Source organism: Lysinibacillus sp. NPDC097231 (assembly GCF_044761885.1).
GTDB lineage: Bacteria > Bacillota > Bacilli > Bacillales_A > Planococcaceae > Lysinibacillus.
In genome coordinates this window covers 1-82,162 of the sequence record NZ_JBIWDH010000018.1, presented here as the reverse complement: position 1 = coordinate 82,162, position 82,162 = coordinate 1, and the positions used below count along the sequence as shown (strand labels likewise).

Annotated in this window: 90 protein-coding genes and 1 pseudogene; 21 read left to right on the top strand and 70 right to left on the bottom strand. The window is 36.6% G+C overall.

Features of this window, described 5'->3' with window-relative positions:
* Nucleotides 1-131 precede the first annotated feature (131 nt).
* Nucleotides 132-1,862, bottom strand: coding sequence for an HD-GYP domain-containing protein (locus tag ACIQXF_RS12640; RefSeq protein WP_402783363.1), 1,731 nt, complete (start codon nt 1,860-1,862; stop codon nt 132-134).
* 970 nt (nt 1,863-2,832) lie between these two features.
* Here ACIQXF_RS12640 and ACIQXF_RS12635 point away from each other — a divergent pair.
* Nucleotides 2,833-3,033 (top strand): hypothetical protein, encoded by a 201-nt coding sequence (locus ACIQXF_RS12635; protein ID WP_402783362.1) that lies wholly within the window; start codon nt 2,833-2,835, stop codon nt 3,031-3,033.
* 36 nt (nt 3,034-3,069) lie between these two features.
* Here ACIQXF_RS12635 and recO read toward each other — a convergent pair whose 3' ends face one another.
* The 13 genes from recO to rpsU all read right to left on the bottom strand — a co-directional run bounded on the left by recO (nt 3,070) and on the right by rpsU (nt 14,431).
* The gene (recO, locus tag ACIQXF_RS12630) at nt 3,070-3,867 is read right to left on the bottom strand and encodes a DNA repair protein RecO (protein ID WP_402783360.1); all 798 of its coding nucleotides are present in this window, start codon (nt 3,865-3,867) and stop codon (nt 3,070-3,072) included.
* Between the two features lie 105 nt (nt 3,868-3,972).
* Complete coding sequence (era, locus tag ACIQXF_RS12625; RefSeq protein ID WP_402783358.1) at nt 3,973-4,890, bottom strand: GTPase Era; 918 nt, start codon at nt 4,888-4,890, stop codon at nt 3,973-3,975.
* Nucleotides 4,877-5,290 carry a cytidine deaminase gene (locus ACIQXF_RS12620; protein ID WP_402783356.1) on the bottom strand — a complete coding sequence of 138 codons (414 nt, stop codon included), beginning with the start codon at nt 5,288-5,290 and terminating at the stop codon, nt 4,877-4,879. Before ACIQXF_RS12620 ends, era begins: the two co-directional genes overlap by 14 nt.
* 82 nt (nt 5,291-5,372) lie before the next feature.
* Entirely contained in the window at nt 5,373-5,723 is a 351-nt protein-coding gene (locus ACIQXF_RS12615; RefSeq protein ID WP_402783354.1) for a diacylglycerol kinase family protein, read from the bottom strand.
* Nucleotides 5,724-6,197, bottom strand: coding sequence for an rRNA maturation RNase YbeY (gene ybeY, locus ACIQXF_RS12610; protein ID WP_402783352.1), 474 nt, complete (start codon nt 6,195-6,197; stop codon nt 5,724-5,726).
* 8 nt (nt 6,198-6,205) lie between these two features.
* Nucleotides 6,206-8,326: an HD family phosphohydrolase gene (locus ACIQXF_RS12605; RefSeq protein ID WP_402783350.1), complete on the bottom strand. Its 2,121-nt coding sequence runs from the start codon at nt 8,324-8,326 to the stop codon at nt 6,206-6,208.
* Between the two features lie 358 nt (nt 8,327-8,684).
* Complete coding sequence (locus ACIQXF_RS12600) at nt 8,685-9,641, bottom strand: PhoH family protein (protein ID WP_402783348.1); 957 nt, start codon at nt 9,639-9,641, stop codon at nt 8,685-8,687.
* Nucleotides 9,642-9,643: 2 nt separating this feature from the next.
* The gene (locus tag ACIQXF_RS12595; RefSeq protein WP_402783346.1) at nt 9,644-10,756 is read right to left on the bottom strand and encodes a sporulation protein YqfD; all 1,113 of its coding nucleotides are present in this window, start codon (nt 10,754-10,756) and stop codon (nt 9,644-9,646) included.
* Nucleotides 10,746-11,006, bottom strand: a complete 261-nt coding sequence (locus ACIQXF_RS12590) for a hypothetical protein (protein ID WP_402783344.1) — start codon at nt 11,004-11,006, stop codon at nt 10,746-10,748. Before ACIQXF_RS12590 ends, ACIQXF_RS12595 begins: the two co-directional genes overlap by 11 nt.
* Nucleotides 11,007-11,060: 54 nt before the next feature.
* Nucleotides 11,061-11,552 (bottom strand): hypothetical protein, encoded by a 492-nt coding sequence (locus tag ACIQXF_RS12585; RefSeq protein ID WP_402783342.1) that lies wholly within the window; start codon nt 11,550-11,552, stop codon nt 11,061-11,063.
* 28 nt (nt 11,553-11,580) lie between these two features.
* On the bottom strand, nt 11,581-12,582 hold the full coding sequence (gene floA, locus ACIQXF_RS12580) for a flotillin-like protein FloA (protein ID WP_402783340.1): 1,002 nt from the start codon (nt 12,580-12,582) through the stop codon (nt 11,581-11,583).
* A 3-nt stretch (nt 12,583-12,585) separates the two neighbouring features.
* Nucleotides 12,586-13,914, bottom strand: coding sequence for an NfeD family protein (locus ACIQXF_RS12575; protein ID WP_402783338.1), 1,329 nt, complete (start codon nt 13,912-13,914; stop codon nt 12,586-12,588).
* Nucleotides 13,915-14,257: 343 nt separating this feature from the next.
* Nucleotides 14,258-14,431 (bottom strand): 30S ribosomal protein S21, encoded by a 174-nt coding sequence (gene rpsU / locus ACIQXF_RS12570; RefSeq protein ID WP_004227078.1) that lies wholly within the window; start codon nt 14,429-14,431, stop codon nt 14,258-14,260.
* 201 nt (nt 14,432-14,632) lie between these two features.
* Here rpsU and ACIQXF_RS12565 point away from each other — a divergent pair, with 201 nt between their 5' ends.
* Both ACIQXF_RS12565 and ACIQXF_RS12560 read left to right on the top strand, forming a co-directional pair.
* Nucleotides 14,633-16,009, top strand: coding sequence for a TrkH family potassium uptake protein (locus ACIQXF_RS12565; RefSeq protein WP_402783371.1), 1,377 nt, complete (start codon nt 14,633-14,635; stop codon nt 16,007-16,009).
* 18 nt (nt 16,010-16,027) lie between these two features.
* Complete coding sequence (locus ACIQXF_RS12560) at nt 16,028-16,684, top strand: potassium channel family protein (RefSeq protein ID WP_402783369.1); 657 nt, start codon at nt 16,028-16,030, stop codon at nt 16,682-16,684.
* A gap of 105 nt (nt 16,685-16,789) precedes the next feature.
* On the opposite strand, the gene ACIQXF_RS12555 is transcribed toward ACIQXF_RS12560, so the two are convergent.
* The 22 genes from ACIQXF_RS12555 to ACIQXF_RS12450 form a co-directional block, all read right to left on the bottom strand.
* Nucleotides 16,790-17,359, bottom strand: coding sequence for a manganese catalase family protein (locus ACIQXF_RS12555; protein WP_402783336.1), 570 nt, complete (start codon nt 17,357-17,359; stop codon nt 16,790-16,792).
* Between the two features lie 341 nt (nt 17,360-17,700).
* Complete coding sequence (locus ACIQXF_RS12550; protein ID WP_402783334.1) at nt 17,701-17,964, bottom strand: spore coat protein CotJB; 264 nt, start codon at nt 17,962-17,964, stop codon at nt 17,701-17,703.
* Nucleotides 17,957-18,181 (bottom strand): spore coat associated protein CotJA, encoded by a 225-nt coding sequence (locus ACIQXF_RS12545; protein ID WP_402783333.1) that lies wholly within the window; start codon nt 18,179-18,181, stop codon nt 17,957-17,959. The genes ACIQXF_RS12550 and ACIQXF_RS12545 overlap by 8 nt, the downstream gene beginning before the upstream one ends.
* A 222-nt stretch (nt 18,182-18,403) precedes the next feature.
* The gene (gene deoC, locus ACIQXF_RS12540) at nt 18,404-19,075 is read right to left on the bottom strand and encodes a deoxyribose-phosphate aldolase (protein ID WP_402783331.1); all 672 of its coding nucleotides are present in this window, start codon (nt 19,073-19,075) and stop codon (nt 18,404-18,406) included.
* Between the two features lie 102 nt (nt 19,076-19,177).
* On the bottom strand, nt 19,178-20,080 hold the full coding sequence (locus ACIQXF_RS12535) for a hypothetical protein (RefSeq protein WP_402783329.1): 903 nt from the start codon (nt 20,078-20,080) through the stop codon (nt 19,178-19,180).
* 184 nt (nt 20,081-20,264) lie between these two features.
* Nucleotides 20,265-21,614 (bottom strand): tRNA (N(6)-L-threonylcarbamoyladenosine(37)-C(2))-methylthiotransferase MtaB, encoded by a 1,350-nt coding sequence (gene mtaB / locus ACIQXF_RS12530; RefSeq protein WP_402783327.1) that lies wholly within the window; start codon nt 21,612-21,614, stop codon nt 20,265-20,267.
* A 146-nt stretch (nt 21,615-21,760) separates the two neighbouring features.
* Complete coding sequence (locus ACIQXF_RS12525; RefSeq protein WP_402783325.1) at nt 21,761-21,955, bottom strand: hypothetical protein; 195 nt, start codon at nt 21,953-21,955, stop codon at nt 21,761-21,763.
* Nucleotides 21,956-22,387: 432 nt separating this feature from the next.
* Entirely contained in the window at nt 22,388-23,176 is a 789-nt protein-coding gene (locus ACIQXF_RS12520; RefSeq protein ID WP_402783323.1) for a CsxC family protein, read from the bottom strand.
* A gap of 568 nt (nt 23,177-23,744) precedes the next feature.
* Nucleotides 23,745-25,121, bottom strand: a complete 1,377-nt coding sequence (locus tag ACIQXF_RS12515; protein WP_402783321.1) for a BC_2427 family protein — start codon at nt 25,119-25,121, stop codon at nt 23,745-23,747.
* A gap of 43 nt (nt 25,122-25,164) precedes the next feature.
* Entirely contained in the window at nt 25,165-25,314 is a 150-nt protein-coding gene (locus tag ACIQXF_RS12510) for a hypothetical protein (RefSeq protein WP_402783319.1), read from the bottom strand.
* A gap of 524 nt (nt 25,315-25,838) precedes the next feature.
* Nucleotides 25,839-26,642 carry a CsxC family protein gene (locus ACIQXF_RS12505; RefSeq protein ID WP_402783317.1) on the bottom strand — a complete coding sequence of 268 codons (804 nt, stop codon included), beginning with the start codon at nt 26,640-26,642 and terminating at the stop codon, nt 25,839-25,841.
* A gap of 216 nt (nt 26,643-26,858) precedes the next feature.
* Nucleotides 26,859-27,623, bottom strand: a complete 765-nt coding sequence (locus ACIQXF_RS12500; RefSeq protein WP_402783315.1) for a CsxC family protein — start codon at nt 27,621-27,623, stop codon at nt 26,859-26,861.
* A 796-nt stretch (nt 27,624-28,419) separates the two neighbouring features.
* Nucleotides 28,420-29,154, bottom strand: a complete 735-nt coding sequence (locus ACIQXF_RS12495; RefSeq protein ID WP_402783313.1) for a 16S rRNA (uracil(1498)-N(3))-methyltransferase — start codon at nt 29,152-29,154, stop codon at nt 28,420-28,422.
* A 77-nt stretch (nt 29,155-29,231) separates the two neighbouring features.
* Entirely contained in the window at nt 29,232-30,173 is a 942-nt protein-coding gene (gene prmA, locus ACIQXF_RS12490; protein ID WP_402783311.1) for a 50S ribosomal protein L11 methyltransferase, read from the bottom strand.
* Nucleotides 30,174-30,194: 21 nt separating this feature from the next.
* Nucleotides 30,195-31,313 carry a molecular chaperone DnaJ gene (dnaJ, locus tag ACIQXF_RS12485; protein WP_402783309.1) on the bottom strand — a complete coding sequence of 373 codons (1,119 nt, stop codon included), beginning with the start codon at nt 31,311-31,313 and terminating at the stop codon, nt 30,195-30,197.
* A 511-nt stretch (nt 31,314-31,824) separates the two neighbouring features.
* Nucleotides 31,825-33,666, bottom strand: coding sequence for a molecular chaperone DnaK (gene dnaK, locus ACIQXF_RS12480; protein WP_402783307.1), 1,842 nt, complete (start codon nt 33,664-33,666; stop codon nt 31,825-31,827).
* Nucleotides 33,667-33,741: 75 nt separating this feature from the next.
* On the bottom strand, nt 33,742-34,332 hold the full coding sequence (gene grpE, locus ACIQXF_RS12475; RefSeq protein ID WP_402783305.1) for a nucleotide exchange factor GrpE: 591 nt from the start codon (nt 34,330-34,332) through the stop codon (nt 33,742-33,744).
* Nucleotides 34,333-34,334: 2 nt separating this feature from the next.
* On the bottom strand, nt 34,335-35,363 hold the full coding sequence (hrcA, locus tag ACIQXF_RS12470) for a heat-inducible transcriptional repressor HrcA (protein ID WP_402783303.1): 1,029 nt from the start codon (nt 35,361-35,363) through the stop codon (nt 34,335-34,337).
* An 89-nt stretch (nt 35,364-35,452) separates the two neighbouring features.
* Nucleotides 35,453-36,598, bottom strand: a complete 1,146-nt coding sequence (hemW, locus tag ACIQXF_RS12465; RefSeq protein ID WP_402783301.1) for a radical SAM family heme chaperone HemW — start codon at nt 36,596-36,598, stop codon at nt 35,453-35,455.
* Nucleotides 36,599-37,081: 483 nt separating this feature from the next.
* The gene (gene chrA, locus ACIQXF_RS12460; protein WP_402783299.1) at nt 37,082-38,242 is read right to left on the bottom strand and encodes a chromate efflux transporter; all 1,161 of its coding nucleotides are present in this window, start codon (nt 38,240-38,242) and stop codon (nt 37,082-37,084) included.
* A 127-nt stretch (nt 38,243-38,369) separates the two neighbouring features.
* Nucleotides 38,370-39,173: a DUF4179 domain-containing protein gene (locus ACIQXF_RS12455; RefSeq protein ID WP_402783297.1), complete on the bottom strand. Its 804-nt coding sequence runs from the start codon at nt 39,171-39,173 to the stop codon at nt 38,370-38,372.
* 170 nt (nt 39,174-39,343) lie between these two features.
* On the bottom strand, nt 39,344-40,540 hold the full coding sequence (locus tag ACIQXF_RS12450; protein ID WP_402783295.1) for a DHH family phosphoesterase: 1,197 nt from the start codon (nt 40,538-40,540) through the stop codon (nt 39,344-39,346).
* A gap of 156 nt (nt 40,541-40,696) precedes the next feature.
* Between ACIQXF_RS12450 and ACIQXF_RS12445 the strand changes: the two genes are divergently transcribed.
* Nucleotides 40,697-41,395: a polysaccharide deacetylase family protein gene (locus tag ACIQXF_RS12445; RefSeq protein ID WP_402783367.1), complete on the top strand. Its 699-nt coding sequence runs from the start codon at nt 40,697-40,699 to the stop codon at nt 41,393-41,395.
* A 38-nt stretch (nt 41,396-41,433) separates the two neighbouring features.
* On the opposite strand, the gene ACIQXF_RS12440 is transcribed toward ACIQXF_RS12445, so the two are convergent.
* Both ACIQXF_RS12440 and ACIQXF_RS12435 read right to left on the bottom strand, forming a co-directional pair.
* The gene (locus tag ACIQXF_RS12440) at nt 41,434-41,796 is read right to left on the bottom strand and encodes a hypothetical protein (protein ID WP_402783293.1); all 363 of its coding nucleotides are present in this window, start codon (nt 41,794-41,796) and stop codon (nt 41,434-41,436) included.
* A gap of 20 nt (nt 41,797-41,816) precedes the next feature.
* Nucleotides 41,817-42,029, bottom strand: a complete 213-nt coding sequence (locus ACIQXF_RS12435) for a helix-turn-helix transcriptional regulator (RefSeq protein WP_402783291.1) — start codon at nt 42,027-42,029, stop codon at nt 41,817-41,819.
* A 635-nt stretch (nt 42,030-42,664) separates the two neighbouring features.
* Between ACIQXF_RS12435 and ACIQXF_RS12430 the strand changes: the two genes are divergently transcribed.
* Together ACIQXF_RS12430 and ACIQXF_RS12425 are read left to right on the top strand one after the other, a co-directional pair.
* The gene (locus ACIQXF_RS12430; RefSeq protein WP_402783289.1) at nt 42,665-44,308 is read left to right on the top strand and encodes a pyridoxal phosphate-dependent decarboxylase family protein; all 1,644 of its coding nucleotides are present in this window, start codon (nt 42,665-42,667) and stop codon (nt 44,306-44,308) included.
* Nucleotides 44,292-45,989, top strand: coding sequence for a methyl-accepting chemotaxis protein (locus ACIQXF_RS12425; RefSeq protein ID WP_402783287.1), 1,698 nt, complete (start codon nt 44,292-44,294; stop codon nt 45,987-45,989). The genes ACIQXF_RS12430 and ACIQXF_RS12425 overlap by 17 nt, the downstream gene beginning before the upstream one ends.
* Nucleotides 45,990-45,995: 6 nt before the next feature.
* On the opposite strand, the gene ACIQXF_RS12420 is transcribed toward ACIQXF_RS12425, so the two are convergent.
* The 5 genes from ACIQXF_RS12420 to ACIQXF_RS12400 form a co-directional block, all read right to left on the bottom strand.
* Nucleotides 45,996-46,142 carry a hypothetical protein gene (locus ACIQXF_RS12420; protein WP_402783286.1) on the bottom strand — a complete coding sequence of 49 codons (147 nt, stop codon included), beginning with the start codon at nt 46,140-46,142 and terminating at the stop codon, nt 45,996-45,998.
* Nucleotides 46,115-47,056, bottom strand: a complete 942-nt coding sequence (locus ACIQXF_RS12415; RefSeq protein WP_402783284.1) for an SDR family NAD(P)-dependent oxidoreductase — start codon at nt 47,054-47,056, stop codon at nt 46,115-46,117. The genes ACIQXF_RS12420 and ACIQXF_RS12415 overlap by 28 nt, the downstream gene beginning before the upstream one ends.
* Nucleotides 47,057-47,135: 79 nt before the next feature.
* Entirely contained in the window at nt 47,136-47,780 is a 645-nt protein-coding gene (locus tag ACIQXF_RS12410) for a TetR/AcrR family transcriptional regulator (protein WP_402783282.1), read from the bottom strand.
* Between the two features lie 73 nt (nt 47,781-47,853).
* Nucleotides 47,854-48,279 (bottom strand): GatB/YqeY domain-containing protein, encoded by a 426-nt coding sequence (locus ACIQXF_RS12405; RefSeq protein ID WP_402783280.1) that lies wholly within the window; start codon nt 48,277-48,279, stop codon nt 47,854-47,856.
* A gap of 245 nt (nt 48,280-48,524) precedes the next feature.
* Nucleotides 48,525-48,965, bottom strand: a complete 441-nt coding sequence (locus ACIQXF_RS12400; protein ID WP_402783278.1) for a hypothetical protein — start codon at nt 48,963-48,965, stop codon at nt 48,525-48,527.
* A gap of 465 nt (nt 48,966-49,430) precedes the next feature.
* Here ACIQXF_RS12400 and ACIQXF_RS12395 point away from each other — a divergent pair, with 465 nt between their 5' ends.
* The gene (locus tag ACIQXF_RS12395; RefSeq protein ID WP_402783276.1) at nt 49,431-49,628 is read left to right on the top strand and encodes a hypothetical protein; all 198 of its coding nucleotides are present in this window, start codon (nt 49,431-49,433) and stop codon (nt 49,626-49,628) included.
* A gap of 29 nt (nt 49,629-49,657) precedes the next feature.
* Here the strand turns inward: ACIQXF_RS12395 and ACIQXF_RS12390 are convergent, their stop codons facing one another.
* The 5 genes from ACIQXF_RS12390 to ACIQXF_RS12370 all read right to left on the bottom strand — a co-directional run bounded on the left by ACIQXF_RS12390 (nt 49,658) and on the right by ACIQXF_RS12370 (nt 52,474).
* Entirely contained in the window at nt 49,658-50,680 is a 1,023-nt protein-coding gene (locus ACIQXF_RS12390) for a zinc-dependent alcohol dehydrogenase family protein (protein ID WP_402783274.1), read from the bottom strand.
* A 6-nt stretch (nt 50,681-50,686) separates the two neighbouring features.
* Nucleotides 50,687-50,992: a GNAT family N-acetyltransferase gene (locus tag ACIQXF_RS12385; RefSeq protein WP_402783273.1), complete on the bottom strand. Its 306-nt coding sequence runs from the start codon at nt 50,990-50,992 to the stop codon at nt 50,687-50,689.
* Nucleotides 50,946-51,233, bottom strand: a complete 288-nt coding sequence (locus ACIQXF_RS12380; RefSeq protein WP_402783271.1) for a hypothetical protein — start codon at nt 51,231-51,233, stop codon at nt 50,946-50,948. The genes ACIQXF_RS12385 and ACIQXF_RS12380 overlap by 47 nt, the downstream gene beginning before the upstream one ends.
* Before the next feature lie 101 nt (nt 51,234-51,334).
* Nucleotides 51,335-52,018, bottom strand: coding sequence for a VOC family protein (locus tag ACIQXF_RS12375; RefSeq protein ID WP_402783269.1), 684 nt, complete (start codon nt 52,016-52,018; stop codon nt 51,335-51,337).
* Between the two features lie 93 nt (nt 52,019-52,111).
* The gene (locus ACIQXF_RS12370) at nt 52,112-52,474 is read right to left on the bottom strand and encodes a cupin domain-containing protein (RefSeq protein WP_402783267.1); all 363 of its coding nucleotides are present in this window, start codon (nt 52,472-52,474) and stop codon (nt 52,112-52,114) included.
* Between the two features lie 684 nt (nt 52,475-53,158).
* Here ACIQXF_RS12370 and ACIQXF_RS12365 point away from each other — a divergent pair.
* The 4 genes from ACIQXF_RS12365 (at nt 53,159) to ACIQXF_RS12350 (ending at nt 55,996) form a co-directional block, all read left to right on the top strand.
* Nucleotides 53,159-54,025 carry a cation diffusion facilitator family transporter gene (locus ACIQXF_RS12365; protein ID WP_402783265.1) on the top strand — a complete coding sequence of 289 codons (867 nt, stop codon included), beginning with the start codon at nt 53,159-53,161 and terminating at the stop codon, nt 54,023-54,025.
* Between the two features lie 135 nt (nt 54,026-54,160).
* Nucleotides 54,161-54,703 (top strand): GNAT family N-acetyltransferase, encoded by a 543-nt coding sequence (locus ACIQXF_RS12360; protein WP_402783263.1) that lies wholly within the window; start codon nt 54,161-54,163, stop codon nt 54,701-54,703.
* Between the two features lie 17 nt (nt 54,704-54,720).
* On the top strand, nt 54,721-55,152 hold the full coding sequence (locus tag ACIQXF_RS12355; protein ID WP_402783261.1) for a GNAT family N-acetyltransferase: 432 nt from the start codon (nt 54,721-54,723) through the stop codon (nt 55,150-55,152).
* Between the two features lie 55 nt (nt 55,153-55,207).
* Nucleotides 55,208-55,996 carry an HAD family hydrolase gene (locus ACIQXF_RS12350; protein ID WP_402783259.1) on the top strand — a complete coding sequence of 263 codons (789 nt, stop codon included), beginning with the start codon at nt 55,208-55,210 and terminating at the stop codon, nt 55,994-55,996.
* Between the two features lie 79 nt (nt 55,997-56,075).
* Here the strand turns inward: ACIQXF_RS12350 and ACIQXF_RS12345 are convergent, their stop codons facing one another.
* From ACIQXF_RS12345 to ACIQXF_RS12335, 3 genes are all read right to left on the bottom strand, one after another.
* Nucleotides 56,076-56,579, bottom strand: a complete 504-nt coding sequence (locus ACIQXF_RS12345) for a GNAT family N-acetyltransferase (protein ID WP_402783257.1) — start codon at nt 56,577-56,579, stop codon at nt 56,076-56,078.
* Between the two features lie 110 nt (nt 56,580-56,689).
* Nucleotides 56,690-56,932, bottom strand: a complete 243-nt coding sequence (locus ACIQXF_RS12340; RefSeq protein WP_402783256.1) for a hypothetical protein — start codon at nt 56,930-56,932, stop codon at nt 56,690-56,692.
* A 195-nt stretch (nt 56,933-57,127) separates the two neighbouring features.
* A complete protein-coding gene (locus ACIQXF_RS12335) occupies nt 57,128-57,457 on the bottom strand; it encodes a hypothetical protein (RefSeq protein WP_402783254.1) in 330 nt (109 codons plus the stop codon).
* 743 nt (nt 57,458-58,200) lie between these two features.
* Here ACIQXF_RS12335 and ACIQXF_RS12330 point away from each other — a divergent pair.
* Genes ACIQXF_RS12330 through ACIQXF_RS12315 form a run of 4 tightly spaced genes read left to right on the top strand, consistent with a single transcriptional unit; the run spans nt 58,201 to nt 60,362 of the window.
* A complete protein-coding gene (locus tag ACIQXF_RS12330; RefSeq protein WP_402783252.1) occupies nt 58,201-58,530 on the top strand; it encodes a YfzA family protein in 330 nt (109 codons plus the stop codon).
* Nucleotides 58,521-58,892 (top strand): GntR family transcriptional regulator, encoded by a 372-nt coding sequence (locus ACIQXF_RS12325; RefSeq protein ID WP_402783250.1) that lies wholly within the window; start codon nt 58,521-58,523, stop codon nt 58,890-58,892. Before ACIQXF_RS12330 ends, ACIQXF_RS12325 begins: the two co-directional genes overlap by 10 nt.
* A 5-nt stretch (nt 58,893-58,897) precedes the next feature.
* Entirely contained in the window at nt 58,898-59,764 is an 867-nt protein-coding gene (locus ACIQXF_RS12320; protein ID WP_402783248.1) for an ABC transporter ATP-binding protein, read from the top strand.
* Complete coding sequence (locus ACIQXF_RS12315) at nt 59,757-60,362, top strand: ABC-2 transporter permease (RefSeq protein ID WP_402783247.1); 606 nt, start codon at nt 59,757-59,759, stop codon at nt 60,360-60,362. Before ACIQXF_RS12320 ends, ACIQXF_RS12315 begins: the two co-directional genes overlap by 8 nt.
* Before the next feature lie 286 nt (nt 60,363-60,648).
* Here ACIQXF_RS12315 and ACIQXF_RS12310 read toward each other — a convergent pair whose 3' ends face one another.
* On the bottom strand, nt 60,649-60,822 hold the full coding sequence (locus ACIQXF_RS12310; protein WP_402783246.1) for a hypothetical protein: 174 nt from the start codon (nt 60,820-60,822) through the stop codon (nt 60,649-60,651).
* A gap of 312 nt (nt 60,823-61,134) precedes the next feature.
* Nucleotides 61,135-61,470: a hypothetical protein gene (locus tag ACIQXF_RS12305; protein ID WP_402783244.1), complete on the bottom strand. Its 336-nt coding sequence runs from the start codon at nt 61,468-61,470 to the stop codon at nt 61,135-61,137.
* A 169-nt stretch (nt 61,471-61,639) separates the two neighbouring features.
* On the opposite strand from ACIQXF_RS12305, the gene ACIQXF_RS23060 reads away from it, so the two are divergent.
* Both ACIQXF_RS23060 and ACIQXF_RS12300 read left to right on the top strand, forming a co-directional pair.
* The gene (locus tag ACIQXF_RS23060; RefSeq protein WP_483869729.1) at nt 61,640-61,801 is read left to right on the top strand and encodes an IS3 family transposase; all 162 of its coding nucleotides are present in this window, start codon (nt 61,640-61,642) and stop codon (nt 61,799-61,801) included.
* A gap of 17 nt (nt 61,802-61,818) precedes the next feature.
* A pseudogene (locus ACIQXF_RS12300) lies at nt 61,819-62,154 on the top strand (inorganic pyrophosphatase).
* Nucleotides 62,155-62,278: 124 nt separating this feature from the next.
* Here the strand turns inward: ACIQXF_RS12300 and lepA are convergent.
* From lepA to gpr, 4 genes are all read right to left on the bottom strand, one after another.
* Nucleotides 62,279-64,105, bottom strand: a complete 1,827-nt coding sequence (gene lepA / locus ACIQXF_RS12295; protein WP_402783243.1) for a translation elongation factor 4 — start codon at nt 64,103-64,105, stop codon at nt 62,279-62,281.
* A gap of 309 nt (nt 64,106-64,414) precedes the next feature.
* Entirely contained in the window at nt 64,415-66,319 is a 1,905-nt protein-coding gene (locus ACIQXF_RS12290; RefSeq protein WP_402783241.1) for an acyltransferase family protein, read from the bottom strand.
* A 547-nt stretch (nt 66,320-66,866) separates the two neighbouring features.
* Nucleotides 66,867-67,712, bottom strand: a complete 846-nt coding sequence (gene spoIIP / locus ACIQXF_RS12285) for a stage II sporulation protein P (RefSeq protein WP_402783240.1) — start codon at nt 67,710-67,712, stop codon at nt 66,867-66,869.
* Nucleotides 67,713-67,764: 52 nt separating this feature from the next.
* Nucleotides 67,765-68,781: a GPR endopeptidase gene (gpr, locus tag ACIQXF_RS12280; protein WP_402783239.1), complete on the bottom strand. Its 1,017-nt coding sequence runs from the start codon at nt 68,779-68,781 to the stop codon at nt 67,765-67,767.
* 162 nt (nt 68,782-68,943) lie between these two features.
* Between gpr and rpsT the strand changes: the two genes are divergently transcribed.
* Complete coding sequence (gene rpsT / locus ACIQXF_RS12275) at nt 68,944-69,192, top strand: 30S ribosomal protein S20 (RefSeq protein ID WP_402783238.1); 249 nt, start codon at nt 68,944-68,946, stop codon at nt 69,190-69,192.
* Between the two features lie 104 nt (nt 69,193-69,296).
* On the opposite strand, the gene holA is transcribed toward rpsT, so the two are convergent.
* Complete coding sequence (holA, locus tag ACIQXF_RS12270; protein ID WP_402783236.1) at nt 69,297-70,307, bottom strand: DNA polymerase III subunit delta; 1,011 nt, start codon at nt 70,305-70,307, stop codon at nt 69,297-69,299.
* 164 nt (nt 70,308-70,471) lie between these two features.
* Between holA and ACIQXF_RS12265 the strand changes: the two genes are divergently transcribed.
* Complete coding sequence (locus tag ACIQXF_RS12265; protein ID WP_402783234.1) at nt 70,472-70,609, top strand: YqzM family protein; 138 nt, start codon at nt 70,472-70,474, stop codon at nt 70,607-70,609.
* Between the two features lie 32 nt (nt 70,610-70,641).
* Here the strand turns inward: ACIQXF_RS12265 and ACIQXF_RS12260 are convergent, their stop codons facing one another.
* The 12 genes from ACIQXF_RS12260 to ACIQXF_RS12205 all read right to left on the bottom strand — a co-directional run bounded on the left by ACIQXF_RS12260 (nt 70,642) and on the right by ACIQXF_RS12205 (nt 80,394).
* Entirely contained in the window at nt 70,642-72,822 is a 2,181-nt protein-coding gene (locus ACIQXF_RS12260) for a DNA internalization-related competence protein ComEC/Rec2 (protein WP_402783232.1), read from the bottom strand.
* Between the two features lie 107 nt (nt 72,823-72,929).
* Nucleotides 72,930-73,499: a ComE operon protein 2 gene (locus tag ACIQXF_RS12255; protein ID WP_402783231.1), complete on the bottom strand. Its 570-nt coding sequence runs from the start codon at nt 73,497-73,499 to the stop codon at nt 72,930-72,932.
* Between the two features lie 122 nt (nt 73,500-73,621).
* On the bottom strand, nt 73,622-74,269 hold the full coding sequence (locus ACIQXF_RS12250) for a helix-hairpin-helix domain-containing protein (protein WP_402783229.1): 648 nt from the start codon (nt 74,267-74,269) through the stop codon (nt 73,622-73,624).
* A gap of 286 nt (nt 74,270-74,555) precedes the next feature.
* A complete protein-coding gene (locus ACIQXF_RS12245) occupies nt 74,556-75,296 on the bottom strand; it encodes a class I SAM-dependent DNA methyltransferase (protein WP_402783227.1) in 741 nt (246 codons plus the stop codon).
* Nucleotides 75,297-75,641, bottom strand: coding sequence for a ribosome silencing factor (gene rsfS, locus ACIQXF_RS12240; protein WP_402783225.1), 345 nt, complete (start codon nt 75,639-75,641; stop codon nt 75,297-75,299).
* On the bottom strand, nt 75,638-76,210 hold the full coding sequence (gene yqeK, locus ACIQXF_RS12235; RefSeq protein ID WP_402783223.1) for a bis(5'-nucleosyl)-tetraphosphatase (symmetrical) YqeK: 573 nt from the start codon (nt 76,208-76,210) through the stop codon (nt 75,638-75,640). Before yqeK ends, rsfS begins: the two co-directional genes overlap by 4 nt.
* Nucleotides 76,179-76,769: a nicotinate-nucleotide adenylyltransferase gene (locus ACIQXF_RS12230; RefSeq protein WP_402783222.1), complete on the bottom strand. Its 591-nt coding sequence runs from the start codon at nt 76,767-76,769 to the stop codon at nt 76,179-76,181. Before ACIQXF_RS12230 ends, yqeK begins: the two co-directional genes overlap by 32 nt.
* A gap of 9 nt (nt 76,770-76,778) precedes the next feature.
* The gene (gene yhbY / locus ACIQXF_RS12225; protein WP_402783220.1) at nt 76,779-77,081 is read right to left on the bottom strand and encodes a ribosome assembly RNA-binding protein YhbY; all 303 of its coding nucleotides are present in this window, start codon (nt 77,079-77,081) and stop codon (nt 76,779-76,781) included.
* A 5-nt stretch (nt 77,082-77,086) separates the two neighbouring features.
* Nucleotides 77,087-77,917: a shikimate dehydrogenase gene (gene aroE / locus ACIQXF_RS12220; protein ID WP_402783218.1), complete on the bottom strand. Its 831-nt coding sequence runs from the start codon at nt 77,915-77,917 to the stop codon at nt 77,087-77,089.
* Between the two features lie 36 nt (nt 77,918-77,953).
* Nucleotides 77,954-79,057 carry a ribosome biogenesis GTPase YqeH gene (yqeH, locus tag ACIQXF_RS12215; protein ID WP_402783217.1) on the bottom strand — a complete coding sequence of 368 codons (1,104 nt, stop codon included), beginning with the start codon at nt 79,055-79,057 and terminating at the stop codon, nt 77,954-77,956.
* Nucleotides 79,054-79,578 carry a YqeG family HAD IIIA-type phosphatase gene (locus ACIQXF_RS12210; RefSeq protein ID WP_402783365.1) on the bottom strand — a complete coding sequence of 175 codons (525 nt, stop codon included), beginning with the start codon at nt 79,576-79,578 and terminating at the stop codon, nt 79,054-79,056. The genes yqeH and ACIQXF_RS12210 overlap by 4 nt, the downstream gene beginning before the upstream one ends.
* Nucleotides 79,579-79,611: 33 nt before the next feature.
* Complete coding sequence (locus tag ACIQXF_RS12205; protein WP_402783215.1) at nt 79,612-80,394, bottom strand: phosphatidylserine decarboxylase; 783 nt, start codon at nt 80,392-80,394, stop codon at nt 79,612-79,614.
* 136 nt (nt 80,395-80,530) lie between these two features.
* Between ACIQXF_RS12205 and pssA the strand changes: the two genes are divergently transcribed.
* Nucleotides 80,531-81,031 carry a CDP-diacylglycerol--serine O-phosphatidyltransferase gene (pssA, locus tag ACIQXF_RS12200; protein ID WP_402783213.1) on the top strand — a complete coding sequence of 167 codons (501 nt, stop codon included), beginning with the start codon at nt 80,531-80,533 and terminating at the stop codon, nt 81,029-81,031.
* A gap of 87 nt (nt 81,032-81,118) precedes the next feature.
* Nucleotides 81,119-81,826, top strand: coding sequence for an RNA polymerase sporulation sigma factor SigK (gene sigK / locus ACIQXF_RS12195; protein WP_402783211.1), 708 nt, complete (start codon nt 81,119-81,121; stop codon nt 81,824-81,826).
* The last annotated feature ends 336 nt before the right edge of the window (nt 81,827-82,162 follow it).

The following is an 82,162-nucleotide window of genomic DNA, read 5'->3' as shown; positions in this document are numbered from 1 at the left end:
CCACGGACACCCTTGCTCTTGGCTAACCTCTACTTCTGTCTTCGGGGTTCGGGACTTGCACCCTATAGTTCATACGCATGCCGGGCGCACATAAAAAGAGGGAGTCTCTGCAAATGAGACTCCCTCTTTCTCTATGCCTTTAATATAGAAAATAAACGTTCCTGCATCTTCTCCTCAAATGAAAACCTTTTCATACTCATGCCTACTAAACTTACTAATAACTCCTCAATATCTACAAGTGAATAGTAAAGGAACGTTCCTTCACGCATTGGACGAACCCGTTTATCTGCTGACAGCTCATCCCCAATAAAGTAGGCAACATTTACGTCACAATGCTCCATTAATTGTGTAATGCGTTGATCATCCCCTGGATTCATAAAGAACGGCACAATTTTATCAATATACAGAATACTCTGTACAAGCTTAATGAAGAAGTTTTCACGGAGTGAGGTTTCCACAACTAAAATAGTCGTTTGCTCATGCTGATAATCCATATACAAAACATTAAGTTGCTCTTCTAATAATTTCTTAAGAATATTAATAGAATTTCTATATTTCGTCATATCCGTTTGAATTTCTCTTGTTAATAAACGTAGAATTCGAAATGCTGGTAAAAAGATTTTTAAGACAATCTCTTTAGGATGTAAGTGATCAATCAATTTATTAAAATGGATTCTTAAGTTATTTTCATCACAGCGAATTAACTGCTCTACAAATAAGTTAAAAATCTCTTCAAAGCTATTTGCACGATAATCGATCATTTTCATAATTTTCACACTATAATTCAAAGGTAGATTCATAGATGTTTGTTCATCTAACAATTTAACTTTGGGTAATGTTGGGAATAAATCATAAACGAGCTCTACTTGTGCACTTCGATTATCAGACAATAGTACAACTGAGTTAACAGGATAAATTCCTAAGCACTCAACAAATTTATGCATAAACTTTTCGTTATATAAATGTCTATCGCGATATAATACAGCTAATGCATCCGTTGCAGCATACCCCGAATGATATACACGTTTCGATGTCATCGCTGAGTAAACATCAATTATTTGCAATAATTGAACACCCTCACTCATATCATCTGCACAAAGCTGATTCGGATAGCCTTTACCGGCAAAGCGCTCATGATGATCACGGGCAAGATAGGCAATATCCTCTTCTCCATGTTCAACGAGTAGTTCATATCCTTTTGTTGTGTGTGTTTTAACTATTTCAAATTCGTCTTCAGATAATTTTCGTTTAAGATTTAAGATTTCTTGCGGGATAAATACCTTTCCAATATCATGGAACAAATAGCCTCTTGCTAATGTTTCAATGTCCGTAAGGCCTAAGCTACGTGCGAAGATTGTACCTAGAACGAAAACATCAAATGAATGCACAAAGGAATACTCATCCCATTCCTTTAATCGCATGAGTAACTCATAGCGTTCTTTCTTTTCTAAAATCCTTTCAAAAATACCTCGAACATAAGCAGTATCCTGGATGCTTTTTAAAATTTGACCATATCGCAATTCATGCACAACATTCTCTAATGTAGTCATAAAAAGTTTACTTACTGTTTCTTTATACTCATCTATTTCGTCCTTTTTATCTATTAGCGATGCAAATATATCCTCATACTCCCTCGTACGAAGAGCACTTAAATCATGAACAATTCGGACTGAATCCGAAGGCAAATAAACCGATAATTCATCTACTTTTCTAAGTTTAAGTAATGCAATGATGCGATCAGTTAAAACTAAATCTTTTTTTGCTAATAAACGATACTCTGAAAAAATATCCTCAGCTAAAATATCATTTGCTTCAACTTCATCAATACTTAATGTCACTTTTCTTAGCATATTTTCTGCCACATACGCTTTTGTTCCAGCATTATGTGACTCCCTCCTTCTTCTCTAGGACTGAGTTGTACTAAAAAATATCTTTGCTGATAGAGGCAAGTTTTTCATTTTATATGCATGTCAGATCCGTATAAATCAGACTAGTTTTTCAATGGAAATCAAACGAATAAATTATATAAGAATAGTTTAAATAATTTTATCTATACTCATTACAATATCATAGGTTAAAATGCCTTTTCAACTAGTATATGGAATACGAATGATTAGTTAATACTATGATTATATTAAAAACTAAATGAAAAATAATACTTTTAAACTAATATCTATTTTTAATATCTGCTATTAAGTGTTTTATAAAAAGGTTAAAAGGCTTATGCAATTTATTCATAACATATATTCTTACAATTTTTAATTAAATTTCAACCAAAATCACATTTCTAAAAAAAACTAAATTTTTGTTTAATTGCGGATGATTACTTATATTGTCCTTTGATAAAATAAAACTTTTATCTGTATCGGGTTCTTCATCCCTACTATTTAGGAACACAAGCTTAAAACCTTTACATCCTATGAAAACACTTGTGCGACTAACATCCAATCAGATTTTAAGGGCAGTTAATATCATATAATTTTGCTTCACTTACATCTTGAAATGAGAGTCTTGTACCCGACGCTTCGCTTTCGGTACAGATCTGGATCTTTGTGCCTGCACAAAGATCTCCTTCCCGTTTAAGCGGGTTAATGCAATTTCAATTACCACCAATTGGCTACCGGTGGAAAACATTCCCCCTATTCCAATCTTCAGCAATTTGATATAAATAAAGTATTATAGTTAATCTTTTATGTTAAACAACAATAATTTAACAGTAAATACCACCAAGGTTATTCACTCATCTGGAAGCTTGAAATTATACTAGGAAGGTTTTTTTACTAGCAAGAGACCACGCTATAAAATATTTATCGACTATTTGGAGGAAATAAATTGAAGACTCACCGTTTCTATCAAATTGTGATGGCTTCTGCTTTAGCAACGAGCGCCATCGTAATTACACCCCAAGTAAATGCAGCTATCTTGCATATTACCGGTAAAAATGGTGAAACGACATATCTGTATATAGATATTCTAAAAATCGCCGGTAAATGGGCTAGTTTTTTCGAGTTTATGAATGACGATGAATTATAAAGAAGCGTAGTATACAATCATGAAAATGCCAGAAGATCACGAATTGTCTTCTGGCATTTCTTCATTGCTGGTATTTACTCTTAATTGCAATTCAGGCGTTCGCTCAAGCTGCTCAATAAATTTTTTGGTCTTAAAACGAATTCCTGTTTGCTCCTCATAAATCGTTGTAATAATTTTTTTGATAAAATATTTTGTTTCCTTTTTCAATTCTAATTTCCCAATTTGATCAATCGGTACAGTGTAGAACATTCGAATAAGTTTAAGTTGGGTTGGAGTTAATCGAATGATATAGGGGTCATGCTGATAACAACGATGACATAAAAAGCCGCCCTGCGCAAAGGAAAATGCAAATTCACCATCCACTGCACCACAAGCAGTACAGGCATGTAGTATAGGCTGAACACCTGTATAAGGGAGCATTTTCCACTCGACGAACAATGTAATGGCCTCCGGATCATAGCCTTCTTCAATTGCTTGCAATGCTTGTAAAAGTACATCAAATGCAAATGGCTCAGCTTTTCCTTCTTCTACTACACGCTCGACAAGTTCCATGATATAGCTTGCATATGCAGTTGCCATGATATCCTCACGAATATGACGCATCGAATTCAGATGTTCGCCTTGTTGCATTGTCCCCATACCCGTATGATGCTGTACCATAAACATGCCGTATGTGAATGGCTGCGTAACAGAAGCTAATCTGCTTGAAGGTTTCTTGGCACCTCGAGCCATAGTTGCAACCTTCCCCGCTTCTCTTGTCAGTAATGTCACAATTTTATTTGATTCTCCATATGCACGTACCTTTAGGACAATTCCTTCCCATTTATAAAGCACCTGTCTTCCTCCTTTCTACAAGTTTCACATGAAAATAGAGCTCTCCAAAAAATTTTTGGACAGCTCCCATTTCAAAACTATTTCGCAACTTTACAACAAGACCTTTTAATATTCATCTTCACGGAAACCGAAATCACGTAAATGTGTCGATTTATTGCGCCAATCCTTTTGCACTTTTACCCAAAGTTCTAAATACACCTTTGAACCAAGGAGCATTTCAATATCTTTACGTGCACGTGTTCCCACTTCTTTTAAAAGGGCTCCGCGTTTACCAATAACAATGCCTTTTTGAGAATCCCTTTCCACGATAATCGTTGCTGCTACATGAATTTTATCTTCATTTTCTTCATCACGACGGATCTTATCAATCACAACAGCAATGGAGTGAGGTATTTCTTCACGTGTTAAATGTAACACTTTTTCACGAATTAACTCTGAAATAATAAATCGCTCAGGATGATCCGTTACTTGGTCTGCCGGATAATATTGCGGCCCCTCTGGTAAATATTTCGTTAAAGTCGTCAATAAATTTTCTACGTTATTACCTTGTAATGCTGAAATCGGTACTATTTCTGCAAAATCATAACGATCTTTGTAACTTTCAATAATCCCTATTAATTCGTCGGGATGGATTTGATCGATTTTATTGATTACTAGGAAGACAGGTGTTGAATTACCCGCTAACATTTCAAGGATGAACTCGTCACCTTTTCCAAGTTTCTGCTCTGCATTGACCATGAACATTATAACATCCACTTCACGCAATGTATTTTTGGAAACCTTGAGCATGAAATCCCCTAGCTTATGTTTTGGTTTGTGGATTCCTGGTGTATCAATAAAAATCATCTGGCTATCATTTGTTGTTAGTACACCTTGTACTTTATTTCGTGTTGTTTGTGGCTTATCACTCATAATCGCTATTTTTTGACCAATGACACGGTTTAAAAATGTCGATTTCCCTACATTTGGTCGACCGATAATGGAGATAAAGCCTGACTTGTAGCCATTTTTAGTTTCCAGCATTCTCTAAATCCTCCGTTGTGAATGCAAACGGTAGTAGTTCTCCAACTGACGTTACCGTAACATCACCTTTTAAATTTGTTAAATAAACAGGCATAGATGGTTCACAGAATTCAATCATCACTTGACGACAAGCTCCGCATGGCGCACATGGTCCATCCGTATCAGCCACAATGGCAATCGCTTCGAAGTCATAAATACCTTCTGATACAGCTTTGAAAAATGCTGTACGCTCTGCACAATTGGTCATGCTATAGCCTGCATTTTCAATATTACAGCCATGAATAACCTTTCCATTTTTCGTTAAAATTGCTGCCCCAACTTTAAATTTAGAATAAGGAACATAAGCCTTTTCACGCGCTTTTTTAGATTCTTCTAGCAATGCATGCATATCAATTGTCATCAAAGTTCTCCTCTACATAATAAATCATATTTCTCCAGCACAATCACTGACACTTTATTACCGTTTAATGAAATTGTTGAAGCTAAAACCATTTCGGTATAAAGATGAGTAATCCGATTATAGCACTGAATATCGCAAATACAAGCACTGCACCCGCAGCAAGATCTTTAGCCTGTTTGGCGAGTGGGTGCAGTTTGGGTGAGGCTAAATCTACTACTCGTTCAATTGCAGTATTAACCATTTCAAGTGCAAACATTAGCGCTATTAATAGTAGCACAATATACCATTCCAGACGTGATAAACCCGTAAAATAGCCAGCAAATAAAACAATTCCTGCACTGAGCAAATGCGACTTAAAGTTTTGCTCTTTACAGGCTGTCATAATACCTTCAAAGGCATAACCAAAAGAGCGGATATATTTGCGAACATTCATTTAATCTCTTCCTAAGCCAAAAGACTGCAAAATCTCATCCTGCTTCCCAAACATAACCTTTTCATCTTCCGGTACCATATGATCGTAGCCAAGGAGATGTAAAAAACCATGGACTGCTAAAAAGCCTAATTCGCGTTCAAATGTATGACCATATTCCGAAGCTTGTTCTTTCGTACGATCCGTTGAAATAATAATATCTCCTAAAACACGTGGCATCCCTTCAAATGTTATTTCTATTTCGCCCTCACCTAGTTCTTCTAGAGCAAAAGAGATAACATCTGTAGGTTGATCCTTGTCACGATATTCTCTGTTTATTTCTCGTATTGCTTCGTTCGTGACAAAAGTCACTGACACTTCTGTTTCCGGCTCTATATTCTCTATTTTCGCAGCATGCTGTAAAAGCTTTTCGACAAGCTCCATATGCTCAGCAGCCACTTCATTTGTTTCATCTGTAAAATCAATTGTTAAAATCATAGATCCTCCTACTTATCTGCTTTTGGATATTCAATACGTGAGTGGAAAATTCCATTCAGCGTTTCACAAAGCACTCGCTCTATACATTTTAACTCTTTTATTGAAATATCGCATTCATCAAACTGATTATCTTGTACTCGATCATCTATAATAGCTCGTACCAGCTTATGAATTTTCTCTGCATTCGGTTCCTTCATTGATCGAACCGCTGCCTCAACACTGTCAGCAACACTTATAACTGCCGCTTCCTTCGTTTGAGGTTTCGGACCAGGATATCGGAACTTTGCCTCATCAATACTTTTTCCTTCTTCCTTCGCTTTAAACAGGAAGAATTTTAACAAACTTGTACCGTGATGCTGCAAGGCAATATCAATGATTTCCTGCGGCATTTTATAGCGTCTTAGCATTTCTGCCCCATCAGTGGTATGTGCAATAATAATGTCTGCGCTCGTTTCCGGTGACATTGAGTCGTGAGGGTTGATACCTGACATCTGATTTTCAATGAAAAATGCAGGGCGCTTCGTTTTCCCAATATCATGATAATAACATCCTACACGAGCCAACAATCCATCTGCCCCTATCTCCTCACATGCTGCCTCCGCTAAATTTGCTACCATCACACTATGATGATATGTTCCAGGAGCCTCCATTAGTAATTTTTTCAGTAACGGATGGTTTGGGTTTGATAGTTCAATTAATCGCAGTGACGATAATAAACTAAACGCTGATTCAAAGAATGGTAAGAGACCCATTGTAAGAGCTCCTGAAAGTAAAGCCGATAACATTGCCGCAATAAAGTAAAACAGTAACTCAGACAAACCATAGGATGATTGTGTCATCAACAAGTAAAATGCAATAAACGCCATATTTACTAACCCTATAACACCCACTGCATGTAGTATATGCGAACGCTTTTCTACACTACGGACAAAAAATAAACTCGCAAAACCACCAAAAATAATATACAGTGTAATTTCCATCTGCATAACAGATGAATAACCCTCTTGAAAAATTACACCTGCAGATGCTGCTGTTATAACCGTAATCAAGATTGCAGCACGCTCTTCCGCTAATAGCCGTACAAGCATCGTTGCCAACGCTGTCGGGAATAAAAATGCTACAGTAACATCAAAACCGCCTGCCACTAAGCTCATAAATTTCATTAACAAGATGGATAAAATATAAGCAATAACAGTAACCAATAATGCATTGCGTTTCTTATGTTCATTTGCTTCCCAGCTTTCGAACAAAATAAACATGAACATCATTTGCAGTAAAATTAAAATTATAAGCCCTGCAATTGGTTTCAATGATGCTTTATTACTCACCATTCCTAGAAGTTCTAATTGACGAAACGCCTCGTTATCAATGATCTGGCCTTCCTGTACAATGATTTGGCCTTGTAAAATTCGGGTAGGTTCAACAGATTCCTTTGCCTGTTCCTTTCGAATTTTCGTTTGTTCCTCGTTAATCGATTCGTTTTCAATAATACTGATACGCCCAATTAAAACAACCGTATTAAAAATTTTATCTGGATAGCCACGTTGTCCGCGAATTTTTGCCTCAAAATCAGTTTGGGCAGCGAACACATTCTCTGAACGAATGGATTTTTGTAAATACTCCTGCACAACTTTTGATAATTGTAAACTTGTCCTTTTTAAATCTGCTTCACTTTGTAATAACAGACCTTCTAGCTGTGAATCAGTAAAATTTATTGGCATTTGATCTGCATCAATTGATTCAAATTTTTTGCGGAGCTGCGCCACTTGATCGACAATTGGAACAGGTTCTTTATTACTCTCAATATCCTTCTTTACTTCAAGAACATAATCAAATAAAGACGTTACAATCGCAGCACGCTGCTTGGCGACGTCCTCGGAAAATTGATAGACTGGCGCAACAGCATTTGCTGCTTTTTCTCGTTCCTGCTGAGTCTTATAAGTATCTTCTATCGTTTTAGTAGATCGTACTGTTTCAGGCGCTAGTTGTAATGGTTTAAAATCATATGTAACACCTTTAACATTACCATACATAAATGCAAACTGTAGGGCTCCTGTTAAGATGAGAACGACAATTAAAAAATAGCGAAAACCAATAAGTTCTGTAAATTTCCGAAGTTGTTTCTCCATCAGGCACCTCCTCTATCTATCTACTATCATATCAATTCGAGTAACATTTTTCTCGAAAAATGTATAAGAAAGCAAAAAACAGCTATACAATTTTGTATAGCTGTCACATTTTTTACCATTCTATAACATGTTTTATACTAAATCGATGTTTGTGATATAGTTGAGAACCGAATTTCTATTGTTTCCAGAACGAATATTTAGCACCTACTGTTCCGTTTCATTTCACTTTTGGTGCAGCCTTTAACCCAGTTGCACCTGTCGCTACGTTCCACTTTGCTTTCGGTGCAGACTTTTTTAACCCGTTGCACCTGTCGCTCTGCTTTCGGTGCAGACTTTAATTTGACCGCTAGCGGTCATATTAAAGTTGCTGTTCTTCGTAAGCTTGGATAATTTTTGCTACGATTGGGTGTCGTACCACATCGCCTTGTTCTAGGATTTGGAAATGAATTGATTTGACATACTTTAGTGTACGTTCCGCTACAATTAATCCAGAATCTGTATTTTTAGGTAGGTCAATTTGTGTTTTATCTCCTGTAATGACCATTTTTGAACCAAAGCCTAATCGAGTTAAAAACATCTTCATTTGCTGATGAGTCGTATTTTGAGCTTCATCTAAAATGACAAAGGCATCATCTAATGTACGGCCACGCATATACGCTAGTGGTGCAATTTCGATTGTTCCTCGCTCGATAAGACGTTGCGTTTGTTCTGCCCCGTAAATATCGTTTAAAGCGTCATAGAGAGGGCGTAAATAAGGATCTACCTTTTCCTTTAAATCTCCTGGAAGGAAGCCTAAGGACTCTCCTGCCTCTACTGCAGGGCGTGTTAAAATAATTCGCTTTACATGCCCATTTTTTAGCGCCTGAGTTGCCATGACTACCGCTAAATACGTTTTCCCAGTACCGGCTGGACCGATTCCAAAAACAACGTCTTTGTGACGGATTGCTTGTATGTATTCTCGTTGACCGATTGTTTTTGCACGAATAGGCTTTCCTTTCGTCGTGCGAGCTATTTCTTCATCATAAAGTTCTGCAAAATATTCGATTGTTCCTTTTTGTGTCATTTCAATAGCAGTTGCAACATCACGCTGATCAATATTAATTCCTTTACGAATGACCTTCAAAAGTGCATGTAATAGGAATGTCGCCTGTTCCTTCGCATCCTCTTCACCAGCTAGTTGGATTTGTTCACCACGTGTAATAATGTGGACTTGGAGAGCTTCTTCGATTAATTTCATATTTGCATCGGAAATTCCGAGTAGCATGACCGCTTCATTTGGATTATCCACTTGTAATACAGTTAACTGTTCTGACATAATCATTCTCCTTGTGGGCCTTGTATTGGACTTGCAATGTTTTCATTGACTAAAAATAGAACTTTCCCTTCAACTGTACCATTCCCCCACTTTACCTGTAAAAGGTTTTCTTTTTTAATAACCGTTTTCTCCGGCAATGAGCGTAAAACCTTTTCATGTAATAATGGAATGAGTAATTCATCTATTTTCGATTCATCAAGCTCCACTTGCATCTTGTTAGTGTGCTGCTCTTCAACAAGCGAAACATAAGGATCAAGCCAATTAGGTAAGTTTTTCTTTTGTACGTAGTCCACTTTTTCTTTATGAATACCCTTTACTAAAATACGCCACTGCTTTTGTTGAAGCGTTTCTAATGTCAACTTTGTTGGAATTTTAAATGCACATTCCAGCCAATAATCTGCATAAACTTCTCCCTTTGCACCAACGAATACTTGATCTGTACCACTTTCAATCACTCCACTTACTAGAACATCACCTTCGTAAGCGGTATCATTCACTGAAATTTTGCGCTCACCATTTTGAATATTAAAATGTGTAATGACCCCACTTTTTGTTGCTACTAAATGTGACGCTAGTTTTTCATTCGTTTGCTTCGTTTGTTTCGGTGATTCCTGAGGTCGCAAAATAACACGGCCACCATACTTTTCAATATGCACCCATGAAAGCTCTCGGTGCTCTTCTAATAGCTTCTGACGAATTACAGCATTTGATGGTATGGCTTTTTTAGACATAGGGGTTTCTAATTGAAATGTATCTTGAAAAGTCTGGCCAAGACGTTGTTCTAATTCTGGGGAAGCTGCTTCAATGTCTATACGCCAAATAATCTGTGCACAAAACAGTGGTATTATTATCATCATTACTAAACCAAGTAAAGTCCAAAGCTGTGCTCGAAAAACTTGAAGCTCATCTGCATAATAGACAGCCATTTTAAGTCGGTAACGTCTACGTACCCGGCGAATTTTTGGAAGATAGTGCATTGTTGTTTCAAAAGCAACTTCTTGCTCACGAAAGACAACACGCTTTAATGGCACATGTTGTGCATGCAATGCCTGAATAAAAGGATGAACATTTTCATGGCGCTTTATACGTATGATAATTGGCCGATTATTCCACATTGTCTTTCACACCCATATTCTTTGTCATTTTCACATGAAGTTCCTCTAAGTCATCTATAGAAAGATGAAGCATTTCTTCTTTAAGAGCATTAATTTCCACTGATTTTCCACGCACAATTATATGATAGTCTGCATAGATGAAAGAGCATGACGTTGCATCAGCATGTAGAAAACGATATGGGCCAATGATTTTTAATGTTTCATATTGTGATAATTCAAGTAGTGGCGTTAATTGAAATAATTTTTTCATAAAAAATGCCTCCTTCTTCGGCAATATATGCATCAAAAAAGGAGGACATGCTAGTTATTTTCTTTTTGCTTTTGGAGGACCTAAAACCTCTGCCATTACCACAGCCTGCATTAATGATTTTTTAGACCTCGGTAGCTGGAAAGCTGAATGAGATTTAGCTTCATCCCCTTCTTTTTTCACAGCAGCCAAACGACCGATACTTTCTCGATTCGAGGTACGACTCACTGTCTCAGTAGGGATTAACGGTGGAGCAACGTAGCTAGGAACTTCGTCGTTCACTTTTTCTTCGACAATTTTCTTAGGCTGCTCTACTTTCGGTTGCTCATTTTTCCATTCACCTAAAAATTCACGTGCAAAATCCTCAAAGCTTTGTGGTTTAGCAGTACGACTTTGTTGTAGAGCCTTTTCCGCTTTTTCAATAACGGTTGGTTCAACCTGTGAATCCTTATTAAAAGGCGGCATTTGTTTGTGTTCTTTTTTATTTTTTGATTTCCCGAAAATAGAGCTGACTATGGCAATTATCGCTAATATAATTAATTGTTCCATTTATTAGTACCGCTCCTTTCCGTTTTTTTTATGCGTTAGGTTCATTTGTTTCTGGTTTATCTGATACCTTAGAAATGGAATCCCTCATAGCCGTATCCGCTTGAATATTACGGTAATTCATGTAATCCATAATACCAAGATTACCTGAACGGAGAGCTTCTGCCATTGCTTGTGGTACTTCAGCTTCAGCTTCTACTACTTTTGCCTTCATCTCTTGAACACGTGCAATCATTTCTTGCTCGTTTGCTACAGCCATTGCACGACGTTCCTCTGCTTTTGCTTGGGCGATGTTTTTATCCGCCTGCGCTTGTTCAATTTGTAATTCAGCACCGATGTTTTTGCCTATATCAACGTCTGCAATATCGATCGATAAGATTTCAAATGCTGTACCCGAATCTAAGCCCTTAGATAATACAGTTTGAGAAATCATATCTGGATTTTCAAGAACAGTTGTATGACTAGTAGCACTACCGATTGTTGAAACAATCCCTTCACCTACACGGGCAATAACTGTTTCTTCACCAGCACCACCGACTAAACGCTCGATGTTTGCACGCACAGTAATACGTGCCTTCGCTTTTACTTCAATCCCGTTCATAGCAACACCTGCAATAAATGGTGTCTCAATGACTTTCGGGTTAACTGACATTTGTACCGCTTCTAATACATCACGACCCGCTAGATCGATTGCTGCACAGCGTTCAAATGTTAACTCGATATTTGCACGATGTGCTGCGATTAACGCATTGACAACTCGGTCAACATTACCACCTGCTAAATAGTGACTTTCTAGTTGATTAATCGTCACAGGTAAACCTGCTTTATGTGCTTTAATTAATGGGTTCACAATACGTGATGGGATTACACGACGTAAACGCATACCGATTAATGTGAAAATACTAACACGGACACCTGCAGCAAGTGCAGAAATCCATAGTGCCACTGGTACGAAAGTAAAGAATACCGCGACGACAATGAATAATAAGACTAGCCCCACAATTGGACCAATTAAAGCTAAATCAAATCCCATTTGCTATTCCTCCATCTCTTTTTCTGTTCGTCTCACAACAATGCGTGAGCCTTCTACTTTAATAATTTCTACATGTTTCTCTGCATCAATATAGCCACCTTCAGAAACTACATCAACACGCTCATTACCAAAAAGTATCGTACCTGCTGGACGAAGCGGTGTAATCGTTATACCTACTTTTCCAAGCAACTCTGTGCGATTAACGTTAGACACATAGCCCTCCTCCGTTGTTGTCGCATCCATCAAAACCAACTTGTTTAAAACATGCAATTTTTTACCGAAAAATTTCATCAGGATCACCATCCCTATTATCGCTACAACAAGCGCAATGAAAATTGCTATAACCATTTGCATCATGTTTGCACCTGCCAGTATTAGACTTAGTAATATTAGTACGGCACCTAAAATACCAATAATACCTCCGGGGACAAAAAATTCCGCAATGACAAGTGCTAAGCCTAAAATGAGTAACAATAACGATTCATAACCAGCTAAGCCTGCCACCATATGACCAAAGAAAAATAATCCAAGTGCTGACAATCCCATTATACCTGGAACACCGAAACCTGGCGAATATAGCTCCATCACAAGCCCTAAGCTTGCAATCGACAACAAAATCGGCACTATAATCGGATTCGTAATAAAACGAGCAATTTTTTCGGAAAATGTAGGTTCAATCGGAACGATCTCATTATCCTTTAAGTTTGTTCTTTCTAAAAGCTCCTGGAAATTCGCAACCGTCCCTTCAGAATAACCAACTGTTTCTGCCTCTGAAGCAGATAACGTTAATAAATTTCCTTTTCCTGCTCGAAAATCCGGTAAATCAATAGATGTATCGGCCATTGCCTGTGCATAGATCGGTTTACGACCTGACGATTCTGCAGCTGCTTCCATTTGAGCAAGCCATGCGCTGTGAGCTTTTAAGTCTGCTGCATTCCCTGCTGAATCGATCACAGCGGCAGCACCGATTGTACCATTGGGCACCATATAGATTTCATCCGCATGTAAGGCTAAAAAGGCACCTGCTGAATGCGCATCTTTGTTAATATACGCAATTTTACGTATAAGTGTTTCATCCATTAGCTTGGCAATATCACCCGCTGCATTGACGAAACCGCCAGGTGTATGAATGTCTAAAATAATCGCCTCTGCATGGTTTTCCTCCGCCTCTTTAAAAGCTCGTTCTAAAAATGCGTGAAGTCCCCGTTCTACTTCATTATGAATCGGTATATGATAAACCTTGCTACTTGCAAAAGCAGACGTTAATGGAAACGCTAACAAAAAAGTCATCCAAATAACCAATAGATAGCTGAGGATTCTTCGTCTCCGCATCTTTTTCCCTCCCTTCTAACATGCTTCTCTTCTGTATATACGATTGACCATGTAAAAAGTTTCACAAATTCTTATAATTTTATTATACAGTGAATATGATGCTTTTTATATAATAATCAAACTTCAATTACAACGAGTTAGTGGAATGCAATCAGTATGTCACTAAAAAAGCCGAATGAATCAAAATGATTTCATTCGGCAGTTTCAATATGACGTAAATGTGAGCACAATGTAAAATACCTGAAATTAATCGTATGTGATTAATTTCAGGTATATCTTTGTCTGCTCAGTGAATCATACAATTGCGTGTTATGAACGTAGGGATTTTTAATGGGAAATTAAATTACCACTTACGTTTACGTGCAGCTTCTGATTTCTTTTTACGTTTTACGCTAGGTTTTTCGTAGAACTCGCGCTTTCTAACTTCTTGAATTGTACCACTTTTTGATACAGTACGTTTGAAGCGGCGAAGAGCATCTTCAAGCGATTCGTTTTTGCGAACGACAGTTTTTGACATCTCTCTTTCCCTCCCTCCGAACACACGTCAATACACAAATAGGCATATAACCATCTGCTGTGTACTAAAGAATTATAACGTATTGTCTAATAATGGTCAATAGAAAGTACACGAATTAATCAGGTGAATTTTTGGTTTTATTACCTTACGCATTTTCACCTTGCTTTTGGCTAACAATAAACATACAGAATTGTAATTAAAATCACGTTTAAAATCATCTACAAAAGTAGTAAGGGGCATAAAATGAAATCATTAAAAAAGTTAAATCCTCCAAAAATACTCGTGCTAGGTTTCATCGCAATTATTTTATTTGGAGCATTTTTATTAACACTCCCTATCGCAACGGAGGATGGTAAAGGTCTTTCATTTATAGACGCTTTATTTACTGCTACCTCTGCAACCTGTGTAACAGGTCTAATTGTTGTCGATACTGGCGATACATTTTCAATATTCGGAGAATTAGTTATTCTAGTGCTTATCCAAATCGGTGGACTAGGCTTTATGACATTCGCAACGTTATTATTTTTGTTGTTAGGAAAAAAAATTTCTTTAAAAGAGAGGCTTGTGTTAAAAGAAGCATTTAATAACGTTACATTTGCCGGTCTAGTTAAATTAGTTAAAAGAATACTGTTATTTACAGCATTGATTGAAATAATAGGCGGCTTCATTTTATCTGTCCGCTTTTCGTTTGATATGCCAATAGGTAAAGCCTTTTATTTTGGATTTTTTCATGCCATATCTAACTTCAATAATGCAGGATTTGATATAATAGGTGGCTTTCAGAGCTTAACAGCATATGTAGACGATCCGTTCGTGGTATTCACGATTTGTGCACTAATTACAATTGGTGGTTTAGGATTTATTGTCATAAATGAACTCTATGAATACCGAAGAACGAAGCGTCTATCAGTGCATACAAAAATTGTATTAAGCACAACGCTAATTTTAACCGTGGGCTCAACGCTGTTAATCTTCTTATTTGATTATGGAAATAGTAAAACACTTGGACCATTGTCTGAATGGGGGAAAGTTCTTGGTTCATTATACCAAGCTGTTACATCAAGAACCGCTGGATCAAATACCCTTCCCATAGGTAACTTAACACAGTCGACATTATTTTTAATCATTTGGCTCATGTTTATTGGAGGCGGTTCTGGATCAACTGCCGGTGGTATCAAAATAACAACTTTCGCTGTTCTGGTCGCTACGATGTGGTCACAAATAAGAGGTAAAGAAGATGTTGTTCTTTTTAGACGCAGAATTGTTAATGAAACGATTTTAAAAGCTTTAACAGTCTCAATGTGCGGGATGCTGATTATAGTACTTGTAACCATTGTCTTAAGTATTATTGAGCAACGTCATAGTTTTATGATGTATTTATTCGAGGCTACCTCTGCATTTAGTACAACCGGACTTTCAATGGGGCTAACTCCTGAACTATCAAACGAAGGCCGTCTACTTATTATATTAACAATGTTTGCAGGGAGATTGGGCCCATTAACTATTGCTTTTGCCATCACAAAACGTCGAAAAACAGAAGATTTCCGCCATCCAAAGGGTAATATTATGATTGGCTAGAAAGGAGTGTTAAGCGTGATGACTATCAAACAATATGCAGTAATTGGTCTGGGGAGGTTTGGGGTAAGTGTAGCCCGTAGATTACACGAAGCTGGACTTGAAGTTTTAGGGATTGATATTAATGAGGAAAGAGTTGAAGATGCTGAACCTTATGTTACACATGCAGTAATTGCTGATACAACTGAAGAAAAAGCTCTTAACTCCATAGGAATCAGAAATTTCGATTGTGTCATTGTCGCAATAGGTATTGATATGCAATCAAGCATTTTAACAGTCTCCTTGCTAAAAGAGATGGGGATCAAAAAAATAATTGCTAAAGCTCTTGGAAAAAGACACGGACAAGTATTAGATAAGGTAGGTGCTAATTGGGTTGTCTATCCTGAAAGAGATATGGGGGAACGAGTGGCCAATCAACTGCTCTCACCAAATATGCTTAATTATATAGAATTATCAAAAGAATACAGTATTGAAGAAATAATAATTCCTTCAAAGATGGCTGGGCAAAATCTCCGAAATCTAAACATTCGAGCGAAATATAATGTAAGCGTTATTGCCATCGTTCGAGAAGGCAATATTACCATTTCTCCCTCACCCGAGCAGATTATGGAAGAAAGGGACGTCTTAGTGATGATTGGACATAGAAAGGATCTCACTGCATTTTCAAATCTTGAATAGATGATCAATTATGCCTCTGCATAATTACGTCCGGAATCGGAAAGAAGTTAAATAGAATAGGCTGTATCAAAAGGTGCTCTTCTCTTGAAACAGCCAGTAATCTTATTAAAAGATTCTTTTTTTACCCATATCGTCTTTTAAAATTTCTACAGCCTCTCTAAAACGTTGAGAATGAACGATTTCCCGTTCGCGTAAAAATTTCAAGCTATCATTCAAATCAGTGTCATCAGATAAATCGATAAGCCATTGATAGGTAGCCCGAGCTTTTTCTTCAGCTGCAATATCCTCATACAAATCAGCAATTGGATCTCCTTTAGCCTGAATATATGTTGCAGTAAACGGTGCACCAGCAGCATTCTGATAAAATAATGCTCTATCATGATTGGCATAGTGATCACCAAGGCCTGCTTCTTTTAGCATTTCTGGAGTGGCATCTTTCGTGAGTTTATAAACCATCGTAGCAATCATTTCTAAGTGGGAAAATTCCTCTGTTGCTATATCGGTTAACAATCCGACCACTTTATCGGGAATCGTATAGCGCTGATTCATATATCGTAGTGCAGCTGCCAACTCTCCATCTGCACCTCCATACTGCTCAATTAAATACTTAGCTAGCCTAGGGTTACATGTACTAACCCTTACTGGATACTGGAGTTTCTTTTCATAATACCACAAAAATAATTCCTCCTAGTTACTCATAATCAATTATGCCTCGGCATAATTGCGTCCTGAATCGGCTTTAGGTCAACACAAAAGCGTAGTGGTAGCAACAGCAGCCGATGCTTTTTGCGCGAAAGTATAACGACAGCAACAAAAGGGTTTTCGTCTGTGCGATAGTATAACGACAGCAACAGCATGATGTAGTCACTTAGGAGTTTTCACTGAATGTGAGGTTCTTGCTTGAGTTCCTCTATTTTAGCTGTTTAGACACACACTGAAAAGTAACTTACACCCATCTCACCACCTTGAGAGATGGGTGACTTTGCTGACGCTACAAAAACATGTGCCGAAAGAAGTTAGACTTGCCATGGCCACGGTGTTTCAATCCAATTGAAAGGATAATTAGAGTAGCTTCTCCCAAAATTCATAAGTGGACCAAATTTTTGCTCAAAATCAATTTTAAGTTTCATACTTTTTTCAGTGTTTTCATTAAATTGCTGAATGGCATCATAATCGTGAGGGTGAGTATCTAAATATAGATTTAATTCCACTATTACAAAATCAATTGCCTGTATTTCTTCTAGGAGCTTATAAAATTCAGGCGGCATCTCTTTACTCATGCTTCATCCCTCCTTCAGGGTTTGGGTAGGGACTAAATAATTGTGGCCATAACGTTCCAGCCATAAGAGCTTCTTTAGGGGATTGAAATTGTGGTAATCCAGGTGGTTGAAAACCCATATACAATTGTGGTGGTGTAGCAAAACTTTTAACCTTAATAGGCGGACATGGGTCGAATGGGCTAATATAAGGCTTCCAATACTTAAAATGCGTAAACATTGCATCCTCCCTTCTACAACCAATTACATCAGTGGAGTATATGAGGATAATCAAATTTTTATTCAGCTAAAGAAACCATTGTGAGATTTCCCGGCAGGAGTATGGCGATTCAAATACCCACAAACATTGTTGCACCAATACGCTTTTGGCGAGTAATAATGGAAAATAGGGCTAGTTCATAACGAACAGCCCCATCACTTTGCTATAAAGTTTTTAATACTATTAATAATTAGAATCTGCAATTAATCCGTTCATAATCGCTACGCCAGAACTTGCTCCAATACGAGTTGCTCCAGCCTCAATCATTTTTTTCATGTCTTCTAAGTTTCGTACTCCGCCAGAAGCTTTTACACCAAGCTCTGGGCCAACTGTTTTACGCATTAAGGCTATATCCTCTGCTGTCGCGCCACCTGTTGAAAAACCAGTAGATGTTTTCACATAATCTGCACCCGCTGCAACAGCTAGTTCACATGCTTTCACTTTTTCTTCCTCAGTTAGCAAGCATGTTTCGATAATAACTTTTACAAGCGCGCCACCTTTTGCCGCTTCAACAACTGCTGCAATATCCGCTTGTACAAGGTCATAGTTTTTATCTTTTAATGCACCGATATTAATGACCATATCTACCTCTTTAGCACCGTTAGCAATAGCATCTTTTGCTTCAAATGCCTTAACTAGTGGAGTATTCGCACCTAGAGGGAAGCCAATTACAGTACAAACTAAAACATCACTTCCCTGTAAAAGCTCACTGCTATATTTTACCCACGTCGGATTTACACAAACAGATGCAAAGCTAAATTGTTTCGCCTCTACACAAAGTTTTTCAATTTGCTCTTTCGTAGCCTCAGCTTTTAATAATGTATGATCAATCATACGTGCAAAATTTTGTTCCATTTATAAGACTCTCCTTCGCATTCCAAGATGTACGTACCTCTTGGAATCATACCACTTTTTTACGAAGTCGTCTAATTTCTTTCTTTTCAATTCAGGAGATCTTCATAAAAGCGTGCTATAACTCCTTTTTTGATTCGCTAGCTTCGATTTTCGCTCAGGTACGTTCCTTTTTTGATCTGCTTGCTTCGTCTTTCGCTCAGGTACATCCCTTTTTTGATCTGCTTGCTTCGTCTTTCGCTCAGGTACGTTCCTTTTTTGATCTGCTTGCTTCGTCTTTCGCTCAGGTACATCCCTTTTTTGATCTGCTTGCTTCGATTTTCGCTCTGGTACGTTCCTTTTTTGATCTGCTTGCTTCGTCTTTCGCTCAGGTACATCCCTTTTTTGATCCGCTTGCTTCGATTTTCGCTCTGGTACGTTCCTTTTTTGATCTGCTTGCTTCGTCTTTCGCTCAGGTACATCCCTTTTTTTGATCCGCTTGCTTCGATTTTCGCTCAGGTACGTTCCTTTTTTGATCTGCTTGCTTCGATTTTCGCTCAGGTACGTTCCTTTTTCGATCTGCTTGCTTCGTCTTTCGCTCTGGTACATACCTTTTTTGATTCGCTTGCTTCGATTTTCGCTCTGGTACGTTCCTTTTTTGATCTGCTTGCTTCGTCTTTCGCTCAGGTACATTCCTTTTTTGATCTGCTTGCTTCGATTTTCGCTCTGGTACGTTCCTTTTTTGATCTGCTTGCTTCGTCTTTCGCTCAGGTACGTTCCTTTTTCGATCTGCTTGCTTCGTCTTTCGCTCTGGTACATGCCTTTTTTGATTCGCTTGCTTCGATTTTCGCTCAGGTACGTTCCTTTTTTGATCTGCTTGCTTCGATTTTCGCTCTGGTACATTCCTTTTTTGATCCGCTTGCTTCGATTTTCGCTCTGGTACGTTCCTTTTTTGATCTGCTTGCTTCGTCTTTCGCTCAGGTACATCCCTTTTTTGATCTGCTTGCTTCGTCTTTCGCTCAGGTACATCCCTTTTTTTGATCCGCTTGCTTCGATTTTCGCTCAGGTAAGTAACTTTTCAGCAACCTCGCTTTGTCTTTCGCTCCATCGAATAAGGGCTTTCCTGTCGATACTTCGTCATTCACTCTTTAGATTTCTTTAAAAAACTAAAAAAGGATTGTCCTATCAAAAGTATGATAGGCAATCCAATTGATTATTTTACAGTTTCTAACACACGCACAAATTGTCCTTTAGAATGCGGATATCCTGCTTGTGTAATTTTCACTTTTACAAGCTGGCCAATAAGGCTTTCTTGGCCTTCAAAAACTACTTTTAAGTAATTATCTGTATAACCAGTTAAATGTCCTTCTTCTTCGCTACCATCGTGTACGAATTCTTCTGGAATGACCTCTAGCACTTGATCTTCAAAGCGAGAAGCATATTCCTTCGCTAATTGGTCATTTAAAGCGATTAATCGATGAACACGTTCGTTTTTAATGTCCTCGTCGATTTGGTCCTCCATACGTGCGGCTGGTGTGCCTGTTCGTGGAGAGAACGGGAATACATGTAGTTCAGAGAATTTATGATCACGAATGAAGTTATACGTTTCCATAAACTCTTCTTCCGTCTCATCTGGGAAACCTACGATGACGTCAGAAGTGACAGCTAAGTCTGGTAAAGCTTCATGTAGTTTTGTTAAGCGTTCACCGAAGAACTCCATTGTATATTTACGACGCATACGTTTTAAAACTGTGTCGGAGCCTGATTGGATTGGAATGTGTAAATGATTGACAACGATTTTTGATTCACGTAAAACCTCAATCACTTCGTCCGTTAATTGGCTGGCTTCAATCGATGAAATACGTAGACGTTTTAAGCCTTTCACATTAGCCTCTATATCTCGTAATAACTGCGCTAAGTTATAATCCTTTAAGTCCTGTCCATAGCCACCTGTATGAATGCCTGTTAAAACTATTTCAAGATAACCAGCGTCCACTAATTGTTGTGCTTGGTGAAGTACTTCTTTTGGATCTCGAGAGCGCATTAGCCCACGTGCCCATGGAATAATACAAAAAGTACAGAAGTTATTACAGCCTTCTTGTATTTTTAAAGATGCACGTGTACGGTCTGTAAACGCAGGGACATCTAATTCCTCATAGACACGATTTTTCATAATGTTGCGTACCGCATTAATAGGTTGGCGTTCAGTACGATATTGGTCTATGTAGCCAAGCAATTTGGTACGATCCTGTGTTCCCACAACAATGTCTACCCCAGGAATCGCCATAATTTCTGCAGGAGATGTTTGAGCGTAACACCCTGTAACACAAATAACAGCATCTGGATTTTGACGTATAGCTCGTCGAATAACCTGACGTGATTTTTTATCCCCTGTATTTGTTACTGTACATGTATTAATGACATAAACGTCTGCTTGATGATCAAACTCCGTACGTTCATAGCCTTCTTCTTTAAATAGCTGCCAAATTGCTTCTGTTTCATAATGATTTACTTTACAACCTAGAGTATGGAAACTCACGATTTTTGGTCGCTCGTTACTCATAATATATATCATCCTTTCAAGAGTACACTACAATTAATATTAACGTGTCTTATAATAGCACAAATAAATATAATGAGCCTAGCTTTTTGGCTAGTCTTATTTATTTGCATAATAAAACAGGCACCATAATATTGAGTACCTGCTTGTTAATAGGCTGTTCCACCAAAACCAAAAACGGCCATTCTATCATTCTTGCTCCATTTATACCAATTATGCCTCGGCATAATTGCGTCTGGGATCGGCTTTGTGCTTAGGCCTCTGAAGGCTTTTGGGCCAACGTGTACCACTGGACGTGGGGTTAGACTGAGTTCCTCTATTTCAGCGGATGTTTGTACACCCACTGAAAAGCAAATTAAACCTGCCCTATAGAGGTGGGAGACTTCTGTAACTGCCTTCGCTTTCGCTACCAAAACAATTGCTGAAAGAAGTTAAATCCTTTGGGATATTAAAATATGCAGAGTCAATAGCTATGAATATATCTTAATGAATAAATCGTTTTTAATTGTACTTTCTGTAGATGTAATTTGATCGAAATATTTTTTATAAACTGTTAAAAAACACCTTCGCACCCCCTAGTTCCTTCTAATACCCCTTGTAAGAAATCTATTCCGTTAGTTATTAAATTGCAAAAAGGCAGTTGAAAATTAGATTCAACTGCCTACTAAAATATTTTTATCAGTGCCCATTAAATATTATATGTGCATTTTCCGTTTACACTTTTTGGCATAGAAATACCTTTTTTATTTGTTTTGCTCCTCTAAAAACTAGAGTTATTAAAGACTCATAGGAGGAGTAAGCCCTAAAAGATTAGGAGTTATTACATTAGTGCCTGCTCCAAGGCGGATTTGTTGAACTTGCAGTACTTTTACAGTAAGCTCTAGCACGATTTTTTCACGTAATGTGCTGAAAGTACCTTCTGGTGCTGCCATAATTGGTGAAAAATCAAGTTCAAAGAAGTTTGCAGCTACTAATTCGCCAAATGGTTGTTCATTATATTTAACGAGATTTTGGAAGAAAGCCTTATCCAATCGAGCATCCATTTGCGTTTTTTCATTAAGGAAGTTTGCTTCAGCAAACTCGGAAATTCCTAAAATCGGAGTAGGACCTCCTAGTGTTTGTGGGAAAGTAAGGTCTGTAAAACCTGAAAACTGAACATCAGCAATTCTATCTCTAAGTGCCCCATTACATGCTGCTGAAGCATATTCTATATTTTTGCGAATATGTCCCGCTACAAATAACTTTGCTCTTGTTACCCTAAAAAAGTCAGTGCCATCAATACGTGTAAAAGCAACCGGTACTAGTTTCACTTGATTTAGGAATACATTTTTTTTCACTCTTTTGATTTCAGTTGCTGCAGGAGTAAGAGTAATATCTGACTCCACAACTATTTGAAGTGTTGGTTCTGCAAGTACAACTGGAACTTTAATAGTTGGAGTAACAAGCGGTGTAGCGACTACTGGAGTAATCTCACTATTCAATGGAATCTGTTCAGTTGATGCTACTGGACAAGGTTCCTTATGACTGACCTGATTATCTAATTGATTATCTAATTGTTCACTCAAAAAAATCCCTCTTTTCATTTTTTTTATGAGAACACTCATATCGCTAGAATATGTAGATATTTAACCTATATATGGACGTATATACTGGTTTTTATGTTTTTTGTGCGAAAGCGTAGTGTTAATGTAGCGACAGCAACAGATGTTTTTTGTGCGAAAGCGTAGTGTTAACGTAGCGATAGCAACAGATGTTTTTTGTGCGAAAGCGTAGTGTTAACGTAGCGATAGCAACAGATGTTTTTTGTGAGAAAGCGTAGTGTTAATGTAGCGGCAGCAACAGATGTTTTTTGTGCGAGGAGAAGCGTCAGCGGCATGATGTTGGTCACTCAGTCGTGTGTTGTTGTCGCTTTCGCACAGATAAATTGCTACAGGACGTGGCGTTCTTAGAATGAGTTCCTCTATTTCAGCGGATGTTTGTACACCCGCTGAAAAGTAACTTAAACCCGCATTCATCTCACCACCTATAGAGGTGAGAGGCTTCTGTACATGTCGCTACGCTTTCGATACAAAAAGTTGCTAAAAAAATTTTAAAAAGGGACTTTTGAGCAGAGAGATAAGGTCCAAGTATCCTCTAGATCCTTGGCACTCGAATTTTCTGTGCTTGTAGCATATGAATGACTAATTCTAATACTATGTTTTGACACATTTGATTTGAATGATTTAATGACTCAGTTTGTGCAGGTACTGCATCCCCAGTGTGAGATGCAGTATATTCAATACTCTGATGAATATAACCTTCAATATATAAATTCCCCCTCAATGCTGAACATGTCCCATTACCTAATGATTGAGAAAACTGATTAGGAACGAATCTGCAATCGGTTAATACTACCTCATTCGAGATATCTTTAACTCCCACAATTCCTTTTTCAAATACGATATTCTCTTCAAGGCATATTTCCATTTTATATTCGCCTACTACAACTGGAGCTCTAATGTGTATAATGTCATCGGAACTGTAAGAGTGATTATTCATTTCTCCTTGTTTAATTGATCTTGTGTTATGTAAGGGAATTCCAACTGATTTAGATGGATAACTCTTCTGATTATTCTTATCACCATAAGTATTAGTTCTCATTAAAAATATAACTTCATGAAATTTCGAGCGGACCAAACGACATTCAGGCAGTTCAGGATAATCTGTTGTAGTATTAAATAGCTTGGTTTCAAATTGAGGAGTAAGATGATTGTCTAGATCAAGAAAATCAATTGTATTTTTAACGATCTCACCACATATAGGAGCATGAAGAAAATCATCAATTTCCACGTGAGTAGAAATTAGAATTTTATTCGTAATAGAACGTACTGTTCCTTGCACTGACCCCGTAGATGTACTCTCATGACCTGTAGGATTGGGTTTTTCCAACTCTTCTGTATCAATAGGACTAATAATTTTATCATCCCCGTTGTATTTAGAAGGACTTAAAAAGTCATGATTAGAGTCTAGTTGAGGTGCAAAATCCTGTTCTTCCACAAGATTGGTTCCTTCTACCTCATCTATATCAATCGGGTCATTCATTTCATCCTCAACATCAATTTCAGAAGGGATAAGTAGCTCACAATTGGAAACTAAATGCGCTGCAAGTTCCTGTTCCTCTACAGAAATGGTTTCATCCGCCTCTTCTATATCAAGAAGGTCATTCATTTCATCCTCAACATCAATTTCAGAAGGGATAAGTAGCTCACAATTGGAAACTAGATGCGCTGCAGGTTCCTGTTCCTCTACAGAATTGGTTTCATCCGCCTCTTCTATATCAAGAAGATCATTTATTTCATCCTCAGCATTAACTTCAGAAGGAATGAGTAACTCACGATCGGGATCTAGATGTGCTGCAAGGTTAGGTTCATCTTCTTTTTCTAGAGTAAAGAGGTTATTACAATAGACAAAAACTTTTTGCTTGGAACTTATTTCTTTCATCTCTCTATAATTAATCCATGGAGTTTTCATTAGTTCACTCCCAAATAATGTTTTGACAAATAAAGTGCAACCGTTAATCCGTAAAAATTCTTACGCATTTTTCCAGCCAAGAAGTCTTTTTGGTCGATTTATTTTCTGTGATAAATTTTATGAATTCTTCTAGAGAGACTTGTTCAAAATCTGTTTTCTTCAGGGAAAACTCACGAAGTAACCAATTTTTCATTTTTTATTTCTTCCACTTACCGTGATGAATAGATTGGTTAAAAAAACAGCGATTTCCTTTTCTAATATCTGATAACAGCTAAACACTTTTGCTTTTATTTTGCTCGAAGATTTGATGGATGTAGCTTAAAATGAATACCTCATTTTTCTAAATTTCGGCAAATAAAATTCAAACGATATCATGATGAGCTACTTTTAATTTGAGCTAAGTGTTGCACTTATAATTACAATCCATTTTATGCATTACTTTTACTTTTGTCACCGAGTACTATCAAAAATCTCAGTAGCAATTGAGCTACTAATGCGTTTGAGAGACGATTGCTTAGTAAAAACTAAAATTTTATCTTTACATTATTTTCTTCAACCAGATTATTTTGATAGCACCTATTAATGCATTTACGATCGATATTATTATAGAAAAAATGCAGTTGAAAATTCGATTTAATCGAATTTTCAACTGCCAGCTTTTTTTCAGTACCCTCAAATGACCTTTTATCTCTAATTTCCTCCTCTGAAAATTAGAGGTTAACAAGATTCTGTAGGAGGACTAACTGGAGGAGTTACAGGAGGACTAACTGGAGGAGTAAGCCCTGTAAGATTAGGCGTTATTACATTAATGCCTGTTCCAAGACGGATTTGTTGAACTTGCAGTACTTTTACAGTAAGCTCTAGTACGATTTTTTCACGTAATGTGTCGAAAGTGCCTTCTGGATCTACCATAATTGGTGAAAAATCAAGTTCAAAGAAGTTTGCAGCTACTAATTCGCCAAATGGTTGTTCATTGTATTTAACGAGATTTTGGAAGAATGCCTTATCCAATCGAGCATCCATTTGCGTAGTTTCATTAAGGAAGTTCGCTTCGGCAAACTCAGAAATTCCTAAAGTTGGAAAAGCACCTCCTGCTACTTGTGGGAAAGTAAGGTCTGTAAAACCAGAAAACTGAACATCGGCAATTCTATCTTGGAGCGCACCGTTACACTCTGCTGAAGCATATTCTATATTTTTGCGAATATGTCCTGCTACAAATAATTTAGCCCTTGTTACCATAAAAAAGTCAGTGCCATTAATACGTGTAAATCTAACCGGTACTAATTTAACTTGATTTAGGAATACATTTTTTTTCACTCTTTTGATTTCAGTTGCTGCAGGAGTAAGTGGAATATCTGCCTCCACAACTATTTGAAGTGTTGGTTCTGCCAGTACAACTGGAACTTTAATAGTTGGAGTCGTTACCGGTGTAGCGACTAGTGGAGTAGTAGCAGTAGTTAATGGTATTTGTTCTGTTGATGTTACTGGACAAGATTGGATTGGATCTAATTGATTACTCAAAAAATTTCCCTCGTTTCATTTTGTAGTTTTTGAGAGCTCTACATATAGAATATGTAGCAATTAACTCTATGAATGGACGTGTATACTAGTTTTTTTACTGTTTATTATAGAAGAATGGCAGTTGAAAATTCGATTTATCAACTGCCAACTTCTAATTTTCTCCTCTAAAAATTAGAGATTAACAAGATCCAGTAGGAGGAATAACTTGAGGATCTATTATGGACTAACTGGAGGAGTAAGCCCTAAAAGATTAGGAGTTATTACATTAGTGCCTGCTCCAAGGCGGATTTGTTGAACTTGCAGTACTTTTACAGTAAGCTCTAGTACGATTTTTTCACGTAATGTGTCGAAAGTGCCTTCTGGATCTGCCATAATTGGTGAAAAATCAAGTTCAAAGAAGTTTGCAGCTACTAATTCGCCAAATGGTTGTTCATTGTATTTAACGAGATTTTGGAAGAATGCCTTATCCAATCGAGCATCCATTTGCGTAGTTTCATTAAGGAAGTTCGCTTCGGCAAACTCAGAAATTCCTAAAGTTGGAAAAGCTCCTCCTGCTATTTGTGGGAAAGTAAGGTCTGTAAAACCAGAAAACTGAACATCGGCAATTCTATCTTGGAGCGCACCGTTACACTCTGCTGAAGCATATTCTATATTTTTGCGAATATGTCCTGCCACAAATAATTTAGCCCTTGTTACCATAAAAAAGTCAGTGCCATCAATACGTGTAAATCTCACTGGTACTAATTTAACTTGATTTAGGAATACATTTTTTTTCACTCTTTTGATTTCAGTTGCTGCAGGAGTAAGAGGAATATCTGCCTCCACAACTATTTGAAGTGTTGGTTCTGCCAGTACAACTGGAACTTTAATAGTTGGAGTCGTTACCGGTGTAGCGATTAGTGGAGTAGTAGCAGTAGTTAATGGTATTTGTTCTGTTGATGTTACTGGACAAGATTGGATTGGATCTAATTGATTACTCAAAAAATTTCCCTCGTTTCATTTTGTAGTTTTTGAGAGCTCTCCGTATAGAATATGTAGCAATTAACTCTATGAATAGACGTGTATACTAGTTTTTTTACTGATATTAAAAAATCGGATTTTTGAGCTGAACACAAAATGCCAGGTACTCTTTTTTACATATTTTAAAGCTTTCCAATACTTGGTCCTTGCTTGAATGCTGGGCAATTAGATAAATGAAATACTCGCTTATCTTTTCCCAATTTATGTTTTTAGTTAATTTCCCGTAAGTGTAAAATGCCGAATCCATCCCCAATACTAAAAGCTACTATTGAAATTGTAATTGGTATTTTACCTAGTTCAAGTAAACGAATATTAAATAATTCAGGAAAAGAAAAAGTATATAAACCTTGCTATTAAAGTAGACAATAGATCATAGCAGCAATTACAAAAAAGTTAATGAGATCATTAATTTATTCATTTGCTTTCCCTTCTAAAATTTAATTATTCTGTTCTCCTCAACCTGGATTATATAAAAAGAAAGATTATTATGAATTACTTACTCAAGATTAGAATAACAGATTTTCACAGTTAGGTTGTCATATCACGGCACGTTATGAGGATTTGCATGAAGTAAAGCCGATTCAAAATTTTTTGAATCGGCTTCTTTTGATAGGATTTAATATTAACAGTCATTAAGCGTGTATTTTGCCTACTCTCTAACCTTGCCACCACTGCAATTATACGCAATCAAAATGCCATTTACTAATATACAACCAGATGTATGAAAAATCTCTTTTGACATGGCTAAATGCTTATTTTATTCAAATTCATAAGATATTGCAGAAAGTGCATAGAGCGGCGCCGTTTCTGCTCGTAAAATTCGAGGTCCTAATGACATAGTTTGGACACCGGCTTCAAGCAGCGCATCTGCTTCTTTTCGTGAAATGCCGCCTTCAGGACCAAAGATAATAAGTATTGATTTCGACTTTTTGTCATTCACGTTTTTAAGCTTCTCCGAAAACCTAGTGCGTTTTTCTGCTTTTGCATCCTCTTCATCTGCTATAAAAACAACATCAAAATTGCCCACTTGTTCCACTAGTTGTTTAAAAGAAATTGGTTCATAAATTTCTGGAATATGTGTACGATGGGATTGCTCAGCTGCTTCTTTTGCAATTTTTTGTAGACGCTCTTGCTTTTTGGCACCCTTCTTTTTATCCCATTTTACGATGGAACGCTCCGCTTCAAAAGGCAACAGGGCAAACATTCCAAGCTCTGTTGCCTTTTGTGTAATAAGTTCTAGTTTATCGCCCTTCGGCAAACCACATGCCACTGTTACATGAACAGGTAACTCTGGAGATGGAACAATTTCACCTGTTGTTTGAAGGTGCACTTCATCAGCTTCAAAGGCTATAATTTCACAAATATGGGCGGTATTTTGTGCAACTACAACGATTTTGTCGCCCTCTTTCATACGCATTACCCGCTCAATATGTCGTGCATCCTCTCCACCAATACGTGCTTCCTCTATGGTCTCAATAAAATAACGCTGCATGTTTCACACTCCTTTATGGAAGAAAAACGCCAAATCGCAAGCACTCGGCTCACGATTTTGGCGCTTCCTTAGTCAATTTATTGTGGGCGTCGGGCAATGATAGCAACCCAATCTTCCATTAGTAATACTTCTTCGATGACAAAGCCTGAAGCTTCCAGTGCTGCTTTTACATCATCACGTTTTGCGCCGATGATGCCTGAAGTGACATATAATCCACCTGGTTTGACAATTGAAAATGCATCGTCAGTAAAGGACATAATAATTTCTGCTAAGATATTGGCCACAACAACATCAGCCGGTTCCTTAACAGTATCCAATAGGTTTCCATGGAATACAGATACTTTATCGTCTACTTTGTTTAACACAATGTTCTCTTGTGCTGAACGTACAGCTACTTCATCTAAATCAAGCGCATGTACACTTTTAGCTCCAAGTAATGCTGCGCCAATAGAAAGGACACCTGAACCAGTACCAATATCTATGACTGTGTCTCCCTCATGTACAACCTTCTCAAGCCCTTGTAAGCACATAACAGTTGTTGGGTGTGTTCCTGTACCAAACGCCATACCAGGATCTAATTCTATAATTAATTCATCTGTTGATACTGGTGTATAGTCTTCCCAAGTTGGTACAATTGTAAAGCGTTCAGAAATTTTTACAGGATGATAGTATTGTTTCCATGCTGTCGCCCAGTCTTCCTCATTTACTTCTACAATCGATACAACATTCTCACCAATATCGATGTTAAAGTTCGTTAGATTTGTTATAGCCGCTTTAATTTCTTCGACTGTTTCATTTAAAAAACTAGACTCCGATAAGTAAGCCTTGACAATAACACCATCTTTCGGAAAATCCTCTTCATTTAGCGCATAAATTTCACCATACTGATCTTCTCGTGGCTTAGCAAATTCAGTAGAATCCTCAATAACAACACCACTTGCACCTGCTTCATGCAAAATATTCGAAATTGCTTCTACCGCTTCATTTTTTGTATGAATGGATAATTCTGACCACTTCACGTAGCTCTTCAGCTCCTCTAATTATTCACCTTGGAATTTTTTCTTGATTTTATCGAATAGTGAGCTTCCTTGTTCTTCAGGAATATCGCCACTAATTTCTGCAAATTCACGTAGTAACTGTTTTTGTCTTTCTGTCAATTTTTCTGGTGTGATAACTTTTACAGTTACATATTGATTACCTGTGCCATAGCCATGGACATTTTTAACACCTTTATCTTTTAGGCGGAATTGCGCGCCTGACTGTGTGCCGGCAGGAATACGTAATTTTACTTTTCCATGCACAGTCGGTACTTCTATTTCATCACCAAGAGCTGCTTGCGGGAATGTTAGTTTTAGCTCGTAGTAAATATCGTCTCCATCTCGCTCAAACTCATTGTGTCCTTGAACGCGGAACATAATATATAAATCTCCCGCTGGTCCTCCGTTTATACCTGGTTCACCTTGACCAGATACACGAATTTGTTGACCATCATCGACACCTGCGGGAATCGTTACTTTGATTTTCTTACGTATTTGAACTTTTCCTTCGCCACGACATGTCGAACATTTTTCTTTAATGATTTTGCCCGTACCATGACATGTCGAACAAGTACGACGATTCATCATTCGACCAAATGGTGTATCGACTGCTTGATTTACTTGACCAGCACCTTTACATGTTGAACATGTTTCCGGTTGAGTACCTTGTTTTGCGCCTGAACCGTGGCAAGTATCACACGTTTCATCTTTTGGAATTTCGATTTCTGTTTCTTTTCCAAAAATCGCTTCCTCAAATTTAATATTCATACGATATTGTAGGTCATCACCCTTGCGTGGTGCATTCGGGTCCTGACGGCGACCTCCACCACCAAAGAACGAGCTGAAAATATCCTCGAAGCCGCCAAAGCCGCCGCCTCCGAATCCACCACCAAAGCCTGCATTTGGATCCTCGTGGCCAAATTGATCATAGCGCGCTTTTTTCTGATCGTCACTTAATACTTCATAAGCCTCAGCGATTTCTTTGAATTTTTCATCTGCACCTGGCTCTTTATTAAGGTCAGGATGGTATTGCTTTGATAATTTACGGTATGCTTTTTTAATGTCATCTTTTGAAGCCGATTTCGTTAAACCAAGCACCTCGTAGTAATCGCGTTTCTCCATGATTCACACTCCGCTCTTTTTGCATAAAATCTATTGTACCATGCAGTTAAAAAAACTGCCTCTATTTTTCCTAATTATTAAGTAAAAATGTAGCATCTCAAGTCATTTCACTTTTCTCGCAGTTAACCTATGCAGCAAGTCTATGAAATGTGCATTCTTTTTGTGTCAAGAACATCCTATTAGCCAAGTCTTTAAATCAATTTCGCCTTGGCGTAATTGCGTCCGGATTTTGAATTGTGCCTGCACAATTCATTCCTTTGAAAATCCGTGACATCCGCCGGAGGCTTTGGGCCAACGTGATGTTGGTCACTCAGGCGTTTTCATAGGATGTGAAGTTCTTAGCCTGAGTTCCTCTATTTCAGTAGGTGTTTGAACACCCACTGAAAAGGAACCAAAACTGCATTCATCTCACCACCTGTAGAGGTGGGAGTCTTCTGCTGAATGAAGATAAAGAGAAAAGCCAAAGCCGCAAGCGGTCTTTGGCTTTTTCACTTAACTGTGCTACTATCTATTATTTATCGTCTTTTACTTCTTCAAAGTCAGCATCTACAATACCGTCGTCTTTTTTACCAGCGCCAGCATCTGCACCTGCATCGCCACCTTGAGCTGCTTGAGCAGCTGCTGCAGCTTGTTCATATACTTTCATTACTAATGGCTGTAATACGCCTTCTAATTTTTCTTTAGCAGTTTTAATGCCTTCTAATTCACCAGCTTCAAGCGCTTTTTTAAGTTCATCACGAGCATCTTCAACAGATTTTTTCTCGTCTTCTGTAATTTGTTCGCCTAAGTCAGCAATTGTTTTGTCAACTTGGAACACTAGTTGATCTGCTTCGTTACGAAGATCTGCTTCTTCTTTGCGTTTAGCATCTGCCTCAGCATTCGCCTCAGCATCTTTTACCATACGTTCAATTTCATCATCAGATAAACCAGAATCAGATTGGATAACAATTGTTTGTTCTTTGTTTGTACCTAGATCTTTCGCTTTAACAGATACGATACCATTTTTATCAATATCGAATGTTACTTCGATTTGCGGAATACCACGTGGTGCTGGTGGAATATCTGATAATTGGAAGCGACCTAATGTTTTGTTGTCAGCTGCCATTGAACGTTCACCTTGTAGTACGTGAATGTCTACTGCTGGCTGGTTGTCAGCTGCAGTTGAGAATACTTGTGATTTAGATGTTGGGATCGTAGTATTACGGTCAATTAATTTTGTGAATACGCCACCCATTGTTTCGATACCTAATGAAAGTGGAGTTACGTCAAGTAAAACTACGTCTTTAACATCACCAGTTAATACGCCGCCTTGAACTGCAGCACCCATTGCTACTACTTCGTCAGGGTTTACACCGCGGTGTGGTTCTTTATTAGTTTCTTTACGTACAGCTTCTTGTACAGCTGGAATACGAGTAGAACCACCAACTAAGATTACTTGGTCAATTTCAGATGTTGAAAGACCTGCATCAGATAACGCTTGACGTACTGGACCTACTGTACGGTTTACTAATGGTAATGTAATTTCGTCGAATTTAGCACGAGTTAAAGAAATTTCTAAGTGTAATGGTCCCGCCTCACCAGCAGTGATGAATGGTAAAGAGATTTGAGTAGATGTTACACCAGATAAATCTTTTTTCGCTTTTTCAGCTGCATCTTTTAGACGTTGCATAGCCATTTTATCTTTAGAAAGGTCAATGCCATTTTCTTTTTTGAATTCAGCTACAAGATATTCGATGATAGCGTCGTCGAAATCGTCCCCACCTAGTTTGTTATCACCAGCAGTTGCTAATACTTCAAATACACCGTCACCTAATTCAAGAATAGATACGTCAAATGTACCACCACCAAGGTCAAATACTAAAACTTTTTGATCTTGATCTTGTTTATCTAAACCGTAAGCAAGTGCAGCAGCAGTTGGCTCGTTGATAATACGCTCTACTTCTAGACCAGCGATTTTACCAGCATCTTTTGTAGCTTGACGTTGAGCATCGTTGAAGTAAGCAGGTACTGTAATAACTGCTTTTGTTACTTTTTCACCTAAGTAATCTTCAGCATAACCTTTTAAGTATTGAAGAATCATTGCAGATACTTCTTGTGGTGTGTAATCTTTATCTTCTACTTTCACCTTTTCAGATGTACCCATTTTAGATTTAATTGAAATAATTGTGTTAGGGTTTGTAACTGATTGACGTTTTGCTACTTCACCAACTTGACGTTCTCCATTTTTAAATGCGACAACAGATGGTGTTGTACGATTTCCTTCTGGGTTTGGAATTACTTTTGGTTCTCCACCTTCAAGTACAGAAACACAAGAGTTTGTTGTTCCTAAGTCAATACCAATAATTTTGCTCATTAAAATTTCCTCCTATTATTTAAACGCAAATAACACGTTTTCTAAATAAATTTAATTGATTAAATAGTGCATAGACTATTCGTTCACTGATACCATTGTTGGGCGTAATACACGATCCTTTAACATATACCCTTTTTGAAGCTCGCGTACGACAACACCCGTCTCTTTTTCACTATCTTGTTCCTGCATGACAGCTTGGTGGATATTTGGATCAAATTGCTCACCTTCAGCTTTAATAACTTGTAATCCTTCCTTCTCCGCCGCTTCTAACAGGGAACGGTATACCATTTCAATACCTTTTACGATAGAAGTGGTTTCTTCTGAAGTCGCTTCAACTTGTAAGGCACGTTCAAAATTATCTAATATCGGTAATAAATCTGATAGCAAGCTTTGTGCACGGTATTTTTCAGCAGCCTCACGATCAAGTTGAGTGCGACGGCGCATATTATCAAAGTCAGCACGTAAGCGTAGATGACGATTTTCCTCATCTGCTAGCTTCGCTTGTAAATCAGCAATCTTCGCTTCGTACTGTTCTTCGATGGTTAATGTAGCTTCTTGTTCTTCTTTAACTTCTGTTCCTTCTACTTCTGTAGAAGCATCCTCAGCTTGCACTTCTTGTACAAGATCTTTGTTTTTAGTTGTTTCAGTCACTTGAATCCTCCTCATTATCAATCACTACGATTCTTCATAAAGGCCTGTGATAAATCCATGCGCAATACGTCTAGTAAAGCTACCACGCGCTTATAATCCATGCGCGTTGGACCAATGATAGCAATGGCCCCTTGCTGATCTTCACCAATTGAATAAGTGGTCGTAATGACACTACAATTTTCCATTTCTAGCTGTTTATTTTCTGAGCCTATACGAATTTGAATGCCCGCCTCATTTGGATGGAAAAGTGACTGCACTTGGCTAGTCGTCTCCATTAAGTCTAAAATCATACGGACTTTATTTAAATCGTGGAATTCCGGTTGGTTGAACATATTAGTTTTACCACCATAGAAAATTTTACTTTCTGAATTATGCATCGTCGCTGTAACGAGTGAGCGAATAAAATCATCCGCAGATCTCACATGCTGCTGTAAAACTGCTAGCACTTCAGCCTCGAGCTTTGTATGAAGGTCTTCTAATGACACACCGATTATGCGTTCATTTAAAATATTAACCATCTTCTCTAATTCAGAAGCGGTAAAATCAGGAGGTAAGCTAAACATGCGATTTTCAACATGCCCGTTATTCGTAACGATAATCGCTACTGCTGCATCGCTAGAGAGAGGCACAATAGTAAATCTTTTGACACGATGTCTTTGGACATCAGGACCTAAAAGTATCGTAGTATACGATGTCAGCTCTGATAAAATATTGGCTGACTTTCGGATGATATGCTCTACTTCTACTAGACGATCATTGAAAATTGATTGAATTTGTTGGATGTCCCTAGAATTAATGCCTTGGGGACTCAACAAATGATCTACATAAAATCTGTAACCCTTTTCCGAAGGCACTCGACCAGAGGAAGTGTGCGTTTTTTCTAAAAAGCCTAATTCCTCCAAATCCGCCATTTCATTTCGAATAGTGGCTGGACTAAATGTAATCCCTTGTTTTTTGGAGATTTGGCGAGAACCTACCGGCTGTGCAGACAAAATAAAGTCGTCCACAATTACTTGCAAAATCTGTAATTGCCGATTTGTTAGCATGATCATCACCTCTGTTAGCACTCGACTAAGAGGAGTGCTAATACTATTAATAAGTTATCAAATACCACATTTTATGTCAACGATATCGCTCAATCTTCTAGCAAAAATTGTTGAAATACTTCATTACCTACAAAACGGCCATTTCGCGTAAGACGAATTCCAATCGTATCATGTTCCAAAAGATCTTCTGAAACTAACTTTTCTATGACATGACCGTAACGTACATACATCGGTTCATGAAATTTTTCTTCATATATAGTGTGTGTTATTCCTCTCGTTTTACGCAGGCCTAAAAACATTTGCTCTTCTCGTTTCTCATTCTTTGTTACAACATGTTCATAAACAATTGGTAGCTCTCCTGCATTCACAGCCTCCATATACTTTTTCAATGGGCCATGATTTGAATAACGTGTGCCAGCTAGATATCCATGTGCACCAGCACCAAAACCTGCATACTCATCGTTTTCCCAGTAAATTTTGTTATGTCTAGAACTGGAACCAGATTGTGCAAAGTTGCTGATTTCGTATTGCTGAAGTCCATGTGCTTCCATCTGATTCATAAGCACATCATACATATCCGCTTCAAGATCTTCAGTTGGTAAATGGAGCTTACCTTTTGTGTATTGGTTATAAAAAATCGTTTTTGGTTCCACAATCAGCGAATAGGCTGAAAAATGTGGTAAATTAAGTGCAAACGCTTTGTCTAAGGAGTCCTTCCATTGTGCCATCGTTTGGCCAGGTAAACCATACATTAAATCTAGGCTAATATTTCTGAAACCTACCTCTTTGGCCAAGGCAATTGTTTCATAAACGTGTTCGTTACTATGTGTGCGACCAATTTTCTTTAATAGCTCTTGATCGAAGGATTGTACTCCCATACTTAAACGATTTACACCACCATCAAGCAATGCCTGTAATTTTGCCTTTGATAGCTCGTCCGGATTTGCCTCTGATGTAAATTCTGTCACACTATCCATCGGAATATACGTACGAATAAGCTTAAGAAGTTTCTCTAATTGCTTAGGCGATAATGCTGTTGGTGTACCGCCACCAAGAAATATGGTTTCGATTTGTGTAAAACTTTCAGGATATTTCTTTGTCGCAAGCTCCATCTCCTTGCCTAGCATATCTATATATTCATCAACAGGTTGATTTTTAAAATAAAATTTGTTGAAATCACAATAGTTACAGATTTGATGACAAAAAGGAATATGAATGTAAACACCTCGTGCCATAGCTATCCCTTCTTTCTCGCTAAGTCTTTTTCCATTTCCTCATTATAAACAAACGCGGAAGGGAACGCCATGAATCCATCTAATAAAAAAATCAAAACCACAGAATGGGTGGTTTTGATTTTTCATAGTATTGCAAAACAAAATGATATTGGAATTCTTTGGAAATATCGAGCACTTTAAATGAGATGATTACCGATCCAGGCTACTCACTTCGTTGCTGACGCTTCGCTTTCGCACAGAAAACATTTGTTGCTGTCGCTTCGCTTTCGCACAGAAAACATTTGTTGCTGTCGCTTCGCTTTCGCACAGAAAACATTTGTTTCTAACGTTTCATTTTGTACATTTACTCCACTATCAATTTATCACTATAAACGTAGATACAATAAGATACACATTTAAATCGACTCTCTTTTGCCGAAAAATCATATTATTATTTAATAGATCACTTTAATTTCATTAACATAAAATTTTTAATGGATACTCTTAAAAAAATATGATTCCTACACATATACCAATTAGTACAAGTAAATAAGGTTGGATTTTCCAACGAATTAAGCACCCTAAAAAAACAGCTGCTATCAATATATCTACTCCATTATGAATTGTTTGTGTAACAATAGGATGAATAAAAGCTGCACTTAATATGCCAACAACCGCAGCATTTGCACCAGCCATCGCCCCTCTTAATCCTGCGAAACGATTAAGTGTTAACCAAAAAGGCATCGCCCCTACTATAAGCAAAAAAGCTGGTAGAAAAATAGCTAATGTGGCTATAATGGCCCCTGGTACTCCAGCAATGACCATACCAATATAGGAAGCAAACGTAAATAATGGACCCGGGACTGCCTGTGTCATTCCGTAACCTGCTAAAAAATCAGAAGAACTCATTAATCCACTTTGAACAAACTGTGCATCTAGTAATGGCAATACAACATGGCCTCCACCAAACACTAATGCACCCGATAAATAAAACTTTTCAATCATCATAAACCATTCATGTTGAATAAATGAATTTGCAACTGGTAAACCAATAAGCAATATCACAAACAGCACTAAAAAGATGACACCAGCCTTTTTTGATATCGGTGATGGCTTCTCTATTAAGTCATCCAACGCTCTGCTGTTCTTAAAAAATTGATAACCTATTAAAGCAGCCACCGTAATAGCCGTTACCTGTGCTAGTGGATGAATCCATAAAAGTACTACTACAAGTGCCAACAAGGCAATAATCAAATGACGAATACTAGGAATTAATTTTTTGGACATATCGAAAATAGCTTGTGCAACAATGGCAACCGCCACTAATTTTAAGCCATGAATCCAGCCCATATCCACCCCTGTCTGTGTTGAAAAATAGGCGAATGCCATAAGTAGCAAAACTGATGGTAATGTAAAACCAAGAAATGACACAACACTCCCTAACACCCCGCCTCGTAATAAACCAATACCCATCCCTACCTGGCTCGATGCTGGTCCAGGTAAAAATTGACTAAGCCCAACTAGCTGACTGTAATCATTATCCGATAACCATTTTCGTTTTTGAACATACTCATTTTGAAAATATCCTAAATGTGCAGTTGGTCCCCCAAAGGATGTACAACCTAATTTAAAGGAAACTAAAAATATCTCCCATAACCTTCGCAATACCTTCACTACTTTCCATGTTATTACTCTTAATTTTACACGGAGTGACCATTCTTTAAGGTTAAAGTTTTGTAAAGTAAAATGTAAAAGGGGAATTTGTTAAAATTTGCATATAACATATCTACCTCTATTTTACTTTAAGTTTAATGGTTGAATGAATTTCGCTTCCATCTGCAGCAACTGGAATTAGCTTGTAGCTATTCTCCGTTAAATATAATGCATCGAGGCGGACACCCCATTTTTTATATTCAACATCTAAAGGATAGGCTGAGTTAAGATTCCATATTTCCCCTGATGCTGATTGAATTTTAAATTTTATGACTTCATGTAATAGGGCCTTTTCAGAATGAAAGTAAATCGTGGTTGATATTGGTGTAGAAATAACTTTTTCTATCGTTATTTCTTGACCAGTCAACATCTTTACCTTTTCCTCAACAGAGAAGACTTTTCGATCCTTTTGTAATTGCTTTTGTGAGGCTTCCACCTGAAATTCCCACGGTTCATTAATCGGTTTTTCCCCGTTCCAGTCGTTATAGCGAATATCTAATTTTAATATTTCATCTTTGGGTAGATCACTTAATTTCACACTACTATAGATGGTATAGATTTTATCTGATTGGGCCATGGACTGTCCGCCATTTCTGACTGTAAATTCTTTTCCATTCACAAGCACCTGCGGAAAGAAAAAAATTTGATGATCGAAATTTAGGTCCTTAACTGGTTTAAAGGTAGCATTCAATAATATCTGATTATCATCAATCATCACTTCATTTAATGTTAAACGACCTAAGCTATTTTCAGTGGTTTTACCGACAACCGTTTTGTAAGCTTCAAAGTTCAAGTTCAAGTCCTTATTGAACAGAAAATAAAAAACAATTACAGATGTAGCAATCAATAATAACAGCACTACAATAAACCATATTTTGCGCACTCGATTCCTCTTAGGCTGGACATCAACTAGAAGCATATCACTAGACAACATGTACACCTCATTTTTAGAAAGTTTATACATAAATGCTTTTTTATATTGTAGTTATCCGTTGATCATTATATAACCTCAAACATCTATGCCGCCTATAAATATGTATCTAAAGGAATTATTCACATTCCTTTATGGTAACGAGTTTTTTTCGTTTCCTCCTTTAAATACTCAACAAATAAATCGTCTTTAACTAACCATGCTTGATAATTTCTTTTTAAAAACCATTCCGCTTCATTAAAGCTCGTAAAAATATGATCTAATGGAAGTTTATTTTTTTCCATTATCCAATCAACATCTGTTATTGGATATAGTAAAAATATCTCATCCTCTAGATTTTTATATAATGCCCCAAATAAAGAAAACCTTACATTATAGCGATTTCGTTTCGCGTCCTCTGGGATTGGTTTTATATGAAATGTTTGGGCCACAAACTGCTCATAAGCTACATCGGTTAAAGTACAACCAGCTGCCTTCTGGTGCCCGCCACCTCCGAAGTCTTCTGCAATCGCCGAAACATCGATGTGATTATGGATTGTACGAAAGGAAATTTTTTTGCCTCCCATATTTAATATAGCAATAAAATCAAGATGTACATTTTCTTTTCCTAATTCATTGCCAAGCTCAGAATGGTAGGATTCCGCATAAACTACTCCTACAAAGTATTCTCCCATTGCCGTTTGTACAAGTTCTCTTCTTTTTCGGCGGATATAACGTTCAATTTTATCTTCTTCCATATTTAAAATTTTCATTTCAAATTCATCAAAGTCAAAATGCTCACTTGTCTTTAAACGTTCAAGCATTTTTTCCTCAAATTCTTCAATCGACACTAAAAAAAAGAGTGTATTTAGCCGATGCGCTTGCTGATTGTTGTTTTTCTCCCATTCCCAAGTATCGTACTGTCTAACCAACTCTACAAATTCTGTGATGACATTCGTTTTTTCCAATAACCCATGTGTCACTAGGTACTTATAAAATAAGGACGTTGCTGAATTTAAACATCCTTTTTCATCTTCTACTAATACTTTAGCCCACTGATAATCATTCAAATGATTAGCTGTTTTATGATGATCAAGTAGTTGTACATTACCAGTCGCGTTATAAAAATCGTTCAATCTTTTTTCATTTTCTTCGCTTGGAGACAGATCAGTAATAAACAAAAACATATCTTGCTGGTCATGCTCTAAAAAGTACTCAATCTCGCGGTCAAGCGAAGAAATTGAGTTGTACCTTACCTTTGCTTGGTCTTCAAAAGCAAGCTTCGCTAAAATCCCGCACCCTACTCCATCTAAATCATTGTGTGATAACAATTTATACATTTTTTCACCTCAAATATAGTATGGTTTATGACATAAGAAATTATTGAAATTTTATTTTCACAAAAACATTGTGTCAAAATTTCATTAGGGTATACTATCGAATTGGAAGCATGCTGTGACAACGTCTGAATTCTAAAAGTACAAGGAGGGATTGTTCTGAAAAAAAGAATTGCTTATTTAGGATTTGGTCTTGTATTCATTGCTGTTTTAGCAGTTGCTACATATACATTAATGAACGCTAGGAACTATCAACTATTTGGTAGTATTACCTCACATGTCAAAACACAGGAGAAGGTTGTCGCATTAACATTCGATGACGGCCCTACTAAAAATGTCAGCGCAATTTTATCTTTATTAGATGACTACAATGCTAAAGCAACTTTTTTTCTAATTGGGAAGGATATTGAGGAAAATTCAGAGGAAGCTAAAAAAATTGTCAGTGCAGGTCACCAAATTGGGAATCATACGTACTCACACAAACGCATGATATTTAAAAGTCCTGTCTTTTACAAAAATGAAATTGAAAAAACAGATGAACTAATTGAAAGTATAGGCTATACAGAAACGCCATCTATACGACCGCCATATGGCAAAAAATTAATCGGATTCCCCTATTACTTAAGCAAAAATAATCGCGATACGATTACGTGGAATTTAGAGCCTGATTCATATTACTCAGCGGTCAATGAGAAAATCAAATATGTTCAAGAAAATATCCAACCAGGCTCTATTATATTAATGCACCCAATGTATGATGATACTGGCAATGAATTGCAAGCGATTGAAGGGATTTTACAAACTTTATCTAAAAGCGGCTATAAATTTGTCACTATTAAAGAGCTTCAAAAATTATAAGAATGTCAAATAATTAATCAGCTGTTGGCCAGGATCTCCTAGCCAACTTTTTTCTTTACGTGAATAAACTGAAGTAATGGATTTGTCAGGGATGCGATACAAACTGCAATAAATAAAGTATAGTTTTGTCCATGATTAATAAAGAAAATATCCACTACCCAAAGTATTAATAGTGCCCAGAAAACTACATTATAACTAATATATCCACTATTTCGTACAATTTGTTTACCCATCTCGTCTTTTTGTAGTTCTTCTCGTGTGCCCCATGTAAAAAACTGCCCCCATGCAACAACTATAGCAATGATAACTAGTAGTTCTGTTACACCATAAGGTTCATCAATGACAACATAACTAAGTAATGTACCGCCCAAATAAACTGTTGCTAATATCAGAAAAACCAAACTAATTATTCTTTTTTTCTTCATTCAATCTCATTTCCTTTCCCCGTATATTGAAATAATTGATCGACTGACACTCCCAGACAAAAGGCTAATTGAAAGGCAAGGGCTAAGCTTGGATCATATTTATTGTTTTCTATAGCATTTATCGTTTGACGTGAAACACCACATACCTTAGCCAAGTCCTCCTGAGACATTTTCTTTGCCTTTCGAGCCTCTTTAATAATGTTCTCCATAATTAGCACCTTCCTCAAAAAATGTAAAACATGTTTTACATACATTATCATAATATTCCCATTTATTTATGTCAAACATATTTTACATTTTGTGATATAGAATTATAATCTGGAAAAAATAAATGGCTATTGTCCTTCTGAAAACAGGACAATAGCCATTTACATTTATATAAAAATATCATTATTGTACCAGATCGGTAATTAGTTCAAAAAATATGTTATATCCGCTTTTTACTTAAAAAGCAGATAAATATTTATATATTCTCTCCTTCAATAGTCAAAAAGTGTTAAAATTTTCACCATTTTTAGTTAAATCAAAATTATGTTTGTCATAGTATTTATGATTAAAAAATTCAAACTCTCATAAAGCATACTTTTCGTTGATTTCGCAATATTTCTCTTAAAAATATTATAAAAACCCTTCGAAAATACTACATTTACAAAAAAACTATCACCATATTCCTTCTCATCATTTCCCACTAATACAAATCAGACTATTTAGAACTATCTAAATTATTTTTCTAGAAAAATATAAATTCATTTTCTGTTATAATATGTTATTATATCCATACCAAAATATACTATTTTTATATTGCGAAAAATAGAGGAAATATGAACTATAAAGGGTGATGAATATGAAGAGAATCCAACAATTGTTCCAAAGTGAAGATGGAAATATTGAACAGAGAGAGAGTTTTTTATCCCTATTGGAGAAAATTGTTTCCTCGTTAGATGAGTTAAAAAATTCGAAAACAACAACTCTTGGACCGATGAAAGAACGCTCAGACAATTTCTATAAAGAGTTAATGCAAGAAAATCAAGTGCCGGCTTCCGGTATCGGACTTGAACAGGTTGTAAATGAATTAATAAAATTGATGCAAGGACATCCTTACCATACACGCAACTTTGTCACAAATGTTTTACCAATGGCGAGCATCCCTGGCATATTAGGCCAATTTACTAATGCTCTACTTAACGGTAACAATCTATGGGATGTATACGGACCTGCTGCTGCAGAATGTGAGGTAAAAGTAGTAGCAATGATGTCGAAGTTAGTAGGCTACGACTATACACAAAGCTTTGGTTATACGACTTGGGGTGGACAAGGGGCTGTCTTTAGTGGGCTACGTCTTGCGATCGCTAAACAATTCCCTAACGCAAAAGAAGATGGCGTACCCAATAATTTATATTGCTTCGCCTCAGAAAATGCTCATTACAGCTTATTAAAATCAATTGAAGCAGTCGGCATTGGTAGCAAGCATTTAATACGTGTTAAAGCTGGCAAAGACCATTCAATTGATGTCGAAGACTTACGTATGCGTATGACTGAGGTTATCGAAAATGGTGGCATTCCGGTGTATGTAGTTGCAACAACAGGAGCGACAGATCAATTTGCCATTGATGATGTACAAGCAATCAAAAAAGTTACAACTGATCTTGAACAAAAATATTCCTTAAAATCTATACATATTCACGCTGATTCAGCTTTAGGTGGTTTTTATGCATTTTTCAACGATTATGATTTTAAGGCGAACCCACTTCAGTTAGAAACTGATGTTTTACAAGGACTTAATCAAATTAGAGAACGTCTGCAATATCTCCCGATTGCAGACAGCCTTTGCTTCGATTTCCAAAAGCTTGGTCAAACACCGTATTTAACAAGCTTATTCTTAGTTAAAGAAGGGAAACATTTACAGCTATTAGATATTGAGGACTTCGACACACCTTATGTAGGTAATCGAGGTTACGGCTCTTATCACACAGGCTATACATTAGAGTGCTCTCGAATGGGTAGTTCAATTGCTATTTATGCAGCATTACAGGCGTTTGGCAAAGAAGGCTACCAACAAATATTAGCTAATTATGTACGTGTAAATTTAGCATTCCGTGCGCAGTTAGCCGAGAAAACTCCAATGTTACAAGTAGTCAATGAGTCTAATATTGGACCAGTCACTGCCTTTCGTTTGTACCCTGAAGGCTTTAATTGGAAAACCGAACAGTCTGGTAACTATACGCAAGACCAGCTTGAATATATTAACGGTATTAACGCCTCTTTATTCGAGATTATAGGAGAAGGTCGCGACGAAGTATTTTTTGGTGATACGACCCGAGTTTGTACTGTTAGCACTAGCGATACAAAACAACAAATTCCAGTCGCTGCTGCAAAATTCTTTTCAATTTCTCCTTATACTGAAACAGAACATATTAGTGATATGATTCATTTCTTACAACAAAAGGTTAAAGTATTGGAGGATGCTAAAGTTGAGTATAGTTACTAAATTAAAGAGTTCTTTACTCTATAAATATATTGCAAGTTTTACGATTCCTATTGCGATCATTTCGATAATATTTAGTGTCGTATTATTCGTTACCTCTTATCGGATCATCGATAATTTTGTTATTACACAATTCGAGTCAGAATTAGAGGTTATATCAAAAACAATTTTTAATGATATTGACAAAAATGACGTCAAAGCTGCAGATAACGGCGATAAGGATAAATATGAAGAAATATTAAATGAATTAAATGAAACACTTAAAGAATATGATATCGAAAATGCTTACGTTCTTTCACGTGCAAATGGTAAAGAACATATTGTTGCATTAAGCAATAAAAATGATTATCAAGAGGACTACATTTTTAGTGAGGACATGAAAGAAGCACTAAAGACTGGAACCGTTCAATCTAGTGATATTTATAAAGATGAATATGGTATACATAAATCGATTTTCATACCATTTAAAGATACTGATATTCTTTTTGGTCTAGATATGGATGCTTCATTCATTTCTAAACTTCAGACAGAAACACTTTGGATTTGTATTATCATGACCGTGATTTTTATGATATTTGGTATTATTGTGGCTTATTTCATTAGCAAAGGCATTATAAAACCAATTAAAAATATGACTGGTTATGTTGGTAAGGTAGCAAAAGGAGACTTAACTGTTGAGCCTCTTCAAATAAAAGGTTCTAATGAGATTGCACAGCTTTCAGAGGGTATTGAAAATATGACAGAAGATTTACGTTCACTTATTCAGCAAATTGCCGAAAATGCTGAGCAAGTAGCTGCCATGTCAGAAGAATTAACTGCAAGCTCAGAGCAAACAAGTGCATCTATTCAACAAATTACATCTTCAATGCAAGAAGTCGCTGCAGGTTCAGAAAAACAAACCTCGTCTATTGAAGAAGTAGAAAATCATATTACAACGATCTCCACTAAAATGTCAGAAGTTGTATCGAGTGTAAGTGATGTCACTGCTAAGGCATTTAGTGCATCCTCTATTTCAGAAAAGGGCAATACGACGATTCAAAGTGCTACAGAAAAGATGGCTATAACATCAAATGCTATTCAAGAAACTTCAGAGGTTGTGGAACGTTTAAGCACATACTCGAATGAGATTGGTGACATTGTAACCTTAATTAATGAGATTACAGATCAAACAAATCTACTCGCTTTAAATGCATCTATTGAAGCAGCACGAGCTGGTGAGCATGGTAAAGGCTTCGCAGTTGTAGCAGAAGAAGTGCGTAAGCTTGCTGACCAATCATTAGCGGCAACGAACAGTATTCGAACACGAATAGAAACGATTAAGGAAGAGTCTGCTCAAGCTGTAAAATCCATGGCAATTAGTAGTTGTAATCTTGCAGAAAGCTCTACTACATTTAATGCATCAGGGGAAGCCTTTGGAACAATCTATTCACATATTACTGAGCTTACTCAAGAGATGGATCATGTCAATAATTTCATTACTAATATCAACGAAGGAGTTAGTAACATTGCTAGTTCTGTTGAAGAGGTTGGTGTCGTAGCCGTTCAATCATCCGGCAACATTCAAAATGTGGCAGCTGCTTCTGAAGAACAATCAGCAAGTATTGAAGAGATTACTGCATCTTCAAATAATTTAGCAGAGATGGCACAGCAACTTCGTAATATCATACAAAAATTTCAGTTATAATAATAACTAAGCAAGATCATTTTTCTTTCTAATAACAAAATCCGCTATATCTTCTGTAGGTACTAACAGAAGTTTATGCGGATTTTTTACGCCAAAGCGAAATTGATTGCCTCTTAAAAGTTCTACTATTTTAGTGCTCTCTTGTTCATCCATGTAACCGTTTCTTCTAGCCCTACTCTATATGAAGTACGTGGTAAAGCACCTATTTCCTTTTCGTATTTCTCCCCACTTAAAATGACCGGTTCTTCTGTTAAATACATCATTTCAACTACTTCTTTCATTGGAGGAGAAAATATTCCGATTAGTCGTATCATCCCTTTAGAGACTGTACGAACACCTTTTTTGTGTCCTGTAATTTCATGTGAAATTTTCACAAGTTCTTCCCCTGTAATTGGATGGACAGCTGGCACGTTCCAATTCTGATTATAAGCATCATCTCGTAAGGCAAGCTCAACCATTGCCTTAGCACCATCAACTGTATAAAGGAATTCCCTTTCCACATGCATATTTCCTACAAAATTAGCTTTTTTACCTTGTACAACATTTTTTAATGTTTCATAGAGTATTGTATTCTCTGCATTTGGTCCGTACAAATCAGGGAAATGAACGATTAATGAGGGGACATTACTGTCTTTTAATTTATTTTCCATCGTTAAACGAATTCTTCCTTTTTTCGTTTGCGGTTTCTTACTAGCCTGCTCTTTTACAGGTTTTGTCGATTGTCTACCATATGCATAAATATTATCTACAAGTGCAATCTTCGCTCTCTGCCTTTCGGCTATGTTAATCACTATTTCTAAGCATTTCATATGCAGCTCTTCCCAATACTGATACGGAAAGCTAATAGCATGAAAAATAACGTCCACACCATTGGAAGCCTTCATCATTTCCTGTTCGTTAAATGCATCACCTGAAATGATTTCGACATTTTTTTGATGCTGAAACAGTGCAACTAATTTTTCTTTATTTCTAGCAAATGCCTTCACCTGTATATTCCGTCCTACTAATTCATTAACAAGGGCATAGCCCATACCACCAGATGCCCCAACAACTAATGCTTTTTTCAATTTTAATTCCCCCTTTTATTAACCACCGGTCAAATAACTTTGAAAAGCAAGCTCTAGATTTTTTCTAGAGCTACTCTTTTTATGTTAAAGCTTTGATCAGAAATTTTGCATGTACATCTACCGCATCTTTTGCTTCCTCATAATTTTTTACATAATGACGATAATGTGCAACAAATCCATGAAGAGCAATAAATGTAGAATGTATATCTGAAAGCAACAGTTCAGTTTTTGATAAAAATTGTACAGATTGTGCAAATTTTTGATAACTCAAGTTTGCCGCCTCTTGTGAAAGTCCATCAATTTCACTGTTCCTTATCATAAACATTAATTCATATTGGCTTTGATTGTTTAAGCCAAAAGCCATATAGCCTATAAAAACGTTCAGCAGTTTAGTATTATTATCTTCAAAACTATTTACTGTTTCATCTAAAGTATTATTTAATTCTGAAAAATAATCACCTAAAATAGTGTAAAAAATCTCTGCTTTATTTTTAAAATGGTAGTAAATAGCCCCATGACTACAGCCAAGCTCTTTAGCAATACTACGCATTGATACTTGGTGAAAATCCTTCGTGATAAATTGCTTATGTGCCTCATTTATAATCATTTCTTTTGTCAAATCTTTTGTTGACGGTTTACGAGGTGACATATTGTCCTCCTTATTTGACCAGTGGTTAATAACTAGTATATGAGAATTTTCATTATTTGGCAATAGTTTACTCAAGCGTTTGAACAAAATAATGTTTAACTAAAAAACAACCCCCTACTACTCGAGTAGGAGATTCATTTTAACAACATTAAATTAGACCCTTCACAACTTTTGAAATAACAGCACCTTCAGCTTGACCAGTTAATAAAGGTTTCGCAATTTTCATCGCATCCCCCATATTCATTCCTTTGACAATACCAGCTGTCACTAGTTTTTCTTCAATTTCTTCCTCAGTTAATTGCTTTGGTAAAAATGCTTTTAATAGTACTAATTTTGCTTCTTCTTTTTCAATTAAGTCAGCTCGCCCCGCATTTTGAGCACCCTCTAAAGCCTGATTTGTTTGCTTTACCTCGCGATTAATGATAGCAATTTCTTCTTCAGCCGATAAAGCCTCTCCCTTTTCCTTCTCCGCTAAATCTAATGCAGATTTTAAAAGCGTCAGTACGCCTTTTGCCAATGCATCCTTTTCTTTCATTGCCTTTTTTAATTGTTCAAATACCTCTATTTTTAACAATATTTTCACTCCTTCGTGCCATTAATTATACCATAAAGTAAAACTTAATCAGTGAGGGGGGTTCTCATCTCCTACTGATTATAGTCTGCAGTAATCCGGCTTGTACGAGCAGTTCATCCACATCTAACTTGTTTACTTTCGGTGAATGTAAAGGATGGCAGCATCTTGTACCTGTACAGATAAATTACTGCGCGTTAATGTGGGATAAAAAAATACCGTAACCTAAAGGGATACGGTAAGTTAATTTAAACTATTTTGCTCTTTTGAAGAATTGATACCTCAGCTTTTGTCTCTAATAAATCATGTGATAAAATTACAAATTTTGCATCCATAACCTCTATCTTTTGACTTAAATTTTGTTCAACCTTTTCTAATTTTGCTTCCACTACTTCGATTTTCTCATCTAATTTTCTTTCGACCGCTTCAATCTTCTCTTCTAATCTCCTTTCGACCGCTTCAATTTTCTCTTCTAATCTCCTTTCGACCGCTTCAATTTTCTCTTCTAATCTCTTTTCGACCGCTTCAATTTTCTCTTCTAATCTCTTTTCGACCGCTTCAATTTTCTCTTCTAATCTCTTTTCGACCGCTTCAATTTGTTGCTGAAGATCTGATTTCATGTCTTGCATTTGCTTAGAGAGCTCCAAAATAGCTTGAAGGATCGTATGTTGGTTCACTTCTTGTTCCATTGTCGACTTTCTCCTTTCAATTTAATGATTTATTTACACTATATTTAATCTCATAACATTGTTCACACTGATATCACTAAAAGTAGAGTTACAGAAGCAACTCTTCCTACCATTCTATCTATGATTTTTTTCAAAGTCAAAATATTAAAAGTGGGCTTTTGTCAAGTATTTTTAGCCTTGTCATGTAATCGTTGGACATGTAATTACAATAATAACTTGTCCAATAGTTTTAAAATGTCCCCAATATTAAGACATCTTGTTCAATCATATAATAGCCTAAGAATAAGCTATATGGCTGTAGGGGTGCTGGCTATGAAGAAAGCATTGAAGATTATTCACCCCTTTTCTTATGGTGAAATTAACCTATTATCTATCCTAAAGACATTATAATGCCCGATATTAATTATTGTGGTCTCGTATTCAGAGGAGCAAGATGATCGAGAAGACTGGAACGGAGGACATTAAATGAACACTATAGCTGGAACGATTGCTTTATGTTTTTCTTTTACTTTATTTATCTATTTATTTGGATTAAAAATGGAGCATTCAATCAAGTATGATGCTGGATTCTTTTTTCTTCCGCTAATTCTACTTGTGCTTTCACTTCGCTTCTTTTATACCGATTACAAAAAGAATAAAAAATCTTTACCCATTTCTAAATAGGAATGGGTAAAGATTTAAAAAAAAGAGTATTAATAGCTTGTTAAAAAAACCTTTCCTTTAGTGGTCTTAGATGATTCAACAACTTTTATCGCTTTTTGAATATCTAGCAAATCATAATGAGAATCAACTGCCATCATTTTTAACACACCACCATTTACCAAATTCGTTAATTGATGAAATGTATCTTGCCATCTCTCTACCGAGACTTGCTTATTCCAATGTCTTAAATGGAACATATTTGCCTTAACATTTGCCTCTTTAACGATACTTTGCCAATTCACTTGGACACCTGATAAAAGACCAATCGCTAAAAATTCCCCTTCAGATTTTACACAAAAAGCAAGGTCGTTACCAGCTGCTCCTCCAATGGAATCAATAGCATCAGCCCCCCTACCATTGGTAATTTCCATTACTGTCTCATAGAGCGGTGTGATAGAGGTATCTATTACATAAGAAGCACCAAGTTGAATTAATTCGTCTGTAAATCTATTATTTCTCGTTACCGCAATAAGCTGAAAACCAATCATTTTTGCTAGCTGAGCAAAAATGTGACCAATAGCAGATCCACAGGCATTCACTAATAAAACATCATTTGGACGCAATTTTAGTACTTCTGTACAAGTAACCCAAGCTGTCATGGGGTTAATATACATTTGAGCTGCGGTAAAATCATCTATTGAATCTGGAATTAGTACGGCAAATTCTGCTCTTGTTTGAACAATCTCCTGCCAAGTTCCTTCTCCTCGTAAAGGTAATACACGCTTACCGATAAGATTTTGAGAAACAGACGGACCAACTTCCTCTACGATTCCCACCCCCTCATAGCCAGAAATAGTTGGTAAAGAAATTCGATGAGCATACTTCCCCCAAATTGGTATTAAATCAGATGGATTTATAGGGCGTGCTAGCATTCGAACGAGAATTTCTTGTGCTTGTGGAGGCTTAATCGTTTTATTTTCAAACTTTAAAACCTCCAGAGGATTTCCAAATTCATATAATTTAATGCTTTTCGCTTTCAAAAGACAGAACTCCTTTATGATTAATTCATGCATCTTCACCTACTCGTAAAACAACACCATTCCTGGAGCGTCGAGATCGCGTTCTGTAAATCCAAGTTTGTGATAAAAAGGTTGTTTACCTTTTGCACATGAAAGCTGAATCCATTTTATGTTTTCTTTTTGACAATGCTCTAACAAAGCCTTCATTATCAATGTACCGATCCCTTTTCGTTGATAATCAGGGTGTACCATCACATCACAACAAATCAATTTCGCCTTGGCGTAATTGCGTCCGGATTTTGAATTGTGCCTGCACAATTCATTCCTTTGAAAATCCGTGACATCCGCCGGAAGCTTTATCTTCATTCAGTAGGTATTGTCGACACCTACTAAATGAAGATAATGTTTGATAGATGCCATCTGAAATAATTCTTCCATATCCAATTAATGTCTCATTCACGTAGATTGAAGCACTATACCAACTGTTAGTAATTGCTTGATATAGTTGATCATACGTATAAAGCCCTTTGGCATTCCAACCCGTTGTTTGATGTAAAGTTTTATATGACTCTATTGATGGGATAAATTCACTTATTACGTACACCATAAATATCCCCCTCGCTTTTCGAATAAATATACATCAATTTAAATATTTACTCAATATCGAAAATAAATAAATTTTGCTACCTAATTTAACAGATAGAGCATTTATAGCTGTGTAACTGTAAAATCACCCATCTCATTCATATTTAATTGAAGGTGTTTATCGATTTCTATCATAATAGGACTGACAATCGCTTTTTTATCAGAAAAATACCAAATACGTTTACTTGGTCCTAATAGCAAATTTGCACCATCTTCATAATTTCCTATAAATGTAAGCCCATCCACACTAATTTCACTGTTTTTCATTGGCGTTATACCATATTCTTTTAAACTATTTGCTACTGAATAAATAGTATCCGTGGTTAGATTCATTTCACCAATACTTAGCACATGCTCGGGTGAAAAATACTCAGCATCTTGTTTTTGGTTCACTTCCTGCCTTGAAATGAACTCTATGATATTTTCTTCTGCATCATAAAAATAACATGAATGGGCCATTAATATTTCGAAATATACTTCATCTTGACCATCTGAACATAGTATTTCCGTGTGCTCTTTTACCCAGCTTTTTGCTTGCTGAAATAAATTACATGGAATGTTTAAGGCAAAATGATATTGTTTATTCACAAAAGCAGGTATTTTTTCAAAAGTGATAATACTTTCACCAACAGCTATTTCAAAGTAATTATCCGTATTTTTTATTAATGTAAATCCTAAATGATCACTATAAAATTCCTTCATTTTATGTAAATCATATGCATATAGTTTCACCTTCGTAATCTTCAACGTAAAAGCATCTCCTTTTGCCATTTATTTTTACTATACTAGCGAAAATAAATGAATACCTCATGCAAAAGAATGAAGATTCATTAATACATTTCACCTATTGATGGGGGAATTATCCCAAAGTTGTGTACGATCCCCTCTACTATTGGGTTGTGAGATGACCAAAAATTCTACATCATCCTCTGAGTCATTTCGCATCTGATGCGGTGTAAGAGGTGGCACTTCAATTCCTTCATTTTTCTGTAAAACACTAATTTTTCCTGCGATATCAATTGTTGCTGTTCCAGATAGCACAAAGAAAAATTGTTGTGCTTGATGATGATAATGATTTACCTCTGCTGTTTTAGCGGGCATGCGCTCATGAATGATACTTAGCTCATTATTTTTAACTAAATGCCAACCATCACATTGATTCCCCCAGTTATAATGCTCTGCATACTGTTTGCTAATTTTCAAAACGAATGACCGCCTTTCTTACAATAATCCATATTATGGATATTCACCTGTTTTTTCTATATAATTTAAATAACAATATTAACATTCACAATGTCAGTTATTCATTCAAAGTGTAACATATTTACAATTTTAGCGTTTCGGTATTTAATTTTATAAATGTTCAATTTACTTCAACAAAGGAGGGAATTTGAGTGAGGAATTTTTTTATGAGTTTTTTGTGGATTATCATTGGATTAACAGTTGGTTTTCTCTTCATTAATCAGATAGAATTAGCCAATAGAAATATCCTACTAATGATTATAATAATAGCTATCACGGCCCTAATTCCCTTATACAGGAAATTATATAGAGCAGAAGAGAGATAAGTAAAGTTCTGTTTAGAACCATCTTATTTTTGGAAAACGTCTAATCCAGTCGGCTCTCTATATTGGATTTTTATCATAATCCTTCCCTTTTAATAATTTAGATATTTTCGAGAAATAATAGAAATGAATCACCGTGGTTATGGTGATTCATTTTTAGTTAAACTAAGATTATTGAGCAACACACCTTTTTTCGCTTAGATAAACTTTCCCTTATACAACATTGTTTCGTGCGCTTTATTTAATAGTAAATAGGAAAAAACGTTGCCATAGACCCACACGATGTTCGCTTGGTATCATAATTATCAGGAGGTGTTTTAAGGTGAACTCATCAAAAATTGCATTTTTATCAGTAATGAGTAATACTACTGTTGTCATATTAAAGATTATCGTTGGTTTGTTCACTGGATCAGTGGCAATTTTATCAGAGGCAATCCATTCTTTTCTAGATTTACTCGCTTCTTTAATTGCCTTTTTCTCTGTACGAATCTCCAGTAAGCCAGCTGATAAAGAGCACCCTTATGGACATGGAAAGATTGAAAATATTTCTGGAACGATTGAAACACTGTTAATTTTCATTGCCGGTTTTTGGATTATTTATGAATGTATTCATAAAATTATTACCCCCACACCAATTAAACTCCCAGTTCTAGGGATTCTGGTCATGTTATTTGGAGCCTTGATTAATTTTGTTGTATCAAGGGTTGTTTATAGAACTGCAAAGAATATTAACTCCGTTGCCATGAAATCGAACGCACTGCATTTACTTACAGACGTCTATACATCACTAGGCGTTGCCTTGAGTTTATTGATTGTCCATTTAACTGGTTGGTATATTTTAGACCCCATCATCGGTATAATACTTGCGTGTTATATTATGATTGAGGCTTTCAAACTGATGAAAGAAGCATTTCCTCCATTATTGGATGCACGATTATCAAAAGAAGAGGAACAACAAATTATTCAAATCATTGAATCATTTAGAGATGAGTATATTGAGTATCACGAATTCCGAACAAGACGCTCTGGTGCGGAAGAATATATCGATTTTCATTTGGTTGTTGGATCTAGTAAAAGCATCGAAACCGTTCATGATCTCTGTGATCGAATTGAAGAAAAAATTAAAAACATCTTCCATCACGCCAATATTCTTATTCATATAGAACCAGAGAATGAAAAATTAAATTAAAATAATTGTTTCAAAAAATGACCAGGTCTTTATTTAAGTACCTGGTTTTTCGCTTAAATAGCTAAATACACTTAACTTTTTCACTTGAAAAATTTACAATAATTATTAAGTCATTACAAAAGGAGGATACCATTTATGGAAAAAATCGAAATAAAACGACCCCACCTAACCGATATTGAAGAGTTACATAAGTTTTTTCGCCTTGTGATTACCGATACTTTTGCAAAAGAAGGTCTAGCAGAGCTCCATGATGACCAAAAAGACGAATGGGAAACGAAAAAACAATACTTACAATGGGATTTGGAAAGCCATGGAGAGAAGCGATTTTTCTTGTTAGCAGTGGATGAGGAAACTAAGGAAATTATCGGTACAATCGAATATGGAGTAGCTAATGAGTTGATTCAAAAAACGATAAAGGAGGATCTTGCAGACTTCCCTGAGATTGGCACAGTTTTTGTTCACCCCAACTTTCAAAATCGTGGAATAGGATCTATGTTACTTCAAAAAATGTTCAAAACACTAGAGAGTAAAAATGTGAGAGGTTTTTGTTTAGATAGTGGATACAAACAGGCTCAAGCTGTTTGGCAAAGTAAATTTGGAAAGCCTGACTATTTACTAGAGCATTATTGGAATGAAAACAGCCATCATATGATTTGGAAACGAAATTTTCCATTATAAAAGAGGAGGAAAAATTTATGCAATTCAAGATTTCGCAAGAGCAAAATGAACGTAAAAAATCTTTTATTAATAATAAACTTTACGAATACAATTTAAAACATTTTCCAAAAGATTTAAGAGGCAGATATCAAGAAATCAACCTCTTCCTTACAGATGAAAATGATCAAATACGTGGCGGCATCTTGGGAGAAATTTGTTGGAATTGGTTAGAGATACATACACTTATGATTGATGAGGACATGCGTGGATTAGGTTATGGATCTAAATTGTTATTAGAAATCGAGCAAATTGCTTTACATAACATATGTGATTTCATAAAGGTAGATACTCTAAGTTTCCAGGCATTAGACTTTTATCTAAATCATGGATACCAAATCTACGGTACATTGGACAATGTCGGTAGAGATTTTAAGCATTACTATTTACAAAAAGAACTTTCATATGACTAGTACATGTCCTTTTTATATGTATCTCATAAATTGAAGATTTAAAGGTGGTGTTAATATGTTAGCTTATAATGTTCAAGCAATTGTTATAGATCTAGATGGTACGCTATTAAATTCAAAAAAGCAGGTATCTGAAAGAAATAAAAAAGCCATTTTGAAGGCTCACTGGAGAGGGATCTCAATAATTTTTGCAACAGCGAGAGCACCACGTTCAGTTAAAGTATTCCTTCCTCAAGAACTGCAAGAGATTGCAAGCTTTGTTTATTATAATGGCGCTTTCATTCTAGATGAAACAATGAATTATAGACAGCACTATCCAATAGAATCGTCTATTACAAATAAAATAATAGAGTATCTTGCTGATTGTTCGACTGATCTCTGCCTCTCAATTGAATCTGAAGACAAATGGTATAGTAATAAAACAATAGATTATAGTGCAGCTATGAACGCAGTAGTAAATCCAATTATTGTGTCACTGGCAGAATTAACACAAATTAAAGCTTCAAAAATCTTGATCACACAGTATCCTTCCTATACGGAATTCCAAAAGCAATTTGCACATGAAGTTAATTCCGTTTGCACCGATGCAGGGGCATTAATTCAAATCATGGCCAAGAATGTTTCCAAAGAACGAGCAGTATATAATCTTTGTGCTCGAAAAAAAATTCCAATGGATAAAGTAATGGTTTTCGGTGATGATTGGAATGATTTAGGGTTATTTAATGCATGTGGCTATCCAATTGCTATGGGAAATGCAATACCGGAACTGAAGAATATTGCATTTTTTATTACTCTAACTAATAATGAAGATGGTGTTGCTGAAGTAATTGAACGGGTAAACATCTAGTTAATGTGTGTGGTGAGAGATAATTGAAAATTAATTTGGATTCAAAAGTGCTAGAGATAAAATAAAATAAAAATTCTCTTTACCATACTTGTACAGAATAGATATCATGAATTTTATTAAAAATAAAAGATTCCTTTTCCTTAATAAAACCATTTTTTTCAGCAACACGAATGGACGGTCCATTTTTAGGGTCAATAATACTTATCAATTTATCTTGTCCTAAACGATCAAATCCATATTTCATACAACTTTTGGCTGCCTCAGTTGCATATCCTTTGGACCAATGATTTTTATGGATATGGTAGCCAATTTCAACTTCCGTTTTCCCGTCGACTATTTGCTTGACTAAGCCACAATCTCCGATGATTTCCTGCGATTCTTTTAAACATACAGCCCATAAGCCATAACCATCTTCTCGATATCTCTGTTTATTTTTTTCAATCCAGTTTTTCGTTTGTTCTAAATTAAATGGTGACGGATAATATTTCATTGTTTCAGCATCTGAAAAGATTGAGTAAAGGATCATAACATCGTTATTATTGAACTCTCTTAAGATTAACCTTTCTGTTTCAATGATTATCAACCTTATTCCCTCCCTAAAATGTTTGTTAAGTATTATGCAAGGATTAAGTTGCCGTCTTGTTTTAATCAATAAAAGGGTTCATAATCGTTAAAAATTCAAGTATCCTTTTGTTAATCGTTGACGATAGGCATTCTTCCCTTGTAGCCACAAACCGGACATGTAACAATACGTTCGTTCACAACACCTGTTTTGAATGCGAAGGCAAAATTTAATTTCGATAATTTAAAGCGACTACTACAAATCGGGCAAACAAAATGAGTGGTTTTTGTGTAATTTCCGGTATACTTATAAATAAATACAACAGCTAAAATCAAAACTAGTAGTGATTGAATAAGACCCAATATTAGATTCATCGCCTGCTTTCCTCCTTCTTAGGAGCAACTATTTTTATATAATTTAAAACCTCCGAAATTTGATCTGTTATTCATTTGAGATAAGCTCTTTATCATTACTGAAATACTTTGCATCATCCATCTTTAGAATAGCCATGATTGCTTCTTTAAAGATTGCTATATTCAGTGTATAATCCTTAATTATTTCAAGCTACATTAGGCGGAATTACTCCTGAAATAAGTAGAACAAAGAATATTAATCCAATTAAAAAAGAATATAATTGAAGCGGTAAATATAGGACCTATTTTAAAAGTGAACTCTTCTCTTTTCAAAACAATGCCTGTTTGCCCACTAACTTGAGAATTAAATAACCTGCTCAATGATCCTCCACTACTTGAAAAGTAAAACGTTCCCCCAGCAAAAGCCATCCCCGTGAAAAACATTACTTCGATAAATCTTACAGAGAAAAATGAAGCAATATAATACGTAATAACAACTTCTACAATAAATGCTACTATCATAATAATCAAATTTTTTCTACTCATATAAACCCCTCCCCTTTTAATTTTATCCCACATTAATAGCAGTAATTTATCTGTACCGAAAGTGAAGCGTCAGGTACAAGACTCTCACTTCAAAAGTCATCGAAAGCAAAGAAGTTAGGTGGTAGACTTACTCCCGTCATAGCACAATTGGTGAAGTTTATTAAGTGTGAAAACCCCCACTTATTAGTTTCACTTTATGCTCCTAACTCTGTATACGATTAAATCTGATCAAAGTTCCAATTTAACTTTATTATCCAATTTGTTTTTTAAAATTCTACCTCTATCCCAACAAGTATTATTCTACTAAAAAGGGGGATTTTCCTTCTATATTAGATATTTGCTCTAATAAAAAAGCTTGTTAATAAGGATTGGCGTTGAGTTACAAGCCATCATTAACACGCCTCCTCAGCAAAGTAATAAAATACTTACTTAAACTAAAGAAGCAAATTCTTTTTAATTTTAAAATAGAGTTGCTTTTTTGTTGTTTAAGAAGGAATTCAGGTGAACTTTGTATTTAAACTTCATTTCAACTATACAGATATAAATATAATTTCCTTTCTTTTCAAATAAAAATGATTGCACGATGTTTCATATGTGTATATAATGTAATTATAGACCATATACAATATATACATATTGATGTGAGTAATTATGTGTAAATCGTTCTTAACACTCTTTAGAGAGTTTGAATTTATTAAATACTTAAAATGATGAAGCATGAGATGAGAGGAGACATGTTTTAAATGATAGGCACAAAAAAAACTCATAATATTAATCTAGCAAAACGCTGGATGATCGCTATTGGTATATTTTTAATTGTTCAACTGATCTTTATCGCCGTTGATGGCACTTTCCTGGAGCCAAAGATGAACGATAGTGGTAACTTATTTGCGAGGAGTGCAAGGTGGATTTTGGACTTGAAGCTCTTTACTGAATGGTTTGCCCCTTACTCCTTTCCATTTTTTAATATGGTCGTGACAATTCATGTCACTGCTCTACTGTTTCAAGCGGTACATGATATTATTACAAGTATATTTTCAAAAAATAAAGAAGAGGGATCAGTATGCAAATAATTATTTCCAACAGTTCAAAGGATCCGATTTATGAACAAATTACAAATCAAATTAAATCGTCTATTTTAGCAGGTGAACTACAGGAGGGGACAGCAATACCTTCCATGCGTAACCTAGCAAAGGATTTACAAATTAGTGTTATCACGACGAAACGTGCCTATGAGGAATTGGAGAAAGCGGGCTTTATTTATTCCATTGTCGGAAAAGGGTCTTTTGTCGCTGAGCAAAATTTAGAGGTTATAAGAGAGAAGAAGCTGAAGGTCATTGAGGAGCAGCTGAGTGTGGTCATAACGAATAGCAAAGAAATTGGCCTGTCACTTGATGAGCTACAGCAATTATTGAAGATTTTATATGAGGAGTGAAATGAATGGAAAATGTGATTGAATTAATAAATGTAACGAAGAAATTTAAAGGTTTTTCTGTTGAAAATATTAATTTACAAGTGAAGCAGGGTTTTGTAACTGGATTCATTGGAGCAAATGGAGCCGGTAAGTCGACAACGATAAAAATGATGATGAATCTATTAAAGCCGGATGCCGGAGAAGTTAAGCTTTTCGGGTTGGACTACAAGAAGCATGAGAAAGCGATCAAGGAGCGCATTGGGTTTGTATATGATGGCAACATATTTTTTGAAGGGCTCAACTTAAAAGATATAAAACGTATAGTTGCACCAGCTTACGAAAACTGGGATGATGCATTATTTTATCAATATATTGAACAATTCGAATTACCGCTTAATAAAGCGATAAAAACTTTCTCAAAAGGAATGCAAATGAAAGCATCATTGTCGATCGCACTATCGCATCATGCAGAGCTAATCATCATGGACGAACCCACAGCAGGCTTAGATCCCATTTTTAGACGAGAGCTTTTAGATCTCTTACAGGAATTAATGGTTGATGGTAATCGTACCATTTTCTTCTCTACGCATATTACAACAGATTTAGATCGTATCGCTGATTATATAGCTTTTATTCAAAGAGGGGAATTAGTATTTAATCAGTCCATTCACGACATAGCTGAAAACTATGCGCTCGTTAAAGGAGGATTGGATCTTCTGGACAGAGATACCGAAAAGGCCTTTGTTCACGTTCATCGTGCATCAACAGGATTTGAAGCATTAACCAATAATATTAAAGCTGTGAAAAATACTTTCGGAGACACAGTTATCATTGAACGCGCATCTTTAGAAGATATCATGTATTATGTTAAAGGAGGAATACACTATGTTTAATTTAATCAGGCGTGATGCCATATTACAGAAAAGGCAAATACTAATTATTATTCCTTTAATCGTAATCTTTATCATTATGGATAAACATCCATCTTTTACGTTTCTCATAGCAAGTATTATTATTCCTTTTAATACATTTGCTTACGATGAAAAAGTTGAGACCAATATATTACTCAATTCCTTACCTTACACACGTATGGAAATTATCGCATCACGCTATATTGGTGCTATCGTTTATATGATTGCATCCATTGGTGTGACAAGTTTAGCATTATTTATTTTCAAAAAACCGTTTACGATGACTGATATTGCGATTGCGATTAGCTTATTCTTATTATTTGTTTCGTTTACTTTCCCATTATTTTACATATTTAAACAAGGGTATATTTCAATGGTTATATTTATTAGCTTTATCCTGTTAGCAGCTATCGGACCGGCTATTGTGTCGTTTTTAGCTGAACACTTAACTGCAATAACAGATTTTATTACCAATTTATCTATCCCGACTTTATATATCGGAGTGACACTTGTTATCATGGTATGTTATTTTATTTCTTGGGGGATTACCACTGTTATTTACCAACGAAAAGCGTTCTAAGTAGGTTCTTTAATTTAACTTTAAACTGTGTTAAATTTTGATGTTGATCATTTAGTAAATAGTTGGGGAACCTGAGTCAATCTGGTTCCCTGTCCTTAATTCTATTAGCCTAAAATCTCCAATTTCTTTTATAAAAGCAAGTGTTTTTTCAAATAATATGGGCTGAATCTCAGGATATGTTAGGGATATTGGTAGACTGTTAAAAAGTCTTACTTTATCAATTCAATTTTCATTTCCCACCTCATATAAAGAGCTAATCTGATTAAAGAATACTTTTATTAAGCAACTAAAGCCCTCTGTTAGTTGAAATAATATCTAGTATAATTGCATCCCAATAAAGAATACTAAAAGCAAAAATGAAAATAAGTAATGTAGCTATAGCTTTTGGTAATTTACCATAAAAATATATTAATGCAATACCGATTAGTGTATGTACAACAGAAAAAAGAATAAAACTCATTTACCACACCCCTACCTTGATTTAACCATTCTCCTTAATTAAACAATAAGATTTTCTTAAAATTAAAATGTCCTGTTCGTTTAATAATTCCTAAAATCAGATTCATTCGGATAAATACTTCCATTTACTATAACTCAAATACCAAAAACTCCCATCATCCATTAATAAGGGTTTATAGGATATGCTCATTCATCCAAAACCACCTTTTTCTATTAGTGTAAAGTTACATAAATACAAATTTTAAGTCCACTCATCAAGGATGTGGTTTTTATGGATGATTAAACGAAGCCCCCGTTAGTGAACTACCCAAAGCTACCCGACATATTGAAGAATTAACTGATATAATGCTATGGAAAGCCCTAAAATACTCGCTTTCATTTTAGATGGATGATTTCTTTTACTACGAAACAAGTAAAACAAGACTACTATAAATCCCAAGGGAATCCATAGCTGAAAGACACCTTCTTTTGTACTCCAAGAAAAAATCGGAGTAATATAAGTGCTAATTAGAAAGTAAAAGAAAATCGTAAAACGTCTTGTTTCTAATTGCTTACTCCACCTTATTAAAAAGAAAATAATAATTATTGCGATAATCGTAATGTGTAAAGGGGGTAGAACAATAGCAACGTCCCCAAATTTGAATTCCATTCTGCATTACCCTCCTTTTTTATAGTGTATCATTTACATTTCTTGTATTAATAAGCCAAAGAAGTTTTCCATTGACAACTGTCGAACAGTTCCCTATTTGAGACATTCTTCGAAATATTATATTGTGCTTCAGTAGATTAGCGTATTATTTCATCATTACTTCATCTGAATATTACAAATTTTTCACGATGGATTTTACGGGGTTTTCTACACTAGTTATGGTGAATTAAAACGGGCCATCGCAAACTGGATATATTACTACACTCACAACCGAATCAAAGGAAAGTTCCATCGTAGTCTAGTTCAGTACCACGAAAAATTTGCTGCATAGAAAGGACAAAAGTCATTATGGAACTTCATAAACTACAAAAATTGAAAGTAATAGTAGATCGACCAATAGGCTATAAGGATGATTTTGATATGTCTATCCGATAAATTATGGTTACGTACCTGGAATCATTGGTGGCGGCGGAGAGGAACAGGATGCCTATATCCTTTCAAATAAGATTAAGGGCCAATTGATGAAATTACAGGTAAACTAATCGCAATTGTCCATAGAAATAATGATATTGAGAAAAATGGGTCGTTACTTCAGAGGATGAAAATTACACAAAAGAACAAATTAGAGAACAAATAAATTTCATGGAACAATGGTTTGATTCAAAAATTGAGCTTTTAAATTAAAATAACGGAGAGGAAAAACTCCTCTCCGAAATAAGTCTAACTTTTGGGGTTCACTACAAGCGAGGAATCCCACCATTCAATCCTTATATTATTACCTGAATACAAACCCTTATCGTACCTAATATTACTTCGAATCATCCATCTTCAGAACAGCCATGAATGCTTCTTGAGGTACTTCGACTGATCCTACTTGCTTCATACGTTTTTTACCTTCTTTTTGTTTATCAAGAAGTTTACGTTTACGAGAGATGTCCCCACCGTAACATTTTGCTAATACGTTTTTACGCATTGCTTTAATCGTAGAGCGTGCTACAATTTTTTGTCCAATTGCTGCTTGAATTGGTACTTCAAATTGCTGGCGTGGGATTAATTCTTTTAATTTTTCTACGATGACTTTACCACGCTCGTAAGCAAAGTCACGGTGTACGATAAAGCTTAGTGCATCGACTTGCTCACCATTTAATAAAATATCCATCTTCACAAGTTTTGAAGGTTGATAGCCAATGAGTTCATAATCGAATGAAGCGTAGCCCTTCGTATTCGATTTTAAATAGTCGAAGAAATCATAAACGATTTCTGATAATGGCATTTCATAAATAATGCTCACACGTGATGTATCAATATAATCCATTGTCATGAAATTACCACGCTTCAATTGACAAAGCTCCATTACAGCTCCTACATAATCGTTTGGCACCATAATTGTTGCTTTTACATATGGCTCTTCCACTCGATCAATTTTTTGAGGGTCAGGCATAAATGAAGGGTTATCAACGTTGATTGATGTACCGTCCGTCATATGGACATTGTAAATAACAGAAGGCGCTGTTGTAATTAAATCAATGTTAAATTCACGTTCAATACGCTCCTGAATAATTTCCATATGTAGAAGCCCTAAGAAGCCACAACGGAAACCGAATCCAAGTGCTTGTGATGTCTCTGGTTCATATTGTAATGCTGAGTCATTAAGCTCAAGTTTTTCTAATGCTTCACGTAAATCATTATATTTGGCTGTATCAATCGGATATAAACCACAATAAACCATCGGATTTAAGCGACGATAACCAGCTAATGGTTCAGTCGCAGGGCGATTGGCAAATGTTACTGTATCCCCCACACGAGTATCGCCCACATTTTTAATAGATGCTGTTAAATAACCTACGTCCCCAACTGTTAATTCAGCCTGTGGTACCACTTTCGGTGTATGTACCCCAACTTCAACTACTTCAAATTCTGCGCCGGTCGCCATCATTCGAATCTTATCGCCAGGTTTTACAGTACCATTGACAACTCTAATTGAAATAATAACACCTTTGTAGGCATCATAAATTGAATCAAATATAAGGGCTTGTAGCGGTGCATCTGGATCACCAGTTGGTGCAGGAACCTTTTCTACAATCTGCTCTAAAATATCCTCAATACCGATTCCTGCTTTAGCAGAAGCTAATACCGCTTCAGATGCATCTAAACCGATAACATCCTCTACTTCTTGACGTACGCGTTCTGGGTCTGCTGCTGGTAAATCGATTTTATTGATAACTGGTAAAATTTCTAGATCATTATCAAGTGCTAAATAAACATTTGCTAGTGTTTGTGCTTCAATACCTTGCGCTGCGTCCACAACTAAAATAGCACCTTCACAAGCAGCTAAACTACGTGATACTTCATATGTGAAATCGACGTGTCCTGGTGTGTCGATTAAATGGAATGTATACACTTCGCCATCTTTCGCTTCGTACTTTAATTGTACCGCATTTAACTTAATCGTAATGCCTCGCTCACGCTCTAAATCCATTGAGTCAAGGAGCTGTGCTTTCATTTCACGGGAAGTTAATGATTTCGTTTGCTCTAAAATACGGTCAGCAAGCGTTGATTTCCCGTGGTCAATATGTGCAATTATAGAGAAATTTCGTATATTCTCTTGTCTTTTTAAACGTCCTTCTCGGTTCATCTTTTCCACTCCTAATTAAACTATAATGAATTATACTATGAACCTTATATAAACCACAACATTAGAACGGTATCAATTACGCCATAGCGTGATTGCCGCTGTCATGTTAGATAAACTTCGTGTCTGTATTGTGAATTATGCTAAAATCAGCAGAGGGTTGACGCGATGCCAGACATTTAGGTAAAGCCACAGGACATAGCGTTTTTACAGATTCAGATCAATCAACAGCTATAATAAATCCTTAAAACAAATTAGCCAGTTACACCCCATTGCGTGGTGTATGCTGGCTATAGTTTACTTCGACTTTTTTCAAGCTGTAGTATCTACCGATTGTTGAATAAGATTCGTAAGGGTATCAATCCCTTGTTGTACTAGATGAACGCCATCTGGAGCAAAAAACTCTGGATGGTCAATGGCAGCAGCGTGCCAATCGATTAGAGTAATATTTTCATGCTCTTGCGCTTTTTGTTGTAGAGCATAATTCACTTTACTTTCCCAAGAACGTGGTACCCGCGTATTTACTAAATAAATATCGGCATTGGAGAAAGCTTCAATTAGGTTATCAATCTGGTCATTAGTAAAATAACCATTTGTACCAAGTTGAATAATTACTGCTTTATCTGGCTGATTAAAACCAGCATAATTCGGCGCCAGTTTGACAGCTTGAGAAACTTGGCGACCAATTTTCCCATCAATTGTAATTTCAGGATAGACCTCTTGTAAACTTGTAGCAATATCTATCATAACCGAATCCCCAATGGCTAAAATTCCATTATAAGATTCATTCGTAGTAATAGTATTTGTATCATTTTGTTCCTGCTCAGGCTCTTCTATTTTCTGTTGGGAACTAGTGTTATTTTTTTCACCCTTAGTATTGGATGGGTCGCTTTCTGATGGTTCATGTTCTTTTACAAAATCATTCTGTGGAGAAGTTTGTTCCCCACCATTTATTTTAATGTTTGTTGGGTGGGACTCTATAGTTTCTGTTTTTTCTTCCCCTACAACACCTGTCATCCCAGTAAAAAACACTAGGAGGGATAGTGGTATAAGGACTGTCGAAATTTTTCTACTTAGTGAAAAACTTCCCCATGTATTTTTATTAACAACAAAGTACTGTCGATAATATGAACGGAATCCCTCTTTACGTATAGGCATTTCGATAAAACGATATGATAATTCAGCAACAATCAAGATAAGAATTAACTGTAAAGTAACACGCCAGTACAGTGGATTACCTATTTCTTGGATTGGCGTACTCAACACTATAATCGGATAATGCCAAAGATAAATTCCATACGATCTTGATCCAATCCAACGTAGAGGCTTCAAAGATAATATATTCCCTAAAAAACTAACTGGATGACAAACACATGCAATTAATATAGCTGCATTTATACAAAATAGAAACATACCTCCTCTATATAAGAAGGTTTGATATTCATCTACAAAAATAACACTTAAAATGAAAATACTAAAAGCAACCATACCTATGCTATTTAGTTTATTGACATGTTCAGTTGATAGTTTTTCAGACGATAGTCTTTTCATCGGCCAAACGAGGGCTAGCCAACAGCCTATTAGTAATTCAAAGGAACGTGTATCAGTCCCGTAATATACACGGCTTGGATCAGCACCTGGCTCATACAGTATACCCATTAACACGGCTGAACCTATTGTTCCTGTAAAGATCAAAACCGCTAACTTTCTTTGCTTTTTAACAATATAAAGCCCAAGCATAAGCAGAATCGGCCATATCAGATAAAATTGTTCTTCAATTGCTAGAGACCATAAATTTTTTAAAGGTGAAGGGGATCCAAAACTATCAAAATAAGAGAGTTTATGAAAAATGAACCACCAATTGCTTGAATAAAAAATAGAGGATATTGCATCTCCCCGCAACGTATTAAGGAGTTCTTTATGGAAGAGTGTAGCCCATGCGAATGAAGTAATAATCATTACATATGCAGCTGGTAGTAAGCGACGAAACCGCCCAATCCAAAATTCTCCCAATCCTACAGTTAACTGATTTCCTTTTAAAGGTAAGATTGTAGAGGTGATTAAGTAACCTGATAAAACAAAAAAGATATCAACTCCAAGGAACCCCCCACTGGCCCAGGTGAAGTTAAAATGGTAAGCAATAACAGCTAGTACTGCTAAAGCTCTAATCCCGTCGAGTCCAGGGATATAACGATGTTTGAGTGTCTTGCCTGACATAATATTCCTTCCTCCAATAAACGATAAACCTTCTCAATAATATTAAACTTTAGTAAAAACCAAACATCGTCTCCTTTTCCCAACTAATCATCATGTCGTTCACTTATATGAATGACGGATGGGTAACTATAAAAGTTTAGATAAAATAATATATTTAGATAGGATTTTATATTCGATATCCTAAAAATTACTTGTCGCTCAAGTCATTCATTACACATCGTCATAAAAATCTCTCTTTTATCACAAAAAACAAGACAAACAACTCTTTATATGTATAGGTTGCAGTACATTATTTAAATTTTTCTGTTTCATCAAAAAAGCATTAGCGATTCTCAACTTTAGCCAACTCGAAAATTATAAGACAAGAAATGAACAATTTAAAGGCATAATAATCTTTTTTTCTTAAAAATTTCTGGAAGTTTTGTTAACAGTTGCTCATTAGTTCCAATACTTATGACGACACACAAAAATGGCCAAAAGAAGGTTCATATAACAAACCATCTTCTCGCCATTTCTAATATGTCAAAATAGTAATCTCTTACTTATACTAACCTTGTTTTTCTATAATAAAAGATTTTGCTATGGCCTTTCCTATTACAGCAATTGTACGATTTAACTCTTCTTCAGTATTATCGATTCCACCTAGTTCAATTAAAATCATTTCTTTTGCTAAATCCTGATTATAACGGCCATCTACATTATCACCACTTTTAGAAATAACACCCCTAGAAATCTTTGGCACAATTTCATTCATAGCGGCAGATATACTTTCTGCATAGGCAGTATTCCATCTATAATTCTTATGCTCTGCCCCAACGACAATGGCAATCCGTGCATATGATTCATTGTTGTGTGTTATCGTTGTCGCATTTTTCTTGGCAGAATCTCGATGCAAATCAATGACTAAATCATAGGATTGTTCTTGTAAACGTTTTGATAAAAAAGGACGCGCTGTATTGTAGGCATCCGGAAAAAGTTTCCCTTGAAGTTTCAGTTCTTTCATCACATCAACTTCTAAAACATCTGTTTGTATACCGTTCATGCTAAAATGCTTGGAAATAGCTTCATGTAGACTATAAATATTTGTTTTTTCATCATAAACGGCAGCTTCTTTCCCACTAACAGCTTTTACCATCGGTTGATATGATTCCTGTGAATGCGTAAATAATAACAATACTTTAAAAGGATTAGAATCTTTTGTCTCTTCTTTTGTCTGCTCTAGTACACTTTGTTCAGCTAAATTAGTAGCTGCAAACACGACTGGATTATCCTCTGGTTGTTTAAGCGGAGTCGATGCTTGCTTGTTGAACGGAAGTTGCCCAGCAATGACAGGTAATACGAAGAAGAACAATAATAAACCAAATGACCACTGTAGTTTTTTTAGCAAAGTCACACCCTCCTCCACATATCGTATGGAGGGGATGTGTCTTTTAGAACGAAAAAAATTATAGATTATTTGCCCACTTCATAAGCATAGATGAAACGAGTTTTGCATACTTATCTATCCAATAATCCGCTTCCTTTGGCGTAACCATCAGCTGTGTATGCGAGCCTGCAAAAGTCTCTTCAAACAATTGCTGACGCTCCTCTTTCGACCAAGTTGCCCACTCACCGAAGATAGGCTTTACTAAAGACATATCTACTTCTTTATTGATATCTGGTTGCCAAGATGACAATGACAATTTTGATGACGGCTTACTCCGTTCTTCAACACGTGCAGCTATAGAACGTATCATGTTCTCTACAGCATCTGCGATTAATACTGGTGCATCGACAACTGTTGGGATACCAATTGCTGTAACAGGAATGCCTAGCATTTCATATGAAATTTCCTTACGCTGATTCCCTACACCTGAACCTGGGTGTATCCCCGTATTCGTTAACTGAATTGTCTTACATAAGCGATTGCTTGCTCTTGTCGCCAGTGCATCGACAACAATGATTAATTTTGGCTGTAACCGTTCTGCTAACGCGGCGACAAATTCACCTGTTTCATAGCCTGTTTGTCCTGTTACACCCGGAGCGTACATGACAAATTTTGCATCAATCACATCAAGACTATGCAAATGATCAATAAGATATGGTCCTATAGCATCGGGTGTAATAGTACGATTACCCAGACCAATAATTAAAATCTTGTCATCTTCTTTCCATGACATTGATTCATGCATTTTTTTAAAATTCACAAGCAATTCATTCTCAAGCTGTTCAAAACCATCGTGATCGTTAAGATTCAGGGTTGGTACGGAAAGGGTAATATATTGACCTTTCTTTTTACCGATTTGCTTTTCACCTTCTGCACTCACTAGCACATCTGTGATTTTTACTCGACCTGCATTCCGATCTTCAATTTGAACACCATTCGACTGTTCAAGTGTTTCTTTTTGCTCTTTCGTTTGATGTAAGACAACCTCTTCAGATTCATCAATTAAATCCGTACGTTGCCAATTTAAATTTTGCATATAGTTCACCTCAACTTGTAGTCTGTTCAAACTGTCAAGTAAATATTCTTTGCATTTATCTATTGCAATTTAGCCTAGCGTTTGTTAAAATGATTTTTGTTGTATTGACACAAGAATCAATGAGAAGATATCATCTCGTACCTAATTTAGGAGGTGAAAGATATGCCAAACATTAAATCTGCAATTAAACGCGTAAAAGTTAACGAAAAAGCTAACCTTGCTAACTCTCAAGCTAAATCTGCAATGCGTACTACAGTGAAAAAAGCTGAAAACGCTGTTGCTGCTAAAGCTGAGAACGCACAAGAACTTTTACAAGCAGCTTACAAATCATTAGATAAAGCAGCTTCAAAAGGACTTATCCACAAAAACGCGGCGGCTCGTAAAAAGTCTCGCCTTTCTAAAAAAGCGTAATTGTTTTAAAGGATCAGTATACTCTATTATGAGTAGCTGATCCTTTTTAATTAAAAGAGCTGTCAAATACATAACTTTTGACAGCTCTTTGTTATATCTAATTTTCAAAGTCGTCGCAACAAGAAAAGTTCTAAATAACGTTCTCGATTGCCCCCTGCCGTTTTCAGCAGTAAATCAACTTCTGCTAATTGATATAATGCCTTTAGTAAACTTTCCTCTGAAGGACGATTACGCTGCTCTACCATCAACTTAACACGATATGGATGTATTTTTAAATTTTTTGCAATTTGTTGAGGGTGATAACCCTTTTTCAATAAGTAAAATACATTGGACATTGTACGTACATTTGATGCAAGCAATCCAACTAACATGATTGGCTCTTGCTTTTGGCGTAGTAAATCGTGATAAATCGACAATGCTCCTACAGAATCATTTGCAAAGTAAGCATTTAACATTTTAAAGGCATCTTGCTCTAATGTTTTTGCCACTAAATCTTCAACTAATGTAGCAGTAATTTCACCACCCTCACCTAAATAAAGAGTTAACTTCTCAATTTCCATTTGTAGCTGCAGCATGTTAGGTCCAACCATTGCGATAAGCTGCTCAATGGCATTTTGTGTTATGCTGTTGCCTTCTGATTTGACAAGACTTTGAATCCACACAGCTAAATCCTGCTCTTTTGGTGTTTCAGCCTGGACTAATAATGCATGTTCCTTCATAATTTTAGTCACTTTTTTACGTTCGTCCAATTTTTCATAAGGCGCGATAAAAACTGTTACCGAAAAATCGGATGGATTTGCAAGCCAAGTCTCAAGGCGCTTTACATCATGATTGATTTTCTCCTTGCCCTTTTCAGTTGCCTTTAAAAAAGATGCGTTTTTTGCAATGACCAACTTTCGTTCAGAGAAAAAAGGAATTGTATCTGCTTCATCCATCACGACATCCACTGGCTCTTCTTCCAAATCAAATGTCGACATTTCTATCTCTTCTTCTGGCCCCATCACTTCTTTTAAACGTTTAATTGTTTCATCTATAAAATAGCTTTCCTCCCCGACGAGTAAATAAACTGGTGAGAGCTCTCCTTTGTTGATTTTGTTCCAAACCGTCGATATCATAATTTTCCCTCCATCTAGCAATACTACTAGTATACATGATTTGAATTCCGTTGTGACTTTGACCGAATTGTGTCTATTCCTTGCCACATGATGAATTCTCCTTTTCGATATAGCTTTTATGAAAATGATGTCTTATAATAAATAACAGAATTGGAGGGATAACAATGAATCCATTTGAAGGAAAAAATGTACAATGCAGACGTAACGAGGCAATCGATTCTGGTGTCGGTTTCGGTGTATCATTCGGAGTTTTCACAGTTATGTTTATTATCGCAGCAATAGTAGAATTCGTATCTAAATAATTAAACGTAATGTATGGTGGAAAAGGATCTTGTCAATGGACAAGGTCTTTTTCCTTTTGGACTAACCAACTATTTCCACGAATTCGTACTTCAATCGAACCATCTATTCCAGTTGTTAAAGTAGATAAATTTCGACTTGTAAAACGCTCTACTACTTCATTATGTGGATGACGATAGCGATTATTGAGCCCAGCGCTGAAAATAGTCAATTCAGGCCGTAATAGCTCCACAAATGGCTCAATACTTGATGTTTTGCTGCCATGATGTCCTGCCTTTAATAACATCAGATTCGCTAATTGAGTATCATAGAGCTTGATAAGCTGCCGTTCACCATACTCCTCTAAATCACCTGTGAATAATGCCCGAAAGGTTCCCTGTTGCAAATACAACACAATTGAATCATCATTCCCTTCGTATTGGGTGTCATGAGGCCATAAATAATAAAAGCTTGTTTTTCCTATGTGCCACGATGTACCTTGCATCTTTTCCTTCACTGGGACCTTTTGCTTTTTGGCTTCCATCATCAGATCACGCATGACGGGCTCATCCATTGAACCAGGAGTGACGTGAATTTCATGTACGTTTATCTCTTGTAAAACCTCCTCAGCCCCCTCTACATGATCAGCATCGGCATGGGTGACGATAAAAATATCAATACTTCGTATCCCTTTCCCTTTTAAAAACGGTACAACAACCTGTCTCCCGACCTCATATGGACTATCTGAAGTCTTCCATAACTCCTGTTCAAAGCGCAATAAGCCCCCAGAATCAACAACATAAACAGCCCTTCTAAATGGTAATTCAATGATTGTACAATCACCCTGACCAACGTTTAAAAACGTTATCTTCGTTTCATTAAATAGCATCGGAGATAGATGAATACATAATGCTGGGGCAAGTAACACAACTGTAAATTTGTCATATTGCTTTGTCTCTAAAAAATAGAAGCCTGCTAACACGCCTATCATTGCCACACAAATAAGCCATATAGTAGGCTTTCCTGGTGACCATAGCTGAAACGGCAACTCCTGAAGATATAAAATGAACTTCGTTAGCCAAACACGTAATGGCTCGTATACGCTAAACAAAACCTTTGCTATAGGAAGTGAAATAAACGTTACTACAAGCAAGACAATATTAAAAGGTAAAATAACTAAAGAAAACAGTGGCACAAAAATAATATTTGCTAAAAATGAAGAAATGGAAATTTCATAAAAATGATGGAGTAATAATGGATATACAAGAAGTTGACACACAAATGTAATAAAAAAGGAGCGCATAAGCCAACTCGTTGATTGTCTAACAATGACTCCTGAATAGACGAGACTAACCGTTGCTAAATATGACAATTGAAAGCCGACCTGATAAACGATACCTGGCTCAAGCAGTACAAAGCCTATAAAGCTAATAGCTAGGGCATCATCAATAGATATATGCCACTTAGCGTAGCGCATCAGCATGATTAATTCAACGACAGATACTGCACGCCAGACGGAAGGAGCACCACCAGCTAACACCCCGTATATAGGTAAAATAATGAGTAGCACTAAGGTGGCCATTTCTTTCCTTACGCCGATACGTAAAAGACCCTCAAAAAATAACCATGATACAAGAGCCACATGTAGTCCAGAAATGGCAAATAGATGTGTGATGCCTAGCTTTTGATAGGCTCGTTGAAGCTCATTTTCTACATTATCCTGTAATCCTATTAGTAGTGCTTGTGCTTCTGCAACCAGTGGCTGCGGGAAAGTAGTCTCAATATGTTTTTTCATAAAATATCTCTGTTTGCCAAGAAACGAACGAATGGATTTCTGCTCTTCGACAAATGTCCAACTTGAAATTTCAAATATTCCACTTGCACCTTTACTTCTTAAATATTTCTCCATTGAAAACGCATAAGCATGTGCAGGTGGTAGTGGTGCAACAAGTTCTCCTTGTACAAGGTAGGTTAAACCTGTTAATGATATGTTTTCATAAAAGTCTTTCTCTTGTTCTGAGGAGAAAGTATAGACGACATACAGCTTCTCGCCTGTTTCAGTTTTTACAAAGCCAAGGAGTTTTTGTCCATTTATTTTATATTCACTTGACCAAGTTATAGGAAATGATGACGGTAGAGGAGAGGGTTCCGTCAGTTGAAATATTACAATGAAGGAATAGGAAAGACATCCAACGGCTATTATAAGAGCTGAAATAAAGCGCGTTTCACCTTTCAAGATAAGCCACAATGCGAATAACAAGAGGATGATGAGTAGCCAAGCTGACTTGTGTGCCGCTATTGAAGCTACAAGTACAGCAAGTGCTACGTATATCCATTTATGCTTTAGAGCTTTTTGCCAAATAATACACTCACCTTCTGTTCATATGGGAGCAATTTTTCAGCAGGCATACCACTCTCACGGAGTTCGTTTAGCATGTCTAGGTACAAGGCTAATTTTTCGTCCTTTAAAAAGTCGATTTTACGTTCATCAAATGGGACATGAACGACTTGCACACCTGCTTTTTCAAATAATTCCTGTGCATATGGGTTATTTTTATAATCTGTGGCATAATACACGCGTTCAATACCTGCTTGAATAATAGATTTAGTACATGGTAGACACGGGAAATGTGTCACATATAAATCTGCACCTTTTGTAGGCGTACCATATTTAGCACATTGCAGAAGTGCATTCATTTCAGCATGCACTGTACGTACACAATGATTGTCAACAACGTAGCAACCTTTTTCAATACAATGCTCATCACCTGTAATTGAACCGTTATAGCCTCCTGCAATAATTCGTTTATCCCGAACAACGGTTGCTCCTACTGCTAGTCTTGTACAAGTACTACGTAATGCGAGTAAATGGCTTTGCGCCATGAAAAATTGATCCCATGTAATTCGCTCCATATGACTACCTCCAAAAGTTTACTTACTCTCAATAAACTGCGCTTTCTTTGCTACAGTCACTTTTCTACTATAGTGTAGCCCTTTTTGAAAAGGGTCGTCAATATCACAGAAAACTTGCCTGATCACTTTACTATAATAGAATCCTTTAGTCTCTCAAATGTTTTCTCACCAATTCCACTTACTTTTTTTAAATCCTCAATTGATTTAAAGTCACCATTCTCCTCACGAAAGGAGATAATACTTTGAGCCTTTGACAGACCAATGCCCGATAAAGTCGTAAGAGTTGCTTCATCTGCTTTATTTAAATTGACCTTTTGTTCTTTCAGGCCATTATTACTTTGCGATTTTTCGTTAGTAGGCATCGTTAGGATATTAGAGGTGGTGTCTTCTAGCTTTTCACCCTTAATAGGAATGTAAATAATCATTTCATCCTGAACTTTTTGGGCATGATTAATGAGTTGTGTCTCAGCATCCTGCGTATAGCCACCAGCGAGCTGTACAACGTCTTTTATACGTTGATCAGGCTGTAACTCATAAACACCTGGATACATAACAGCACCCTTTATTTCGACAAATACCTGTTGTATGACCGCTTCATCCACAGTATCTAACATTTCATGTTGTTCAATAGGCTGGATTGTTTCGATGAGCTCTTCTTGGGGAGGTGAAGAGTCAGAACTCGAAAAATAGAAGTAACAAAGTCCACTGATTACAAGTATGCCAGGAAGCAACATACTTTTTTTGTACTTTTGCCATAAAGATTGGATCATCCATAACATCCTTTCCTCTGCAAAAGGTAATCATATGGAGTCTATTTCATCTTACAATATCATTCTTGTATTGAAAAGATAATTTATCTGCATCTCTGCAAGGTGTGGGACTAGCCCATTAGATCTATCTGTCGATTCGATGGTACTATCCATCGCTTGGGCTTTTCTATCCGTCTGTTCGATAATTCTATCTGTCACTTCGGCTCTTCTATCCGTCACTTCAGCATTTCTATCCGATTAAAATGTAAAAACAGCTTGCTGGTTAGTTTACCAACAAGCTGTTTTGTTATTTCACCGCGCGGATAAAAATGCGTTCACTTTCATATTCAGGGGCCTCGTCTGTGAAATCCGCTGTTACTTCCACATGTTTAAAGCCAATCGCTCGAAGCCATGTCATATATTGCTCAATTGAGAATGTTCGTTGGATATGCTCTTCGTCAAAGCGTTCATACAAATTACTCTCTGCATCACGCACATAAAACGTCATTTGATGAACAACGGAATGTTCGAAATCTCCAGGCTCCGTATGCCATACATAACTAATGTCGCCATTGTCAAACGTAAATGGTCCATCTAAAAAAATATCATTCATTTTAAATAACGAATGTACGTCAAAAAACAGCAGACCTTCATCTCGTAAAGCATCATAAATCCGTTCTAACGTAGAGTATACTGCGTTTTCCTCCACTACATAATTTAGTGAATCAATAGCAATCGTTACAACATCTAGCCCATTAAAGCCATCTAATTCATCCATTGACATACAATATAGTGGCACATGTAAACCTGCATCAGCAAAGCGCTCAGCGGCAATCGAGAGCATATCTTCTGATAAATCAATTCCACTCACCTTGTAACCAACCTGTGCAAGTGACAGACCAAGCACACCTGTACCACAGCCGATATCTAAAAGACGTGGAAATTGATTGCTCGGTGCATGCTGTAAAACCCATTCCACATAAAGATTGTAAGGGATATCGGTTTGTAGCTCATCATATACGTGTGCAAATCGTTCGTAACTACTCACTTAAGCCTCTGGCATGTCTAGCTGCGGTGCATCGCCCCATAGACGTTCTAAGTTATAATAAGCACGTTCATCTTTATGGAATACATGCGCCACAACATCTCCTAGGTCTACAAGAACCCAACGTGCTCCATCAAAGCCTTCTACACGACGAATTTCATACCCCTCTTTTACTGCTACGTCTTGTAATTCACGTGCGATTGCTTGCACTTGGCGGTCAGAATTACCATGAGCAATGATAAAGTAATCCGCTAGAAGTGAAATGCCTTGCATATTTAAAACGACAATATCCTCACCGTGTTTGTCGTCAATTGCTTTGTAAGCTGATTGTAATAAAGTTGAAGTCATCCTTCACTGTCCTCTCTTTTTATCGTATCGTTATAACATTCTATTGATAATGGATAAATGGGCTGCTTTGTGTCAATTAAAAATGCCAATGTATGGCGTACACAAGCATTCATCGCTTTATCTAAATTTTTCTGTGCTTTTTTTCGCAGACGATCAACGCCGTCATATTTACGATTCGGTTCAATCATATCTGCAACAAAAATTATTTTTTCTAAACGACTCATGCCAACGCGTCCTGTTGTATGAAATCGAATAGCATTTAACATATCCTTATCTGTAATGCCAAATTCACTTTCTGCGATATAAGCACCTACTGGACCATGCAGTAATTCACTACCCCAGCCAATTAGACGTGCATCTAATTGTTCATCACGGACGATTTGCTCCATCCATTCAATATCTGCATATTTCGCAATATCGTGAAGGATGGCTGCTGTCTCAGTTTTTTTCTCGTCCTCACCATATAATTTAGCTAGCTCTATGGCCGTTTCCATTACGCCAATGGTATGAATATAGCGTTTCTCAGGCATGCGTGGCTTAATCGCCGCTAAGTACTGTTCGCGTTCCATAAAGACCTTCCTCTCGTATGAACGTCTCTACCACTTCTGGTAGTAAAAAAGTAACCGTTCCTCCAGTGGCAAGGCGTTCACGAATCAATGTGGACGATAAATCGATTTGGGGAACCTCCACCATTAATATAGGGTACTCTGTTATGGCCTCTGTTCCTGGACGCTTTACCCCTACAAATTGTACAAGCTTTACCAAATCATCAATACGATACCATGTGTGAAGCGCATCAATCATGTCGCCTCCAATAATAAAGTAGAATATTGTATTCGGTTCTCTTTTACACATTGTAGAAAGTGTCTCATATGAATAGGATACGCCACCCTTCTCTACCTCATACGATTCCACAGAAAAATGCGGATATGGACTTATTGCACGCTTTACCATTTCAAGTCGTTCGACATCACTGGCATCATGACGTGCGAATTTATGTGGTGGTAAGGCATTTGGCATAAAACGAACTTCATCTAAATCCAATGCATGAAGTACTTCATTAGCCATCATTAGGTGCCCATTATGTGGTGGATTAAATGTTCCTCCCAGTAAACCGATCCTTTTCATCGTCTCACCTTATTTCGTTGCTTTTGGTAATACAATCTTTTTATGATTACGTGATTCTTTATATAAAACAACTGTCAGTCCAATTAATTGTACAAGCTCTGCATGGGCACCTTTAGCTAATGCTTCAGCAACGTCATGCTTTTCCTCCTCACAGTTATCTAAAATACGTACCTTAATAAGTTCTCGTACCTCTAATGCTTCACGAATTTGCTTCGTCATTTCGTCATTAACGCCGCCTTTTCCCACTTGGAAAATTGGTGTTAAATGATGTGCTTCTGCACGTAAAAAACGTTTTTGTTTACCTGTTAACATAAAAATTAATATCCTCCTAATTGCGCCTTCAGTTGCGCAACCATTGAATTTGTATTTGGGTATTCACCAAGCCAGTACTCAAAGGCAATGGCCCCTTGGTGAACGAACATTCCAAGACCCGTAACGACGGTTGCCCCTTTTTCTTCAGCAGCTTGTAAAAAAGGCGTCATTAATGGATTATACACAATATCAGCAACAATTGCGCCTTCTGCAAGACGTTCTAGTGAAAATGGCATTGAAAAATTCCCCGTAGCAAGCCCAGCCGATGTCATTTGCACTAAAATACTGAAATCAGCTAATGTTTCTTCTGCATCTGTTAGAGATATAGCACTACCTGTGCCCATTTCATCAACTATCGCTTGCGCATTTGCTACTGTGCGATTGGCAATGGTTAAATTCTTGTAGCCTTGCTGCTGCATCGCAAAAGCAATGCCACGGGCTGCACCGCCAGCACCAATTAGAAGAACTGGCTTGTCTTTATGTGACTTGCCAACTGCATCTTCAAGCGAGCGAACAAAACCAACACCGTCTGTATTATATCCTTTTAATTTACCTTCCTTTGTTCGGACAACCGTATTAACAGCCCCCATTTTTTGTGCCAACTCATCTAGCTCATCTAAATAAGGAATGATTGCTGTTTTATGTGGAATTGTAACGTTCCAGCCACTTGCACCTAACGTTTTCAAGCCAGTAACTGCTGACTCTAGGTTTTCAGATGATACGTGCACAGGAATATATGTCGCATCTATCGACTTTTCCTCAAACCAAGCATTGTGCATAGCTGGTGATTTTGAGTGCTCAATTGGATCACCCATAACCGCAAACCATTTCTTCATTTCCTAGTCCCTCTTCTCTACTTGTCTGACTATATTCTAAATTAGTGATGGACGAATTGAAACTTGTACACCTTTGGGCGCATAAGCTGCTACAACTACATTTGCATGCTGTACCGTAATCCAACCAAGACCAGAGAATACAACGTCTGTTTTGGCTTCTTTAATCGAGAACTCATGACGGACTAATTGTGGTAGCTGGTCTATAAAATCAGCTGTTGGAGGTGCAAGCAACTCCCCCTTATGCTCTGCATACAATGCATCTGCCTTCTCAAGCTTTGTACGATGAATTGGTAAGTCATTTGCCACATGGACCGTAAATGCCGAACGATCTCCTTGAATAAAATCAAAGCGAGCAAGGGCGCCGATAAATAATGTTTGTCCTGCATTTTGCTGATAAACTTTCGGCTTTATTTCTTTTTTAGGCATAATATATTTTAACTCGCTAGCGTCAATATGGTGTGCCATCTGATGATGATTAATAATCCCTGGTGTGTCATATAATGCACTACCATCATCTAATGGAATTTCAATCATATCTAAAGTCGTACCCGGGAAATGAGAAGTGGTAATAACCTCTCCCTCACCTGTAGCTTGCTTGATAATACGATTAATGAACGTAGATTTCCCAACATTTGTACAACCTACAACGTAAACATTTTGTCCATTACGGTACTCGTCAATAGCTTCCATCGCTTCAGCCATCCCTTTACCTTTATGGGCACTCACTAAAAGTACATCTATAGGTTGTAGACCAAGAGCCTTCGCTTCACGTTTTAACCAATTAATTACTTTTTTCGGTTTCACAGATTGCGGTAATAAATCGGCTTTATTTGCAATTAATAACACAGGATTTTTACCTACGAAGCGGTGAAGTCCTGGCAACCAGCTCCCATTGAAGTCAAAAATATCAACAATTTTTACGATTAAGCCTTGCTGTGTGCCAAGACCGTTTAATATGCGTAAAAAGTCGTCATCTGTTAATGACACTGGTTGAATTTCATTATAATTTTTCAAACGGAAGCAACGTTGGCAAATGACCACGTCTTTTTCTAATGATGATGGGGGGGCATACCCAACTGCTGTTTTATCTTCTGTTTGAATTGTTGTACCACAGCCAATACAATTTGGCATTTCGTTCATTCTTTTTCCTCCCAAGTAATGATTCCTTTTCGTTTTAAATCATTGAACACACGGCGCTCAACGAATCGATTGAATTTTGTTACGAGCCCATCTGATTGTGCAACCGGTTTTACTAGTACCGTATGCAAGCCTAAGCGATTTGCACCCATCACATCTGTTAGTAATTGGTCTCCTACCATTACTACTTCGTGTGGACGTAAACCTAATTGAATAATTGCACTATAAAAGGCATTACGAAGTGGCTTTCTAGCCTTATGAATATACGGAATACCTAGAGGCTCAGCAAAATGCTTGACACGTGCTTCTTTGTTATTTGACGCAATAATAACACGAATGCCTGATTCTTTCATAATGCGAAGCCAAATAATAAGCTCTTCCGTTGCATCTGCACGGTCCCATTCCACAAGCGTATTATCTAAATCCGTAATGATACCTTTTATACCTAATTCTTGAAGCTTTTCAGGTGTAATTTCAAAAATACTCGTCACAAATTCATCTGGTAATAAAAAATTATACAAAATAGCGACCCCTAATCTAAACGTATTATTCGACCATTATAGCATATTTGCAAAGGCTTCACCCATTCGAATTGGGCTTCCTTGTACAACATTATCCGTAAATTCAATTGCATCCTTTTCAAACAGCATTACTACTGTAGAGCCGAATGAAAAATAACCGACTTCTTCACCCTTACACCACTGTGATGTAGTATTCGTGAGTACAATTGAGTTTACAAAGGTAGCACCAACTTTAATAAACGCTACCTGTTGACTATTCGCCACTTTTAACTCTGTTACTAAACGATAATTGTGTGAAATTGGTTTTTTACCATATGTCAGACCAAGTTGATTTACAGGATAGGATTTTTGCCCAAGTGTATATTGTCTTAGCACTTCCCCATCGATTGGGCTATGGATACGATGATAATCAGCAGGACTCAAATAAAACACGATGAAATGTCCATCTGTATATTGTTCAGCACGTTCTGTATTGCCAAGTAAATCTTGTAATGCATAAGGCTTACCTTTTACAAGAAATGTCATATCCCATTCGATACGTCCAAATGATTCCACTTTCGCATCCACTGGACTTATGTAGGTTGTGGAATTTTGTTCAATTGGACGCGCATTTTCTAAAAGCTCTCTTGTAAAAAAGTCATGTAAACTTGAAAATTGTTGTTGTTTTTTTGAAACTTCTTCAAGGTTAATATCGTATACCTTCATGTAGCTAGGAATAATTCGTTTGCTCCACTTCGCCTTGGCAATAGTTTGCAAAATCTGGGAGGACTGCTTGCCATTTGTTAATTCAATCAAGCGTTGGTATAGTTTTTCTTTCATAAAGCAAAACCCCTATCTATTAATTTAGACTGTCAATTTTTTCGCATTCGAAGTATAATGGTACAATATCTTAAGTGCAAAGGAGTGATCCCCCTTGTTTTTTTATCACAAGTTGGTGGATACTACGGTTAAGAAAATGAAATCGCAAGCAGCAAACTTCATAACAATCAGTAATATGTCATTTGGTGGCGCGGCCATAATGGCTACACTACATGAATATTATAGCTACAGTGTCTTGTTTATCTTTATTGCAGCCCTTCTTGATCGCTATGATGGAAAGGTAGCTAGAGCACTCGGACAAGTGTCTGATTTAGGTAAACAATTAGATTCTATGAGTGATATTATATCATTTGGTGTTGCGCCTGCATTATTAATGTATGAAGTTGTCTTAGTCGACTTTGGTTATGTCGGCATGATGATGACAGTGCTGTATATCATCTGTGGTGCGATGAGATTAGCCCGCTTCAATATTAGTGAAACAAACGGCTATTTCACAGGGTTACCAATTACAGCGGCAGGTACGCTCTTAACTTTAACGTATTTTGCTTCTAATACGTTCCACCCGGCATTTTATCTTTTCCTTTTCCCAATTTTAGCTTTACTAATGATTAGTACATTTACGTTAAAAAAAGTGTAACAGCGCATTTGCTGTTGCACTTTTTTTCATTTAACGCAGTTTCATAACATATACTGTCGAAAAATGGGGAAAGGATGAAATCATTCAATGAGCGGAATTTTCACATCTATGTTGCAGTTATGGCTTGAGATCCCAGCATTACTTGGCTATTTAAAAGGGCAAACATTCCATAAACCCTTTTCAAAAGAAGAGGAAGCTGCTTGTATTGAACGATTTTTAGGCGGCGATGAGCAAGCGCGCCTCGATCTTATTGAGCGCAATATGCGACTCGTCGCACACGTTGTAAAAAAATTCCACCCAAAACACGAACAGCTTGATGATTATATTTCTATCGGGACTATTGGTCTTATGAAAGCCGTCGAAAGCTACACTCCTGACAAAAAAACTCGCCTTGCCACTTATGCTGCCCGCTGTATCGAAAATGAAATTTTAATGCATCTACGTACTCAGAAAAAAGTGCAAAAAGATGTTTCCTTATTTGAGCCAATTGGTACTGACAAAGATGGCAATGCCCTACAAATTCGAGATCTATTACAATGCGATGAAGAGAGTGCAACTGAAAAACTCGAACATAAAGAACATGTCGCACAACTATATCATTATTTGCATATGCTCGATGAACGTGAACTTGAGATAGTAACACTCCGCTATGGATTAAACCAGCAGGATGCACTTACACAAAAGGAAATCGCTGCACGTTTAAAAATTTCTCGTAGCTATGTATCTCGCATTGAAAAGCGAGCACTTATTAAACTCTATCAATTATATAAACGAGATCAAAAAACTATTGAATAATTTATTGTAAATTGATAATTGTAAAATTTCAATAATGCCATTACATTAACATCCACTTTATCTTGTACTTTTTATTACAAATTCCAGTTTTTCTAAAGTGAATGTCCTTCGAGTTCTACATCAATAAAAATTAGGCACCTCTCTTGTCATAACACAAAAAAGTTAATTTTACTCCTATCTTATATATGATTTGACATCCAGAACATATTTTCACGAAGATAAAAAAAGTCCCCTTGCGATCTAAAGTGTACCCTTTGTAAAGGACATTTTAAAAAAAGCTCTAGGCAACTTGAAGAAGATGATGTCTGTATTGTGCAGGTGTCATCTTTTTTAGGT

What these genes read in the sequence shown, in the direction of transcription:
- ACIQXF_RS12595 (WP_402783346.1), bottom strand. Translation starts at nt 10,756, where the DNA reads ATGTGGAATAATCGGCCAATTATCATACGTATAAAGCGCCATGAAAAT.
- holA (WP_402783236.1), bottom strand. Translation starts at nt 70,307, where the DNA reads ATGATATCGACGGTTTGGAACAAAATCAACAAAGGAGAGCTCTCACCA.
- hemW (WP_402783301.1), bottom strand. Translation starts at nt 36,598, where the DNA reads ATGGCACGAGGTGTTTACATTCATATTCCTTTTTGTCATCAAATCTGT.
- ACIQXF_RS12550 (WP_402783334.1), bottom strand. Translation starts at nt 17,964, where the DNA reads ATGAGTAAAGAGATGCCGCCTGAATTTTATAAGCTCCTAGAAGAAATA.
- ACIQXF_RS12575 (WP_402783338.1), bottom strand. Translation starts at nt 13,914, where the DNA reads ATGCGGAGACGAAGAATCCTCAGCTATCTATTGGTTATTTGGATGACT.
- rsfS (WP_402783225.1), bottom strand. Translation starts at nt 75,641, where the DNA reads ATGACTTCAACTTTATTACAATCAGCTTACAAAGCAATTGACGACAAA.
- sigK (WP_402783211.1), top strand. Translation starts at nt 81,119, where the DNA reads ATGAGCGGAATTTTCACATCTATGTTGCAGTTATGGCTTGAGATCCCA.
- ACIQXF_RS12560 (WP_402783369.1), top strand. Translation starts at nt 16,028, where the DNA reads ATGACTATCAAACAATATGCAGTAATTGGTCTGGGGAGGTTTGGGGTA.
- ACIQXF_RS12230 (WP_402783222.1), bottom strand. Translation starts at nt 76,769, where the DNA reads ATGAAAAGGATCGGTTTACTGGGAGGAACATTTAATCCACCACATAAT.
- ACIQXF_RS12600 (WP_402783348.1), bottom strand. Translation starts at nt 9,641, where the DNA reads ATGTCAGAACAGTTAACTGTATTACAAGTGGATAATCCAAATGAAGCG.
- lepA (WP_402783243.1), bottom strand. Translation starts at nt 64,105, where the DNA reads ATGAACCGAGAAGGACGTTTAAAAAGACAAGAGAATATACGAAATTTC.
- ACIQXF_RS12515 (WP_402783321.1), bottom strand. Translation starts at nt 25,121, where the DNA reads ATGAAAACTCCATGGATTAATTATAGAGAGATGAAAGAAATAAGTTCC.
- ACIQXF_RS12390 (WP_402783274.1), bottom strand. Translation starts at nt 50,680, where the DNA reads ATGCATGAATTAATCATAAAGGAGTTCTGTCTTTTGAAAGCGAAAAGC.
- ACIQXF_RS12340 (WP_402783256.1), bottom strand. Translation starts at nt 56,932, where the DNA reads ATGAATCTAATATTGGGTCTTATTCAATCACTACTAGTTTTGATTTTA.
- dnaK (WP_402783307.1), bottom strand. Translation starts at nt 33,666, where the DNA reads ATGAGCAAAATTATTGGTATTGACTTAGGAACAACAAACTCTTGTGTT.
- aroE (WP_402783218.1), bottom strand. Translation starts at nt 77,917, where the DNA reads ATGAAGAAATGGTTTGCGGTTATGGGTGATCCAATTGAGCACTCAAAA.
- ACIQXF_RS12255 (WP_402783231.1), bottom strand. Translation starts at nt 73,499, where the DNA reads ATGGAGCGAATTACATGGGATCAATTTTTCATGGCGCAAAGCCATTTA.
- pssA (WP_402783213.1), top strand. Translation starts at nt 80,531, where the DNA reads ATGAAATCGCAAGCAGCAAACTTCATAACAATCAGTAATATGTCATTT.
- ACIQXF_RS12290 (WP_402783241.1), bottom strand. Translation starts at nt 66,319, where the DNA reads ATGTCAGGCAAGACACTCAAACATCGTTATATCCCTGGACTCGACGGG.
- dnaJ (WP_402783309.1), bottom strand. Translation starts at nt 31,313, where the DNA reads ATGGAGAAACGCGATTACTACGAGGTGCTTGGTTTAACGAAATCGGCT.
- ACIQXF_RS12320 (WP_402783248.1), top strand. Translation starts at nt 58,898, where the DNA reads ATGGAAAATGTGATTGAATTAATAAATGTAACGAAGAAATTTAAAGGT.
- ACIQXF_RS12420 (WP_402783286.1), bottom strand. Translation starts at nt 46,142, where the DNA reads ATGGATGAACAAGAGAGCACTAAAATAGTAGAACTTTTAAGAGGCAAT.
- ACIQXF_RS12330 (WP_402783252.1), top strand. Translation starts at nt 58,201, where the DNA reads ATGATAGGCACAAAAAAAACTCATAATATTAATCTAGCAAAACGCTGG.
- ACIQXF_RS12400 (WP_402783278.1), bottom strand. Translation starts at nt 48,965, where the DNA reads ATGGAACAAGAAGTGAACCAACATACGATCCTTCAAGCTATTTTGGAG.
- ACIQXF_RS12325 (WP_402783250.1), top strand. Translation starts at nt 58,521, where the DNA reads ATGCAAATAATTATTTCCAACAGTTCAAAGGATCCGATTTATGAACAA.
- ACIQXF_RS12545 (WP_402783333.1), bottom strand. Translation starts at nt 18,181, where the DNA reads ATGTTTACGCATTTTAAGTATTGGAAGCCTTATATTAGCCCATTCGAC.
- ACIQXF_RS12615 (WP_402783354.1), bottom strand. Translation starts at nt 5,723, where the DNA reads ATGAATGTTCGCAAATATATCCGCTCTTTTGGTTATGCCTTTGAAGGT.
- ACIQXF_RS12385 (WP_402783273.1), bottom strand. Translation starts at nt 50,992, where the DNA reads ATGAAGATAAAGCTTCCGGCGGATGTCACGGATTTTCAAAGGAATGAA.
- ACIQXF_RS12315 (WP_402783247.1), top strand. Translation starts at nt 59,757, where the DNA reads ATGTTTAATTTAATCAGGCGTGATGCCATATTACAGAAAAGGCAAATA.
- ACIQXF_RS12430 (WP_402783289.1), top strand. Translation starts at nt 42,665, where the DNA reads ATGAAGAGAATCCAACAATTGTTCCAAAGTGAAGATGGAAATATTGAA.
- ACIQXF_RS12205 (WP_402783215.1), bottom strand. Translation starts at nt 80,394, where the DNA reads ATGAAAGAAAAACTATACCAACGCTTGATTGAATTAACAAATGGCAAG.
- ACIQXF_RS12605 (WP_402783350.1), bottom strand. Translation starts at nt 8,326, where the DNA reads ATGGAGAAACAACTTCGGAAATTTACAGAACTTATTGGTTTTCGCTAT.
- yqeK (WP_402783223.1), bottom strand. Translation starts at nt 76,210, where the DNA reads ATGGAACGCGAACAGTACTTAGCGGCGATTAAGCCACGCATGCCTGAG.
- rpsU (WP_004227078.1), bottom strand. Translation starts at nt 14,431, where the DNA reads ATGTCAAAAACTGTCGTTCGCAAAAACGAATCGCTTGAAGATGCTCTT.
- mtaB (WP_402783327.1), bottom strand. Translation starts at nt 21,614, where the DNA reads ATGAGTAACGAGCGACCAAAAATCGTGAGTTTCCATACTCTAGGTTGT.
- yhbY (WP_402783220.1), bottom strand. Translation starts at nt 77,081, where the DNA reads ATGTTAACAGGTAAACAAAAACGTTTTTTACGTGCAGAAGCACATCAT.
- ACIQXF_RS12495 (WP_402783313.1), bottom strand. Translation starts at nt 29,154, where the DNA reads ATGCAGCGTTATTTTATTGAGACCATAGAGGAAGCACGTATTGGTGGA.
- yqeH (WP_402783217.1), bottom strand. Translation starts at nt 79,057, where the DNA reads ATGAACGAAATGCCAAATTGTATTGGCTGTGGTACAACAATTCAAACA.
- ACIQXF_RS12585 (WP_402783342.1), bottom strand. Translation starts at nt 11,552, where the DNA reads ATGGAACAATTAATTATATTAGCGATAATTGCCATAGTCAGCTCTATT.
- ACIQXF_RS12435 (WP_402783291.1), bottom strand. Translation starts at nt 42,029, where the DNA reads ATGGAGAACATTATTAAAGAGGCTCGAAAGGCAAAGAAAATGTCTCAG.
- deoC (WP_402783331.1), bottom strand. Translation starts at nt 19,075, where the DNA reads ATGGAACAAAATTTTGCACGTATGATTGATCATACATTATTAAAAGCT.
- ACIQXF_RS12380 (WP_402783271.1), bottom strand. Translation starts at nt 51,233, where the DNA reads ATGGTGTACGTAATAAGTGAATTTATCCCATCAATAGAGTCATATAAA.
- ACIQXF_RS12335 (WP_402783254.1), bottom strand. Translation starts at nt 57,457, where the DNA reads ATGAGTAGAAAAAATTTGATTATTATGATAGTAGCATTTATTGTAGAA.
- ACIQXF_RS12355 (WP_402783261.1), top strand. Translation starts at nt 54,721, where the DNA reads ATGCAATTCAAGATTTCGCAAGAGCAAAATGAACGTAAAAAATCTTTT.
- ACIQXF_RS12620 (WP_402783356.1), bottom strand. Translation starts at nt 5,290, where the DNA reads ATGACAATTGATATGCATGCATTGCTAGAAGAATCTAAAAAAGCGCGT.
- ACIQXF_RS12450 (WP_402783295.1), bottom strand. Translation starts at nt 40,540, where the DNA reads ATGTATAAATTGTTATCACACAATGATTTAGATGGAGTAGGGTGCGGG.
- ACIQXF_RS12350 (WP_402783259.1), top strand. Translation starts at nt 55,208, where the DNA reads ATGTTAGCTTATAATGTTCAAGCAATTGTTATAGATCTAGATGGTACG.
- ACIQXF_RS12510 (WP_402783319.1), bottom strand. Translation starts at nt 25,314, where the DNA reads ATGAAAAATTGGTTACTTCGTGAGTTTTCCCTGAAGAAAACAGATTTT.
- ACIQXF_RS12265 (WP_402783234.1), top strand. Translation starts at nt 70,472, where the DNA reads ATGAATCCATTTGAAGGAAAAAATGTACAATGCAGACGTAACGAGGCA.
- ACIQXF_RS12250 (WP_402783229.1), bottom strand. Translation starts at nt 74,269, where the DNA reads ATGATCCAATCTTTATGGCAAAAGTACAAAAAAAGTATGTTGCTTCCT.
- ACIQXF_RS12310 (WP_402783246.1), bottom strand. Translation starts at nt 60,822, where the DNA reads ATGAGTTTTATTCTTTTTTCTGTTGTACATACACTAATCGGTATTGCA.
- ACIQXF_RS12590 (WP_402783344.1), bottom strand. Translation starts at nt 11,006, where the DNA reads ATGAAAAAATTATTTCAATTAACGCCACTACTTGAATTATCACAATAT.
- ACIQXF_RS12535 (WP_402783329.1), bottom strand. Translation starts at nt 20,080, where the DNA reads ATGTACCTGAGCGAAAGACGAAGCAAGCAGATCAAAAAAGGGATGTAC.
- grpE (WP_402783305.1), bottom strand. Translation starts at nt 34,332, where the DNA reads ATGAGGAGGATTCAAGTGACTGAAACAACTAAAAACAAAGATCTTGTA.
- ACIQXF_RS12360 (WP_402783263.1), top strand. Translation starts at nt 54,161, where the DNA reads ATGGAAAAAATCGAAATAAAACGACCCCACCTAACCGATATTGAAGAG.
- rpsT (WP_402783238.1), top strand. Translation starts at nt 68,944, where the DNA reads ATGCCAAACATTAAATCTGCAATTAAACGCGTAAAAGTTAACGAAAAA.
- ACIQXF_RS12305 (WP_402783244.1), bottom strand. Translation starts at nt 61,470, where the DNA reads ATGGAATTCAAATTTGGGGACGTTGCTATTGTTCTACCCCCTTTACAC.
- floA (WP_402783340.1), bottom strand. Translation starts at nt 12,582, where the DNA reads ATGGGATTTGATTTAGCTTTAATTGGTCCAATTGTGGGGCTAGTCTTA.
- ybeY (WP_402783352.1), bottom strand. Translation starts at nt 6,197, where the DNA reads ATGATTTTAACAATTGATTTTACAGATGAAACAAATGAAGTGGCTGCT.
- hrcA (WP_402783303.1), bottom strand. Translation starts at nt 35,363, where the DNA reads ATGCTAACAAATCGGCAATTACAGATTTTGCAAGTAATTGTGGACGAC.
- gpr (WP_402783239.1), bottom strand. Translation starts at nt 68,781, where the DNA reads ATGCAAAATTTAAATTGGCAACGTACGGATTTAATTGATGAATCTGAA.
- era (WP_402783358.1), bottom strand. Translation starts at nt 4,890, where the DNA reads ATGCTGGAAACTAAAAATGGCTACAAGTCAGGCTTTATCTCCATTATC.
- ACIQXF_RS12395 (WP_402783276.1), top strand. Translation starts at nt 49,431, where the DNA reads ATGAACACTATAGCTGGAACGATTGCTTTATGTTTTTCTTTTACTTTA.